113 protein-coding genes, 4 tRNA genes, 1 pseudogene, 1 riboswitch and 2 other annotated features (1 of these 121 running past the window's edge) are annotated in these 115,343 nt (G+C 39.1%); of the genes and pseudogenes, 87 read left to right on the forward strand and 31 right to left on the reverse strand.

Annotation, left to right across the window (positions count from 1 at the left end; genetic code table 11):
* The first annotated feature begins 2 nt into the window (after nucleotides 1-2).
* The 5 genes from AC59HZ_RS00005 (at nucleotide 3) to AC59HZ_RS00025 (ending at nucleotide 1,081) form a co-directional block, all read left to right on the forward strand.
* Nucleotides 3-79, forward strand: a tRNA-Ile gene (locus AC59HZ_RS00005).
* Between the two features lie 35 nt (nucleotides 80-114).
* Nucleotides 115-189 (forward strand) — tRNA-Asn (locus AC59HZ_RS00010).
* A 3-nt stretch (nucleotides 190-192) separates the two neighbouring features.
* A tRNA-Ser gene (locus AC59HZ_RS00015) sits at nucleotides 193-283 on the forward strand.
* A gap of 13 nt (nucleotides 284-296) precedes the next feature.
* A tRNA-Glu gene (locus AC59HZ_RS00020) sits at nucleotides 297-368 on the forward strand.
* 581 nt (nucleotides 369-949) lie between these two features.
* Complete coding sequence (locus AC59HZ_RS00025) at nucleotides 950-1,081, forward strand: hypothetical protein (protein ID WP_496543889.1); 132 nt, start codon at nucleotides 950-952, stop codon at nucleotides 1,079-1,081.
* Here the strand turns inward: AC59HZ_RS00025 and AC59HZ_RS00030 are convergent.
* A complete protein-coding gene (locus AC59HZ_RS00030; RefSeq protein WP_496543890.1) occupies nucleotides 1,066-1,737 on the reverse strand; it encodes a nuclease-related domain-containing protein in 672 nt (223 codons plus the stop codon). The genes AC59HZ_RS00025 and AC59HZ_RS00030 overlap by 16 nt on opposite strands.
* A gap of 429 nt (nucleotides 1,738-2,166) precedes the next feature.
* Here AC59HZ_RS00030 and glgB point away from each other — a divergent pair, with 429 nt between their 5' ends.
* The 5 genes from glgB (at nucleotide 2,167) to AC59HZ_RS00055 (ending at nucleotide 10,138) form a co-directional block, all read left to right on the forward strand.
* A complete protein-coding gene (glgB, locus tag AC59HZ_RS00035) occupies nucleotides 2,167-4,116 on the forward strand; it encodes a 1,4-alpha-glucan branching protein GlgB (RefSeq protein ID WP_496543891.1) in 1,950 nt (649 codons plus the stop codon).
* A complete protein-coding gene (locus AC59HZ_RS00040; RefSeq protein WP_496543892.1) occupies nucleotides 4,058-5,203 on the forward strand; it encodes a glucose-1-phosphate adenylyltransferase in 1,146 nt (381 codons plus the stop codon). The genes glgB and AC59HZ_RS00040 overlap by 59 nt, the downstream gene beginning before the upstream one ends.
* A 72-nt stretch (nucleotides 5,204-5,275) precedes the next feature.
* The gene (locus AC59HZ_RS00045; protein WP_496543893.1) at nucleotides 5,276-6,307 is read left to right on the forward strand and encodes a GlgC family sugar phosphate nucleotidyltransferase; all 1,032 of its coding nucleotides are present in this window, start codon (nucleotides 5,276-5,278) and stop codon (nucleotides 6,305-6,307) included.
* Nucleotides 6,304-7,755 (forward strand): glycogen synthase GlgA, encoded by a 1,452-nt coding sequence (gene glgA / locus AC59HZ_RS00050; RefSeq protein WP_496543894.1) that lies wholly within the window; start codon nucleotides 6,304-6,306, stop codon nucleotides 7,753-7,755. Before AC59HZ_RS00045 ends, glgA begins: the two co-directional genes overlap by 4 nt.
* Nucleotides 7,745-10,138, forward strand: a complete 2,394-nt coding sequence (locus AC59HZ_RS00055) for a glycogen/starch/alpha-glucan phosphorylase (protein ID WP_496543895.1) — start codon at nucleotides 7,745-7,747, stop codon at nucleotides 10,136-10,138. Before glgA ends, AC59HZ_RS00055 begins: the two co-directional genes overlap by 11 nt.
* 35 nt (nucleotides 10,139-10,173) lie before the next feature.
* Here AC59HZ_RS00055 and AC59HZ_RS00060 read toward each other — a convergent pair whose 3' ends face one another.
* A complete protein-coding gene (locus AC59HZ_RS00060; protein ID WP_496543896.1) occupies nucleotides 10,174-11,112 on the reverse strand; it encodes a 1,4-dihydroxy-2-naphthoate polyprenyltransferase in 939 nt (312 codons plus the stop codon).
* 339 nt (nucleotides 11,113-11,451) lie between these two features.
* On the opposite strand from AC59HZ_RS00060, the gene AC59HZ_RS00065 reads away from it, so the two are divergent.
* The 6 genes from AC59HZ_RS00065 to menC all read left to right on the forward strand — a co-directional run bounded on the left by AC59HZ_RS00065 (nucleotide 11,452) and on the right by menC (nucleotide 18,954).
* The gene (locus tag AC59HZ_RS00065; protein WP_496543897.1) at nucleotides 11,452-12,858 is read left to right on the forward strand and encodes an isochorismate synthase; all 1,407 of its coding nucleotides are present in this window, start codon (nucleotides 11,452-11,454) and stop codon (nucleotides 12,856-12,858) included.
* A complete protein-coding gene (gene menD, locus AC59HZ_RS00070; RefSeq protein ID WP_496543898.1) occupies nucleotides 12,855-14,606 on the forward strand; it encodes a 2-succinyl-5-enolpyruvyl-6-hydroxy-3-cyclohexene-1-carboxylic-acid synthase in 1,752 nt (583 codons plus the stop codon). The genes AC59HZ_RS00065 and menD overlap by 4 nt, the downstream gene beginning before the upstream one ends.
* Nucleotides 14,603-15,412, forward strand: a complete 810-nt coding sequence (gene menH, locus AC59HZ_RS00075) for a 2-succinyl-6-hydroxy-2,4-cyclohexadiene-1-carboxylate synthase (RefSeq protein WP_496543899.1) — start codon at nucleotides 14,603-14,605, stop codon at nucleotides 15,410-15,412. The genes menD and menH overlap by 4 nt, the downstream gene beginning before the upstream one ends.
* A 17-nt stretch (nucleotides 15,413-15,429) precedes the next feature.
* A complete protein-coding gene (gene menB, locus AC59HZ_RS00080; protein WP_430067104.1) occupies nucleotides 15,430-16,248 on the forward strand; it encodes a 1,4-dihydroxy-2-naphthoyl-CoA synthase in 819 nt (272 codons plus the stop codon).
* Nucleotides 16,249-16,360: 112 nt separating this feature from the next.
* Complete coding sequence (locus AC59HZ_RS00085) at nucleotides 16,361-17,848, forward strand: o-succinylbenzoate--CoA ligase (protein WP_496544624.1); 1,488 nt, start codon at nucleotides 16,361-16,363, stop codon at nucleotides 17,846-17,848.
* Entirely contained in the window at nucleotides 17,845-18,954 is a 1,110-nt protein-coding gene (gene menC / locus AC59HZ_RS00090) for an o-succinylbenzoate synthase (protein ID WP_496543900.1), read from the forward strand. Before AC59HZ_RS00085 ends, menC begins: the two co-directional genes overlap by 4 nt.
* A 46-nt stretch (nucleotides 18,955-19,000) precedes the next feature.
* Here the strand turns inward: menC and AC59HZ_RS00095 are convergent, their stop codons facing one another.
* Nucleotides 19,001-19,159, reverse strand: a complete 159-nt coding sequence (locus AC59HZ_RS00095) for a DUF1540 domain-containing protein (RefSeq protein ID WP_496543901.1) — start codon at nucleotides 19,157-19,159, stop codon at nucleotides 19,001-19,003.
* A gap of 92 nt (nucleotides 19,160-19,251) precedes the next feature.
* Nucleotides 19,252-20,187: a metal ABC transporter solute-binding protein, Zn/Mn family gene (locus tag AC59HZ_RS00100; protein ID WP_496543902.1), complete on the reverse strand. Its 936-nt coding sequence runs from the start codon at nucleotides 20,185-20,187 to the stop codon at nucleotides 19,252-19,254.
* Nucleotides 20,188-20,400: 213 nt separating this feature from the next.
* Between AC59HZ_RS00100 and AC59HZ_RS00105 the strand changes: the two genes are divergently transcribed.
* A complete protein-coding gene (locus tag AC59HZ_RS00105; RefSeq protein ID WP_496543903.1) occupies nucleotides 20,401-20,973 on the forward strand; it encodes a beta-class carbonic anhydrase in 573 nt (190 codons plus the stop codon).
* Here AC59HZ_RS00105 and yidD read toward each other — a convergent pair.
* Complete coding sequence (gene yidD / locus AC59HZ_RS00110) at nucleotides 20,970-21,197, reverse strand: membrane protein insertion efficiency factor YidD (RefSeq protein ID WP_496543904.1); 228 nt, start codon at nucleotides 21,195-21,197, stop codon at nucleotides 20,970-20,972. The two genes, AC59HZ_RS00105 and yidD, sit on opposite strands and share 4 nt — an antisense overlap.
* A 142-nt stretch (nucleotides 21,198-21,339) precedes the next feature.
* Here yidD and AC59HZ_RS00115 point away from each other — a divergent pair, with 142 nt between their 5' ends.
* Nucleotides 21,340-21,813: an S-ribosylhomocysteine lyase gene (locus tag AC59HZ_RS00115; RefSeq protein ID WP_430067097.1), complete on the forward strand. Its 474-nt coding sequence runs from the start codon at nucleotides 21,340-21,342 to the stop codon at nucleotides 21,811-21,813.
* Between the two features lie 150 nt (nucleotides 21,814-21,963).
* Here the strand turns inward: AC59HZ_RS00115 and ytzI are convergent, their stop codons facing one another.
* On the reverse strand, nucleotides 21,964-22,140 hold the full coding sequence (gene ytzI, locus AC59HZ_RS00120; RefSeq protein WP_496543905.1) for a YtzI protein: 177 nt from the start codon (nucleotides 22,138-22,140) through the stop codon (nucleotides 21,964-21,966).
* Between the two features lie 85 nt (nucleotides 22,141-22,225).
* Nucleotides 22,226-22,483 (reverse strand): DUF6154 family protein, encoded by a 258-nt coding sequence (locus AC59HZ_RS00125; protein WP_223595769.1) that lies wholly within the window; start codon nucleotides 22,481-22,483, stop codon nucleotides 22,226-22,228.
* 220 nt (nucleotides 22,484-22,703) lie between these two features.
* On the opposite strand from AC59HZ_RS00125, the gene AC59HZ_RS00130 reads away from it, so the two are divergent.
* Nucleotides 22,704-23,027, forward strand: a complete 324-nt coding sequence (locus AC59HZ_RS00130) for a hydrolase (protein ID WP_496543906.1) — start codon at nucleotides 22,704-22,706, stop codon at nucleotides 23,025-23,027.
* 84 nt (nucleotides 23,028-23,111) lie between these two features.
* Entirely contained in the window at nucleotides 23,112-23,582 is a 471-nt protein-coding gene (ytkD, locus tag AC59HZ_RS00135) for an RNA deprotection pyrophosphohydrolase (RefSeq protein ID WP_496543907.1), read from the forward strand.
* Between the two features lie 21 nt (nucleotides 23,583-23,603).
* On the opposite strand, the gene AC59HZ_RS00140 is transcribed toward ytkD, so the two are convergent.
* The 3 genes from AC59HZ_RS00140 to AC59HZ_RS00150 are packed head-to-tail and all read right to left on the reverse strand — an operon-like array spanning nucleotide 23,604 to nucleotide 26,209.
* Nucleotides 23,604-24,410, reverse strand: coding sequence for an ABC transporter permease (locus AC59HZ_RS00140; protein WP_496543908.1), 807 nt, complete (start codon nucleotides 24,408-24,410; stop codon nucleotides 23,604-23,606).
* The gene (locus AC59HZ_RS00145) at nucleotides 24,391-25,167 is read right to left on the reverse strand and encodes an ABC transporter ATP-binding protein (RefSeq protein ID WP_496543909.1); all 777 of its coding nucleotides are present in this window, start codon (nucleotides 25,165-25,167) and stop codon (nucleotides 24,391-24,393) included. Before AC59HZ_RS00145 ends, AC59HZ_RS00140 begins: the two co-directional genes overlap by 20 nt.
* A 22-nt stretch (nucleotides 25,168-25,189) precedes the next feature.
* Nucleotides 25,190-26,209: an ABC transporter substrate-binding protein gene (locus tag AC59HZ_RS00150; protein WP_496543910.1), complete on the reverse strand. Its 1,020-nt coding sequence runs from the start codon at nucleotides 26,207-26,209 to the stop codon at nucleotides 25,190-25,192.
* 107 nt (nucleotides 26,210-26,316) lie between these two features.
* Here AC59HZ_RS00150 and AC59HZ_RS00155 point away from each other — a divergent pair, with 107 nt between their 5' ends.
* From AC59HZ_RS00155 to AC59HZ_RS00170, 4 genes are all read left to right on the forward strand, one after another.
* Entirely contained in the window at nucleotides 26,317-27,117 is an 801-nt protein-coding gene (locus tag AC59HZ_RS00155) for an alpha/beta hydrolase family protein (RefSeq protein ID WP_496543911.1), read from the forward strand.
* Between the two features lie 38 nt (nucleotides 27,118-27,155).
* Complete coding sequence (locus AC59HZ_RS00160; RefSeq protein WP_496543912.1) at nucleotides 27,156-27,398, forward strand: DUF2584 domain-containing protein; 243 nt, start codon at nucleotides 27,156-27,158, stop codon at nucleotides 27,396-27,398.
* 866 nt (nucleotides 27,399-28,264) lie between these two features.
* The gene (locus tag AC59HZ_RS00165) at nucleotides 28,265-28,783 is read left to right on the forward strand and encodes an RNA polymerase sigma factor (protein ID WP_496543913.1); all 519 of its coding nucleotides are present in this window, start codon (nucleotides 28,265-28,267) and stop codon (nucleotides 28,781-28,783) included.
* Nucleotides 28,767-29,723, forward strand: coding sequence for a hypothetical protein (locus AC59HZ_RS00170; RefSeq protein ID WP_496543914.1), 957 nt, complete (start codon nucleotides 28,767-28,769; stop codon nucleotides 29,721-29,723). The genes AC59HZ_RS00165 and AC59HZ_RS00170 overlap by 17 nt, the downstream gene beginning before the upstream one ends.
* A 16-nt stretch (nucleotides 29,724-29,739) precedes the next feature.
* Here the strand turns inward: AC59HZ_RS00170 and pckA are convergent, their stop codons facing one another.
* Nucleotides 29,740-31,323: a phosphoenolpyruvate carboxykinase (ATP) gene (pckA, locus tag AC59HZ_RS00175; RefSeq protein ID WP_496543915.1), complete on the reverse strand. Its 1,584-nt coding sequence runs from the start codon at nucleotides 31,321-31,323 to the stop codon at nucleotides 29,740-29,742.
* A 264-nt stretch (nucleotides 31,324-31,587) separates the two neighbouring features.
* A riboswitch (SAM riboswitch) is annotated at nucleotides 31,588-31,717 on the forward strand.
* Nucleotides 31,718-31,981: 264 nt separating this feature from the next.
* Between pckA and metK the strand changes: the two genes are divergently transcribed.
* Nucleotides 31,982-33,181, forward strand: coding sequence for a methionine adenosyltransferase (metK, locus tag AC59HZ_RS00180; protein ID WP_496543916.1), 1,200 nt, complete (start codon nucleotides 31,982-31,984; stop codon nucleotides 33,179-33,181).
* 216 nt (nucleotides 33,182-33,397) lie between these two features.
* Nucleotides 33,398-35,302 (forward strand): asparagine synthase (glutamine-hydrolyzing), encoded by a 1,905-nt coding sequence (asnB, locus tag AC59HZ_RS00185; RefSeq protein WP_496543917.1) that lies wholly within the window; start codon nucleotides 33,398-33,400, stop codon nucleotides 35,300-35,302.
* Between the two features lie 165 nt (nucleotides 35,303-35,467).
* Here asnB and AC59HZ_RS00190 read toward each other — a convergent pair whose 3' ends face one another.
* Nucleotides 35,468-35,980 carry a gamma carbonic anhydrase gene (locus tag AC59HZ_RS00190; protein WP_496543918.1) on the reverse strand — a complete coding sequence of 171 codons (513 nt, stop codon included), beginning with the start codon at nucleotides 35,978-35,980 and terminating at the stop codon, nucleotides 35,468-35,470.
* Nucleotides 35,981-36,261: 281 nt separating this feature from the next.
* Between AC59HZ_RS00190 and AC59HZ_RS00195 the strand changes: the two genes are divergently transcribed.
* Together AC59HZ_RS00195 and tbcS are read left to right on the forward strand one after the other, a co-directional pair.
* Nucleotides 36,262-37,065, forward strand: coding sequence for an alpha/beta hydrolase (locus tag AC59HZ_RS00195; RefSeq protein WP_496543919.1), 804 nt, complete (start codon nucleotides 36,262-36,264; stop codon nucleotides 37,063-37,065).
* Between the two features lie 6 nt (nucleotides 37,066-37,071).
* A complete protein-coding gene (gene tbcS / locus AC59HZ_RS00200; RefSeq protein WP_496543920.1) occupies nucleotides 37,072-38,166 on the forward strand; it encodes a tetraprenyl-beta-curcumene synthase in 1,095 nt (364 codons plus the stop codon).
* 22 nt (nucleotides 38,167-38,188) lie between these two features.
* Here the strand turns inward: tbcS and mnmM are convergent, their stop codons facing one another.
* A complete protein-coding gene (mnmM, locus tag AC59HZ_RS00205; RefSeq protein WP_496543921.1) occupies nucleotides 38,189-38,761 on the reverse strand; it encodes a tRNA 5-(aminomethyl)-2-thiouridylate-methyltransferase MnmM in 573 nt (190 codons plus the stop codon).
* A gap of 4 nt (nucleotides 38,762-38,765) precedes the next feature.
* Nucleotides 38,766-39,716: a tRNA modification radical SAM protein MnmL/YtqA gene (gene mnmL / locus AC59HZ_RS00210; RefSeq protein WP_496543922.1), complete on the reverse strand. Its 951-nt coding sequence runs from the start codon at nucleotides 39,714-39,716 to the stop codon at nucleotides 38,766-38,768.
* A 232-nt stretch (nucleotides 39,717-39,948) separates the two neighbouring features.
* Between mnmL and AC59HZ_RS00215 the strand changes: the two genes are divergently transcribed.
* From AC59HZ_RS00215 to AC59HZ_RS00245, 7 genes are all read left to right on the forward strand, one after another.
* Nucleotides 39,949-40,212, forward strand: a complete 264-nt coding sequence (locus tag AC59HZ_RS00215; RefSeq protein WP_496543923.1) for a YtzC family protein — start codon at nucleotides 39,949-39,951, stop codon at nucleotides 40,210-40,212.
* A 14-nt stretch (nucleotides 40,213-40,226) separates the two neighbouring features.
* Nucleotides 40,227-40,391, forward strand: coding sequence for a glycogen biosynthesis protein GlgD (locus tag AC59HZ_RS00220; protein WP_496543924.1), 165 nt, complete (start codon nucleotides 40,227-40,229; stop codon nucleotides 40,389-40,391).
* 439 nt (nucleotides 40,392-40,830) lie between these two features.
* Nucleotides 40,831-41,343 (forward strand): NapC/NirT family cytochrome c, encoded by a 513-nt coding sequence (locus AC59HZ_RS00225; RefSeq protein WP_430067077.1) that lies wholly within the window; start codon nucleotides 40,831-40,833, stop codon nucleotides 41,341-41,343.
* 2 nt (nucleotides 41,344-41,345) lie between these two features.
* Nucleotides 41,346-42,800 (forward strand): ammonia-forming cytochrome c nitrite reductase subunit c552, encoded by a 1,455-nt coding sequence (locus AC59HZ_RS00230; RefSeq protein ID WP_496543925.1) that lies wholly within the window; start codon nucleotides 41,346-41,348, stop codon nucleotides 42,798-42,800.
* 333 nt (nucleotides 42,801-43,133) lie between these two features.
* On the forward strand, nucleotides 43,134-44,318 hold the full coding sequence (locus tag AC59HZ_RS00235) for an MDR family MFS transporter (protein ID WP_496543926.1): 1,185 nt from the start codon (nucleotides 43,134-43,136) through the stop codon (nucleotides 44,316-44,318).
* A gap of 135 nt (nucleotides 44,319-44,453) precedes the next feature.
* Nucleotides 44,454-44,676: a binding site (T-box leader), on the forward strand.
* 169 nt (nucleotides 44,677-44,845) lie between these two features.
* Nucleotides 44,846-47,263: a leucine--tRNA ligase gene (leuS, locus tag AC59HZ_RS00240; RefSeq protein ID WP_496543927.1), complete on the forward strand. Its 2,418-nt coding sequence runs from the start codon at nucleotides 44,846-44,848 to the stop codon at nucleotides 47,261-47,263.
* 56 nt (nucleotides 47,264-47,319) lie between these two features.
* Nucleotides 47,320-47,625, forward strand: a complete 306-nt coding sequence (locus tag AC59HZ_RS00245; RefSeq protein ID WP_496543928.1) for a rhodanese-like domain-containing protein — start codon at nucleotides 47,320-47,322, stop codon at nucleotides 47,623-47,625.
* Nucleotides 47,626-47,659: 34 nt separating this feature from the next.
* Here the strand turns inward: AC59HZ_RS00245 and AC59HZ_RS00250 are convergent, their stop codons facing one another.
* Genes AC59HZ_RS00250 through AC59HZ_RS00260 form a run of 3 tightly spaced genes read right to left on the reverse strand, consistent with a single transcriptional unit; the run spans nucleotide 47,660 to nucleotide 49,432 of the window.
* A complete protein-coding gene (locus AC59HZ_RS00250; RefSeq protein WP_496543929.1) occupies nucleotides 47,660-48,187 on the reverse strand; it encodes a ferric reductase-like transmembrane domain-containing protein in 528 nt (175 codons plus the stop codon).
* Entirely contained in the window at nucleotides 48,174-49,061 is an 888-nt protein-coding gene (locus AC59HZ_RS00255) for an FAD:protein FMN transferase (protein WP_496543930.1), read from the reverse strand. Before AC59HZ_RS00255 ends, AC59HZ_RS00250 begins: the two co-directional genes overlap by 14 nt.
* Nucleotides 49,061-49,432, reverse strand: coding sequence for a hypothetical protein (locus tag AC59HZ_RS00260; protein ID WP_496543931.1), 372 nt, complete (start codon nucleotides 49,430-49,432; stop codon nucleotides 49,061-49,063). The genes AC59HZ_RS00255 and AC59HZ_RS00260 overlap by 1 nt, the downstream gene beginning before the upstream one ends.
* Before the next feature lie 148 nt (nucleotides 49,433-49,580).
* Between AC59HZ_RS00260 and AC59HZ_RS00265 the strand changes: the two genes are divergently transcribed.
* Complete coding sequence (locus tag AC59HZ_RS00265) at nucleotides 49,581-49,766, forward strand: sporulation protein Cse60 (protein ID WP_223595723.1); 186 nt, start codon at nucleotides 49,581-49,583, stop codon at nucleotides 49,764-49,766.
* 9 nt (nucleotides 49,767-49,775) lie between these two features.
* Here AC59HZ_RS00265 and AC59HZ_RS00270 read toward each other — a convergent pair whose 3' ends face one another.
* A complete protein-coding gene (locus AC59HZ_RS00270; protein ID WP_496544625.1) occupies nucleotides 49,776-51,044 on the reverse strand; it encodes a BaiN/RdsA family NAD(P)/FAD-dependent oxidoreductase in 1,269 nt (422 codons plus the stop codon).
* Nucleotides 51,045-51,237: 193 nt separating this feature from the next.
* On the opposite strand from AC59HZ_RS00270, the gene AC59HZ_RS00275 reads away from it, so the two are divergent.
* Both AC59HZ_RS00275 and AC59HZ_RS00280 read left to right on the forward strand, forming a co-directional pair.
* The gene (locus AC59HZ_RS00275; protein ID WP_496543932.1) at nucleotides 51,238-52,875 is read left to right on the forward strand and encodes a putative polysaccharide biosynthesis protein; all 1,638 of its coding nucleotides are present in this window, start codon (nucleotides 51,238-51,240) and stop codon (nucleotides 52,873-52,875) included.
* Nucleotides 52,865-53,584, forward strand: coding sequence for a pseudouridine synthase (locus AC59HZ_RS00280; protein ID WP_496543933.1), 720 nt, complete (start codon nucleotides 52,865-52,867; stop codon nucleotides 53,582-53,584). Before AC59HZ_RS00275 ends, AC59HZ_RS00280 begins: the two co-directional genes overlap by 11 nt.
* Nucleotides 53,585-53,611: 27 nt before the next feature.
* Here the strand turns inward: AC59HZ_RS00280 and AC59HZ_RS00285 are convergent, their stop codons facing one another.
* The gene (locus tag AC59HZ_RS00285; protein ID WP_496543934.1) at nucleotides 53,612-54,880 is read right to left on the reverse strand and encodes a TolB family protein; all 1,269 of its coding nucleotides are present in this window, start codon (nucleotides 54,878-54,880) and stop codon (nucleotides 53,612-53,614) included.
* 165 nt (nucleotides 54,881-55,045) lie between these two features.
* Here AC59HZ_RS00285 and speD point away from each other — a divergent pair, with 165 nt between their 5' ends.
* From speD to AC59HZ_RS00305, 4 genes are all read left to right on the forward strand, one after another.
* Nucleotides 55,046-55,855 (forward strand): adenosylmethionine decarboxylase, encoded by an 810-nt coding sequence (speD, locus tag AC59HZ_RS00290; RefSeq protein WP_496543935.1) that lies wholly within the window; start codon nucleotides 55,046-55,048, stop codon nucleotides 55,853-55,855.
* A gap of 512 nt (nucleotides 55,856-56,367) precedes the next feature.
* Nucleotides 56,368-56,793 (forward strand): SRPBCC family protein, encoded by a 426-nt coding sequence (locus AC59HZ_RS00295; RefSeq protein WP_496543936.1) that lies wholly within the window; start codon nucleotides 56,368-56,370, stop codon nucleotides 56,791-56,793.
* Nucleotides 56,794-57,141, forward strand: a complete 348-nt coding sequence (locus AC59HZ_RS00300; protein WP_496543937.1) for an ArsR/SmtB family transcription factor — start codon at nucleotides 56,794-56,796, stop codon at nucleotides 57,139-57,141.
* Nucleotides 57,142-57,172: 31 nt separating this feature from the next.
* The gene (locus AC59HZ_RS00305) at nucleotides 57,173-57,412 is read left to right on the forward strand and encodes a hypothetical protein (protein WP_496543938.1); all 240 of its coding nucleotides are present in this window, start codon (nucleotides 57,173-57,175) and stop codon (nucleotides 57,410-57,412) included.
* A gap of 71 nt (nucleotides 57,413-57,483) precedes the next feature.
* Here the strand turns inward: AC59HZ_RS00305 and AC59HZ_RS00310 are convergent, their stop codons facing one another.
* Nucleotides 57,484-59,484: a YhgE/Pip family protein gene (locus AC59HZ_RS00310; protein ID WP_496543939.1), complete on the reverse strand. Its 2,001-nt coding sequence runs from the start codon at nucleotides 59,482-59,484 to the stop codon at nucleotides 57,484-57,486.
* A gap of 126 nt (nucleotides 59,485-59,610) precedes the next feature.
* On the opposite strand from AC59HZ_RS00310, the gene AC59HZ_RS00315 reads away from it, so the two are divergent.
* Entirely contained in the window at nucleotides 59,611-60,498 is an 888-nt protein-coding gene (locus tag AC59HZ_RS00315; RefSeq protein WP_496543940.1) for a LysR family transcriptional regulator, read from the forward strand.
* Between the two features lie 35 nt (nucleotides 60,499-60,533).
* Here AC59HZ_RS00315 and AC59HZ_RS00320 read toward each other — a convergent pair whose 3' ends face one another.
* Nucleotides 60,534-61,904, reverse strand: a complete 1,371-nt coding sequence (locus AC59HZ_RS00320; RefSeq protein WP_496543941.1) for an amino acid permease — start codon at nucleotides 61,902-61,904, stop codon at nucleotides 60,534-60,536.
* A 184-nt stretch (nucleotides 61,905-62,088) separates the two neighbouring features.
* On the opposite strand from AC59HZ_RS00320, the gene AC59HZ_RS00325 reads away from it, so the two are divergent.
* Nucleotides 62,089-62,217, forward strand: a complete 129-nt coding sequence (locus AC59HZ_RS00325; protein WP_430067059.1) for a hypothetical protein — start codon at nucleotides 62,089-62,091, stop codon at nucleotides 62,215-62,217.
* A gap of 70 nt (nucleotides 62,218-62,287) precedes the next feature.
* Here AC59HZ_RS00325 and AC59HZ_RS00330 read toward each other — a convergent pair whose 3' ends face one another.
* Entirely contained in the window at nucleotides 62,288-62,509 is a 222-nt protein-coding gene (locus AC59HZ_RS00330; RefSeq protein WP_173058944.1) for a DeoR family transcriptional regulator, read from the reverse strand.
* 418 nt (nucleotides 62,510-62,927) lie between these two features.
* Here AC59HZ_RS00330 and pepV point away from each other — a divergent pair, with 418 nt between their 5' ends.
* Both pepV and dat read left to right on the forward strand, forming a co-directional pair.
* Nucleotides 62,928-64,349 (forward strand): dipeptidase PepV, encoded by a 1,422-nt coding sequence (pepV, locus tag AC59HZ_RS00335; RefSeq protein ID WP_496543942.1) that lies wholly within the window; start codon nucleotides 62,928-62,930, stop codon nucleotides 64,347-64,349.
* Between the two features lie 23 nt (nucleotides 64,350-64,372).
* Entirely contained in the window at nucleotides 64,373-65,227 is an 855-nt protein-coding gene (dat, locus tag AC59HZ_RS00340; RefSeq protein ID WP_496543943.1) for a D-amino-acid transaminase, read from the forward strand.
* Between the two features lie 40 nt (nucleotides 65,228-65,267).
* Here the strand turns inward: dat and cysK are convergent, their stop codons facing one another.
* On the reverse strand, nucleotides 65,268-66,200 hold the full coding sequence (gene cysK / locus AC59HZ_RS00345; protein ID WP_496543944.1) for a cysteine synthase A: 933 nt from the start codon (nucleotides 66,198-66,200) through the stop codon (nucleotides 65,268-65,270).
* A 139-nt stretch (nucleotides 66,201-66,339) separates the two neighbouring features.
* On the opposite strand from cysK, the gene thpR reads away from it, so the two are divergent.
* From thpR to AC59HZ_RS00365, 4 genes are all read left to right on the forward strand, one after another.
* Nucleotides 66,340-66,906, forward strand: coding sequence for an RNA 2',3'-cyclic phosphodiesterase (gene thpR / locus AC59HZ_RS00350; protein WP_496543945.1), 567 nt, complete (start codon nucleotides 66,340-66,342; stop codon nucleotides 66,904-66,906).
* Nucleotides 66,907-67,105: 199 nt separating this feature from the next.
* Nucleotides 67,106-68,092, forward strand: coding sequence for a diacylglycerol/lipid kinase family protein (locus AC59HZ_RS00355; protein WP_496543946.1), 987 nt, complete (start codon nucleotides 67,106-67,108; stop codon nucleotides 68,090-68,092).
* A complete protein-coding gene (pulA, locus tag AC59HZ_RS00360; protein ID WP_496543947.1) occupies nucleotides 68,079-70,208 on the forward strand; it encodes a type I pullulanase in 2,130 nt (709 codons plus the stop codon). The genes AC59HZ_RS00355 and pulA overlap by 14 nt, the downstream gene beginning before the upstream one ends.
* A 340-nt stretch (nucleotides 70,209-70,548) precedes the next feature.
* The gene (locus tag AC59HZ_RS00365) at nucleotides 70,549-71,325 is read left to right on the forward strand and encodes a phosphotransferase (protein ID WP_496543948.1); all 777 of its coding nucleotides are present in this window, start codon (nucleotides 70,549-70,551) and stop codon (nucleotides 71,323-71,325) included.
* Here the strand turns inward: AC59HZ_RS00365 and AC59HZ_RS00370 are convergent, their stop codons facing one another.
* On the reverse strand, nucleotides 71,326-71,604 hold the full coding sequence (locus AC59HZ_RS00370; protein WP_496543949.1) for a YtzH-like family protein: 279 nt from the start codon (nucleotides 71,602-71,604) through the stop codon (nucleotides 71,326-71,328).
* Nucleotides 71,605-71,767: 163 nt separating this feature from the next.
* Between AC59HZ_RS00370 and trmB the strand changes: the two genes are divergently transcribed.
* A complete protein-coding gene (gene trmB / locus AC59HZ_RS00375; protein ID WP_496543950.1) occupies nucleotides 71,768-72,409 on the forward strand; it encodes a tRNA (guanosine(46)-N7)-methyltransferase TrmB in 642 nt (213 codons plus the stop codon).
* 88 nt (nucleotides 72,410-72,497) lie between these two features.
* Nucleotides 72,498-73,334 carry a YtnP family quorum-quenching lactonase gene (locus AC59HZ_RS00380; RefSeq protein WP_496543951.1) on the forward strand — a complete coding sequence of 279 codons (837 nt, stop codon included), beginning with the start codon at nucleotides 72,498-72,500 and terminating at the stop codon, nucleotides 73,332-73,334.
* A 199-nt stretch (nucleotides 73,335-73,533) separates the two neighbouring features.
* On the opposite strand, the gene AC59HZ_RS00385 is transcribed toward AC59HZ_RS00380, so the two are convergent.
* Nucleotides 73,534-73,854: a PepSY domain-containing protein gene (locus AC59HZ_RS00385; protein ID WP_496543952.1), complete on the reverse strand. Its 321-nt coding sequence runs from the start codon at nucleotides 73,852-73,854 to the stop codon at nucleotides 73,534-73,536.
* A 185-nt stretch (nucleotides 73,855-74,039) separates the two neighbouring features.
* On the opposite strand from AC59HZ_RS00385, the gene AC59HZ_RS00390 reads away from it, so the two are divergent.
* The 7 genes from AC59HZ_RS00390 (at nucleotide 74,040) to murC (ending at nucleotide 81,609) form a co-directional block, all read left to right on the forward strand.
* Entirely contained in the window at nucleotides 74,040-75,107 is a 1,068-nt protein-coding gene (locus tag AC59HZ_RS00390) for a M42 family metallopeptidase (protein ID WP_496543953.1), read from the forward strand.
* 54 nt (nucleotides 75,108-75,161) lie between these two features.
* The gene (locus AC59HZ_RS00395) at nucleotides 75,162-75,683 is read left to right on the forward strand and encodes a DUF84 family protein (RefSeq protein WP_496543954.1); all 522 of its coding nucleotides are present in this window, start codon (nucleotides 75,162-75,164) and stop codon (nucleotides 75,681-75,683) included.
* Between the two features lie 131 nt (nucleotides 75,684-75,814).
* Nucleotides 75,815-76,300, forward strand: coding sequence for a hypothetical protein (locus AC59HZ_RS00400; protein WP_496543955.1), 486 nt, complete (start codon nucleotides 75,815-75,817; stop codon nucleotides 76,298-76,300).
* 106 nt (nucleotides 76,301-76,406) lie between these two features.
* Nucleotides 76,407-76,724, forward strand: coding sequence for a thioredoxin family protein (locus AC59HZ_RS00405; RefSeq protein WP_496543956.1), 318 nt, complete (start codon nucleotides 76,407-76,409; stop codon nucleotides 76,722-76,724).
* An 88-nt stretch (nucleotides 76,725-76,812) separates the two neighbouring features.
* On the forward strand, nucleotides 76,813-77,601 hold the full coding sequence (locus AC59HZ_RS00410) for a DUF1444 domain-containing protein (RefSeq protein WP_496544626.1): 789 nt from the start codon (nucleotides 76,813-76,815) through the stop codon (nucleotides 77,599-77,601).
* Between the two features lie 142 nt (nucleotides 77,602-77,743).
* Nucleotides 77,744-80,071: a DNA translocase FtsK gene (locus tag AC59HZ_RS00415; RefSeq protein WP_496543957.1), complete on the forward strand. Its 2,328-nt coding sequence runs from the start codon at nucleotides 77,744-77,746 to the stop codon at nucleotides 80,069-80,071.
* Between the two features lie 236 nt (nucleotides 80,072-80,307).
* Entirely contained in the window at nucleotides 80,308-81,609 is a 1,302-nt protein-coding gene (gene murC, locus AC59HZ_RS00420) for a UDP-N-acetylmuramate--L-alanine ligase (RefSeq protein ID WP_496543958.1), read from the forward strand.
* A gap of 38 nt (nucleotides 81,610-81,647) precedes the next feature.
* Here murC and AC59HZ_RS00425 read toward each other — a convergent pair whose 3' ends face one another.
* Complete coding sequence (locus AC59HZ_RS00425; RefSeq protein WP_496544627.1) at nucleotides 81,648-82,763, reverse strand: aminopeptidase; 1,116 nt, start codon at nucleotides 82,761-82,763, stop codon at nucleotides 81,648-81,650.
* A 225-nt stretch (nucleotides 82,764-82,988) separates the two neighbouring features.
* On the opposite strand from AC59HZ_RS00425, the gene AC59HZ_RS00430 reads away from it, so the two are divergent.
* The 5 genes from AC59HZ_RS00430 (at nucleotide 82,989) to ccpA (ending at nucleotide 86,926) form a co-directional block, all read left to right on the forward strand.
* The gene (locus AC59HZ_RS00430) at nucleotides 82,989-83,450 is read left to right on the forward strand and encodes a DUF948 domain-containing protein (protein ID WP_496543959.1); all 462 of its coding nucleotides are present in this window, start codon (nucleotides 82,989-82,991) and stop codon (nucleotides 83,448-83,450) included.
* A 23-nt stretch (nucleotides 83,451-83,473) separates the two neighbouring features.
* Complete coding sequence (locus tag AC59HZ_RS00435) at nucleotides 83,474-83,965, forward strand: YtxH domain-containing protein (protein ID WP_496543960.1); 492 nt, start codon at nucleotides 83,474-83,476, stop codon at nucleotides 83,963-83,965.
* A gap of 76 nt (nucleotides 83,966-84,041) precedes the next feature.
* On the forward strand, nucleotides 84,042-84,374 hold the full coding sequence (gene ytxJ, locus AC59HZ_RS00440) for a bacillithiol system redox-active protein YtxJ (protein ID WP_496543961.1): 333 nt from the start codon (nucleotides 84,042-84,044) through the stop codon (nucleotides 84,372-84,374).
* Between the two features lie 260 nt (nucleotides 84,375-84,634).
* Nucleotides 84,635-85,711 (forward strand): bifunctional 3-deoxy-7-phosphoheptulonate synthase/chorismate mutase, encoded by a 1,077-nt coding sequence (locus AC59HZ_RS00445; protein WP_496543962.1) that lies wholly within the window; start codon nucleotides 84,635-84,637, stop codon nucleotides 85,709-85,711.
* A gap of 216 nt (nucleotides 85,712-85,927) precedes the next feature.
* A complete protein-coding gene (gene ccpA, locus AC59HZ_RS00450; protein WP_496543963.1) occupies nucleotides 85,928-86,926 on the forward strand; it encodes a catabolite control protein A in 999 nt (332 codons plus the stop codon).
* A 49-nt stretch (nucleotides 86,927-86,975) separates the two neighbouring features.
* On the opposite strand, the gene acsA is transcribed toward ccpA, so the two are convergent.
* A complete protein-coding gene (gene acsA, locus AC59HZ_RS00455) occupies nucleotides 86,976-88,694 on the reverse strand; it encodes an acetate--CoA ligase (protein WP_496543964.1) in 1,719 nt (572 codons plus the stop codon).
* Nucleotides 88,695-88,915: 221 nt separating this feature from the next.
* On the opposite strand from acsA, the gene AC59HZ_RS00460 reads away from it, so the two are divergent.
* From AC59HZ_RS00460 to AC59HZ_RS00470, 3 genes are read left to right on the forward strand one after another with little or no spacing between them, the layout of a single operon-like run.
* Nucleotides 88,916-89,548 (forward strand): GNAT family N-acetyltransferase, encoded by a 633-nt coding sequence (locus tag AC59HZ_RS00460; RefSeq protein ID WP_496543965.1) that lies wholly within the window; start codon nucleotides 88,916-88,918, stop codon nucleotides 89,546-89,548.
* 40 nt (nucleotides 89,549-89,588) lie between these two features.
* Nucleotides 89,589-90,236, forward strand: a complete 648-nt coding sequence (locus tag AC59HZ_RS00465) for an acetoin utilization AcuB family protein (protein WP_496543966.1) — start codon at nucleotides 89,589-89,591, stop codon at nucleotides 90,234-90,236.
* On the forward strand, nucleotides 90,233-91,405 hold the full coding sequence (locus AC59HZ_RS00470; RefSeq protein WP_496543967.1) for an acetoin utilization protein AcuC: 1,173 nt from the start codon (nucleotides 90,233-90,235) through the stop codon (nucleotides 91,403-91,405). Before AC59HZ_RS00465 ends, AC59HZ_RS00470 begins: the two co-directional genes overlap by 4 nt.
* Nucleotides 91,406-91,535: 130 nt before the next feature.
* Here AC59HZ_RS00470 and AC59HZ_RS00475 read toward each other — a convergent pair whose 3' ends face one another.
* Nucleotides 91,536-94,277 (reverse strand): transglycosylase domain-containing protein, encoded by a 2,742-nt coding sequence (locus AC59HZ_RS00475; protein ID WP_496543968.1) that lies wholly within the window; start codon nucleotides 94,275-94,277, stop codon nucleotides 91,536-91,538.
* A gap of 145 nt (nucleotides 94,278-94,422) precedes the next feature.
* Nucleotides 94,423-94,637 (forward strand) — a binding site (T-box leader).
* Nucleotides 94,638-94,679: 42 nt separating this feature from the next.
* On the opposite strand from AC59HZ_RS00475, the gene tyrS reads away from it, so the two are divergent.
* Complete coding sequence (gene tyrS / locus AC59HZ_RS00480; protein ID WP_496543969.1) at nucleotides 94,680-95,933, forward strand: tyrosine--tRNA ligase; 1,254 nt, start codon at nucleotides 94,680-94,682, stop codon at nucleotides 95,931-95,933.
* Nucleotides 95,934-96,016: 83 nt separating this feature from the next.
* Nucleotides 96,017-96,205, forward strand: coding sequence for a DUF6954 family protein (locus AC59HZ_RS00485; protein ID WP_496543970.1), 189 nt, complete (start codon nucleotides 96,017-96,019; stop codon nucleotides 96,203-96,205).
* 43 nt (nucleotides 96,206-96,248) lie between these two features.
* Here the strand turns inward: AC59HZ_RS00485 and rpsD are convergent, their stop codons facing one another.
* A complete protein-coding gene (gene rpsD, locus AC59HZ_RS00490) occupies nucleotides 96,249-96,851 on the reverse strand; it encodes a 30S ribosomal protein S4 (protein ID WP_496543971.1) in 603 nt (200 codons plus the stop codon).
* A gap of 1,215 nt (nucleotides 96,852-98,066) precedes the next feature.
* Between rpsD and AC59HZ_RS00495 the strand changes: the two are divergent.
* Nucleotides 98,067-98,270 (forward strand): annotated as a pseudogene (locus AC59HZ_RS00495) (GGDEF domain-containing protein); the annotation flags it as partial.
* 71 nt (nucleotides 98,271-98,341) lie between these two features.
* A complete protein-coding gene (locus AC59HZ_RS00500; RefSeq protein ID WP_496543972.1) occupies nucleotides 98,342-98,488 on the forward strand; it encodes a diguanylate cyclase domain-containing protein in 147 nt (48 codons plus the stop codon).
* A gap of 28 nt (nucleotides 98,489-98,516) precedes the next feature.
* Here AC59HZ_RS00500 and AC59HZ_RS00505 read toward each other — a convergent pair whose 3' ends face one another.
* Nucleotides 98,517-98,999 (reverse strand): GAF domain-containing protein, encoded by a 483-nt coding sequence (locus AC59HZ_RS00505; protein ID WP_496543973.1) that lies wholly within the window; start codon nucleotides 98,997-98,999, stop codon nucleotides 98,517-98,519.
* Between the two features lie 157 nt (nucleotides 99,000-99,156).
* On the opposite strand from AC59HZ_RS00505, the gene refZ reads away from it, so the two are divergent.
* The 7 genes from refZ to rarD all read left to right on the forward strand — a co-directional run bounded on the left by refZ (nucleotide 99,157) and on the right by rarD (nucleotide 107,211).
* Nucleotides 99,157-99,789 (forward strand): forespore capture DNA-binding protein RefZ, encoded by a 633-nt coding sequence (gene refZ / locus AC59HZ_RS00510; protein WP_496543974.1) that lies wholly within the window; start codon nucleotides 99,157-99,159, stop codon nucleotides 99,787-99,789.
* A gap of 167 nt (nucleotides 99,790-99,956) precedes the next feature.
* A complete protein-coding gene (ezrA, locus tag AC59HZ_RS00515; protein ID WP_496543975.1) occupies nucleotides 99,957-101,645 on the forward strand; it encodes a septation ring formation regulator EzrA in 1,689 nt (562 codons plus the stop codon).
* An 87-nt stretch (nucleotides 101,646-101,732) separates the two neighbouring features.
* Nucleotides 101,733-102,875, forward strand: a complete 1,143-nt coding sequence (locus AC59HZ_RS00520) for a cysteine desulfurase family protein (protein ID WP_496543976.1) — start codon at nucleotides 101,733-101,735, stop codon at nucleotides 102,873-102,875.
* Entirely contained in the window at nucleotides 102,876-104,081 is a 1,206-nt protein-coding gene (gene thiI, locus AC59HZ_RS00525; RefSeq protein WP_496543977.1) for a tRNA uracil 4-sulfurtransferase ThiI, read from the forward strand.
* Nucleotides 104,082-104,188: 107 nt separating this feature from the next.
* Nucleotides 104,189-104,392, forward strand: a complete 204-nt coding sequence (locus AC59HZ_RS00530; RefSeq protein ID WP_496543978.1) for an alpha/beta-type small acid-soluble spore protein — start codon at nucleotides 104,189-104,191, stop codon at nucleotides 104,390-104,392.
* Between the two features lie 156 nt (nucleotides 104,393-104,548).
* Nucleotides 104,549-106,135 (forward strand): acyl-CoA synthetase MbcS, encoded by a 1,587-nt coding sequence (mbcS, locus tag AC59HZ_RS00535; RefSeq protein WP_496543979.1) that lies wholly within the window; start codon nucleotides 104,549-104,551, stop codon nucleotides 106,133-106,135.
* Nucleotides 106,136-106,284: 149 nt separating this feature from the next.
* Nucleotides 106,285-107,211 (forward strand): EamA family transporter RarD, encoded by a 927-nt coding sequence (rarD, locus tag AC59HZ_RS00540; RefSeq protein WP_496543980.1) that lies wholly within the window; start codon nucleotides 106,285-106,287, stop codon nucleotides 107,209-107,211.
* 228 nt (nucleotides 107,212-107,439) lie between these two features.
* Here rarD and AC59HZ_RS00545 read toward each other — a convergent pair whose 3' ends face one another.
* Nucleotides 107,440-108,240, reverse strand: coding sequence for an NAD kinase (locus tag AC59HZ_RS00545; RefSeq protein WP_496543981.1), 801 nt, complete (start codon nucleotides 108,238-108,240; stop codon nucleotides 107,440-107,442).
* A gap of 164 nt (nucleotides 108,241-108,404) precedes the next feature.
* Between AC59HZ_RS00545 and sppA the strand changes: the two genes are divergently transcribed.
* From sppA to AC59HZ_RS00590, 9 genes are all read left to right on the forward strand, one after another.
* Nucleotides 108,405-109,412: a signal peptide peptidase SppA gene (sppA, locus tag AC59HZ_RS00550; protein WP_496543982.1), complete on the forward strand. Its 1,008-nt coding sequence runs from the start codon at nucleotides 108,405-108,407 to the stop codon at nucleotides 109,410-109,412.
* A gap of 11 nt (nucleotides 109,413-109,423) precedes the next feature.
* Nucleotides 109,424-109,897 (forward strand): RDD family protein, encoded by a 474-nt coding sequence (locus AC59HZ_RS00555; protein WP_496543983.1) that lies wholly within the window; start codon nucleotides 109,424-109,426, stop codon nucleotides 109,895-109,897.
* A gap of 69 nt (nucleotides 109,898-109,966) precedes the next feature.
* Nucleotides 109,967-110,641, forward strand: a complete 675-nt coding sequence (locus AC59HZ_RS00560; RefSeq protein WP_496543984.1) for a DUF2953 domain-containing protein — start codon at nucleotides 109,967-109,969, stop codon at nucleotides 110,639-110,641.
* 17 nt (nucleotides 110,642-110,658) lie between these two features.
* On the forward strand, nucleotides 110,659-111,129 hold the full coding sequence (gene ytfJ / locus AC59HZ_RS00565) for a GerW family sporulation protein (RefSeq protein WP_496543985.1): 471 nt from the start codon (nucleotides 110,659-110,661) through the stop codon (nucleotides 111,127-111,129).
* A gap of 138 nt (nucleotides 111,130-111,267) precedes the next feature.
* A complete protein-coding gene (gene tpx / locus AC59HZ_RS00570) occupies nucleotides 111,268-111,768 on the forward strand; it encodes a thiol peroxidase (protein WP_496543986.1) in 501 nt (166 codons plus the stop codon).
* 108 nt (nucleotides 111,769-111,876) lie between these two features.
* Entirely contained in the window at nucleotides 111,877-112,860 is a 984-nt protein-coding gene (locus tag AC59HZ_RS00575; RefSeq protein WP_496543987.1) for a class I SAM-dependent methyltransferase, read from the forward strand.
* 226 nt (nucleotides 112,861-113,086) lie between these two features.
* Nucleotides 113,087-114,277: an acetate kinase gene (locus AC59HZ_RS00580; RefSeq protein WP_496543988.1), complete on the forward strand. Its 1,191-nt coding sequence runs from the start codon at nucleotides 113,087-113,089 to the stop codon at nucleotides 114,275-114,277.
* Between the two features lie 87 nt (nucleotides 114,278-114,364).
* On the forward strand, nucleotides 114,365-115,207 hold the full coding sequence (locus AC59HZ_RS00585) for an EcsC family protein (RefSeq protein WP_496543989.1): 843 nt from the start codon (nucleotides 114,365-114,367) through the stop codon (nucleotides 115,205-115,207).
* On the forward strand, nucleotides 115,204-115,343 hold the beginning of the coding sequence (locus AC59HZ_RS00590; protein ID WP_496543990.1) for a MogA/MoaB family molybdenum cofactor biosynthesis protein. 373 nt of this gene lie beyond the right edge of the window; the window shows 140 of its 513 coding nt (coding positions 1-140); the start codon lies at nucleotides 115,204-115,206; the stop codon falls past the right edge of the window. The genes AC59HZ_RS00585 and AC59HZ_RS00590 overlap by 4 nt, the downstream gene beginning before the upstream one ends.

The following is a 115,343-nucleotide window of genomic DNA, read 5'->3' on the forward strand; positions in this document are numbered from 1 at the left end:
ATGGGCCTATAGCTCAGCTGGTTAGAGCGCACGCCTGATAAGCGTGAGGTCGATGGTTCGAGTCCATTTAGGCCCACCAGAGTTTTTTGCGATAGCAAAATAACTTACCATTATTCCGCAGTAGCTCAGTGGTAGAGCTATCGGCTGTTAACCGATCGGTCGTAGGTTCGAGTCCTACCTGCGGAGCCATATAGAGAAGTACCCAAGTGGCTCAAGGGGCTCCCCTGCTAAGGGAGTAGGTCGGGTAACCGGCGCGAGGGTTCGAATCCCTTCTTCTCTGCCATAATTCAATAATCGGCCCCTTGGTCAAGCGGTTAAGACACCGCCCTTTCACGGCGGTAACACGGGTTCGAATCCCGTAGGGGTCATACAAAGAAACTGATGATATATTGTCATCAGTTTTTTTGTTTTAAAGACTTAAATTGGTATACAGGGTGAAAAAGAAAAGTCTGTTTTAATGTTAAATTAAAATAGGACACTGTTTTGAAAAAGGAATAGAAGAGACGGCAAAGGCTAAGATTCGCTACAGAGTCCCCAATAACGCCGATAGGAGACACGGCAATAGCAAAAATGCTCCCGTCGAGTCCCCAATACACCCTCTAGAAGACACAGCAATGCCCAAAAGGCGCTGCCGAGTCTGCAATACCTCATAGAGGGACACGGCAAGGCCAAAAAGGCTGTGCTGAGTCCGCGACACTCCTGATAGAAGACACGGCTATTCCAAAAAAGCACGTCCGAATTCGTAATGTTGGTTAGTGCAGCCAGGACTCAGAAAAAGTGAGTTTATTCGTAATTAGTCCATTTACCAAATCCTATTACCTTAAAGTTTCTTTGAAGTAACCTGTTGATTCTCTTTTTAGACCTGACCCCACCACACCAATTATGAACAATATTAGTGGTGATTTTTATATTTGGAAACAATTGCTTAATTTCCTCAACACTTCGTAAAATGGCAGATTCAATCCTTTCCTGGTACCTGCACACAAGACAAACTAAGCTCCTATTATCTGATGAAATTGAAAGATCAAATGATCTGCAGCCTGCGCAAGTAAAACCATTGCGGCATCAGTTGTATTCATAAGCGGGCTGTATTGAATAAGGTGATTTCGTTTGATGCAAAGAGACTAGTTTTTCAGCAAGCTTCCAATGCCGATTATTAAGTTTTGAAGGAAGCCTATTTAATTTTTTCATGAAATGATTTAGCTGTGTCGGAAAAATGAAAGGCAAATTTTGGGGAGCCTGGTATAAAGTAAACTCGGGGTTAACAAAAACAACAAAAGACTCAACAAGAAAATTATTTCCAGTATTCTGCAAGAGCTGGCGGAACAATGTGGAACTTCTATTCAACTGATCCAGTGGATTCTGATATACCCTTCCGGAAATCGATTCCAATTTATCTGTTTTGTAAATAAAGTCACCATTATAATTTTTTACATCAATAAGGTAAATTGGTTCCTGATAAATGATTGTGGTATCAATCTGGAAACTTGAACCGTTACTCTTAAGAAGCAAATCATTTAAAATATAGCACTCATTTTGAAGTTTCTCGGTTAATAAATCAAACTTTACTTCACCTTCATATCCTTTTTCAAGATTCAAATAGTGTCTTTTTTCTTCCTCTAATAATTCCATCCGAGTGTTTAAAATTCTTAGCATCTTTAATTCATCTGATTCAACACGGCCTTTAAATGGCATGTCATACATCCTCTCTTTATTAAAGAACTCTATATAAATCATAATAAAAATTCCATTCCAGTAAAAAGAAAAGTATGAATTTTTTGTTAATATTTAAATCTTATACTAGAATAATATCAAGATAACCAAAGGATAATATTATTTTGGAATAATAATATTCCACCCTTATATATAACAGAAAACATTGATAACGCTTACAAAATCAAGATTGTACTAGCACAAGGGAAAATCCAATATTTGATAATTAAATAATAATTAATGCTTCTTTTCACAAAAAAACTTTATATATTTTTGTCGAATTCCGATAGATATATCGTTGATTCGTGTCGGATACTGTCGAAAAAGAGAGTATTCTGACAACAATTAGGGATTATTGTCAGAAAAGATAAAAAAGTTTTACGAGGAATATTATTCATTTGCACTTATAATTGGTTTTTGAAATACATATTTTCAATGGGAATGAGGAGAGCCATGACAGTGAATACATTGTTTCCGACTGATTATCAGTTGCACTTATTTCACGAGGGAAATCTTTTTCAAAGTCATCAGCTTTTTGGCGCTCATATCTTGAAGAATTCCGATAAAGTTTATACACGATTTTGCGTATGGGCTCCGAACGCCTCGCAGGTGAGGCTCACTGGGGATTTTAATAACTGGAATGGTGAAGGGTATGATCTGCAAAAGGTAAATGACGAAGGGGTTTGGATTATCATCATTAATCAAGACCTCGAAGGTAGTGTTTATAAGTATGAAATATTAACACAATATGGTGAAACGCTGCTTAAAGCTGACCCATATGCCTTTTTTTCTGAATTGCGACCGAACACAGCTTCCATCGTTTATTCCTTAAACAATTATCAATGGCAGGATTCTCAATGGTTGAATCGGAGAGCAACACGAAACTTTTTATCCGAGCCTGCCGTCATCTATGAAGTTCACTTAGGTTCTTGGAGGAAAAAACTCACTGGGGATTTCCTTACTTATAAAGAACTTGCTTCAGAGCTTATACCTTATGTAATCGAACATGGCTTTACGCATATAGAAATTTTACCCCTCGTCGAACACCCGCTCGATGCCTCGTGGGGCTACCAAGGAACAGGGTACTTTTCGGTTACCTCCAGATATGGAACACCCGATGAATTCCGCTATTTTGTAGACCAATGCCATCAAAATGGTATTGGTGTCATCCTAGATTGGGTACCAGGCCATTATTGCAAGGATGCCCATGGATTATATCGTTTTGACGGAACACATATTTATTCCTACCATTATCAAGGTGATAGGGAAAATCCTGTATGGGGAACAGCCAACTTTGACCTCGGAAAAGGTGAAGTGCAAAGCTTCCTAATTTCAAACGCCATATTTTGGATGGATTATTTCCATATTGATGGCTTTCGCATGGATGCGGTCGCCAATATCATTTATTGGCCAAATGGGACGAGTGAAAAACGTGAAAATCCCTTTGGAATTAACTTTTTAAAAAAATTAAATCTAGAAGTCCACGAATATGATCCGCATTTTTTAATGATCGGTGAGGACTCTACGGATTTCCCTAATGTTACTGCCCCTGTCAGCCACGGCGGCTTGGGATTCGATTATAAATGGAATATGGGCTGGATGAACGACATGCTTGAATATATGGAAACTCCGCCATATTCCCGGTCGAAGGTGCATTCTAAAGTAACTTTTTCACTTTTATATGCTTTTCTAGAAAACTTTATGCTCCCATTTTCACATGATGAAGTGGTTCATGGCAAAAAGTCGCTGCTGGATAAGATGCCGGGAGAATACTGGGAAAAATTTGCCCAGCTGAGGCTTTTACTAGGTTTTATGTTTGCTCACCCTGGAAAGAAATTATTATTTATGGGTTTCGAGCTGGGGCAGTTTGCTGAGTGGAAAGATAAGGAACAACTAGATTGGAACTTATTGGAATATGACATGCACCGCAATTTAAACTCATATGTAAAAGTGTTGTCGAAGGTGTATAAGCGTTCGAAACCACTATATGAGTTGGATCACTCGCATGAAGGATTTGAATGGATTGACGTTAATAACAGTGATCAATCGATTTTTTCCTTCATTCGAAAGGGAAAAAAAGAAGAAGATCATTTAGTCTTTATTTGTAACTTTACTGGAGTCAGCTACCCGGTTTATACAATAGGAGTTAATCATTTAGGAGAATACCGGGAAATTTTAAATAGTGATCAACAAGAATATGGCGGAGCCGGATGGATTAATAAAAAGACAATCATGGCGTTGGAAGAACCGTTTCATGGTAAACCATATTCCATCAATTTAACAATTGCACCATTTGGTTTTCATATTTTCAGACCGGTTAAAAAACGAAAGGAGAGGAAAGGAAATGGCAAAGAAAAAGTGCGTAGCAATGCTGTTAGCAGGGGGAAAAGGAAGCAGACTTAATTCGCTGACAAAGGATTTAGCGAAGCCTGCTGTACCGTTTGGAGGGAAATACCGAATCATTGATTTTACATTAAGCAATTGTGCGAACTCCGGCATCGACACGGTTGGCGTTTTAACACAATACCAACCGTTATTATTAAATTCTTATATTGGAATTGGCAGTGCGTGGGACCTTGACCGAAAGGATGGGGGGGTAACCGTTTTACCTCCATATGCTGAGTCTTCCGAAGTGAAGTGGTATACAGGTACAGCAAGTGCGATTTATCAAAACCTGAATTACCTGAAGCAATATCAGCCGGATTACGTATTAATCCTCTCAGGCGATCATATTTACAAAATGAACTATGAAAGCATGCTGGAATACCATATTGAAAAAAGGGCAGATGTCACGATTTCCTTGATTGAGGTTCCTTGGGCAGAAGCAAGCCGATTCGGAATTATGAATACGAACGAGGATTTGAGAATCGTAGAATTTGACGAAAAACCAAGTGAGCCAAAAAATAATCTGGCATCGATGGGCATTTATATTTTTAGCTGGAATATACTGAAAGAATATTTAGAAATGGATGCTCGGGATCCAGATTCTAGTCATGATTTTGGCAAGGACGTCATTCCGCTTCTTTTAGAAGAAAACAAAAAGCTTTTTGCTTATCCGTTTAAAGGCTATTGGAAGGACGTTGGAACAGTTCAAAGCCTTTGGGAAGCGAATATGGACTTATTGAACGAAGAGTGCGATTTGGACTTGTTTGATCATGATTGGAGAATCTATTCTGTTAATCCAAATCAACCGCCGCAATATATTTCACCGGATGCGATTGTAAAAGAGTCGCTCATTAACGAAGGATGTACGATTGAAGGGGAAATAGATAAATCGGTTCTTTTCCAAGGGGTAACAGTTGGAAAAGGTTCTTCCATAAAAGAATCTGTTATTATGCCAGATGCAGTCATTGGAAATAACTGCCTAATTGAAAAGGCGATTGTTCCGTGTGATGTGGAAGTGCCGGATGGGACAGTTATTCGTTCTTTCGATGATGAAATTATTCTAGTGACCCAAGAAATGCTTAGCGGGTTATATCCTGCTTATTAAAAATCTAGCAACAACCACAGTGATGCCAGGTAGAATCAGCAATTTTAATAGAACTCAGGAGGGACTAAAGTCGTGAAAAGAAAGCTATTAGGCGTCATTGATGCCACCACATACCATGATGATTTGGAAGATTTATTAACACACCGATCGCTTGCAGCACTGCCGTTTGCAGGCCGGTATCGCATCATTGATTTTGTACTTTCGAATATGGTCAATTCCGGTATTCGAAGTGTCGCAATTTTTCCGAAAATGCAATATCGCTCCTTAATGGATCACTTAGGGTCAGGGAAAAATTGGGATTTAAATAGAAAACGTGATGGATTATTCTTTTTCCCATCACCGATTGTTGATAATGACGGAAATAAAATAGGTTCGTTTGAACATTTTGCGGCCAATATGGACTTTTTTAAGCGAAGCACTCAAGAGTATGCGATTATCTCCAATTGTTATACGGTTTTTAATATGGACTTTAGACCAATTCTTGACTGGCATCGACATTCTTCCTGTGATATAACTGAAATTCATCATGAAAATGGCAGTTCGATGGAAATGTATTTAATTAAAACCTCGCTATTAATAAAATTGCTTGAAACGAGAAACGAAACGGGTTACACCTGTATGAAAGACGTTGTCCAGGATTTCGATCATCAGTACACAGTCTGCCACTATGATTACAACGGCTATGCCGTCATGATAGATTCAATTGAAAACTATTTTTCAACTAGCATGAATTTACTTAAGACAGATGTTTGGAAGCAATTATTTTTGAAGGACAGTCCGATTTATACGAAGGTAAAAGATGAGCCGCCAACCAAATATGTTAAAGGATCCTTTGTAAAAAATGCAATGATTGCAAACGGGTGTGTAATCAGTGGAACGGTGGAAAACAGTATTATCTCTCGAGGTGTTAAAATTGGGAAGGGTGCAGTCATTAAAAACTCCATTATTATGCAGAAATGTCAAATTGAAGATAACTGCTATTTAGATTCAGTTATTTTAGATAAAGATGTAAAAATTGAAGAAGGTACACACTTAACAGGAAGTGCCCGTTCTCCATTTGTAGTACGTAAAGGGGTCAAGCAAGGAGCGTTGATGAACTCGTGAAAGTATTATTTGCCGTGTCTGAATGTGGACCATTTGCTAAATCGGGAGGTCTTGGAGATGTTGCAGGATCTCTTCCAAAAGAATTAAAATGTCTGGGAACGGATGTCAGGGTTATTCTCCCTAAGTACGGAACCATATCTGATAAATATAAGAATGAAATGAAAAAGGTAAAGGAATTCACTGTTCAGGTCGGCTGGAGAAATCAATATTGCGGTATAGAAGAGCTAACCCATCAAGGTGTAACTTTCTATTTTGTCGATAATGAATACTATTTTAAAAGAGAAGGTCTTTATGGGTATTATGACGATGGTGAACGGTTTGCTTATTTTAATCGCGCTGTCCTTGAAGCAATTGCAGAGCTTAATTTTTTCCCTGATGTACTCCACTGCCATGATTGGCATACCGCAATGATTCCTTATCTTTTGAGATCGGAATATTCCAAAAGAAAAGGTTATGATCTAATCCGAACTGTGTTTACAATTCATAATCTGCAGTTCCAAGGAATTTTTCCAAAGGAAGTTTTGGGAGATTTGCTTGGAATGGATTATCAATCCTTCCATTCAGGGCACTTAGAGTTTTTCGGGAATGTCAATTTTATGAAGGGGGCACTCGTTGCAGCCGATACGATTACAACGGTTAGCCCAACCTATAAAAGTGAAATTCAAACGCCAACCTATGGTGAAAAACTGGAAGGTCTTTTGAAAGCGCGAAATGAAGATCTTTTGGGGATTTTAAATGGAATTGATGATGATTTCTACAATCCGGCAAATGACCCTTTGATTTTTCAAACCTATACAGTAAATAATGCTGAAAAAAAGGTTATTAATAAAAGAGAGATTCAAAAGCTATTCGGCTTATCACAAAGTGAAAACACTCCTTTAATGGTAATGATTTCACGGTTGACTAAACAAAAAGGGCTGGATCTAATCAAATGTGTTCTTAGAGAAATTCTGCAAGAGGATATTCAGGTTATTATTCTTGGAACCGGTGACTATGATATTGAGGAACATTTAAGGCAGGCTGCCCGTGTCTACCCAGAGAAATTAAAGGTTCATACTGGCTTTGATGAAGGGCTAGCACATAAGCTTTATGCTGCGGCAGACTTATTCCTAATGCCTTCTCTGTTTGAACCATGTGGACTAGGACAGTTGATTGCAATGAAATACGGTGCGATTCCGATTGTTCGTGAGACAGGCGGCTTAAACGATACCGTAAAATCCTGGAATGAAGACACAGGGGAAGGAAATGGCTTTTCCTTCAGCAATTTCAATGCCCATGACATGCTCTACACGATTAGAAGAGCCTTAAGCTTTTACCATGATCGTGAAGCTTGGGAATCCCTTGTTAAACAGGCGATGGAAATGGATTATAGCTGGGCCCAATCAGCATTTAGTTATAACCAGCTCTATGCAGAGCTTATCACTAGGAGTGAAACCCATGTTTTCTAATACGTCTGAGTTTAAAGAATCCTTTTTAAATAGACTTGAATTGGTATGCGGAAAAAGTTTCTCGGAAAGCACAGCGAGAGATCACTACCAAACACTCGGAAATATGATCCGCGAATTTGTCAGCAATGATTGGATTGCCACCAACGAACGTTATCATGCGGCAAAGGGCAAGCAGGTTTATTACCTTTCGATTGAGTATTTATTAGGAAAATTGCTAAGGCAGAATTTAATTAACCTTGGGATTGAGGAAATTGTTCAGGATGGTCTTCAGCAATTGGGGATTGATTTGAGCGGGCTAGAAGAATTAGAAGCAGATGCAGGCTTAGGGAATGGCGGCTTAGGAAGATTAGCCGCCTGTTTTTTAGATTCGCTTGCGTCGCTAAATTTGCCTGGCCACGGCCATGGTATACGGTACAAACATGGCCTTTTTGAACAGAAAATTGTGGATGGCTATCAAGTCGAACTGCCAGAGCAATGGCTGCGGAGCGGCAATGTATGGGAAATCCGCAAGGCTGATTTGGCGGTTAAGATTCCTTTTTGGGGTAAGGTCGAAGTGAGGATGGAAAATGGGCGTCACGTGTTTCAACATTTGAATGCCGAGACGGTAACCGCTGTTCCTCATGACATGCCAGTAATCGGATTTAAATCAAATACCGTTAACACATTAAGGCTTTGGAATGCAGAGCCAGCACAATTCCCTTTTCATGATGATATATTAAAATACAAACGTGAAACAGAAATGATTTCCGAGTTCTTATATCCGGATGATACCCATGATGATGGGAAAATTTTAAGACTCAAGCAGCAATATTTTTTAGTATCGGCAAGTCTCCAGTCCATCCTGAAATCGTATCGAAAACAACATGAGGGTTTACATATGCTTCATGAAGATGTTTGTATTCATATTAATGATACACACCCAGTACTAGCGATTCCTGAGTTAATGAGAATATTAATTGATGAAGAGGGCTTGGATTGGGAGCAGGCTTGGCATATTACGAAAAATACCATCTCTTACACAAATCATACAACCTTGTCAGAGGCATTAGAGAAGTGGCCAATACATATATTCCGCCCTTTGCTTCCGAGGATATATATGATTGTGGAGGAAATTAACGAACGCTTTTGCCAAGAGCTTTGGGAGCGTACCCCAGGTGATTGGGAACGGATCAGAAGTCTTGCTATATTAGCTGATGATTACGTGAAAATGGCCCATTTAGCGATTGTAGGAAGCTTTAGTGTAAATGGTGTGGCAAAGCTGCATACAGAAATTTTAAAGAAGCGGGAAATGAATCAATTTTATCAACTGTTCCCTGAGAAGTTTAATAATAAAACGAATGGAATTGCCTATCGGCGATGGCTGCTAAAAGCAAATCCAAAATTATCGGGCTTGATTACAGAATCAATAGGTTCCTCTTGGACCTATACTGCAGAAGACCTGGCTAAATTACTTAAATATCAGAATGACCAACCATTTTTAGACCAGCTGCAAAAAATCAAAAATGAAAATAAACAAAGGCTGGCAGATGTCATTTTTGATAAAACTGGAGTTTCTGTTGATTCAGCAGCGATTTTTGATGTTCAGGTTAAACGTCTGCACGCCTATAAGCGTCAGCTTCTGAATGTATTGCACATCATGCATCTATACAACCGAATTAAAGAGGATTCAAGTTTTACCATTACTCCAAGAGTGTTTATTTTTGGCGCAAAAGCTTCACCGGGTTATTACTATGCAAAAAAGATAATTAAATTAATTAATGCTGTAGCGGATAAGGTTAATCAAGATCCAAAGATTGGGGATAAACTGAAAGTCATTTTCCTTGAAAATTATCGGGTTTCCCTAGCCGAAAAAATCTTTCCGGCAGCGGATGTAAGTGAACAGATTTCGACTGCAAGTAAAGAGGCATCAGGAACAGGAAATATGAAATTTATGATCAATGGTGCGCTCACAGTAGGAACGTTAGATGGAGCAAATATTGAAATTCAAGAGCTGGTGGGCGTGAATAATATCTTTACGTTTGGCCTTACGGCAGACGAGGTTCTCCATTATTATCAACATGGCGGTTATCAATCCCTTGAATATTATCATCACGATTATCGTATTCGTCAGGCGGTTGATCAACTCGTGAATGGATTCTTCCCTGATGTTTATAATGAATTTGAGCCCATTTTTGATTCCCTTCTTGAAGAAAATGACCAATATTTCGTCTTAAAGGATTTTGCCTCCTATGCAGACATTCAGCGTAAAATAGGGGATGCATATCAAGATCAGCTGCATTGGCAAAAAATGAGTTTAACCAATATTGCCCGTGCAGGTTATTTTTCCAGTGACCGGACTATCAAAGAATATGCTGAGGAAATATGGAAAATTAAATCTTTATAAAAAAAGGCTTCTGCTCGTGAGCAGAAGCCTTTTTATTATGCGAAAAAGTGTCCAACGAAAATGCCGATGGCAAGTAAAAATCCAAAAATTGTATTGGTTTGGGCTGTAGCTTTCATAGCGGGCGCCATTTGAATAGGCAGTGTATTTTCAATAAAACCTTTTGTTGCTTTAATCGCTTTTGGGGCGCTTAAAATGACAATCGCTACCCATGCAGGAACAATGCCGCCGATAATAAGTCCTAAAACCCATAAATAAGAGAAAATAAACATACCGGCAAGCAAATTAATAGCCTTCTTTTTCCCTAATAGAATAGCTAATGTCTTACGTCCGTTTTCCTTGTCGTTATCAAGGTCGCGAATGTTATTAGCTAATAAAATTTCACCTACAAGCACCATGCTTGGGATTGATACTAAAATACTGGTACTGTCGACTGTCCCGGTTTGGATAAAAAATGAGATTAGAATAATTAACATTCCCATAAAGAATCCGGCAAATACTTCTCCAAAAGGTGTATACGCAATTGGCATAGGGCCTCCGGTATAAAAATAGCCGACTGCCATACAAATAAGTCCAATTAATGCTAACCACCAGCTGCTATTAGCGCAAATATAAATCCCTAACAATAGCGCGATTCCATAAAAACTGAATGCCAGAGTCATGACGGTCTTCGGTTTAATTCCATCACGGACAATGGTTCCGCCTATTCCTACAGATTGTTCGTTATCTAGGCCGCGTTTATAATCAAAATATTCGTTAAACATATTGGTAGCCGCTTGAATGAGTAAACTCGCAATCAACATAGCGATAAATAACCCGAAATGGATTTTGCCAGACTTAAGTGCAAGTGCTGTACCGAGTAAAACCGGGACGAACGCTGCTGTTAACGTATGAGGACGGGTCATTTGCCACCAAACTTGAAAGCCGCGGTTAGATTCGACGACGGGTTTCGAATTTTCTTGTAAATTTGGCTGCATAGTAGTCTCTCCCTTATATATTATTTTTTCTATATTGACAATTTTTTAGGTCTAAAGTTTCTTTCCCACACATAAGTGTATGGAATCAGAGAGGTAGTGTCAATGAATTTTTCCTTTCAAATCTAGAAGATAATACCTGTTTGGTTATTATTTAATACTTAGTGGAAAAATAACGAAAAAGTCGTTTTCAACCCATTATTGAAATTTTGATATATAATTAGGAATGAATCAGGATGTTAGTGACAAGTTTTATTGACTTATTTACAATGGGAGTAGTATCTTTAATAAGGTTAAAAATGAATGGATAACAGCAATTTTGGCTGTTTTGGAGGGATTTGTTTGGTAACCATTCAAGAAACGGAAATAAAGGAAAGGGGTCTTGTGACGGTTGAGCGTGCGAAAAAACTTAACCGGCCCATTTTAATGAGTGAAGTTCATAAAATGGACACGATTAACCCTTTATCATTTTTTAATATAGGGAGCGAGCGCTATCTAGGGGAACGGTTTTTCTGGAAGGATCCCAAAGACGAATTAGTGCTTGTTGGACTTGGAATAACAAAACAAATTCAGTCGGATCAGGCTACTGACCGCTTTTTTCATGTTGAAAATGAGTGGGAAACCTTCTTAAGGGATAGTATCATTTTTAACCCTTATAAAGAAATCGGGACTGGTCCATTGATGTTCGGAGGTTTTTCGTTTGATCCTAGCAAAGCTAAAACCGAGCTTTGGTCTAAGTACGCTGATTCATTGTTCCATTTACCAAAATATTTATTAAGTATTATACAGGGGCAGGCCTATTTAACAACAAATATTGTTTGCACACCAAATGATGATGTTTCTTTATTTAATAAAGTGGTCGAGGAGAGGAATCACCTTTTAAATTCTCTAGGGCATCGCCATCGGATGAAAACAACAATCCTGCTTCAAACAGAAGAGATTTCGCCTGAGCACTGGAAAAAGACGGTTGACCAAATTGTGAAGGAAGTTTCGACGGGTCCTTTAAAAAAGGTGGTTCTGGCACGCGAGCTTAGACTAACATTTAATCATGAAATTGAGGCTGAGAAAGTTCTCTATAACTTAAACGATCAGCAGCATGAAAGCTTTATCTTTGCTTTCGAATCCAATGGCGATTGTTTCATAGGGGCATCACCGGAAAGACTTGTAAAGAAGCAAGGGAATGAAATTTTTTCCACTTGTCTTGCTGGTTCTATTTCACGGGGAGAAACAAGTGAAGAGGATAGGCTATTGGGTGAAGAGCTTTTAAAGGATCAAAAGAATCTTATTGAACATCGCTATGTTGTTGAAATGATTAAGGAAGCATTAGAAGAATCATGTGAAAGAGTGATCTTGCCTGAAAAACCTCAACTAATGAAGATTCGAGATATCCAACATTTGTATACTCCCGTGATTGGTAAATGCCATCAAGATACTTCTTTATTGCTATTAGTTGAAAGACTGCATCCGACTCCAGCTCTAGGCGGCCTGCCTAAAAGTGAAGCAGTTAAAAAAATAAGACAGGTTGAAGACCTTGACCGAGGTTTTTATGCTGCTCCATTAGGCTGGGTCGATTACCGGAAGAATGGAGAATTTGCTGTTTCGATTCGTTCAGGATTAATTCAAGGAAATGAAGCCTCTTTATTTGCCGGTTGCGGTGTCGTGGCTGATTCGGATTCTGAAAGTGAATATATGGAGACGAGCTTAAAGTTTAGACCAATGCTTAGGGCCTTTGGAGGAAATATAATATGAGTCATCAAGAATCATTAACCGCTTATATTGCGGCCTTTGTAGCGGAGTTAGTCTTTTCTGGTATCACCGATGTCGTCGTCAGCCCGGGTTCTAGATCGACACCAATGGCGATGGTGATGGCTGAACATCCTGATTTAAAGGTGCATATCCATGTAGATGAACGATCAGCTGCTTTTTTTGCGTTAGGAATTGCCAAGATAACAAATAGACCAGTTGCCATCCTTTGCACGTCAGGCACTGCTGCTGCGAATTATTTTCCTGCAATCGTTGAAGCTCATTATTCTCGAGTCCCATTGATGGTGCTGACTGCAGACCGGCCCCATGAACTAAGGGAAGTAGGGGCACCCCAGGCAATTGATCAAATTCATTTGTATGGGCATCATGTTAAATGGTTTGCGGAAATGGCGCTGCCTGATAAAAGTGATGAGATGATTCGCTACGCTCGAACTTTTTGTGCAAGAGCGGCCGCTGCTGCCACCGCAGCACCTGCTGGTCCGGTACATTTGAATTTCCCGTTTCGGGAGCCGCTGATTCCTAAATTGGATGAAGAGATTTTCCTTGCGAAAGAACGATCAACTGGTTATGTGAAGGTTCATAACGGTAATTTAACTATTAATGAAGAACAAATTAAAGAAATCGCAGAAAAACTTATGGGAAGAGAAAAAGGAATCATCGTTTGCGGAAACATCGCTGATGAGCCATTTGCTAATGCGGTTACCCAACTGGCCGAGCTATTAAAATTTCCGATTTTAGCTGACCCTTTGTCACAGCTGAGAAGTGGTAAACACAGCCTTGAACATATAATTGATACCTATGATACATTCTTAAGGAACGATGAGGCAAAGTCATTCCTAAAACCGGAAGTTGTTATACGTTTTGGAGCTATGCCTGTATCAAAAGCATTAACGATTTTCTTAAAAGAAAACCATGCTGCCGATCAATTTGTTATTGATGGAGGCGGAGGCTGGCGCGACCCGGCATCGTTATCAACGGATATGATATTCTGCAATGAAACCATTTTTTGCGAAAAGATTGGTACATATTTAAAAAGTAAATCACCTTCATTGTTCTTAGAAGACTGGAAGAAAGTTAATAAACTTACATATGAAAATATGGCGCTGGTTCGTGATACTGCTGAATTAAGCGAAGGCCGATTATTTTACCAATTAGCCGAGCTGCTCCCAGAAGGCGCCACTCTCTTTGTAGGTAATAGTATGCCAATCCGCGACCTAGATAGTTTCTTCTTAAACAATGATAAATCCATAAAGGTTGTCGCGAATAGAGGGGCAAATGGTATTGACGGCACGGTATCTACTGCTTTAGGTACAGCCCTATACTCTAAGCCATTATATTTAGTTCTAGGAGATCTAACCTTTTTCCATGATTTAAACGGGCTGATTGCCGCAAAGCTTTACAATATTGATATTAATATTATCCTTGTAAACAATAATGGCGGCGGGATTTTTTCCTTCCTTCCACAAGCTGAACATCCGAAACATTTTGAACTCCTATTTGGCACACCTTTAAATATTGAATTTGAACAAGCGGTCAAAATGTTTCATGGTGAATATACAAAGATCAAGGATTGGGATCATTTTGAATTGGAAATGAAGTCGGCAATAAATGCAAAAGGCATTAAAGTTTTTGAAGTTGCTACAAATAGGGACAAAAATCGGGATGAGCACCGCGAATTTTGGCGTTTGGTTTCCCAGGAAATATCAAATTTTGTCACAGGTGAACATGAATGAAGGTAATTGTCGACAATGTTAAGTATCATGTCGAGAAATACGGCAGCGGATTTCCACTTGTTTTGTTACATGGATTTACTGGAGATTCAACGACATGGACTCCTTTTTTTGAACTTTGGGGGAAGCATTCCAATTTAATTATTCCCGATATTATCGGCCATGGGAAAACTGATTCACCAGAAAATAGTAACCGTTATCAAATCGAAAAAGCTGCGAATGATCTGAAAGGCATCCTAGATAACCTGGGTGTCCAGCAAGTGGATTTACTTGGCTACTCAATGGGGGGAAGGCTTGCCTTATCCTTTGCTTTTCTTTTTCCAGAACGAGTTCGAAAATTAATCCTGGAAAGCGCTTCACCCGGTCTTGCGACTGAATCAGAGCGTAAAATCCGCCGCATGAAAGATGAAGAACTTGCAAACTTTATTAAAGAAAAGGGAATCAAGTCATTTGTTGATTACTGGGAGGAGATTCCTTTGTTTGCAACGATGAAATGTCTTCCATTACCAATTAATGAATCCATTCGGCTTCAGCGATTAAATAACTCACCCCGTGGACTTGCTAATAGTTTACTCGGAATGGGGACAGGTTCTCAGCCTTCCTGGTGGCAAAACCTTCATCAGCTTTCTTGTGAAGTTTTGCTGGTAACGGGCAGTGAGGATAAAAAGTTTTGTACAATTGCGGAAAAGATGTTGAAGGAGCTTGAAACTGGGACATGGTTGGTTGTGGAGAACAGCGGCCATGCAATTCATGTGGAAGAAACAGAAAAGTTTGGTACAATAGTAAGTGACTTTTTGTCTATTACATAACTAAGGAGGTTTTCGTTTTGGCAGTAGAATGGATTCCAGGGCGTAAATATGAAGAAATTTTATATGAAACTTATAATGGAATTGCAAAAATCACCATTAACCGTCCACATGTACATAATGCTTTTACACCGAAAACGGTTATGGAGTTGATTGACGCATTTGCCTACGCACGTGATGATGCAAGTGTTGGAGTTATCGTTTTAACTGGTGCCGGAGAAAAAGCATTTTGTTCAGGTGGAGACCAGAGTGTCCGTGGGCACGGCGGATATGTTGGAGAGGACCAAATCCCTCGATTAAACGTCCTTGATTTGCAGCGCTTAATCCGCGTTATTCCAAAACCTGTAGTAGCGATGGTAAAAGGTTATGCGATTGGCGGCGGCCATGTATTACATGTGGTCTGTGATTTAACAATTGCTGCCGATAACGCAGTTTTTGGACAAACAGGTCCGAAGGTTGGAAGCTTTGATGCTGGTTATGGCTCAGGATATTTAGCAAGAATTATTGGACATAAGAAAGCACGTGAAATTTGGTTTTTATGCCGTCAGTACAATGCTCAAGAAGCGCTTGATATGGGCTTGGTAAACACTGTTGTTCCTTTAGAGCAGGTTGAAGAAGAAACCCTTAAATGGTGTGAAGAGATGCTTGAAAAGAGCCCAACTGCACTCCGTTTCATTAAAGCTGCTATGAATGCTGATACGGATGGTTTAGCAGGATTACAACAATTTGCCGGCGATGCGACGTTGCTTTACTATACTACAGATGAAGCGAAGGAAGGCCGCGACGCCTTTAAAGAAAAGCGTAAGCCTGATTTCGGTCAATTCCCGCGTTTTCCTTGATTTATTGTTTCAGCAGCAGCTTGATGGATTTCCATCAGGCTGTTTTTTAATAGAAAAGCGGAAGCGCCTTGACGCTGAAGCTAGCCAGTTTATAAGGTGGTAACGAAAAATGATGTATGAGAGAATGCCTAATTTTTTGAAAAAGCGCGTGTTTTTAACCCCTGATAGAACTGCTGTTTATTTTGAAGATCAGACGGTAACGTTTAAAGAACTTTATGACCGCTCACTTAAAGCTGCAGGACAGCTCCAAGGACTTGGATTAAAACAAGATCAATTTATTGGTGTATTGTTAAAAAACCATCTGGATACAGTGGTTATATTATTTGCTCTGCAGCTATTAGGCGTGAAATCGGTCATATTGAATCATCGTTTGACGTCATCTGAATTAGTTTGGCAGTTAAAGGATTCGAAATCCTCTTTCCTTATCCTTGAAGAAGCCTTATCTGAAAAAATGAATGAACAAAATCTACTGATAGAAATGATAACTAAAGAATCCTTATTTAACAGAAAACCAGAGGTGCCTGATATCAGGGAAGAAATCAATCTTGCCGATATTTGTACGATAATGTATACATCAGGAACGACCGGCCATCCCAAAGGGGTGATACAGTCCTATGGAAACCACTGGTGGAGCGCTGTTGGGTCTGTTTTAAATATAGGGATCAATGAAAGCGATTGTTGGCTTTGCAGCGTACCTCTTTTTCATATAAGCGGTTTTTCGATCCTAATGCGTAGTGTCATTTATGGAATGCCAATTGTCCTGCATGATACCTTTGATGCTGAAAAAACGATCAAAGATATAAATGAAAAAAAAGTTTCCGTTATGTCGATTGTGGGGACTATGCTGAAAAGAGTAGTGGAGACTCTTGGAGAACAAAGGCTTGCCAGCCATTTTCGCTGTATGCTCCTTGGGGGCGGTCCTGCACCGCTGCCTTTGCTTGTGGCATGTACTGAAAAAGAGATTCCGGTTTTTCAAACCTACGGAATGACAGAGTCCTCCTCCCAAATCGTCACGCTTGCACCAGAATATAGCCTAACTAAGCTCGGTTCGGCAGGCAAACCATTATTCCCTTCGGAAATCCGAATCGAAGGCGAAAATGGGGGAGTTGCTCAAGCTGGTGTGGCCGGTGAAATCATCATTAAAGGGCCCAATGTGACAGCAGGTTATTTAAATCGTCCGGATGCTACGGCAGAAAAAATACGGGTCGGCTGGCTATATACCGGTGATATAGGCTACTTAGATGAAGATGGCTTTTTATATGTTCTTGATCGGCGCTCCGATTTAATAATTTCAGGCGGCGAAAATATTTACCCAGCAGAAATTGAAGCGGTTTTATTGTCCCATCCTAGTGTTCAAGATGCGGGTGTCATAGGTATTGATGATGAGCAGTGGGGCCAGGTTCCAGTTGCCTTTTTAGTAACCAACGAGGGAGATTATACTAGTGAAGAAGCACTAAGGCAATTTTGTGGAGAACGGCTTGCAAAATATAAAGTTCCTAAAACTTTTTATTTTATAAAGAAGCTGCCTAGAAATGCGGCAAAAAAATTACTCAGAAGAAATCTCAAGGAATGGCTGCTTGAGGGAAGGGCTGATGGATGAGAATATCGACCATAGAGCTATTTATCATTCAAATGCCTTTAAAATCTCCTTTTCAGACTCATTTAGGATCTGTTCATGATCGGGAAGGTATCATCGTAAAAGTTATGAATCGAGATGGCATATCTGGTTTTGGAGAGGGAGTGGCCTTTTCATCACCATGGTACACCGAGGAGACAGTGGCAACAAGTTTGCATATGTTACAGGACTTTTTGATTCCCTTGCTGCAAAAACACCAGATACAGCATCCGGATGAGGCAGCTGTTCTTTTTAACAAGTCGCTGCGAAGAAATAATATGGCGAAGGCTGCCTTAGAGATGGCATTATGGGATTTATATGCCAAATCTCAATCACAGCCCTTATCAAAAATGATAGGCGGAACACGGATAAGGATTCCATCTGGAGTAGTAGTTGCTACAGATTCGACTGCTAAAGCGCTAAGGCAAATTGAACAATACCTTCAAGATGGTTACCAAAGGATAAAAGTAAAAATTAATCCAAACCAGGATTATGCCTTTTTAGCAGACATCAGGCGGCATTACCCAGATTTGCCGATTATGGCAGATGCTAATTCTGCTTATTCATTAAAGGACATTGACCGACTAAAAGCCCTAGATGAATGGAATTTATTGATGATTGAGCAGCCGCTTGCTCATGATGACCTAATCGAACATGCTATATTGCAAAAAGAACTCAAAACACCTATTTGTTTGGATGAAAGTATAGTGTCCTACGAAGATGCCCGAAAGGCAATTGAGTTTGGCAGTTGTAAGGTTATTAATATTAAGGCGGGTCGTGTAGGCGGTCTCTCGGAGGCGAAACGAATCCATGATTATTGCTTTGATAGAGGCGTTCCCGTATGGTGCGGAGGGATGATTGAATTTGGCATTTCCCGCGCCCATAATATTGCGCTTGCATCGCTGCCTGGCTTCACAATTCCAGGGGACATTTCTGCATCAAGCCGGTTTTGGAAGGAAGACATTATCAGTCCGGAAGTGACCGTACATAATGGCGAAATAACTGTACCTACTGAACCGGGAATCGGGTATCACATAAATGAAAAACGACTCCAGGAGACGTCACTCTCGCAAAGACTATTTACATTTTAATAATAAAAAATAAACCAGGCATGATTGCCTGGTTTATTTTTTATTATTAGAGATCGCCTGATTCAAAGGTTTTACAATCAGTTTCTTGATTATTTTCGGCCGTTTTCCCTTTGTGGCTGACAACATAGATACTCTCTGCGCTGCATTTATTTCCCTTTGCCCAATACGTACAGTTATTTACTTCACATAAAACATCCTGTGCCATTCGTATCACTCCTTATTTATTTCGGTAATACAGTTATAGCATTTGATGATCTAAAGCAGCACATGCCTGTAAGTGTCAGGGAATAAAGGTAATTAATTATTTAAAGCAGTTTTTAATGTATCAAGGTTCTTTTTCATTAAGGAAAAATACGTTTCCTTGTTCTTGATGTTTTCTTTGGTTAATATGGCCAGGTTATGAATAGGTAAGGCTCTGGCCCCAATTTCCTCTTGGACAATTTTCCCTAGCTTCGATTGAACGTTTTGTTCAAAAAGAATGTAATGTAATCCTTCATGGTCTGCCACGGAAATTATTTTTTCTAACTCTTTTTGGGTTGGTTCATTAGTCGTGGAAAGACCAGAAATGCTAATTTGTTCTATGCCATAGTGTTCCCAATAGCCAAATGCAGCATGGGTCACAATGATTTTTTTATGCTTGGCGGATGAGATGGTTTTCTCAAATTGGCCATTTAGTTCGTCTAACTGAGCTGCAAGTGTCTGATAGTTTTTATCAAATAGCTCTTTTTGCTTGGGCATTTTTTTCACTAGGTTATCACGAATAACAGCAGCCATTTCTTTTGAATAAATCGGGTCTAGCCATACATGGGGATTAACATCGCCATGATGGTGTCCGTCTTCATCTTCGTCTTCCTTGGCCCCGTTATCTTTTGGCAGCTGAAGATTATCTGCTGTTGCTACTAAAGATACATTTTCATTTTTCAAGGTGCTTTTTGCTTTTTCCACAAAGCCCTCCAGTCCTAATCCAATGTAGAAAAATAAGTCTGAATCAGCGAGATTCATCATATCCTTTTGCGATGGTTCAAAGGTATGTTCATCTGCTCCAGGAGGGTAGATTGTTTTTACGTCAACATATTTGCCGCCAATTTGTTCAGTAAAATATTGAAGTGGGAATACTGTTGTATAAATGGTTAACTGGTTCTTATTTTTTGGGGCCGGTTTGTCATTTGAACAGGCTGATAAGAACAGGCTTAATGTTAATAGAATAGAAAGGAAAAGAATAAATTTTTTCATAAAAACTCCTTTGAAATGTTATAAATCGGATTAATTACGATTTGTTGTCGAAAAATTTTTAGCATTCAGAATAAATATTTTTGTATAATACGGAACGATTCCGATTTCCAATTGTATCTTACAAAAAAATTAGCCTGTTTGCAAGTAAAAAATTTGTTTCAAACATGTGAGATAGGTATGCTTAAAAGGAGAAAAAGAAAAGGTGGGAATAATATGAATAACACATCATTATTAAATGACATTCTAGTCCATAATCAGAAATTCGTAGAAGATCACGAATATGAAAAGTATGAGACCACGAAATTTCCGAATAAAAAAATGGTCATTTTAACCTGTATGGATACAAGGCTTCTTGAATTATTGCCGAAGGCTTTAAATCTTGGAAATGGCGATGCGAAACTCATCAAGAATGCTGGTGCCCTTGTGTCACACCCATTTGGCAGTATCATGCGTAGTATTCTTATTGCGGTTTATCAGCTGCAGGCTAAAGAAGTTATGGTCATAGCTCATCACGATTGCGGGATGAGCGGCTTAAAAGCGGATCCAGTTATAGACAGTATGATCGAACGCGGAATTCCTGAAAAAACACTCGATACACTAACCTACTCAGGTATTGACATTAAACAGTGGCTTCACGGTTTTGATAATGTAACGGAAAGTGTCAGCCATAGTGTTGATATCATCAAAAACCATCCGCTTATGCCGGAAGGAGTTCCTGTTCATGGCCTTATCATTGATCCAAAGACTGGAAAATTAGATTTAATTGTCAATGGGTATGAGAATTAATGTTTATGTTTTTCAGGCACCGGGTCAATTCCACCAGGGTGAAAGGGATGGCATTTTAATATCCTTTTTATGGTGAGATATCCGCCTTTTAAAGCTCCAAAACGCTGTACGGCTTCAAGTCCATAATGCGAGCAGGTAGGATAAAAGCGGCAAGTCGGGGGCTTTAAAGGTGAGATTACGCTTTGATAAAAACGAATCAGTGCAATAATTACTTTTTTTAACATTTTAGTCGCTCCTCATTAATGGTTACTTACAAAATACCATATATTAAAACGAAGGTCTAAATTTGTTAAATATAACTAAGTAGATGAAAAAACTCGGAATTTAGTGTATGATAGTTTGTAGATAAAAAAAGGAGTGATACTGATGCCTTCAGTTGAAAGCTTTGATTTAGATCATAATGCCGTAAAAGCCCCCTTTGTAAGACACTGTGGTGTTCATAAAGTAGGAAGTGATGGTGTTGTTAATAAATATGATATCCGTTTTTGCCAGCCAAATAAACAGGCGATGAAGCCTGATGCAATTCATACACTTGAACATTTGCTTGCCTTTAATATCCGTAAGCATTCCGAGAAGTACGATCATTTCGATATTATTGATATTTCTCCAATGGGCTGCCAAACAGGATACTATCTTGTTGTAAGCGGTGAACCGACGGTAGAGGAAATCATAGATCTTCTTGAGGATACAATGAAAGATGCCGTTGAAATCACTGATATTCCTGCAGCAAATGAAAGACAATGCGGCCAGGCAAAGCTTCATGATTTAGAAGGAGCCAAGCGTTTAATGAACTTCTGGCTTGAGCAAAGTAAAGAAGACTTAAAAAAAGTATTTGGGTGATATAAAAAAGGCGGTGTGAGCAGAGCAAAGCGTTCACCCATCCAAAATGGCAAATGAATTATTTCACTTTGACATTTAAAAACTATTTCATTATTGCGGCGCTCCGCCCTTTTTCCTTTAAAATTCCTATTCATTTTGAATAGGAATTTTTTATGCTTTCTTATTATCATTTGAATTTGAATGATCTTTTTGCTCTTGATCCCCATTAGGATTATTTTCTAACGGGTCAACTGTATGCTTATATGTATAGGCTTTCGAGGTTGTGATCACAGCTAATAACAGCACAACAATAACAATGATGATGCATACGACAAACACGGTATACAAGAATATTCCCCCTTTTCCTTATTGTAGCATGAAACAAAAAAGGAAGCCTCGACTAGCGCTTCCTTTTCTCGCGGCTTATGTAATATTAGTGTATATTTCGTGGATAATAAGTATTGGTGCGATGTTGTCCATACTCTTCTTGCGCAAATTTACCTTTTAGGCTTTCAATTAAATAAAGCCCCATTAAATCGTACAATTCCTGTTTACTCATATCTTGAATTAAAGCGAGAAGGTCCTCATGTGACATTTCCTCTAAAAAAGCAAATGCGAGCATATCGATATCTTCTTCATCACCCGTAAGCTTGTTCCGGTACATTTCATATAGTTCATCGACTAATTTCATACTTGAACACCTCCTGCCTTAAATAGTAGTTTTTCTTTTGAATACGTAAACCATTCTCATAACCAGTGAAAATTTATTTTTTTACAATTGACTGAAAAATCTGTTTTCTCTGATTGTATGATTATTATATCGTATTCAATTCTAAAAAATGAATCGAAATTTGTAAAAGAATAAATTTTATCTTTTTGTGGATTAATAAATAGTAAAAGGGGATGACAATATGGATGAACAAAAGAAAACCTATTATATAGACGTAGGGACTGGCGAGATTTCTCAGAGTGCTACCAGTTCAACATGGAGCTATAAAATCCAGGCAACAGATGAAGAAATTATTCAATTACGCGAGTTGTTTGACCAAAATTATTCGACAGAGTTGAAAAACTTTGTCAGGGCGCATATTCCATTTGTTGAATATCATAATGACAGTGATAATCATGCCTATGATAGTACAATCCAACAAGTGTATGGGATGATCTATAAGCTAGGGGATGAAGAGGCACGAAATCATATTGAAAGTATGAATATTTTACAAAAAAATGAATAAAAAGAAGCAGGAAAATCCTAGTCTCTAGGGTTTTCTTTTTTTGTTATAATAAAAATATTAAAAAGAATTTGAGGCGGGTTGGGCATGATTGATTTTTTAGATAGTAATGGAAATAAGGTGACATTGTCCTTTTCTCATGATGTATTTTTAGAAGAAGCAAAGCATGTTCTTGTCATTTGCCAATTCGGGGATGAATGGGTCCTGACCAAGCATAAAAAGAGAGGGCTCGAGTTTCCTGGGGGGAAAAGGGAGTTTGGCGAAACACTCGAGGAAGCGGCTAGGAGAGAAACCTATGAAGAAACCGGGGCCATATTAGATGAATTGAAATATCTCGCTGAGTACAAAGTGTCTGACAAGGAAGGCTCGTTTGTAAAAGCAGTTTTTTGGGGAAAGGTAAAAAGGTTGGAGAAAACAAATACATACCACGAAACAAATGGTCCCATTTTGGTCAAGGGCGATCTTCTACAGCTGCGTTTTGGAGAAAATTATAGTTTCATCATGAAGGATCCGGTCGTGGAGGAATGCATGAAGTGGCTGGAAAATGAAAAAGAATAGTGGCAAGCTTAATGCAACCCACTATTCCTTGATAAGTTTTTTTTCTAATAGATCAACCAGCTGATACATAATCGTTGCAAACAGGGCGATAACCAATAAAGATAAGAAGACCAGTGTAAAATTAAATACCTGGAATCCATAAATAATCATGTATCCCAGTCCTTTTGTGGATACAAGGAATTCTCCGACGATGACCCCAACCCATGAAAGCCCGACATTGACCTTTAATGTTGAAATAATTGTTGGAAAACTGGCAGGCATAATGGCTTCTTTAAAACATTGAAAGCGTGTTGCCCCGAAGGTTTGAAGCACTTTTAAATAATTGGGGTCTACTTCTTTGAAGGAAGTATACACGACGATGGCTGTGATGATTACCGAAATAATGACGCCATTGGCAATTATAGAAGTGTATCCAGGACTTAAGGCGACGATGATCACCGGACCCAAGGCTACTTTTGGCATCGCATTAAATATAACTAGATAGGGATCAAGTATTTTGGACACCAAGGGGGACCACCAGAGAATCGCGGCAATCAGGACACCCAATATTGTACTTATAATAAATCCTACAATGGTTTCCATTAATGTGGCCCCTAAATTCGTTAATAAAGAGCCGTCTTGAATCTTATCAAGGCATAGGGCCCAAATTTTTGAAGGTGAACTGAAAATGAGCGGGTCAATCCATTGCATCCGGCTTAAAAATTCCCAGCTGGAGAATAGGAGCAGGAAAATAATTAACTGATAAAATCGTACCCACCGTTTTTCAATTATTAAGGAATGAATGTAGCTTTTATGGAGGAGTCCCACCTTATATTTTTCCTGATTCAAGTGACTCCAACTCCTTCCATATCGTTTGAAAGATGCCTTGAAAGGCTTCATGATTTCTTGAATCAAAAGGAGAAAGATTCCGAAGCTCTTCGGGCATTTCAAACGTTTTATGAATTCTTCCGGGTTTTGCTGAAAATAAAAAGATTCGATCACTCATAGCAATGGCTTCGCCGATATCGTGGGTTACTAGTATGGCCGTTTTCCCGAATTCATCTAACGTCTGGGAAACTAAATCTTCTAGCTTTAACTTTGTTTGATAATCAAGGGCAGAAAATGGTTCATCAAGCATCAGCAATTTTGGTTCTGTCGCCAGCGTACGGACAAGGGCGACACGCTGCCTCATCCCACCCGATAGTTGCTTAGGAAGCTGTTTTTCCACACCAGCTAACCCAATTTGATTTAATAGGCTATGTGCCGCTGACTTTGTTTTTTCATTGAGCTGTTTTGATAATTTAAGGCCTAATAAAATATTTTCTTCAATTGTTTTCCAAGGAAACAAGTAATCCTGTTGAAGCATATAGCCGATTTCATTTTTAGAGGTAGATACCGGTTTATTTTCTAAAAGAACTGTTCCTTGGGTTGGTTTCAAAAGACTGGAAATAATCGAGAGCAGGGTTGTCTTTCCACAGCCACTAGGGCCGAGGAAGGAAACAAATTCTCCCTCCTCAACCATCAGTGAAATATCGGAGAGGGCCGTGGTGGCAGAGGCTTTGGTGAAATAGGTGTGATGAATATCCTGAACCTGCAAGAAGCTCATGTTGACGGCCTCCCTTTCCTATTTATTTTTTCATTACTTTTTTAGCAATATCGGTATTTACAAGTGTTTTATGATCTACTTCTTTCGGAAGTGAACCAGCTTCCTTCATGATATTTTGGAGGTTATTCCACTCTTCCTCGTCTAAAACAGGATCCGTGGCATAAGAGCCTTGACTCTTATAGCGGTCAACAACGGTTTTCATAATCTCAAAATCGGTATCTGGAAAATAAGGCTCTACTGCTTTAGCAATTTCCTCAGCACTATGCGTTTGCACCCATTGCTGCGCTTTGTAGATGGCCTTTGTGAATTTTTCGATCGTAGCTTTGTTTTCTTTCATATAGCTATCTTTCGCCATAAAGGTTGTATAAGGAACATGGCCAGATTCTTTACCAAAAGAAGCAACAATATAACCTTTTCCTTCTTTTTCAAAAATGCTGGCGGTTGGTTCAAATAATTGGACATAGTCATAATTGTCAGAGGAGACAAAGGCATTAGCAATGTTGGCAAAATCGACGTTTTGGGTTAAGTTAAGGTCTTTATGAGGGTCAATGCTGTGTTTCTTTAATACGAATTCACCGACCATCTGTGGCATGCCTCCGACACGCTGACCAAGGAAGTTAGATCCTTTTAATTGTTCCCATGAAAAATTATCGTTTTTCTTTTTCGCAACCAGGAAGGTTCCGTCTGTTTGTGTTAATTGTGCAAAATTGATGACCGGGTCATTGGAACCTTGAGCATATACATAAATGGATGTTTCAGAGCCGACTAGGGCAACATCTGCACCCCCTGAGATAAGAGTCGTCATCGTTTTGTCGCCGCCGGGGGTCGTGGTAATGGTGACGTCAAGACCTTCATCATTAAAGAAGCCTTTAGAAGTAGCAACATATTGAGGGGCATAGAAAATAGAGCGGGTAACCTCTGCGATCCTTACTTTTTCTAGTTTTGTTGGTTTAGGTGTGTCATTGTTATTGCAAGCTGCGAGTGAAAACATCAGTATAGCAATGAGGAGAAAGGAAAAACTGAATTTTAGCCATTTTCTCATGTATAAACCTCCTTATTTACCATTCAATCTGGGCGTATTGCCTATGATAATGTATGAAAAGGAAAAAAATGTGTGAATGCCCAGTGATAATTAATTTGGAAGGATAGATGACAGAGTTGAACCTTGATGATGGAAAAATCTTAGACATACAGCGGTTTCCTTCACCTAATCCAAAGGTGGAATTAAAAGTAATTACATATCTATCTGGTGGGTTACGGGTAAAGGGGATGCTTGCGGAACCAATATGTGCAGGCCGGATGGATGGTTTTCTTTATTTACGCGGCGGGATTAAAAATGTCGGTAAGGTAAGACCTTCTAGGATTGCTCAGTTTGCCGCTGAGGGATTTATCGTGTTTGCTCCATATTATCGTGGAAATCAAGGCGGAGAGGGCAATGAAGATTTTGCCGGTGACGACAGGCTGGATGCTTTTTCAGCGTATTTGTTGTTGAAATCTTTACCTAGAGTTCAGGCTATCCACATTTTTGGGTTTTCCCGCGGCGGTGTGATGGCGTTGTTAACAGGGATTCAGTTTCCTGATGCAGCTTCTGTTGTCACTTGGGGGGGTGTCAGTGACATGGCCCTGACGTATTATGAACGGAATGATTTACGAAGAATGATGAAAAGGGTAATTGGCGGGACACCTGAAAAATATCCAGAACGGTATCAAGACAGAACTCCGCTTTATGGGCTTGAAAACCTTGTTTCTCCAGTCCTGATTATTCATGGTGTTAAGGACCACAATGTGTCTGTTGAGCATGCTTACCGCCTGGAAAAAAGGCTAAGGGAATTGGACAAGCATGTGGCTTGCTGGTACTTTGAGCAATTTACGCATTATTTTCCCCCAGCCAATAATCGAAAAGTGGTTGAAGATTTAACGAAGTGGATGAAATCCAATGGCAATAAATGATAAAATATGATTATTAAGAGCAGAGGAGCGGATTTTTGATGGGTATGCCTCTTGAATTAAATACGATGATTGTGACAAAGGGTAGAGAGAAGCGAGTAGATGAAAACCTATTTACTTTAGAAAAGGAAGGATTCAGACTCTATCCAATTGAGATTCCAATTGATGTGAGAAAAACAATCGAAAGCGATTCAAACGGAACCGCAATGATAAAAAAAGTAGAATGGCAAAAGAACAGCACAACCATCACGTATCAACTAATTTCATTGAATTCCACGAACTAAGCGGGCTGATAGATGCCTGCTTTTTTTATGGTTACTGTGAAAAGCTTACAGTGACCGCGAAGGTCTTTTTTTATATTGAACGGTCACTATAATCGGTTTATAAAGCCCGTCACCATCAAAAATTCAAGCGGACGGTCGTTATGAACGGCTTATAAAGCCCGTCACCGTCAAAAATTCAAGCGGTTAGTCGTTATGAACGGCTCATAAAGCCCGTCACCGTCAAAAATTCAAGCTGCTGGTCGTTATGAACGGCTTATAAAGCACGTCATGATCAAAAATTCAAGCTGCTGGTCGTTATGAACCGCTTATAAAGCCCGTCACGATCAAAAATTCAAGCTGCTGGTCGTTATGAACGGCTCATAATCCCTTCACCATCAAAAATTCAAGCTATCGGTCGTTATGGACGGCTTATAAAGCCCGTCACCGTCAAAAATTTAAGCTGCTGGTCGTTATGAACGGCTTATAAAGCCCGTCACGATCAAAAATTCAAGCTGCTGGTCGTTATGAACGGTTTATAAGGCCCGTCACCGTCAAAAATTCAAGCGGTCGGTCGTTATGAACTGCTTATAAAGCCCGTCACCGTCAAAAATTCAAGCTGTCGGTCGTTATGAACGGTTTATAAAGCCCGTCACGATCAAAAATTCAAGCTGTCGGTCGTTATAAACGGCTTATAAAGCCGTCGCCATCAAAAATTCAAGCTGCCGGTCGTTATGAACGGCTCATAAAGCCCGTCACCATCAAAAATTCAAGCTTCCGGAAAGTTTAACACAGCTTTTAAAGAAAGTGTAAGAATTAAAAAGAATGAAACGTCTTATTATTATAAAAAATTTTTAAACATAAGTATTTTGTTAGAGGGGGGAGCAAGGTTGGAGCGAGCTCATCCAATTGAAAAATGGTTCATTCAATATGAAAAAGATGTCACAAATTATTTAGTCTATTATACAGGAGCGATGGATGTTGAGGATTTGGTTCAGGAGACCTTTTTGCGGGCGTTTCAAGCCTATAGCCGATATAAAAATGAATCGAGCCCGAAAACCTGGCTGATTTCAATCGCGAGAAATACAGCCATAGATTTTTACCGGAAAAGATCCGTTTGGCAAAAGCTTAAAAAGCTTTTAGATAATGAATCACCAAAACGCCTTGAGCCTACAGAGGAAATGCTGCTTAGGAAATTCGAATATGCAAAATTATACGAGACGATAAACAAACTAAAAGATAATTATCGCGATGTAATCATACTTAGGGGGATTGCCGAACTTTCTTCACAGGAAGCAGGCCAAGTTCTCGGTTGGTCAGAAAATAAAGTGAATGTAACATTTCATCGGGCAGTGAGAAAATTAAATGAGTGTCTGAAGGAGGGGGAGTACTTTGAGGAAATTATCTGATAAAGATTTATTAGAGATGCTCTCAAATTTTCCAAAGCATGAATTAACAACAAAACAGAGAACGGATATGTTAATGGTAATTGATGAGGCAAGTACTAGAGAACATAGAAAACCATTTAACTTTCAAAGACTGGCAGCGTTGGCTGCCGTATTTGTCCTTGTATTACTAGCTCCACTCCTTTATTTTACTGAAAAAAAAGATTCTTCTTCACAAATTACTGGCTCTGGAAGAACCAAGGCAGTACAACAAGGTGAATATTTTGCACTTATGGATACGGACGGCTCTCCTCTTTATGCAGATAGTAATTTTGGTATTCCTAACAAGGTAAGCCTGCTGGCTCCATTGGAATGGATAGAGAAGGACCAAAGGGGTGTATCGAAGATAGCCGTTTATTTATGGGGCGACTATCAAAAAGATTTTGCAAATAAGCCTCTTAAAATTGATGCCGTACATGTAAAAACTGGGGTAAAAGAACATCTGACAACAACGGTCATTTCAGGTGGAATGTATGGTGCAGACGGTCATGCAATGACTGGCTTTAAATCGCTTGATTTACCCGGAATATGGAATCTTGAATTCACTGCAGGCAATAAAAAAATCGGCGAATTTTCCATCTATGTAAAAGAGCCCTACGTTAAAGTTGGTAATTCTACTTTGATGATTTCACAAGAAGATTTACACGCTGGTTTCTACGAGGATGTTTCCATTGAGGTAGAGGGAGATAACCTTCCTTCTGAATTAAAATTAGAGATATTTGCTTTAGAAAATGGAGAGGTATCCGAATTCACCTTTAAAGATAAAACAGATTACACGACAACGGATGGAAAAAAGATTTCGATGTATCAAGGAGATTTCAACCTTAATAAAAGCGGCAAATACCGTTTTACAATTTTACAAAAATCAGAAGAAGTGGAAGTAAGAAAGCCCTTATCAAATTGATAAGGGCTCGTTGTATTTAAGCGATAGGTCCGCCTTTTTCTTCGATTTCTGCAGCAACATTCGTAAACTTTTTAAAGTTTTCACGGAACTTAGCAGCAAGTTCTTTTGCTTTCACTTCATAGGCTTCTGGGTCTGCCCACGTTTTATTTGGCTGAAGAACTTCATCAGGAACACCGGCAATATGAAGCGGGATGTTCAGGCCGAAGATTTCATCCTTGACTGTTTCTACATGGTTCAATTCACCCTCAAGTGCCGCTTGAACCATTGCGCGTGTATAAGAAAGCTTCATACGGTTTCCGACACCATATTCGCCGCCAGTCCAGCCTGTATTGACTAAAAAGACATTGGCATTATGTTCAAGAATTTTTTCTCCAAGCATTTCAGCATAACGAGTTGCAGGAAGCGGCAAGAAAGGCGCTCCAAAGCAAGTAGAGAAGGTTGCTTGTGGAGATGTGATTCCACGCTCGGTTCCGGCAAGCTTAGATGTATAACCGCTTAAGAAATGGTACATTGCTTGCTCTTTCGTTAATTTTGCAATTGGAGGCAATACTCCAAAGGCATCTGCAGTTAAAAATACAATTGTATTTGGATGTCCTGCAACGCTTGGCAGAACAATATTGTCTATAGCTTGAATTGGATAGGCTGCTCTAGTATTTTCAGTTAATGTTCCATCATCATAATCCGGGATTCTGGATTCTTGGTTAACCGTAACATTCTCAAGCACAGTACCGAAACGAATGGCATCGAAAATTTGCGGTTCTTTCTCACGGGTAAGGTTAATACATTTCGCATAGCAGCCGCCTTCAATATTAAAGACGCCATTGGAAGACCAGCCATGCTCATCATCGCCGATAAGCTTGCGATTAGGATCTGCTGAAAGGGTAGTTTTTCCCGTACCGGACAATCCAAAGAATAACGCCACATCCCCTTCAAGCCCAACATTTGCAGAACAGTGCATTGAAAAAATATTGTTTTCAGGAAGCAAATAATTCATCACAGAGAAAATTGATTTTTTCATTTCACCGGCATATTCTGTTCCGCCGATTAACACAATGCGTTGTTCAAATGAAATAATAATAAAGGTTTCTGAGTTTGTGCCATCTACAGCTGGGTCTGCCTTGAAATTAGGAGCAGAGATTACCGTAAAGCCTGCTTCATGTTCAAGCAATTCGTCTTCTGATGGACGAATAAACAGCTGGTGAGCGAATAGATTATGCCAAGCAAATTCATTTACGACTTGAATTGGCAGTTGCGATTTTTTATCGGCTCCGGCAAAACCTTTGAATACAAAGAGCTCATTTTGTTCCTTTAAGTACTCTAATACCTTGTGATAGAGGTTAGTAAATACTTCTTCGGAAATAGGCTGATTGGATCCCCAAGCGATTTTATCCTTTGTTGAATTTTCAACGACAATAAATTTATCTTGTGGTGAACGTCCTGTATACTTGCCTGTGGAAACACGAACTGCACCAGTTGAAGTTAAGGATCCTTCATTTCGGTTTAGAATTTTTTCAACTAGCTGAGGAACTGATAATTGAACTTGGACATTATTTTCTTTAAGTAATTGCTTTAATTCATTGGGAATATGAACAGAATTCATTTTTAATTAACCATCCTTTTTATTTAATTTCAAATGGCGATTATTATATCAATTAGTATAACACATTTATAAAATTAGTCTATACTATTTAGTAAGTTCAAGTTGTATTTTATACATTATTCAGGGAATGCGCAAAAAGAAAATATTTATATCATGAAATTAAAATATTTTTATGTTTAAAGTCATTTGCATGGTAAAAGTTTCATAAATATCGATTGACACCGTTCGATATTGTAGGGTATGATTTTAATTTGAACGGATACTCTCTTATCCCGAGCTGGTGGAGGGACAGGCCCTATGAAACCCAGCAACCTGCAAACGAAGAATGGTTTTGTTTTATTTTTCGGGCAAAGGTGCTAAACCTGAGGCAAGGCTTGGCCTTGAACGATAAGAGTGAAAGGCACGCAAACATTTGCACTCAACCTTTCCTCATGAGATGGAAAGGTTTTTTGTTTTTGTGCTCCATAATCGCTTTTTCTTTATTCCATCGTGAGAATCTTCAGCCGGGTTTATTAATAACAGCTGTTATTAATAAAATACCCGTGTTTATTTCATACTACTAAGGGAATGAGTTCCGTATCAACCCGAGGTTAAACTAACAAGGTAACATAGCCCCACACATAACCTCACTTTATTTAATAATATAGGAGGAATTCAGATGTCAACAAAACGTCGTTTGTTCACTTCTGAATCAGTAACTGAAGGTCATCCTGACAAGATCTGTGACCAAATTTCTGATTCCATTTTAGATGCTATTTTAGCAAAGGATGCTAATGCCCGTGTTGCGGCTGAAACTTCCGTAACAACAGGCTTAGTACTTGTAGCTGGGGAAATCACCACTTCTACTTATGTGGATATTCCAAAAATTGTCCGCGAAACAGTTAGAGAAATTGGTTACACTCGTGCAAAGTACGGCTTTGATGCGGAAACTTGTGCCGTATTAACATCGATCGATGAACAGTCTCCAGACATTGCAATGGGGGTTGACCAAGCGCTTGAAGCTCGTGAAGGACTAATGTCTGATGAGCAAATCGAAGCAATTGGTGCAGGGGACCAAGGTTTAATGTTTGGCTTTGCATGTAATGAAACAAAAGAGTTAATGCCTCTTCCAATTTCACTTGCTCATAAGCTGGCACGCCGTTTAACAGAAGTTCGTAAAGAGGAGCTTCTACCTTATCTACGTCCGGATGGTAAAACACAAGTTACCGTTGAATATGATGAGAACGACAAACCAGTTCGCATAGATACAATTGTTATTTCAACGCAGCATCACCCAGAAGTTTCGCTTGAGCAGATCCAGCGAAACCTTAAAGAATATGTGATCAATCCAGTTGTTCCAAATGAACTAATTGATGAAAATACAAAATACTTCATTAACCCGACAGGCCGTTTTGTTATCGGCGGACCACAAGGGGATGCAGGCTTGACAGGACGCAAAATCATTGTTGATACTTACGGCGGATATGCTCGTCATGGCGGCGGTGCTTTCTCTGGTAAGGATCCGACAAAAGTTGACCGTTCTGCTGCATATGCAGCACGTTATGTAGCAAAAAATATCGTTGCAGCAGGTCTTGCTGATAAGGTTGAAGTACAGCTTGCTTATGCAATCGGTGTAGCAAGACCAGTTTCCATTTCTGTTGATACTTTTGGCACAGGTAAAGTAAGCGAGGATGTTTTAGTTGATCTTGTAGGTGCAAACTTTGACCTTCGCCCAGCTGGCATTATCAACATGCTCGACCTTCGCCGCCCAATTTATAAGCAAACAGCTGCTTATGGACACTTTGGCCGTACAGATGTTGATCTTCCTTGGGAACGTACCGATAAAGCTCAAACATTACGTGAGCAAGCAAATCTATAATTAGCCTGATAAGGAGTTGCATATAAATATGTAACTCCTTTTATATTATTAGAGTCTATTTTAATGCAAAGCGGGGTTTAAGTAGGTCGAAAGAAGTGAAAAATGATTGTACTTGATTTTCCTCAAGTTCACAGTTCCATTTTTATAAAAAAGTGGTAGTATTAGAGAGTATGTTTTTAGCAAGGATATTTTGAACTGGAGTAGGTGAGGTACATAATGTGTGGTTTTATCGGTTGTGTACACGACAAAACACAAAGCTATAGTGATGTAGAAAAACAACAATTTAAAAATATGAACGATATTATAACCCATCGTGGGCCTGATGATGATGGTTTTTATTATGATGACCATATTCAATTTGGCTTCCGCCGCTTGAGTATTATTGATATTGAATCAGGGCACCAGCCGCTGACCTATGAAAATGAGCGCTATTGGATCATTTTTAACGGCGAGATCTATAACTATGTAGAGCTTCGTGAAGAGCTTCTCAATGAGGGCTTAAAATTTGCTACAAGTTCAGACACAGAGGTTATTATCGCTCTTTACAGCCACTTGAAGGAAAAAGCAGTGGAAAAGCTGCGCGGCATGTTTGCCTTTGTCATTTGGGATAAACAAGAGCAATCGCTTTACGGGGCACGCGACCCGTTTGGAATCAAACCGTTCTTCTATTTTGAAGACGGCGAAAGAACGTTCTTTGCTTCCGAGAAAAAAAGTATTCTCCTTGCATTAGAAAACGATGTGCTAAATTATGATTCCTTACAGCATTATTTAACCTATCAATTTGTCCCTGAGCCAAACACCCTGTCAGACGGAATTAACAAGCTCGAGCCCGGACATTATTTTACAAAGAAAATCGGCTCTAAAATGGAAATGAAGCGTTATTGGAAGGCCCATTTTAAGCCAGTTCAGAAATCAGAAAATGATTTCGTCAAAGAAATTCGTGACATCCTATTTGATTCAGTCGAGAAGCATATGCGAAGCGATGTTCCAGTCGGCTCCTTCCTTTCCGGCGGAATCGATTCTTCAATAATTGCGTCCATCGCCAAGCAATTTCATCCTGCTATCAAAACCTTCTCAGTAGGCTTTGAGCATAATGGGTTTAGTGAAATTGATGTTGCCAAAGAGACAGCCGAAAAGCTGGGCGTGGAAAATATCAGCTATGTGATTACTCCAGAGGAATATATGAATGAAGTTCCAAAAATCATGTGGCATATGGATGATCCACTTGCAGACCCTGCCTGCGTACCGTTATACTTTGTAGCTCGCGAAGCGCGGAAGCATGTTACGGTTGTACTTTCAGGTGAAGGTGCAGATGAGTTGTTCGGCGGATACAATATTTACCGCGAACCGCAATCGTTAGAGGTATTTAATAAAATTCCGAGAGTCGGTAAGGTGCTATTAAAAGGGATCGCTAATATGATGCCCGAAGGCACGAAAGGCAAAAGTTTTATCGAACGCGGCGTGACACCAATGGAAGAACGCTATATCGGAAATGCCAAAATGTTCACGGAAGAGGAAAAACGGGAACTTTTAAATGTGTACCGTCAAGGATTAAACTATACAGACATTACAAAACCTCTTTACGAAGAATCCAGAGGCTATGATCCTGTTGACAGAATGCAATACATCGATATTCATACATGGATGCGTGGAGATATTTTATTAAAGGCTGATAAAATGACGATGGCACATTCGCTGGAGCTGCGTGTTCCATTCCTTGATAAAGCTGTATTTGAAGTGGCTTCAAAAATTCCAACAAGCTTAAAAACAGCTAATGGTACAACGAAGTATATTTTACGTAAAGCAGCTGAGGGCGTTGTTCCAGAACATGTACTGAATCGTAAAAAGCTTGGCTTCCCAGTGCCAATCCGTCACTGGTTAAAGAACGAAATGAATGATTGGGCAAAGAAAATCATTCGCGAAAGCAATACAGAACACTTAATTAATAAACAATATGTGTTAAGACTGCTTGAGGACCATTGCCAAGGCAAAGCTGATAACAGCCGGAAAATCTGGACAGTGCTTATGTTTATGGTATGGCATCAAGTATATGTCGAAGACGTTTATTCTTTTCAGCGTGAATATGCCGCAGCAAAAGCTCTTGAAACACTGAAAAACTAACTATAAAAAATGCACCCGAAATATTTGGGTGCATTTTTTATGTCTAGCTTCAGCGCCTAGGGGCTCGAGGTCATAAGCCAATCCGTCGAAAAGGTTAAAAAGCAACCTTTCCGCCGGCTCGTCTTATGCTTGTCGCCCCTGAGCAAGGCGCTTCCGCTTTTCTTATTATGATTGTAAGGACTTATAATATTGCGCTTTCTCAGCATATTCTCTTGTGATTCTTTCCATATCATCTATATCCTCTGGAGTTAATTCTCTAATAACTTTAGCCGGCCTGCCGAATGCTAATGTATTAGGGGGAATTTTTTTTCCTTGCGGGACAAGGCTTCCGGCCCCTATAAAGGCCCCTTCACCAATTTCAGCTTGGTCCAAAACGATGGACCCCATTCCGATTAAGGCCCGTTTTCTGATGATACAGCTGTGAAGAATCACCTGATGCCCAATCGTTACTTCATCTTCTAAAATTAGCGGGTTATTGGGACTTTGGTGTAAGATAGAATTATCTTGGATATTTACTTTATTGCCAATCTTTGTCGGGGCAACATCGCCTCTAATGACGGAATTAAACCAAACGCTGGATTCTTCGCCAATTTCAACATCGCCTGTAATCGTGACATAATCTGCGATAAAGGCCGATTCGGCAATTAACGGATACTTATCTTTAAAGGGATAAATCATACTAGTAGCTCCTTTTTTGATAATGGCTCTTTTTCGTAAACTTTATTGCTTTTAGAACTTATTTAGGGTCATTTACAAAGTTTCTAGGCAATTCTTCGCAAATATTCATACGAAAAGATGCCACGAAAGAATCATGTTATACGGGTTGATGAACCTATACGAAAAACAACAATCTTTGCGAAAATAGCCTTGATGATAGTTCTATTGTAGCGAAGATTGGGAGCCTTTTTCAAAGCTAAAGTTTTTTATTATTTTCAACTATTTTAGGGGGATATAAAAGTATGTGGAAGTGGGAAGCAGAAGGGGATGCAAAAGCGGTCATTGTGATGGTACACGGGGCAATGGAGCACCATCGCAGGTACGGGTGGCTGATTGAGATGTGGCGTTCTTCAGGCTTTCATGTCATTATGGCTGACCTTCCTGGGCAAGGTATGACAACACGAGCCAACCGCGGTCATATCGATTCCTTCGATGATTACATAATTGAAGTGAAGGATTGGGTACAGGCAGCCTACCGCTATAATTTACCAGTGTTTATACTGGGCCATAGTATGGGGGGACTGATCTCAATCCGTCTTCTGCAGGAAGAAAGATTAAATATTGCAGGGGTTATTCTATCATCACCATGCTTAGGCCTTGTAAATACACCTTCAAAATTTTTAGAGTTTGTTTCACATGGGTTAAATGTCGTATTCCCTTCTTTCAGGGTTAATTCAGGTTTAACCGTTCACATGGCGACGAGAAATGCAGACGTACGGGAAGCTGATTCCAATGATACTCTTTATGTGACAAAGGTTTCGATAAGATGGTATCGTGAACTTGCTGCGGCTATGAAGGAGGCATTCCATAAGCTTGAACAAACTCAAGATATTCCGATGCTTCTTATGCAAGGCGGGGATGACAAAATTGTCAAGAAAGGAACCGTTAAGGAATGGTTCAATCATGTCCCATTATCAGAAAAAAGGTTTAAAGAATGGCCAAAATACTACCATGAAATTTTTAATGAACCTGAGCGTGAAGAGGTATTTGAATACGCTAAGGATTTTGTTATTAGTCAATTAAAAGCAATTGGTTATATTGTATAGAAAGGGTTGTCGTATTCCATGAAGCCAATCACCCTTATGTCCAGGGTTTATCGAAAAATACTTCCAGCCGTACACAAAGAATTGGCTTATTGGAAAAGCCGAGCTGAAAAAATTCCGAACCCTGAATTAAGAACTCAGGCTCTAGCTAGTATTGAGCATAAAACCTTTCATTGTGAGGGAGGAAGTATTCTAGCTATCACTTCAGGTGAGCATTATAAAAAAGCAATCAAGTTTATTGTTGCTTATCAAACGATTAGTGACTATCTTGATAATCTATGTGACCGAAGCACCTCACTAGATCCCGATGATTTTGCGGCCCTTCATGAATCAATGCGCGATGCACTTATATTAGATGCGGAAAAGAAAAATTATTACCGGCTTCGCGAGGATCAGGATGATGATAACTATTTGAATGATTTATCAGAAGCCTGCCGCGATATTTTAAGAGATGTTCCACATTATGAATTGATAAAGGATTATCTGCTTGAACTGTGCCAATATTATTGTGATCTGCAAATTCATAAACATGTTGCGAAAGATGAACGAGTGCCGCGTCTTGAAAATTGGTTTCATCGCCATCAAAATCAATTGCCGCCAATGGAATGGTATGAATTCTCTGCCTGTTCTGGTTCAACATTAGGGATATTTTGTCTGATTTCTTATGCGATGAGGGAAGATTTTCAGGCTAGTGACGCCGAAAACATTCGAAAGGGTTATTTTCCCTATATTCAAGGCTTGCATATCCTTTTGGATTATTTTATCGACCAAGAGGAGGACGTTGCCGGAGGCGATTTGAACTTTTGTTCTTATTATGAAAGCGAAGAAACGCTTTTTAAGCGGTTAAAGCATTTTGTTACGGAGGCTGACAGACATACGGAATTCCTTCCCCATAAAAAATTCCATCAGCTAATTAATCGCGGCCTATTGGGGATATATTTATCTGATTCGAAAGTCCGAAAACAGAAAAATGTACGTAAACTGGCAAAAGGAATTATCAAATCTGGCGGATGGATAAGTTATTTCTTTTATTTCAATGGACTTGCCTACCGTTCACTGCAAAAATCGGTGCCATCCTTTGTAACTAGACTTATGATTAAATAAAAAACCAGGCGTGGCCTGGTTTTTACCTTTTTTCAATTGCAACAATAAACGGCGGGTTATTCAGTTGATTGATGAATTGATACTGAAGGACATGTGCTGTTTTTTGGTCTATTTCTTGGCAATATTGAAGTAGGGAATCCCGTTCAACGGCCCCTTTCTCGTGACCGTGATAGATAACAAGAACAATGATTCCTTCAGGTGCCATAATCTTCATTAATTGCTCAATGGCAGCAATAGTCGTTTCTGGCTGGGTCACAATTGATTTATCACTGCCAGGGAGATAACCTAGGTTAAAAATGGCCCCGGTAATTTTTCCATGATAAACCGTTGGTATTTTTTCAAATAAATGCTCATGACCTCCATGAAAGAGGGTTACACGCTCTGACATTCCGTGTGCGCTTAGGTGTTCATTGCTGACATGGATAGCCGCCTCTTGAACATCAAATCCAAACACTTTACCGGTTTCACCAACCAAATCGGCTAAAAATAACGTATCATGTCCATTTCCTAAAGTAGCATCCACGACAACATCGCCGGTTTGAATAGCTTTTTTAAGTAAGCTTTTTGCATACGGAAGAATTCGTTCCATTTTCATCGATTTAAACCCCTTGATAAAATTTACCTTGCCAACTTTCCCGGCGTTTTAGTTCCGCATCAATCGAGTTTAATACTTCCCATTTGTTTACGCTCCACATCGGACCAACCATTAAGTCAATTGGTCCATCACCTGTAATTCGATGGACAATCATTTCCGGCGGTAAAATTTCTAATTGATCGCAAACTAAATTTACATAGTCTTCTTGCGAAAGAAACTCGAGCATGCCCTTTTCATATTGTTTCACCATTGGAGTGCCTTTTAAAAGATGAAGCAAGTGAATTTTAATTCCCTGTACATCTAATTTGGCAACTTCCCGCGACGTTTCCATCATCATGTCATACGTCTCTAGCGGCAAACCATTAATTAAATGCGAACAAATGCGAATACCATGTTTCCTTAGCTTATTGACACCATCTACATAGCATTGAAAATCATGTGCCCGGTTGATCAGTAAAGCCGTACGTTCATGAACCGTCTGTAAGCCTAACTCAACCCATAAATAGGTTCGTTCGTTTAATTCCGCTAAATATTCGACAACATCATCAGGGAGACAATCGGGACGGGTAGCAATCGAGAGACCTACTACGTTTTCTTGCTTTAACACAGTCTCGAACTTTTCTCGCAGTACCTCAATAGGAGCATGAGTATTAGTATAGGCCTGAAAGTAGGCCACATATTTGCCATCCTTCCATTTTGTATGCATTTTATCTTTAATTTTGTTGAATTGTGTTTCAAGTGGCTCGACACGGTTCCCGGCAAAATCTCCGGAACCTGCAGCACTGCAAAAGGTGCAGCCGCCATGGGCGACCGTGCCATCACGGTTAGGACAGTCAAAGCCACCATCTAACGCGACTTTAAATACCTTATGACCAAATTGATTTCGAAGGTGATAATTCCAAGTATGATAACGTTTATTATCAGATGCATATGGAAAAGGTTTAGTCTGAAGCATCAGAAAACCTCCTTTATTTTGAAATAATGTTGATGGAGTGCAAATCAACATTCAAGTTTAAAAAAGTTTGCATAACTTTGATTTTAACATGAAGTGAAAAGCTTATCCATTGAGTTTATCACAGTAGAATTCCCAACATTTATCAAATCGTTCATTGTCATAGGAAAGCGAATGGAGAACAGAATAAGAAATGAAGCAGTGTGCTTCTAAAGAGAAGAAGGGGGTTCTAAAGATGGCAACTCGTGAATCCATGGAGACATTAATGCAGCAATGTGAGGATGCTATTCGATATGCCCAGGATCAATACAAGGAAAGCAGCCTTCAAGAGCATTATAATAACGACGATTACACTAAAGCCTTACAAACGCTTGAAGAAACCTACCAAGATATTGCAACAATGGCCCACAGTGCAAATTCCCAGCAGCGGGAGCAGCTTCACAGAATGAGGCTGCAAATTCAACAGCTTCAAAACAATTTGATCCTGCAAGGGAATTAAGGGAGGGAAACTTTTTGAAAAAACGTTCAAAACAACAAAACCCCGAACAAAAAACACGAAATGGTATCAATAATCAAGATATTGAATTCGGACAAGATGTTGATGTCGTAAAGCAGGCTAAAAAGCAATATGAAAATTCAGGCGGCCAGCCAGTAAAATCGAAAATGCATCAAGAATAAGACAATCGTCATAATAAAAATGGCAAGATCCCTCATTTTTTTTCTTTGAGGGATCTTTTTTTCTGCATCAAATTACTTTCAAAAGTGCTAAAAATCACATGTGACATCAATTTCTCATTAAAATCACCTTCAAAATAGGATAAAAACCCTGTTCACATTTTAGAAACATCTCCCATTTAATGTGTGATGCAGGTCACAGATTGAGATGTTTTTAAATGGTTTAAATAAGATATTGGATGAAAATACTTAATTCCAAAACTTCCACTTTTTTCTAGATAAACGATTGTTTACTAGCATATTTATTCAAATTTTATGTGAATTTGTTCACAAATTATCCACATCTATTAACCGCTCGCATTTTTAGTTGTCAAATTAGGATTAAGGTATTAAGGTACTTTAACTATAAAAAGAGAAAAAGATCTTAATGGGAGGTGAAGAGATGATTAAAAAACTTCTTAAAATCGACAAAAAGCTCTTAGTTGTTATGGCTCTGTTAGGCGGAGTATTTTTATCGCTGGTAACAGTAAAAACCATGGCCTACACAGATTCACCGGGCTTTTGTCAAAACTGTCACACGATGCAATCGGTTTATACTTCATTCATGGACTCAACCCACGCGAAATTGTCGTGTAATGACTGCCATCTTCCCCACGAGAATATAGCTAAAAAGCTTTTTTTCAAGGGTCGGGCTGGGATGACACATGTGTACTACAACTCCTTAGGCACAGAGGACATTCCTGACGTCATTCATGCGGCAGACAGAACAATGAAAGTCATTAATGAAAACTGTATCTCCTGCCACAAAAGTACGATTACGAACGTATCACATGATGCTAAGGATAGCTGTGTTTCCTGTCACAAAACCGTACCGCATGGAAAAGGCTTTAAGGATGATCATTATAAAGAGCCGCCTAAATCAGGAGAGTTATTAGAGAAAAAGGGAGGATTTTAAAAATGGGAAGGTTAAGATATGGGGCATATCTTTTCCTGGTCGCAATGGTATTGATCATATCCGGGTGTGGTCATGATTCCGGTGAGAAAACAGCCGCTGCAGCAGGTCAAAAGACAACGGGCCTATCTGAAGACGAAATTAGTAATGAGGCGTTTAAAAAACTATTCCCGCTTCAATATAACAGCTATAAGAAAAATGAAAAAATGGAAGACACCACCTACGGAGGCTCTGAAAAACGAAGCAAATATGAAGCAGATAAAGAGCCTCTGCTGCCAATCCTATTTAACGGATATGGATTTGCAACGGAGTACAATGAAGAACGCGGCCATACTTATGCACTAGAAGATATTCGCAGCATTAAACGGATTACCGATAAATCTGTTGGATCTTGTTATACATGTAAATCAACAGCAGTGCCAAAAATGATTGAAGAAATGGGTGACCACTATTGGGGAGCAAATTTTAACAAGGAAATTTGGCCAAAAGGTGAAGCCTTGGGTCACTCACCAATAGGCTGCTCTGACTGTCATGATCCCAAAACAATGGATTTACGTGTAACGCGGCCAAGCTTTTTTAAAGCGCTAAAAGCACAGGGTGTTGATGTTTCTAACCCAACGAAGAATGAAATGCGCAGCTACGTTTGTGGTCAGTGCCATGTTGAGTATTATTTTTCTGCAAAAAACAGCGAAGTTACTTTTCCGTGGACGAAGGGCTTTAAACCAGAGGACATGTATGAATACTATAATACTATTGCCAAACAGAATGGGTTTGAAAAAGACTGGATTAGCAATATCTCCGGAACCCCTATGTTAAAATCGCAGCATCCTGAGTATGAAACCCATATGTCAGGAACACACGGAAAAGCAAATGTATCCTGCGCTGATTGTCATATGCCATATGAGCGGGTAGATGGAAAAAGAAAAATAACCTCACACTGGTGGACATCACCACTTAAAACCATGCAAACTTCTTGCGGACAGTGCCACGGTGATCGTGATTTGGATAAACTAAAAGACCGCGTTCTTGAAATTCAAGAAGCAAACGTAAGTGCCTTACATGAAGCTCAAGAAGTTTCAACCACCTCACACTATTATGTAAACAAAATGATTACGTCTGGTGTAAACAAAGATAAAATAAAACAAGCTCAAGAATATGTACGCCAGGGTCAATGGTACTGGGATATCGTTGCAGCTGAAAACTCTGCCGGCTTCCACAACCCGCAAGGATCGATGGATTCACTAAGGATTTCAATTGAGCAGTCCAACAAAGCAATCCGCTTAACGACGGAAGAACTAGTGAAAAAAGGCGTCAATATGGAAGAGCTTGATAAGGAAATTGAAAAAGTGAAAAAAGCAGTCTTAGAAGAAAAAGAAAATGATAAGAAAAAAGATAAAGCGGTAAATGCCTACTTCCCTGCACAAGCACCGATTGTACCGGCGACGCCAATAAAAAAATAGACTCCTTCCTTTAGAATCCGTATTCGTCCCGCCAAGAAGGAACAAGGATGATATTGGAAAAAGCCTGAGAATAAGATCATTTTTGAAACACTGTTTCTTGTATAGATACAGTGTTTTCTTTTTTATTTTGTCAAGAGATTAGTGAGGTGTCAATTTGAGGAATTTTTATCTCGGAAGACGGATATAATTAAGAGTTTCGCGAAATTAATTCAAAAACACGCGAAATCATTGCCTAACGATTATTGTTTAAAGAAAAAGATTGCACATAAATATAAAAAGGTCTAAAATTACCAAGGATATCGAAATAATTTTATGATAAAGGAGCGTATTTTCATGCCACGTGCCTTATGGCTTTTAATTATCGGGATGGCAGTGAATGTAATCGGCTCTTCTTTTTTATGGCCTTTAAATACCATCTATATTCACGATCATTTAGGAAAATCCTTATCGGTTGCTGGAATTGTTCTGATGTTGAATGCAGGGGCAAATGTCATCGGAAATTTATACGGCGGCCATTTATTTGATAAAATTGGCGGCTATAAATCTATTCTTCTAGGAATTTTTATTTCACTTGCAGCCCTTGTCGGATTAACCTTTTGGCATGCCTGGCCAGAATATGTTGTTTTTCTAACAATTGTTGGCTTTGGAACAGGGATTATTTTTCCCTCCATGTATGCGATGGCAGGCTCAGTATGGAAAGAGGGCGGGAGAAAGTCATTTAATGCCCTTTATGTCGCGCAAAATCTTGGCGTAGCAGTAGGAGCAGCATTAGGAGGACTGGTTGCAGATTACTCATTTCAGCTTATTTTTCTTGCCAATATGGTTATGTATGTGATCTTCCTGCTTATTGCCGTTTTCGGATATAAAGGTATTTTAGCAGATTCGGAGAAACAAGAAAATAAAGCAAAAGCAGAAAAAGGAATAAAATCCAAGGCAAATCTTCAGGCATTAATGATTCTTTGCTTAGGCTATTTACTATGCTGGGTAGCATATGTTCAGTGGACGACCACAATTGCCTCCTACACGCAGGAAATCAATATAACCTTAACGCAATACAGTTTCTTATGGACAATTAACGGAGCGATTATTGTTCTAGGTCAACCGCTTTTGAATGGGGTAATGAAATATCTTTCTTCATCTTTAAAGCTTCAAATACTTATTGGAATTGGCATTTTTATTATCTCATTTATTGTTGCAGGGAATGTCAGCGCCTTTTCAGGATTTCTAGTTGCTATGATAATCTTAACAATTGGTGAAATGTTCATTTGGCCTGCCGTCCCAACGGTTGCCTTCAGTCTGGCACCAAAGGGCAGGGAAGGCTTCTACCAAGGAATCGTCAATAGCACCGCAACTGGAGGAAGAATGATTGGCCCGTTGTTAGGAGGCATGCTTGTAGATTTATATAGCATGTCAGCCTTATTTACCGTTTTAATTGGATTATTCCTCATTGCAATCGTCACGACCCTATTATACGACCGGAACCTAAGGGTGTCAGGCACCGTCCGTGGACAAATTTAATGATTTGTCCACGTGTGGTGGACGTCAGGTTTAGAGGTTTAAATGGGAAATTTGTTGTCCATTATGAAATTAGGCAGCAGGTTTACTTGCAAATTGATGGGAAATTTAATACAATAACCGTAATACTTTTATATTGGAAAAACAGTGATTAGGAGTAGTAATGGTCCCTATCCGCACTAAGAGAGTTGACGGCTGGTGAAAGTCAACCGGGTAAATCATGAACTCGCCTATGAGTCGCAAGCATGAATCTAAAGTAATGCTTGCCGTTTACCGCGTTAAGGATAATGAAGCGAGTGTTTTAAACACTAATGTGGGTGGTACCGCGGGAAGATACATACACAATCCTCTCGTCCCTTTTTGGGATGAGGGGTTTTTTATTTTTTTATCCAGCTACAGCGCCTAGCACCTCTTTGGTATAAGCCGAATCCGCCCGAGAAGGTTAAAAAGCAAACCTTCCCGGCGGCTCGTCTTATGCTTGTCGGGGCTGGTCAAGGCGCTTCCGCTTTTACTTTAAGGAGGAACAGAAAATGAGTTTCGATCATCAGCATATCGAAAAGAAGTGGCAAAAGAAATGGGAAGAAGAAAAGACTTTTAAAACAAGCGAAGAATATGATAAGCGTAAATTTTACGCTTTAGATATGTTTCCATATCCATCAGGAGCCGGCCTACATGTGGGGCATCCAGAAGGCTATACAGCAACCGACATTCTTTCACGAATGAAGCGGATGCAAGGATACAACGTTCTTCACCCAATGGGCTGGGACGCATTCGGCCTTCCGGCAGAGCAATATGCCCTTGATACCGGGAACGACCCGGCTGAGTTTACCGAGAAAAATATCAACACTTTCCGCAGACAAATTAAAGCATTAGGTTTCTCTTACGATTGGGATCGTGAAGTAAATACAACAGATCCAGAATATTATAAATGGACACAATGGATTTTCTTAAAGCTTTGGGAAAAAGGTCTAGCTTATATCGATGAGGTAGCGGTGAACTGGTGCCCGGCACTTGGAACTGTCCTTGCGAATGAAGAAGTCATCGATGGTAAAAGTGAACGCGGCGGTCATCCGGTTGAACGTCGTCCGATGAAGCAGTGGATGCTTAAAATTACAGCATACGGCGACCGTTTACTTGAAGACCTTGAAGAGCTTGATTGGCCGGAAAGTTTAAAAGAAATGCAGCGCAATTGGATCGGACGATCTGAAGGTGCGGAAGTAACATTTGCCATTGATGGGCACGAGGAAACCTTCACAGTATTCACAACGCGTCCGGATACGCTTTTTGGTGCCACCTATGCGGTGCTTGCTCCTGAACATTCTTTTGTAGATAAAATTACAACTTTTGAGCAGCGTTCAGCCGTTGACGCTTACTTAGATAAGGTAAAGTTAAAAAGCGACCTTGAACGTACAGACCTTGCGAAAGAGAAAACTGGCGTATTTACTGGTGCTTACGCAATCAACCCTGCGAATGGCGAAAAAATGCCAATATGGATTGCCGATTATGTATTGGCTAGCTACGGAACAGGGGCCATTATGGCGGTGCCAGCACACGATGAGCGTGACTATGAATTTGCTAGAGAATTTGCATTACCAATTAAAGCGGTTGTAGCAGGCGGCGATATTGAAAAAGAAGCCTATACAGGCGATGGTGATCACATTAACTCCGAATTCTTAAATGGTTTAAATAAAGAAGACGCGATTTCTAAAATGATTACCTGGTTGGAAGAAAAAGGTATCGGTACGAAAAAGGTTACTTACCGGTTACGTGATTGGTTATTTAGCCGTCAGCGTTACTGGGGCGAGCCGATTCCAATTATTCATTGGGAAGATGGCACAATGACAGCGGTACCGGAAGAACAGCTTCCATTGACATTACCAACAACGAAGGATATCAAACCATCAGGAACAGGTGAATCACCACTTGCTAATATTGCTGAATGGGTAACTGTCGTCGATCCGGAAACAGGCAAAAAAGGCCGCCGCGAAACCAATACAATGCCACAATGGGCTGGCAGCTGCTGGTACTATTTACGTTATATTGATCCAAAAAATAGTGAGGCCCTTGCTTCACCAGAAAAACTAAATCATTGGTTACCAGTTGATATTTACATTGGCGGAGCTGAGCATGCCGTTCTTCACTTGTTATATGCCCGTTTCTGGCATAAATTCCTGTATGATATCGGTGTGGTTCCAACAAAAGAGCCATTCCAAAAGTTATTCAACCAAGGAATGATCCTAGGCGAAGGCAATGAAAAAATGAGTAAATCAAAAGGAAATGTTGTCAATCCGGATGATATCATCGACAGTCACGGTGCAGATACACTTCGCTTGTATGAAATGTTTATGGGACCTCTTGATGCATCGATTGCATGGTCGACAAATGGGTTAGATGGTTCCCGCCGCTTCCTAGATCGAATCTGGCGATTATTCGTAGAGGAAAATGGGGAGTTAAGTCCAAAAATTCAGCCGGATGTAGAAGTATCGAATTTGGAAAAGGTCTACCATCAAACAGTGAAAAAGGTTACCGAGGATTATGAAGGATTAAGATTTAATACTGCAATTTCACAAATGATGGTATTTATTAATGAAGCTTATAAATCATCAGTTCTACCTGAAAATTATGTTGAAGGATTCGTCAAAATGCTTGCACCGGTTAGTCCGCATGTTGCTGAAGAGCTATGGGAAAAACTTGGCCACAGCGGAACGATTTCCTATGAAGCATGGCCAGCATATGATGAAGCTAAGCTAGTTGACGAGGAAGTTGAAATTGTCATTCAAGTTAACGGTAAGGTGAAAACGAAACTTATGGTGCCAACTGATGCAAGTAAAGAGGCATTAGAAGGAATCGCCATGGATGATGACCGAGTGAAGGAACAAATCGAAGGAAAAACAGTTCGAAAAGTTATTACTGTTCCGGGCAAACTAGTTAATATTGTAGCAAACTAATACTATTAAGCATCCTCCTTCTTTAGGGGGGATGTTTTACTGAAAGGATGAGTGGGATGGAAGAAATTCAAACAATTACACCTGAGGAGTTACAGAAGAAGCTAAAAGCTGGGGAAATACTGGAGCTTGTCGATGTAAGAGAAGATGATGAGGTAGCTTTTGGAATGATTCCAGGTGCAAAGCATATTCGCATGGGAGACATACCTGCGAACCTCGACTATTTTGACAAGGACAAAGAATATATTTTTATCTGCCGTTCTAGCGGTCGTAGTGGGAATGTTTGCCATTATTTGCAAGACCAGGGCTACAAAGTCCGCAATATGGTTGGCGGAATGCTGAACTGGACAGGTGAAACAAAATAACCGATTCCTTTAGGGAATCGGTTTTTTATTGCCTTTATGGAGAAACCTCAAGTTTTGGTTTACTCTTTTGCACCATTAAAGCTATAAGTATAGCAGGAATAATGTTAACAGCTGCAATTACCACTGCCTGAAAATCCGTTCCAATAAATAGGCCATGAATCGTAACGAATAAATATAGAATCGGATTAAGCGCATGTAATTTCCGCCATTTTTGATAGCCAATCTTTTTCCTCATTTTTGAGGTGACTATCGTCATGATCAAGAAATATAAGGAGAAGATCCCCAACGCCATTGGCAGAGGCTTATAGTCAGTATTAAAAGGAATCAATACTTCAACCCAATTAAAAGATATATAAGTATCAATCAACAGGAAACCAACATGGCCGAGGGTAAGAAACAGCGCCCAATTTGCCAGGGATTCATGCAAAACCAACGGAATGGTTACATTACGTTTGCGCTTTTTTTGAACCTGAGAGTAAAGTCCAATGAGCACCGACAAGTATAATAATAAGTAGGCTACAGTACCCGTAGCTCTAATTATATACCATTCAAACATTTCCATCCTGTATGCCTTCTTTCCAAATCTCTCCGTCTTTATTAATCAATACGGATAAGCACCCTTTTCTCTCTAACCAATCTTGTCCTTTATCTGCACCTAATAACAGGGCAGTTTTGGCCCAAACATCAGCTTCCAGGGCAGTTGGAGCCGTAACAGTTGCCGATACAATTCCGCTTTCAGAAGGCTTTCCGGTACGGGAATCTATTAAGTGATGTGCCTGTCTACCATTTAGCATCCACTTTCTTTTCATGGAAGTTGACGTTGCCAGCGCTCCATCTTTTACCTGGATCGAAGAAATGATTTTTGTATTTTCAAATGGATTCTCAATCCCAATGTTCAACTCCCTTGGCAAGGAACCAAAAATGCGAATATCGCCGCCAACATTGATAAACCCAAAGCCCATTTTTGCTAAAAGATTTGCAGCCTTGTCAATTACCCAGCCCTTGGCAATCCCTCCAAGGTCGATTTTGGTATGAAGCATGACCGACTGCAAACTCTCATATAAAGTAAATGGATTTATAGCAGCAATCGCTAAGGGGGAAGCTATTTCTAGCTTTTGCCCTCTAATGATTTCAATAGATTTTGAATAACCGCTGCTTTCGAGGGTCGTTAAAACACCTGGATTAAAAATTCCATCCGTTTCTTTATAAAAGCTCTCAGCCAAGGTTAAAATTGAAAACATGTCTGCCGAAATGGCAACCTCTTTTCCGATTTGTTGGTTAAGGAGTGAAAGCTCACTATCCCCTTTGAAACGGCTGCAGGTATCCTCTACACCTTCAAACAATTTGTAAACCGGCATCATATCATTTGCAAACAGCTCACAGCTTATCGAAATCTTTACGACCGTACTCATGGAGTTAAATTGATAGTTATACATTAGGTTCCACCTGTTGTTGTATCAAAGCCGCCATGATGTCCAAATCCAGGACCGCCGCCATTTGAAAATTGATCTTGCCCGTTGCTATTGCCAAATTGATTATCGCTGCCAAAATTATCAGTAGTTCCTTGATCGTTTTGATTAACTTGACTATCTCCTCCCCACGAACTGCCTTGTTCTGGTTGCTGCCCGAAATTAGAATTGTCCTGAGTTTGTTGATTAGAATTATTGTTAGAGGGTTGCCCTTGATTTATTGCCACTTGATTATTAGCTTTATCTCCATTGGATAATCCAAGATAAGAAACCATCCCAGCGACTAAGGCCAGGCTGCCAAAGCTAACTCCCCAAGAGATTTTTTGTTTTTTATCCATTTCTAATGCTCCTTTCAAACTTGAAAATGTCTTTCTAGAAAATAATTTACAAGCCCAAACTTAAAATAAACTTAATTTTTCTAAAAGATTAATTTTTAAAATTCAGAAAAATGGTGATAATAATAGAAAAAAAGAAAGGGAGAGGACCATGATACAGGTCAAATTGTTTGATCGCGAGCATGAAAAGGATTTAGAAAAGGAAATGAATCATTTTTTACGAGGGTTGGATGAAAAGAGTCTATTAGATATTAAATATAATGTGGCAGCGATGACTGAGGAAGAAGAGGAAGAACAAATTTATTGTTTTTCAGCAATGATCATATATAAGGCCTGATTTTTGACATCAGGCCTTTTTGGCATCTATAGCAGAGTTGATTCCAGCCAATCTTCCAGTAACAAGAGCAGAGGTGATATTATATCCGCCAGTGTAACCATGAATATCAAGTATTTCACCGCAAAAATAAAGGCCACTCATGAATTTTGAGCCCATAGTCTGGGGTTCGATTTCTTTCACGGAAACGCCGCCTCCCGTTACGAAAGCTTTTTCTAGAGGAAGTGTTCCATTAACTTTAATCATAAATTGCTTGCAGCTTTTAGAAAAACTGCGGAATTTTTCATTGGAAATCGTGCCTCCTTGCTCCGTAGCTTCAATTCCGTTTTGCTCTAATAGAAAAAGGAGATATCGCTCCGGAAGCAGTCCTTTTAAAGTGTTCTTGATACTTTTCTTAGGTTCCGTTTTTACAAGCTTCAAAATTTCTTGGAAAAGCTCCTCTTCCTTTTTATCCGGAAGGGCATCAAGGCTCATCGTTACTTCTTTCAGGTTCCATTTTTTCAAAGCTTTTACGACAAACTGACTGCAGCGGAGTACAGCGGGACCGCTGATTCCAAAATGGGTAAAAATCATATCCATCCGGTGAGAAATAAGCGGCTTCCCTTTTGGATTTAACACACTAAGGTCAATGTCTCTTAAAGAAAGACCTTGCAGCGATTTATCCCGAATAAATGGTTCACTCGACGTGACCGGGACTTCCGTTGGAAACAGTTCGGTAATCGTATGTCCTGCTTTTTCCGCCCAGGCATAGCCATCTCCAGTTGATCCTGTATGGGGAACAGACTTGCCGCCAACAGCAATGACGATGGATTTTGTCCCAATTTTTTGTCCGTCCTTTAACAATACTCCAGAAACATGACCATTTTCATACAAAACATCTGCTACAGGGCTATTTTTAAAAACCTTCACCCGCAGCTTTTCCAATTGAGTTAACAAAGCGTCAACGACAGATTGTGCTTTATCAGATACTGGGAACATCCGTCCGTGATCTTCTTCCTTTAATGCGATTCCTAATCCTTCAAAGAACTTAATAATATCTTCATTATTGAAAATAGAGAAAGCACTATACAAAAACTTCCCGTTTCCAGGCAAGTGCTTAATGATTTCTTCTACGGGCAGGCGATTGGTTACATTACAGCGTCCGCCGCCGGAAATCGCCAGCTTTCTTCCAAGCTTGTCCCCTTTATCAATTAACAGCACCTTAGCTCCTTTTTCACCGGCAGCAATGGCTGCCATTAAACCAGAAGGGCCGCCGCCAATGACAATGACATCAAATTCCATAATTGCACCAACTTTAAATAGATTCACCTCATTATAAACATTTCATGGTGAAAATAAACGATTTTTCACAAATTTAACTTGGTTGTTAGTAGCATCAGAGGGAAAAGAGTTGTAAACTACTAATAGTGTGCAAAAAAAGTCGAATTTTTTATGTGAAAAAGCGCACGTATTTCTTCGGGTAGGAAGGGATTCTATGCAATCTAAGCTTTTAAGAGGAACATTTATTTTAACCTTTGGAACAATACTATCGAAAATTCTTGGATTAATTTACGTTATTCCATTCTTTCAAATAGTCGGTAGGTCAGGGACGACCCTTTATCAATTTTCCTATGTTCCATACACCATTTTTATAAGTGTCGCAACAGCAGGCGTCCCGCTGGCTGTTTCAAAGTTTATTTCAAAATATAATGCCCTGGAGGAATATGCGGTCGGCCGGAAATTATTCAAATCAGGGCTAATGATTATGTTATTAACCGGTTTATTTGCATTCTTAGTCATGTATTTTGCATCACCGACATTAGCGGAAATGAGCATTAGCGGCGATAAAAAGGCGAATTTATCAGAGGTTACAACCGTCATGCGTGCAGTGAGTTTTGCCTTGATAGTTGTCCCGTTTATGAGTTTAATCCGCGGCTATTTTCAAGGTCATCAATCGATGGGGCCATCTGCTCTTTCACAAGTGGTGGAGCAAATTGTCCGAATTACATTTACTCTGCTGGGCGCATATGTTGTATTGCATATGTTTAATGGAAAAATGGTTACGGCTGTTAGTGTAGCTACGTTTGCTGCGTTTATCGGGGCAATCGGAGGACTGCTGGTTTTATTTTGGTATTGGTACAAAAGAAAGCCGTATTTAGATGAGTTGCTTACACATGACAAAGGCACGATGGATATTTCTATTAAAGAAATATATAAAGAAATCTTTATCTCGGCCTTTCCATTTGTATTGGTAGGAATTGCCAATCCGTTATTTCAAGCCATTGACCAATTCACCTTTAGTAAAGCAATGGCAGAAATAGGGAAGGATCCAAAATTAGCGGAATCCTTTTTCTCCATTTTGAATTTTGAATCACATAAAATCGTTATCATACCGGTATCACTTGCGACTGCCTTTTCTTTAACACTTGTACCAAGTATAACAAAGTCTTTCATTGAAGGAGATAAAAATAGCCTAAACCACCAGCTTAACCAAACCTTTCAGGTCCTATTATTTTTAACTTTGCCGGCAGCTATTGGGTTATCTTTATTAGCAGAACCGGTTTACACGGCATTCTATCAGCATGATTTGCTTGGGGCAGGAGTTTTAAGGGCCTATGCACCAGTGGCCATTCTCTTTTCTCTATATTCTGTAACAGCCGCAATTCTACAGGGAATTAATGAGCAGCGCTATACCATTTTAAGTCTGCTGGTTGGCTTATTAATAAAATTAACCTTAAATATCCCTTTGATAAAAATGATGGAAACAAAAGGAGCGGTTTTAGCGACAACCTTAGGCTATACCGCTGCAATTATCATTAATTTAATCGTTATTAAATTGTTCGCCCGCTATCCATTCCGCCTTGTTTGGAGAAGAAGCTTGTTAATTATTCTCTTCGCGGGAATGATGTGGGTAGGTACGGAAATCGTGTATAAATTATTATTGTTATTCCTTTCACCTGCTTCAAAGGTACAATCCGTCTTAATCATCCTAATTAGTGCTGGTGTAGGGGCTGGAATCTATTTTTACCTGGGGCTAAAATCAGGACTTGCAAGGCGCCTATTTGGTGACCGGATAGATCGATTAATGACAAAATTAAAATTACCAGGAAGGAGGAAAACCCTTGAGAATTGACAAAATGCTGGCTAATCTCGGTTTTGGGAGCCGGAAAGAAGTCAAACAGCTTTTAAAAAGCGGTGCCGTTAAGGTGGACGATGCGATTGTGAAGGATGCTAAACAGCATGTTGACCCCAACACACAAACGGTAACCTTAAACGGTGAAGCCATTGAATATAAAGAGTTTATTTATTTAATGATGAACAAGCCTCCAGGAGTTTTATCGGCAACAGAGGATAATCAGGGTGAAACAGTTATCGACTTATTGGAGCTTGAAGACCAAGTTTATGAGCCATTTCCTGTTGGCAGGCTGGATAAGGATACAGAGGGATTACTGTTAATTACAAATGACGGGCAATTGGCGCATCGATTGCTTTCTCCTAAAAAGCATGTCCCCAAAACCTATTTTGCTGTCATCGATAGGGAAGTAACGGAGGAAGATGTGGAGGCATTTGCCGAAGGAGTCACATTGGATGACGGTTATGAAACAAAACCAGGCGAATTGAAAATCTTAAAATCGGGAATTCGTTCGGATATTGAGTTGACCATCACCGAAGGAAAATTCCATCAAGTAAAAAGAATGTTCCAAGCGGTCGGAAAAAAAGTCGTCTATCTTCAGCGGATTTCAATGGGGCCGCTTGCATTGGACGAATCACTTGAGCTTGGCGAATACAGGGAATTGACGGATGAGGAAGTAGAATTATTAAAAGACTATCAAGTAAAGTGAAAAAGCAGCCAATTGGCTGCTTTTTTGTTAATTCTTTTCTGCAAAAAAATCATACGCCTGAATATTTTTAATCCACAATTTTTCATTTTGACCATTATAATCGGAAATCCATAAATCCTGCTTATGAAAGTCAGCAATATCCCTTTTTCGCAGCCAGGTTAATTTGTTTGCGGCGGGAATATATTGTGGTTGATAGTCACCAAAGTCCTTTGGAGGGTGTGTTATTTGAGTTTGAGTTTGTTCTTTTATTTTTATTAAAAATAAAGAAGGATCCGGCCGATTTTTTTCATCATTGGACCAATCCGTTTCTTTAACCCTAGAAACATAAAGTGAATTGTCATCCTTCCAGGCAAAGCCCATCTCTGCAAAATGAGCTGGTGTAAGGGTCGTCGATTTAAAAACAGGCATTTCGGTAATTTTCATATCTTTATTCTTAAAGCCTAAGACAATTCTCCCGCCGCCGGCAATATATCCTAATAAGTTTTGGGAGTATGCCCATTCTGGAGAATAGCCCTCATTTATGGTTTCATCTAAAACCGCAAAATTATGTCCGTCAGTACCAATAACACAAACCATATTGCTGTCCATTGCCCATGATGCAGTCGGGGGACTAACAATAAAGGAAACCCAGTTACCATCAGGGGAAAAATGAAAATTCCAGGCATCAGTAGCTACCATGTTAACATTTCCTTTTTTTAGTTCATTGGGAATGGTAAATAACTGCTTCACGTTTTTAGTAAAGCTTGTCATTTTAGCTAAATCCTTTTCGAGTCCAATTTTAAAAAGAATCGGATTTGTCCATCCATCCGGTCTTAAGGAAGCACTTGAGGCTGTAATGAAGGATTTTCCATCAGGGTACCAATTATAATCCCCAACACCTAAAGCAATGTTATAAAAATGTTCAAGGTTCGAGACGTTTAAAACCCACCCGCTTTTGAAGGCAACAATATTTTCGACTGGAGACCACTTTGGATTAGTCCCGTCACGCGTAATTTGGATATGCTTTTTCGTGTCGACATTATAAACCCATATTTCAGAATGCGAATCCGCGTTAGCGTTTGGCTTTTTCCTAGGCTCAATTTGATACAAAATCCATTTCCCATCATAGGACCATTGAGGCTGATAGGAATGCACGGATGGTTCTTTAGTAATTTTTGTTTCCTTACCATTCATTTTCACCCAAACAAATCCATCTCTAAAGAAAGCAACATTGATGTTGTTTTCAATTGGTGCAGCTTGTACCATATTCGGAATGAGCAAAATGAATACAATTAAAATCCAAAAATATTTTTTCATTCTTTCACCTCATCTTCAATTATTTTCCACTAGAATCTGAGAATTATGAGGAAAATTAGTATCTTTTACCATGCAATATTAGTTTTCCATAAAAAAAGGAACTATGGGTAAATTAATAATATTTACTTGCGATAATTACCTTTTTATCTTAGGGGGACAGGGTTCATGAAATTGACGCATGAGCAGGCACTTGAATTACACGGCTTTAATAACCTTACTAAATCGCTAAGTTTTAATATGTATGATATTTGTTATACGAGAACCCGGGAAGAGCGTGAGGCGTATCTAAAGTATATTGATGAGCAATATAGTGCGGATAGATTGCAAAATATATTGAAGCATGTTTCCGATATTATTGGAGCACATGTTTTAAATGTTGCCAGCCAGGATTTTGAGCCAGCAGGCGCAAGTGTAACCCTTCTTGTATCGGAAGGGCCGGTATCAAATGCACCAGAAGAATCGTTTGAGGAATCTCCTGGGCCGCTTCCTGAATCTGTGGTGATGCAATTAGATAAGAGCCATATTACTGTTCATACATACCCTGAATTTCATCCCGATGAAGGAATAAGTACATTTAGGGCCGATATTGATGTTTCAACCTGCGGCGAAATATCCCCGCTTAAGGCACTGCATTATCTTATTCGCGCGTTTGAGACAGACGTTATGACGATCGATTACCGTGTTCGCGGCTTTACAAGAGATAAAACGGGACACAAGCTATTTATCGACCATGAAATCAGCTCGATCCAAAATTACATTCCTGATGATGTAGGAGAATTGTTCGATATGATTGATGTAAATGTCTATCAGGAAAATATTTTTCATACGAAATGCAAACTGCGTGAATTTGATTTAAATAACTATTTATTTGGTTACACAAAAGATAAGCTATCCCCAGATGAACACATTGAAATAACGCAAAGATTAAAGCTAGAAATGGACGAAATCTTTTACGGGAAGAATATTGTTCAGTAGAAAGATAGAAGGAAACCTGTCTTGTGAGAAATGGCCAACGTAACCCAAAACGTGGGTCGGAAAGATATGAGGCTCCATAGAAGCGGTCTACATGACCCAAAATTCGTCTTAGAAAGGAAATGGGTCACGTAGAATCGGTCTACGTGACCCAAAGCTCGTCTCGGAAGGGAAACCAGTCACGTAAAAGCGGTTTACGTGACCCAAAACTCGGCTCAGAAATGAAACGGGTCACGTAAAAGCGGTTTACGTAACTCAAAGCTCGTCTCAATAAGGAAATCGGTCACATAAAAGCTGTCAAATCTCAATAAACATCAAAATATATAGTAATCAAGGTAGTTAAACCTATGATCCCTTTATTTGAATGAAAAGAAGCCAAAAAGGTGACTTTACAATGTAGAGTCCCTTTTTTTTCTAAAATATTGCTTGACGTGAAACCAAATGGTGTTATATTATCTTGATGTGAAACCAAATGGTTTCATATTGAAAAAGAGAGAGTAGAGGAGGATTACCAAATGGGAAATGAGACACAACAAACATTAGAGGATATAAAGTATACGTTGGTTTATAATGCTCCAATTAAAAAGGTATGGGATGCAATAGCAACATCAGAAGGTCTTGCAGCATGGTTCATGCCCAATGATATGGAACCTGTCGAAGGCCATGAATTTCATATAAATGCGGGCCAGTTCGGAATGTCACCTTGTAAAGTCACAGAAGTCGATCCACCTAACCGACTTTCCTTTAATTGGGGGAAAGATTGGACTTTAACATTTGAATTAAAAGAACTTGACGGAAAAACAGAGTTTACCTTAATCCATGGCGGCTGGGATGCAAACAAAGCGACTGAATTCGGTGCACCACATGCACCAGTTCGCGAAAACATGAACCAAGGCTGGTCAGGACTTGTTAAAAAGCTGCAAGGATATGTTGAGGCGTAAATGGCTGCTTCTTCAGCAAAGCATGATGTCTTTCAGGCCATTGCTGATCCAACCCGCCGGAGCTTATTAAAACTTTTAAGCAATCAAGAATTGCCTGTTACAGCTATCAGTGAACATTATCCCATTAGCCGGACAGCAGTCTCCAAGCATCTAAAAGTATTAGCGGATGCCGGGCTGGTTAAGGAGAGGAAGGTCGGCAGAGAAACAAGGTATAAGTTAGAACCTGAACCACTATTTGAACTAAAAGATTGGCTCCAATATTTTGAACTATTTTGGCAAAATAAGCTTAGCGCACTTAGACTATTTGTTGAATCGGATTCCGATCTCGAGAATCAAAAGAAAAAGTGACATCATTTGAATTATTTAGGAGGCAAAAGATATGGACAAGCAAGGACAGGAAATGTTTTTAAATTTTATTTTACAAAGAGTGCAAGAGGGAAAAGAGGATGAAGCAAAAGAAATACTTACAGAAAACTTCAGGAAACAAAATGAAGGCACTTTTTCACAAGATGATATTCAACAGTTTATCCCCAAGATGATTAGCCTATTAAAACCAGAAAAATTAGAGGAAGTACACGCAGTGGTAAAACAATTTTCTGGAGATTTCGGCAACAAGTAAGGATGCAGATTTTCAAAGCAGTGCGATTTCTGTTGTGAAATCGCACTGCTTTTCTACTTGTTTTGATATTTTTAATGTGCGGTATCGACTGTAGATTTTGAATGCTGCACCAGGCTTGTTACCCAAGTAACACCTCCAGCAATTACTAAATAAAAGATTAAGATCATAATTTGGTGCCCGAGCTGTGACCAATCCCCTAATGTAATGACATCCTGGAAGCCCCTTAAAGAGTGTGCCATAGGCAGAACAGTTCCTATCTTACTAAGAACAGGGTTACCCAATTCACCAGGGAAAGTACCGCCGCATGTGGCCAGCTGAAGCACTAAAAATGTGACAGCCAGGAACTTTCCTGCTACTCCAAATAACGTCACCAGCATTAAAATAAAGGTCATGAAAGTAAAGGAAACAATGATACTTGATAAGATAAACATCGGGATGCTCGCCACATGTACTTTAAATCCAAATAAAATGACCAAATCAACAATGATGGCTTGGACTAGCCCAATTGAGTACTTAAGGGCAAGTTTATTGATAAAGTGTACAGTTCCATTAACCTTTAGATCTTGCCTGCGCCCTAATGGCAGAATATTTGCGGCCATGATTCCTCCCACATAAAAAGCAAGCGAAAGAAAATAAGGAGTAATCCCTATACCGTAATTTGGAACATTGGATAATTCTGATTCTACCAATGTAACAGGCTCTGAGAACATTGATGTTAATTGGTCATTATTGTGCACAGTCGAAGTCTTCTTCGCTGCATCGGTTAATTTAGAGGATAACTCATTCGAACCAGCTGTTAATTTGCCGAGGCCGTTAAGCAATTGATTGGAACCATCACCTAACCGAGAACCGCCTTCTTCTAAATCGTTTATCCCTTGTTTTAAGGTTGAGAAGCCTTTCCCCCATTGAGTAAATCCACTCGCAAATTGAACCGTTCCATCGGAAATTTGTTTAGCACCATCAGCAGCTTCCTGCATTTTTGGACCAAATTGCTTCATTCCATCATTAAGCTTGGATGCTCCTTGGGCAATTTCTTCAGCACCTGCCGCTAGTTGAGTTTGCCCAGTGTTAAGTGTGTCTGATGCTTGGGCTAAACCGTTGGCTGATCCGATGATTTGCTGGAAATCTGGGTCATCTGCTGCTTCAGGGTGATTTTGCATGTACTTTTCCAGCATTGTTTTAAGGTTATCGGCTGTGCTTTTCGTTTGTACAAGTCCTTGAGCCTGCTTCTTATTTCCATCAGACCAGGTATTTGTACCATCAAGTAAATGAGCCGCACCAGCTTCTAATGAGGCATGTCCATCTGTTAGCTTCGTCAATCCGATGGCCAATTGTTGAGTACTGTCCTGAATTCTTTCTATCCCTTGCCCCAATTTTTGCTGACCGCTGGAAAGTTTACTGCTTCCTTCTTTGAGTTGTTTAGAGCCATCATTGAAACGCTCAATTCCATCCGAAAGTGTAACCATTCCATTTTTGGCATCGCTAGTACCTTGATATAATTCGTTTGCCCCTTCACCGGCAGCACTTAATCCATGTGCTAGCTCTTGGAATTTTGTAAACACACCATCTGCATAGGATTTTGTGATGCTGCCCGCAATTTTTGTTTTCATTTTTTCTGTTGCGGTTGTGCTAATTTGTGAGGCAACAAAGTTTTTACCAGGATTCGTTTTATACATTAGTTTGGCAGGTTTAGGATGTTCATCCATTAATGTACTAACTTTTTGTGAAAAATCCTTCGGAATCGTCAGGACCATATAGTAATCTCCATCTTTAAGTCCGTGATTTGCCTTCTTTTCAGATACAAACTGGAAGTTCAAATCCCTGTTTTCTCTTAGATTGTTAACAAATTCTTTTCCAGCATCAATGGGTTTGCTATCCATCATTCCACCTTTATCTAAATTCACTACAGCTACTGGAAGCTGGTCTAAACGACCATATGGATTCCAATATCCAGCGATAAAGAAGCCGGAATAAATTAATGGCACGATGAGAAGAAAAATTAACGCAATTCTGCCATGCTTGTGATGCCACATCGATTTTAAGTCTTTTAATACTAAATTTATCCCCTTCATATTTCCCCCTAATATCTTTAATTTTTTAACATAACCAATATGATAAATACTTTTTGATATAATGTATAATATATAATTATCTATAAATTGATAGCTTTAAATATATAAATAGTAGGTGGACATAGGATGGAGCTTTTGCAATTAAAGTATTTCCAAACTGTTGCCCGGCTTGAACATATGACTCGGGCATCAGAAGAACTTAAGATTGCCCAGCCCTCTTTAAGTAAAACTATATCCCGTTTAGAAGAAGATCTCGGTGTACCGTTATTCGATCGGGCTAATAGGCAAATAAGTTTAAATGCTTTTGGTAAACTATTTCTAGAACGAGTGAACCGGGCATTTTTGGAGTTGAATGAGGGAAAAAGAGAAATTGTAGAATTAGCTGAAAGGAGCCAAAATCAAATAACATTGGCCGTCAGCATTCCAAGAGTTTTACCTGATTTACTGAGTTCGTTTTTAAAGCAATCACCTGATGTGAAATTTCAGCAGGTATTAGAATCCACTAACTCTATGAAGCGCCAGCTTGAAAAGGCAGAAATTGATTTTTGTATTTCTTCCGTTCCAATGGAAGGGGATGAGCTTGTTTGGGAACCGCTAATCACCGAAGAAATTTATTTAATCGTTCCACCGCATCATCGGCTGGCCAATAGGGATACAATTTATCTTTATGAAGTAAAGGAAGAGCCGTTTATAAGTATGAATACAGGTTATGGATTCCGGAATTTAACCGATGAATTTTGCCTTCAAGCCGGGTTTGTTCCGAATATCGCCTTCGAAGGGGATGAACCAGGGGTAATTGGTGATCTTGTTAGACAAGGCCTTGGAATTGCCTTTGTATCAGAATTGTCTTGGGTGCATAACTTAAATCCTTTTTCACACAAGCTCCAAATCATTGAACCAAATTGTCATAGAACAATCGGCTTGGGCTGGTCAAAAAGGCGATATCATTCTGATGCTGCCAAGCAATTTCGCCAATTTGTTATCGATTACTTTTCAAAAATATCTCTTTCTTAAAATAGAAAAAAAGTCAGCGATATTTGCTGACTTTTTTATACTTGTCTAATAGAATTCATGTTTACTGAGGTCCATCTTTTTTTAACAGCGAAGGAAAGAATAATTAGAACCCCTACCGTTACAAGGGAAACAATTGATCCAATTACATTGTTCGGGTTTAAAAGAAACCCAATAAAGATGATGCATAAGGATACAATTGCAAATATAGTTGTATATGGATACCATTTTACTCGAAAAGCAGATTGCTTTTTATAAAGAGGACGGAGTTTTAATTGGGCCGCACAAATACTAATCCAAATTAACATTACCGTAAAACCTGGGATGGTCATAAGATAGCTGATGACCTGACTAGGCGTTAAATAAGCTAAATAAACACCGCCTAAAATAAAGGCACTTGTAATCAAAATCCCAACTATAGGAATGCCGGACTTCGAGGTTTTTAACAAGCTTTTTGGTGCTACACCGCTTTGTGCCATCGAGAATAACGTTCTCGATGTCGCATATATGCCTGAATTTGCCGCAGATAAAACGGCTGTTAATAAGACGAAATTCATAATATGTGCTGCACCAGGGAGACCTGTGCTGCTAAATACTTGAACAAACGGACTTTCTGCGCCGGAAACTTTATTCCATGGCATAATTCCACAAATAATCAGGATCGGTAGAATGTAAAAAATAATGACGCGCCAAACAGCGCCCTTAATAATTTTCGGCAAAACTCGTTCGGCATCTTTAGTTTCAGTAACGGCAACGCCGATTAATTCAGCACCGCCATAAGAAAACATAACCACTAAAAACGCACTAAACATGCCGCCTGCACCGTGCGGAAAAAATCCCCCATGTGCTGTATAGTTGGCGAAAGAATCGTGCGATGACCCTGGAATGATTCCTAATAGAAGGAAAAATCCCAGCACAATAAAAGCGATTAACGCCAAAATCTTAATTCCTGCAAACCAAAACTCCAGCTCACCATAATATTTCACTTGGGTTAAATTGATTCCTACAATAACGACTGCACAAAGAAAGCTTAATAGCCATAATGGGGCAGAAGGGAACCAATATTGCAGAAAACTTCCTGCCGCTAATAATTCAACCACAGTAACAAGAATCCAGTTAATCCAGTACAGCCAGCCGACAATGAATGAAACCTGAAAGCCGAATGCTTTATTTACTAGATGCTGCACATTGAAGTTCGGAAAGGCCAGAGCCATTTCCCCTAATGCGGCCATGATTATAAAGAGGATGAGCCCGCCAATTAAATAAGTAACGACGACGCTGGGCCCGGCAATATTCAAAGTATCCGAGCTTCCCTTAAATATCCCCGTACCAATCATGCCTGCCAGTGCAATAAACTGTACATGCCTCGGCAATAACCCCTTTTTTAAGTTCTGATGATTGTTTTCCATGTTGTTTCAACCCACTTTTCTCTTTTGCTTAGACGCTTTTAAGCGTTAAAGTATTTTATACTAATATAGCATATTATGAAAAACTGTCAAACCCATATATTTTTCACTTAAAGAATATTTTTTGCCTGAAGGAAACTTTATTAGATGCGGTGAATATTATATATACAAATAGGAGGCGAATGAGATGTTTATTAACCCTCGATTGCAGCGGAGAATTTACCTGTATTCATTTTTATTTAAAAAGCTCGGAATTTTAAGTGAACAAGAATTCAACAACATTATCAAATTTGATCAGATGCATGAACATCGGTAATTACTCAGGAACGAAAAAGTACACGATTAGATCGTGTACTTTTTTTATGCTTATTTTCATGTTTTTTGTTTTAAGATGACATCTTCACTTTCTTTTCTGTAGTAGTCCATTTTCCGCGGCTTGGGCTTATGACCAAGTCATTATAGGCTAAGACATTTAAATCTCGTTGTATGGTGCGAGGAGTGATACCAAATTCCTCTACAAGTTCCTGCGTTGTGACAGTGCCGTTATTGCGGATAAACATGTAGATACATTTGATGCGGTTTAACATCCGGTTAGTTGAAGGTTTCAAAGAACCACTCCCTATCCTAATTTCAAACCTATGGCTTAATCCCTCTACCGACAGCCTCTTTGACAATATGTAGTTTTCTTTTCCGCGCAGACAACTCCTTTTCATGGATGCTAGAAGCGTGTACTTAGATGTCATACATCTAACCATATTGTACCCATAATTTCTGAAAATTTCTACCACTATAGTAAAATTAACAAAATAATCATTATAAATTTACAAATTGTGTTCGGCTTTTTTCCCTCCCTTTCATGGCTGATACTATATCGTATGGGGAATAATGTTTGGTTTATGATAATTTTTTGAATTTTTAGTAAAAAAACAATTTGTTATCTGGATAGTTTTTTTAAAATTGATAAGATAATTGCCATAATGATATTGTTAAAAAAGAAATATATATCTTAATATGGGGGTACAAACGGTGACACAGATTAATTGGATGAGTGAGGTTGAAAAAAGAAAAGATGCACTCATTAAGGACACCCAGGGATTATTACATATTAAAAGTCTTTTAGACGAAGAAAATACTTCTTCGGACGCGCCTCTTGGGCAGGGTGTAAAAGAAGCGCTCGATTATATGCTTCAGCTCGGTGAAAAAGATGGATTTACTCCGAAAAATGTTGGGAATTTAGCGGGCCACCTGGAGTTTGGTGAAGGAAAAGAGCTGCTTGGGATTCTCTGCCATGTGGATGTAGTTCCAGAAGGGGACGGTTGGTCAAGCGATCCTTATGGGGCAGAAATTCGTGATGGAAAAATTTATGCCCGCGGTGCTTTGGATGATAAAGGGCCAACAATGGCGGCTTACTATGCGATGAAAATTGTGAAGGAACTGGGATTGCCCCTTAAAAAGCGAGTTCGAATGATTATTGGAACGGACGAGGAGAGCAATTGGCGCTGTGTGGAGCATTATTTTCAGCATGAAGAAATGCCGACACTAGGATTTGCTCCAGATGCTGATTTCCCCATCATAAATGCGGAAAAAGGGATTGCTGATTTCGATATGGTTCAGAAAGAATCTTTCAATGACAGCGCTGAGGGGGAGGTTGAGGTCGTCAGCTTTGTTTCCGGAAAGAGGTACAATATGGTGCCAGATTACGCTAAAGCCGTATTAAAACTAAAAGAAAATCAAGCTGGGTTACTTGAAGACTATTCATCCTTCATGAGGGAGTATGAGCTCGAACATAGTCATCAAGCCGAGAACGGAACATTAATTTTAGAAGTAAAAGGTATTTCTGCACATGGAATGGAACCAAAAAACGGGAAAAATGCCGGGTTATTTTTAGCAGAATTTCTTTCAAAGCAAAATTTGGAGGTGAAAGCCTCCCATTATTTCCAATTCGTATCCCGCTATTTCTTTAATGATTCAAGGGGTGTAAACCTTGAAGTAGCTTATTCTGATGATATCTCGGGAGATCTTACCATCAATCCCGGCAAACTGTCATTTTCGCCACAATCCGGTGGCAGTATAGGCATGACATGCAGGTACCCTGTTACAAACAAAATGGAGGACACTAAAGCCAAGCTGGATGCTCTTCTTATAGACGAAGGCTTCGAGATTAACCACTTCTCAGACTCTAAGCCGCATCATGTGGATGAAAAGGAATTCCTCATACAAACCTTGAAAAAGGTGTATGAAGAACAAACGGGTGAAAAGGCTGAATTGATTGCTATTGGAGGCGGAACCTACGCCCGTTCTCTCAAATCAGGTGTAGCCTTTGGACCGCTATTTCCTGGAAGACCAGATATTGCCCATCAAAAAGATGAATATATGTATATTGAAGACTTGTTAAAGGCAACAGCGATTTATGCACAAGCAATCTTTGAATTGGCAAAAAATGAATAAGTAAACAAAAGGGGAAATCGGAGATGAAATTTGCAATTTTAAACGGTACAATTATCGATCGATCTGAAGCAAAAGTGGATGTAGAAGACCGTGGCTATCAATTTGGTGATGGGGTATATGAGGTCATCCGGGTCTATAACGGTAAAATGTTTACTGTAAAAGAACATCTGGAGAGATTTGTGAAAAGCTCTAACAGTATCGGTATTTCACTGCCAATTACCATTGAACAAATAACACAATTGTTAGAAGAACTTATTGACAAAAATAATCTTCAGCTTGGGACGATTTATATGCAAATCACAAGGGGAGTCGCACCGCGGAATCATGCTTTTCCTACGGAAGAGACCGTCCCATCGATTGTGGCTTATACGAAAGAGGCAGGACGACCTGAAGAAAGTTTGAAAACGGGCGTAAAGACGATTCTCACTGAAGATATCCGCTGGCTTCGCTGTGATATTAAAAGTCTAAATTTACTAGGCAACCTATTAGCAAAACAAAAAGCAGCTGAAGGAGGGGCGTTTGAAGCAATTCAGCATCGTGGTCAGGATGTTACCGAAGGAAGCTCATCGAACATCTTTATTGTAAAAAATGGTGTTGTCATTACGCACCCATCTAATAATCTAATTTTAAAAGGAATCACAAAGGATGTTATTTTGAACCTTTGTTTAAAAAATAATATTCCTGTTGAAGAACGAACTTTTACACTTGATGAATTGGCCCAGGCTGATGAATTGTTCATGTCCAGTACAACATCAGAGGTCATGCCGATTATCGAAATAGAGGGCAAAAAAGTAAGGGACGGCTTACCAGGCCCTGTTACAATGAATATACAAGAGCTATTTGTTCAAGAAATAGAAGAACAATGTGGAAATCTATAGAATTAGAAAAAGACGTGCAATTTTTAGCACGTCTTTATTTCTATTCAAACTGAAATAAATCACCAGATAAGTATCTTTCTCCTGTATCACAAGCAATACATACTACGACCTCATCTGGTGATAATTTCTTTGCAACTTGTAATGCAGCAAAGCAGGCGGCACCTGATGATGGCCCAACAAGAATACCTTCTTCACTAGCTAATCTGCGCGAGATTTCATAAGCATCTTCATCCGAGATCTTTTGAATTTCGTCATATACATCTTGGTTAAGGATATCAGGAATAAATCCAGGGCTGGTCCCGACGAGCTTATGTTTGCCGGGTTTCCCGCCAGATAAAACAGGTGACCCTTTTGGTTCCACGACATGGATTAATAGATTTTCATAATGCTTTCTTAAGGCTTCTCCTGTTCCTGTAATGGTCCCTCCCGTTCCGGCTGTGGCAACAAAAGCCGATAACGGCTTGCCAATTTCCTCCATTGCTTTGATGATCTCAACAGCGGTGGTGAAACGGTGGGCATCAGGGTTTGCCTCATTCTCAAACTGCATCGGAATAAAACTATTTGGAATAGCCGTTGCTAATTCTTTTGCTTTTTTTATCGCACCCGGCATTTTTTCCTCCCCTGGAGTAAGAACAACCTCCGCACCATAGGCTTTTAAAATATTAATTCGTTCCTGTGTCATCGTATCAGGCATCACGATAACTGAGCGATAGCCGCGAGCCGCAGCATTCATTGCTAATCCAATACCTGTATTACCGCTAGTCGGTTCAATGATGGTGGAGCCTTTGGTTAATTGTCCTGCTTTTTCTGCTTCGACTATCATATTAAAAGCAGCTCGATCTTTTACACTTTTACTGGGGTTAAAAAACTCAAGCTTTAAATATACAGAGGCCCCATCTTTAGGAGCAAGGCGATTTAGTTTGACAAGCGGTGTGTCTCCGATTAGTTCGGCAATATTATTTACGACTTTCATTTGGGTCCTTCCTTCCTGTACCTGCTATCCTTATGATAAATAATTTCTTCGGCAATGTAAAAAATATCGGATAATGTACTTCTTTAAGTAGATACAATTATGTCAAAATAGACTAAAATTTAATAAAGGATGAACAATCATGGAACATCGAGACCATTTTTTCTTTGCAGTTAAAATCCCTGATGAAACGAAAATAGTCCTAAAAGACCGGATGGACAAATTAAAAGAAAGCCTCCCTTTTAACCGCTGGGTTCATTATCAAGATTTGCATATTACCTTGGCTTTTCTAGGGGGTGCAGCTTCTGAAAAACTAGCAGAAGCAGAAAAAAAGGTGAGAGAAAACATAAAGAATGAAAAAGCATTCAAATTGAAAATAAACAAACTTGGAATATTCGGTAATCAAGATTCACCCAGGATATTTTGGGCGGATACGGTCGAGAGCCGGGAGCTGAATGAACTGAGAGGTAAAGTCTTTTCTGCTTGTGAAAAGGCTGGCTTCCAACTAGAAACTCGGCCATTTCGTCCCCATATAACACTAGCTAGAAAGTGGAATGGGGAACAAGCTTTTCAAAGAGAGCAGCTTGAAATGTGGCAGGAGCTTCAGGCAGAACCACTGACCTTTCAAGCTCAAGAAGTGGTGCTTTACCAAACACATCTTCAGAAAACCCCTAAATATGAGGCCAAAACGATCTATCCTTTAAAATAAGGCAGTGTTGATTTTGAACTTTGTTGATTGGAGCGGAAGGCACGAGTCTCCTGCGGGAGAACGGGGCAGGGGAGACCCCGCAGGCGCTTAAAGCGCCGAGGAGGCTCCCCGGACCGCCCTAAGGTGCGCGAAGTGCCTGGAGCTCCAATCAACAGCGAAGTTTAACCCATTCAAAATAAAGAGTGTAAGGGTTGGCGAAATGAAGCAAATATATTTTATTATCAATCCAAAAGCAGGTAACGGCCGCTGCTTTAATATTTGGAGAAATATCGAACCTTTATTAAAGGCAGAACAAATCTCCTACCTGGCATTTTTTACAGAGTTCCCAGGTCATGCCAAAATTCTCGCCAGCCAAATTGCTGCCAGCAACAATGACCAAAAGTTAATGATAGCTGTTGGCGGAGACGGAACTATGCATGAAGTTATGAATGGAATGATTGTGAATAACCATAAAATTACTTTAGGATTTATCCCTGGGGGGTCAGGAAACGACTTTTCTCGAGGGTTTCAAATACCTTCAGATCCATTAGAAGCCCTTAAGGTGATAATCCGGCTGATGAAGCAGGAAGTACACTCAATTGATACTGGAAAAATAATGCTGGGAGACCATTCCGAGCACTATTTTATAAACAATATGGGTGCAGGATTTGATGCCCTTATTTCCTATGAAGTGAATCAATCCCCAATAAAGGCTTTGTTTAATAAGCTTTCAATGGGCCGCTTGGTTTATGTGTATTTTCTCCTAAAAAAAGTTTTTACTTTTAAAACATCCACAATTGATTTATCAATTGAAGGGAAAAAGCATATATTTGAACAAACATGGTTTGTTACCGTTTCCAATCAACCTTATTATGGAGGCGGTATGAAAATTGCTCCTGAAGCTGAACCAGATGATGGACTTTTCGATATAACGGTTGTTCATGAGTTATCTAGATTTAAGTTGTTACTAGTTTTTATAAGTGTTTTTTGGGGAAAACATATCTATTTTAAAGAAGTGAAAACCTTTAAAGGGAAGGTTGTCTCCATTCATTCAAATGACTCTCTCTATGTTCATGGGGATGGAGAGCATCTTGGATTTACACCCCTGACCATTAACCTGCAACCGAAAGCCCTGTCAGTGTTAACAAGAAGGGCACGTCAAGAAATAGTTGATTTGAAAGAGAGGGATTCTAATGATTGCCACTGAACGAAATTTTCTTGCCTACTTAGATGAGATGAAGATCATTACGATTCTTCTGCCACTTTCATATCATCATGGTAAATCCTCTTCATTCATTGTTTCCGATGACTTTCAACAATTTCCTTTGACAATCTTGGAAAAGCGGCAAATAGAAAACAAGATGAAGTATATTTGCCAGCATTCAGAGGAAATTTTGTTTGGAAGACAGTATTGGATATTGGATGAACATGGAGGAAAAACAGATCTTCAGATAGGCGCAGTTATCCGAACGGATTCATTTGATGATAAATTTTATTATGACGGTAATGATCTAGGCGTGACCTATAGTGAAAATCAAAGTCAGTTAAAACTTTGGGCTCCTACAGCAACAGGCGTCAAATTAAAATTACGCCCTTCTGACAGTCAATTTTCAGAAATTATAAAAATGAAGCGGGAAGAACGTGGGATTTGGTCCGTTACCGTAAATGGTGATTTAGAATACTATCATTATAGCTTTCTTGTTCACGTTAACTTGGAATGGCGTGAGGTAATTGATCCTTATGTGAAGGCCTTGACGGCAAATGGTGAACATGGTGTTATTGTAAACCTGGCAAAAACAAATCGTCCCAAAGTCAATCTCCCATGTATCTCAAACCCTGTTGATGCGATTATTTATGAAACACATATCAGAGATTTTACCATTCATCCGGGGAGCGGAGTAAGTCATAAAGGTCTTTATCTTGGTGCTGGTGAGTTAGACACGAAAGGTAGAGATTGTGGACCCACAGGATTGTCCTATTTAAAAGATTTGGGAATTACCCATATTGAATTTCTTCCTGTACATGATTTTGCAGGTGTTAATGAACTGGAACCAACCAAGGATTATAACTGGGGATATAACCCGCTTCATTTTAATGCTCCAGAAGGCAGTTATTCTACAGATCCCTCTAATCCCTATTCCAGAATTTTGGAATTAAAGCATTTAATTGATCAAATACATCGTGCTGGGATCAGGGTCATTATGGATGTCGTTTATAATCATATTTATATCCGCGAAAATTCCTCTTTTGAAAAAGTGGTTCCAGGTTATTATTTCCGTCATAATGAAATTGGACTGCCTTCAAACGGGACTGGTGTTGGCAATGATATTGCCTCTGAGCGAAGGATGGTTAGAAAATTTATTTTAGACTCGATTCAATTCTGGATGGAAGAATACCATATTGATGGCTTTCGATTTGACTTAATGGGTATTTTGGATGTTGAGACAATGAATTTAGTAAGAAATGTCTGTGACATCACTGCAAATGACACGATTATTTTGGGTGAGGGCTGGAATCTAAACACGCCCCTTCCTCAAGAGCGAAAGGCGATTATAGCGAATCAAGCGAAGATGCCGGGAATTGCCCAGTTTAATGATAAGTTTCGCGACAGCATTAAAGGCAGTACTTTTAATTTATTTGATAAAGGCTACGCTTTAGGAAATGAGCATTATCTTGAGGCAGCAATTGAGTTAATGACGGGAAGCATCGGTTTCAATAAAAAAGGAAATGGATTGTTTAATGAACCATCCCAATCAGTAAATTATGTTGAATGTCATGATAATCATACCATGTGGGATAAGCTTTTGGCCTGTCACAAAAATACGGATGAATCTTCCCGAATGAAATATCACCGTCTCGCGACGGGGTTGGTCTTATTGGCACAAGGGATTCCTTTCCTGCATAGCGGGCAGGAGTTTTTTCGAACGAAACAAGGGGATGGAAACAGTTATCATTCGCCAGATCCCATTAACCAACTCGATTGGGATCGGAAAAGCACATATAAAGAAAATGTGGAGTATATTAAAGGCCTTATTCAAATCCGAAAAACATATTCCTGCTTTCGCATGAGAGCCCAAGCTGAAATTCGCTCGAATATTCGAATTTTACCGTTTAACTCCCATGTTTTAGGTATTTATTATGAAAAGGCAAAAGTAATCTTAATCATTAATTCGTCTTCCCGTGAGCAGCAGATCACACTGCCTGAAGGGGAATGGACTGTTATAGCCAATCATGAATTTGCAGGGATTTCTACATCTAAAGCCTTTAAGGTTGGGGAAATAATTGTTGAACCAATCTCGTTAAATGTTTTAGTGAAAAAATAGTTTCCCAAGATTACTTGACGAAAAAAGGCAATTGGAGATAAAATTTATTAAGATGGCTATTGTGTGCTATGGTTTCAATAGCCTTTTTTTATTTATTAAATGAAGGTAAAAAGGCGCATGCTTTTTTATCTAAGGTATTTTCGCATAAATTGTTGTTTTTCGTATAAGTTTATAAACCCGTATAACTAGAAGCGTCATGGCATCTTTTTGTAAGCACTTTTGCGAGTTTTGCCTATAAACTTAGTTAATGAACCTTACTAGGTTCCAAAAGCAACAAGGTTACGAAAAGAGCCTTATCTAAATGCTCCCATTAGAACGGCATAATTGAAGGTGAACAATTTTGGAACATATATTAGGACAAGAGTGGGAAATTATCCCTGCTGGAGGCGCGACAGGAGAAGCCTTTTATGCAAGATATGAAGATCAAAGGCTTTTTTTAAAGCGGAATTCTTCTCCTTTCCTTGCGGTACTATCGGCAGAAGGTATCGTCCCAAAGCTTGTTTGGACGAAACGGTTGGAAAACGGAGATGTCATAACAGCACAGCAATGGCTTGAAGGCCGGGAACTGAAACCATCAGAGATGAATCAGGAGCTTGTTGCCAGGCTGTTGAAAAAAATTCACCAATCAGAGCCGATGCTGGGTATGCTTAGCCGGTTAGAAAAATCACCATTGGATCCCGAAACCCTTTTTCAAACAGTGATAGATGACTTGGATGAACAAATCCTTGAATTTCCTGAAGTACAAAAAACATTGAACTTCTTAAAGAAGGAAGCGAAAAATGTTTATAGTGAAGAAAAAGTGGTATGTCATGGTGATGTGAATCATAACAACTGGCTGCTTGCGGAAGACAACCAGTTGTATTTAATTGATTGGGACGGGGCAATGATAGCCGACCCTGCGATCGACCTTGGTCTGCTTTTATATTGGTATATTCCAGAAGAAAATTGGCAGGATTGGCTAAGCATGTACGGGAACACGCTGCTGACTGATCAATTAAGGCTTAGAATGAAATGGTATACGACTTTACAGACCTTATCTTCAATCCAGTGGTATAAAAATAAAAACCGCATCGAAGAAAGGGATAAGTGGATAAAGTTTTTAGCGGAAATCCTCTAATTAAGAAAACTGACCAATATCGTTTACCCATTGTGATAGGTTTTCTTGGTTAGATTGGATATGTTCATCCAAATTGGCTGTCCCAGCACCATACTGGCTGTATTGATAAACCTCCTGCAAAATGTTTTTAACATTTTGATCGACCTGTGTGTTAACCATGAGGGATTTCACTAATCGTTCTAGTTGTTCACATTCTGCTACAGACCCGCAGCAATCTGTTTGATGATTGCTTAATATATCCTTAAGTAAGGCAACCTGGTCACTATGACTTAATGGCATGACACAACACCCTTTCAAGTGGGATTTTTATAAAAAGAATTCACAGTTAGGTTGTGAATTCTTTTTTTGTTTATGCATTTTGCTTTTTTCCAACAGGATTGGCTTGCAAGTGAAAGGGTCGCGTGTTATGGTTTGAACGAAATTATTTTTTAGGAGTGCAAATATGAGACTTAGACATAAACCTTGGGCAAAGGATAAAATAGAGCAGCATCCTCAATATATCGTAGCGAATCCAGAGTTGTGTAAAGGTAAATGGCATGAGGTATTTGGAAATGAGCAACCGCTTCATATCGAGGTTGGAACTGGAAAAGGCCGATTCATTACCGAAATGGCAAAGGCAAATCCAGAAATTAATTATATGGGCATTGAATTGTTTGACAGTGTCATCGTTGCGGCTTTAGATCGTTTAATTGAAGCGGATTTGCCAAACCTTAGGCTGCTAAATGTGAATGCGGCTGATTTAGAGAAATATTTTGCGAAAAATGATGTTGACCGTGTTTATTTGAATTTCTCAGATCCATGGCCAAAAGTACGTCATGAAAAAAGAAGATTGACCTATAAAGATTTCTTAAAGCTTTATGAGGATATTTTAGTTGATGGTGGGGAAATTCATTTTAAAACAGACAATCAAGGACTGTTTGAATATTCGCTAATGAGCTTTTCAGAGTACGGCTTATTATTAAAATATCTTAGCTTAGATTTCCATAAGAGTGGTTACGAAGGTAACATCATGACGGAATATGAAGAGAAATTCTCCGAAATGGGGAATCGTATATACCGCTGTGAAGTAAAATATCAAAACTAATAATGAAGACAGTTCCTTTTAGGGACTGTTCTTTTTATTTTTCCTAAATATGGGACAATGCTAAAATAGAAAAAAGGGGGTTGAAATAATGCAAACATTAAAGATTGGAAACGTAACACTGACCTGGTTATCTGGAGGAGTGACTAATTTAGATGGTGGTGCCATGTTTGGCGTGGTTCCCAAAGGATTATGGTCGAAGAAATATCCACCCAATGAGAAAAACCAAATTGAATTGCCAACCGACCCAATTCTGATTCAAATGAATGATAAAAATTTATTAGTTGAATCCGGGATTGGTAATGGAAAGTTAACGGAGAAACAACAAAGAAATTATGGGGTTACAAAGGAATCTGAGGTTGACTCTTCATTGGCCAAACTAGGATTAAATGCTGGGGACATAGATTATGTGTTAATGACACATTTACATTTTGACCATGCATGTGGATTAACGAAGCTTGAAGATGGCGGTTATACTTCTTCCTTCCCAAATGCGAAAATCATCACTTCAAATGTAGAATGGGAAGAGATGCGAAACCCGAATATCCGGTCCAAGAATACATATTGGAAAGAAAACTGGGAAGCCATTGAAACACAGGTTGAAACGTTCGACGAAACGTGGAGTTTCGGAGCGATTCGAATGATCCATACAGGCGGGCATAGCGACGGACATTCGATCCTTATTATTGACGATGAAGGGGAAATGGCCATCCATATGGCTGACCTCATGGCGACACATGCCCATCAAAATGTTTTATGGGTTATGGCCTATGATGATTATCCAATGGATTCTATTGCTGCAAAAGAAAAATGGGTATCCTGCGCAATCGAGAGAAAGGCATGGTTTACATTTTACCATGATGCCTTTTACCGTGCAGTCAAATGGGACTTAAATGGAAAAATAATCGAAGGCATAAAACGCTCTTAATAAAAGATTGTGTTAAAAAACATTTTTGATATATAACATTGTTGATTGGAGCGGAAGGCGCCTGCGGGAGACCCCGCAGGCGCCAAAGCGCCGAGGAGGCTACCCGGCACGCCCGCGAACCGCTCGCGCCTGGAGTGCAAATCAACAACCCATTGCTAAGACCAAAAATAGCCGCATCGATTTTGGATGCGGCCGTTTTTTAATTACTGGATAAAGGTTGAATATTTAAGATGGTACCTGTTTGGGCATCAGCGATAAATTCAAATTGTTCATTTAATCCGTTGTTATTTTTGGAGATGCCGCCTTTGTAAACCTGATATTTTATTTGCTGCTTTTCGTACGGCTCAACAGCCATGTGTATCCATGAACCACTAATAGGCCCATTTTGTTTAAATTGTTTCTTGACGTGCTCCAAAACTTTTTCAGGTGTGACAGTTGTTTTTTGGCTTAGGATTTCCTTTGCCGCATACCCGCTAATGGCACCTAAAGCAGCACCAAGCAGAAATGATTTCCAGTTCAAAAAAAGCACCCCCATCTATTCAGAAAATATTCTGATCAAACTATCCCAACCTCAGTATATCTTATTTGGATTGTAGAAGATAATATAACAGTCGAATTAGAAATAGTGGTAAGGGGTTCGAAATTTCTGTAAAATAAAAGGATACATACTATACTAATCTCGAGAAAAACTAAAGGAGTCTGACTATGAACGAACAAACCTTAAAGCTTTTTCAAACGCTAACAGAGCTCCCTGGAGCCCCAGGGAATGAACATTTAGTTAGAAATTTCATGAGGGAACAATTATCACAGTACGCGGATGAAATCGTTCAAGATAAATTAGGCAGCATTTTTGGTGTGAAAAAAGGGGTCGGGCCTACCGTAATGGTGGCAGGACATATGGATGAAGTAGGTTTCATGGTTACCGCCATTACAGATAATGGAATGCTTCGTTTTCAGCCGCTTGGCGGATGGTGGAGTCAGGTGATACTAGCTCAGCGTGTACAAATCATGACAAAGAATGGTCCTATTATTGGAGTGGTCGGTTCTATCCCTCCCCATCTTTTAGACGAAGCGAAACGAAACAAGCCAATGGAAATTCAAAATATGCTGATCGACATCGGTGCCGATGATCGTGAAGATGCCGAAAGGATTGGTATAAAGCCAGGTCAGGTGATCCTTCCGATTTGTCCATTTACGCCAATGGCAAACGAAAAAAAGATATTAGCAAAAGCATGGGACAATCGCTATGGCTGCGGCCTCGCGATCGAATTGCTTCAAGAACTAAAAGATGAGACCTTGCCAAACATCCTTTATTCTGGTGCAACTGTCCAGGAAGAAGTAGGCTTGCGTGGAGCACAAACGGCTGCCAATATGATTAATCCTGACATATTTTTTGCGCTTGATGCGAGTCCTGCTAATGATATGACTGGAAGCAAATTAGAATTTGGCCATTTAGGAAAAGGAGCCTTGCTTCGCATCCTGGATAAATCGATGGTGACACATCGTGGAATGAGGGAATTTGTCCTCGATATGGCTGAAACGCACAATATTCCGTATCAATATTTTGTTTCACAAGGCGGAACAGATGCCGGCCGTGTACATCAATCCAATCAAGGTGTTCCAAGTGCGGTTATTGGTATTTGTTCTCGTTATATTCATACCCATGCCTCCATCGTTCATGTAGATGATTACGCCGCCGCAAAAGAATTGTTAATTAAATTAGTGAAGTCTTGTGATCAAACCACAGTGGATACGATTAAAGCAAACAGTTAATTTTAGGGGGGCATTCTACATGCCTCCTTTTCATATGCAAAAGGAGATGCTTACATGAAAGTCATAATTGGATCAAAAAACCTGGCAAAAATTACTGCAGTAAAAAATTGCTTTCTAAATCAAGACGCAGAGTTTATTACTATGGATATACCGTCCGGAGTAAATGCTCAGCCCTTTTCAGATGAAGAAACAATTCGCGGAGCGGTTAACCGGGCAGTTGAAGCGTTAAATCAAGGTAATGGCGATATTGGCATTGGCCTTGAAGGAGGCGTACAGGAAACAAGCCAGGGCTTGCTGATTTGTAACTGGGGGGCACTGGCATCAAAAGGTAAGGCACCGATTATTGCCGGTGGTGCCCGGGTTTTACTGCCTGAAGAAATAGCAGTAAGACTTCATGCGGGAGAAGAGCTCGGACCAGTCATGGATGATTACGCTAATAAGAAAAATGTCAGAAAACACGAAGGGGCAATTGGAATCTTCACAAATGGTCTCGTTAACCGAGTGGAAATGTTTACCCATGTCATGAATCTCCTGATTGGACAATATACCTATCAAAAAACGCATTCAGAAGATTAATCTCTCTTTTTCGACGGCGATTTTCGACAAAAAGTCTTGTCTTTTGAATATTCTGGAAGGTATGATGTAGATAGGACTATTGTCGTGAATTGGGGGAGTGCATCCTGAAACTTTTTAAAACTATTACCATATTGAGCTTATTATTTTTTGTATTAGGAGCCTGCAGCCATGCTTCATTGAAGGATGAAAGTAAAAACACAATAAAAACTGTGAAATCAGCCTTACAGGAAAAAGCGGAACAGTCAAATGAAAAGAGTGGAAAAATTCATTTTTATTTACCCAATGGTTATAAAATAAAAGATGAAAAACCCAATAACATCATTTTAAAAAATGGTTCCAAGATCTATATACTTTTCGTAAATCCTCAGGAAGACAGCTTAAGTGAAGTGGTTTATAAAGGAACAGTTAATCAGTATAAGAGGCTTAATACAAATGAAAAGTTTACCTCTGACAGTAAATTTGGCTTTTTAACGATAAAGGAATTAGATGATGATCAAAACGAACTGACAGTCGGAATTGGCGGCACAAAAATAACGACACAGACGGAGACCAGTGACTTGGTTGAAGATGGTAAAGCGATGATGCAAATTGTTAATTCAGTTAAGTTTAGTAAATAATAGGCAAGTCAGTGTACATGTTCAAAAATGCATATCGATGGACTAATCGGCAGAATGGCTGATATGATTTGAGAAGATCGAGATAATTCAAACGGAGGCGTTGAATTTGAAACATTTAGAATCAATCGAGGAATTTGAACAGCTAAAAGATAATGGGAAAACGATTTTTATGTTTTCAGCAAAGTGGTGTGGTGATTGCCGTTTTATTGAACCAGCGCTGCCTGAAATTGAAGCGAAATTTACGGAATATACCTTTATCCATATTGACCGCGATCAATTTATTGATCTATGCCAGCAAGTAGATGTATTTGGGATTCCAAGCTTTATTGCATATGAAAACGGGAAAGAGCTTGGCCGTTTTGTAAGTAAGGATCGCAAAACGCAAGAAGAAATTGAAGGATTTATCACGGGGTTGAAATCATAATACCAACTAGCTCCCTCTCCTTTTGAGATGGGAGTTTTTTATTGTACAATAAGGGAAATACCCTTTTAGGGAGGGATGCATGTTGAAAATGGATAGTAACAAAATGCGTAAAGAATTAGAAGCACGGTTGGCTGCAAAAGATCGACTTATAACTTATGACCGTGAAAAAGATCAGCTTCGAATCGAAAGTGAAGTAGTCAAGAAAGGGATTACCATTTCCTTGCCTGGGATAGTGGCCAAATGGAATGTGGAAAATGAAAAGGCTATCGATGAAGTTGTTTATTATGTTGAAGAAGGCCTGCGTGCTATGGAGGACACCGTCCAATTAACGGATCACGAAAAAAGGATTTTCCCTGTCATTCGCTCCTCATCTTTTCCAAAGGAAGCAGAGGAGGGGGTCCCGTTTTTAATCGATGAACATACAGCTGAAACAAAAATATATTATGCCTATGATATGGGTAAAACCTACCGATTAATTGACGCACGCGTTATGAAAAAAGAGGGGTGGGTCCATTCTCGAATAAAGGAGATTGCCCTATTTAATGTAAGATCGCTGACAACGCCACTAAAAGAGGATCAGGTTGCCGGTAATACCTTTTATTTTCTTAACACCAATGATGGGTATGATGCCAGCAGGATATTAAATAAAGGCTTCCTAAATGATATTGAGAAACAAATTACCGGGACGATGGTGGTTGCCGTGCCGCATCAAGATGTATTAATAATCGGTGATATCCGTAATGACCGGGGATACGATGTATTAGCGCAAATGGCTATGAGCTTTTTTGCTAATGGCCGTGTCCCGATTACAGCGTTATCCTTTTTATACGAAAATGGGGAATTAGAGCCTATTTTTATTTTAGGGAAAAATAAATAAAATAGAATTCAAAGAGATCACATTCTAGGTGGTCTTTTTTCATTCATTCGAATAAATTTCGGCTAATTCAGTGGAATTATGTCGAAAAAATATCAATTACTGATAAAATAGAATGATAGATGAAAGAGAAAGAGTGATAGTTTTGAGTTGGATCCAAGACTTTTTTCAAAGGTTTAAAAAAGATGAGGAAGAGGAATTTGCCCATTTAACAATAAATAATAAAAAAACCGATGGCCATCCATTTCTGAATAATGATGATAACATTAAGGATTTAGAGCTTAGAATTTCTTATCAATATCCCAAATGTGAAATTAAATCTTCTCACAGTCCAATCAGCAAAAGACGGACAATTGAAGACACCCCTGCAATAAAAAGAAGATCGGCAGTAATTCCGGAAAAAAGGGTAAGGAAAGAGAAAACTGATAGACCAACGCTAAAAAAGGAAACGCCAAAAGAAAATATTAAAGCACCAATTCCAAAGAAAGAACAGCCAGCGAATATGCGCGGTCCCTTTCATCCAACAGAAATCCCCTCACCTGTTTTTGGATTTAATAGGCCTAAAAAAATGGATTCTATCATCGAGCATGAATTAAGTCATTTTTTAGAAGAAGAATCTGAAAGCAAGCTAGATTTAATCGCTGCAACTGTAGAGACAGTCTATGAAACAGAAGAGATTGTTTCGGTTATGGACGATAATAATGTGCAGATAGCTGTTAAGGAAGAAGAGATGGCCGAAGTTATTCCTATACCAGTTGAACCTGAACAGAACGAAAAACTATATGAAAATAATGATGTTGAAGAAGAGATTATCGTTGAGGAACCAATTGAGCAGCCAGAAACATCAAGACCTATGCGCTCAAAATTACCTTTTAATGTAATGATGCTCAAACAAGATAAAGAAAAATGGGAAGCAAGAAAAAGAACTAGAAGAGAAGATCGGGAGCAAAGGCCGATAAAAGAGTCAAGAAATATTGAAATCGTTCAAGCAAGCGCTCAAGAACCTGAAAAGAAGGATGAAAGCTATCAACCCCCAGCCCCTCGAGACGGTTATAGGTTTCCGGATTCCGGCTTATTAAGCCCACCAATATCGGAAGAAAAGGATAATGACTGGATTTACTATCAACAGGACCTATTAAATCAAACCCTACAAAATTTTAATGTAGGGGCAAGTGTCGTCAATGTTACACAGGGGCCGTCTGTCACTCGTTTTGAGGTCCAGCCGGAGCCAGGAGTAAAGGTAAATAAAATAACTAATTTAAGCGATGATATAAAGCTTAGTCTTGCAGCAAGGGATATTCGAATCGAAGCGCCTATCCCAGGAAAACACACGATTGGTATTGAAGTGCCTAATCAAAAATCAAGACCCGTGATGATCAACGAAATTATCGGGAACCGTGTTTTTCAAGAAGCAGCTTCACCACTAACGGCTGTGCTGGGGCTTGATATTGCCGGCAACCCTATTGTAACCGACCTTAAGAAAATGCCCCATGGCTTAATTGCGGGAGCAACTGGCTCTGGTAAAAGTGTTTGTATTAACACAATTTTGGTAAGTCTGTTATTTAAAGCGAGTCCTGATGATTTAAAGCTTTTGCTCATTGACCCGAAAATGGTCGAGCTTGCACCATACAATCGGATTCCACACCTAGTCAGCCCTGTCATTACGGATGTGAAAGCAGCAACCGCAGCATTAAAATGGGCTGTAGATGAAATGGAAAGACGCTATGAACTGTTTGCCCACACGGGTGTTCGTGACATAGGCCGATTTAATGAATTAGCGATTCAGCATAAAAGATATTCAGATAAGCTTCCGTTTATCGTGATTATCATTGATGAGCTGGCTGATTTAATGATGATGTCTCCTGCGGATGTCGAAGAAGCCATTTGCCGGATTGCCCAAAAAGCAAGGGCTTGCGGAATTCACCTTATCGTTGCAACGCAAAGGCCTTCAGTGGACGTTATTACCGGATTAATAAAGGCAAATATCCCTACAAGAATTGCCTTTTCTGTTTCCTCACAGGTCGATTCTCGTACCATTATCGACATTAGCGGGGCGGAAAAACTGCTCGGCCGCGGTGATATGTTATTTTTAGAAAATGGCTCTTCAAAGCCAGTCCGCCTGCAGGGCACATTTGTATCTGATGAAGAAATTGATATTGTTGTGGCACATGTCAGGGAGCAGCGGGAGCCTGACTATTTGTTCGAGCAGGATGAGCTTCTAAAAAAAGCACAAGTCGCAGAAGGGGAAGATGAACTGTTTTTTGAAGCCTGTGAATTCATTGTCGATCAAGGCGGTGCGTCTACTTCGAGCCTGCAGCGGCGCTTTAAGATTGGCTATAACCGCGCGGCAAGATTGATGGATATGCTCGAGCAGAATGGATATATTACAAGTGCCAATGGCAGCAAAGCGCGGGATGTATTGATTACGGAGGCTGACTTAGAGTCAATTCAAGATTCTAGTATTATTAGTTAATCTATAGTATTCTTTATTAACGCGAACAAATAATATATAAAGCAAAGTTAAACAGAATAAAGCTTCTATGACGTAAATAGTTTTTATGAATAAACAATGTTATAATAATGAAATGAATTTATTTAGAAAGTAATTTGGACGATTGATGTGCATAAGCACATCCACTTTTCTTGTTAGCAAATACAGACAGATGTCATATACTGTTTTACAGATAGACGTTGGTTGGAGGTTCTTCTATGACTATTTACCATTTTGTAGGTATAAAGGGGTCTGGAATGAGTGCACTGGCACAAGTTCTTCATGATATGAAATTTCAAGTGCAGGGCTCCGATGTCGAAAAGCACTTTTTTACTCAGGTCTCCCTTGAAAAATCAGGGATCAAGATCCTTCCCTTTCAAAAGGAAAATATCAAGCCAGGAATGACGATTATTGCTGGGAATGCTTTTCCCGATACCCATGAGGAAATTCAAAGGGCTATGGAGCTCGGACTTCCTATAGTACGTTACCATCGCTTTTTAGGCGATTTTATGCAAAATTTTACGAGTGTCGCCATTACTGGCGCACACGGGAAAACTTCAACAACAGGGCTGATGTCCCATGTTATCGCTGGTGCCAAGCCAACATCCTTTTTAATTGGTGATGGGACAGGTAAGGGGGAGGAAGGCGCAGAATACTTTGTTTTTGAAGCTTGTGAATATAGAAGGCATTTCTTATCCTATTTCCCTGACTATGCAATCATGACCAATATTGACTTTGATCATCCTGATTATTTCGCCAATATTGATGACGTATTTTCTGCTTTTCAGGAGATGGCAGTCCAAGTAAAAAAAGGGATATTTGCTTTTGGAGATGACGAACAACTGCAAAAAATCCAGGCAAAAGTTCCAGTCTTGTTCTACGGATTTGCGGACGAAAATGACTATCAGGCTAAAAATCTCGTGAAGACGACGAATGGGACTACCTTTGATGTCTTTATACGAAATACTTTTTATGATACCTTTTCCATTCCAACCTTCGGTGACCACAGTGTATTAAATGCATTAGCGGTCATTGGTTTATGCCATTATGAAGAAATCAATGCAGAAACGGTCAAGGAAAGATTAATGACTTTCCAAGGTGTAAAAAGAAGATTTTCCGAAAAAAATATGGGTTCCCAAACCTTAATTGATGATTATGCCCACCATCCGACTGAAATTAAAGCAACCATTGAGGCTGCAAAGCAAAAATATCCTGACCGCGAAATTATAGCAGTATTCCAGCCTCATACGTTCACACGGACGCAGGCATTCTTAGATGATTTTGCGGAAAGCTTGCGAGGGGCCGACAAAGCCTATTTGTGTGAAATTTTCGGTTCTGCCCGTGAAAAGCACGGCAAGCTGTCCATAAAGGATTTACAGGATAAAATTCCTGGGGCTGAATTGCTTTCTGAAGAAAACACTTCAGTGTTAAAAGATTTTAACAACAGCGTCATTATTTTTATGGGTGCCGGAGACATTCAAAAATTTCAAGAATCCTATGAAAAAGAAGTTGTACAATAAAGAAAAAAGGATGCCGTCACATGCGGCATCCTTTTTTCTTACTTCAATTTAGCAGGATTTAATAACTCTAACTCCGGAAGGACAAATAGACCATCTTTTCGGATTAGCACATCATCAAAATACATTTCGCCGCCTCCATATTCAGGGCGCTGGATATTGACCATATCCCAATGAATGTTAGAATGATTGTCATTAAAGGCATCATCATAGCATTGGCCAGGGGTAAAATGGAAGCTGCCGGCTATTTTTTCATCGAACAAAATATCCTGCATTGGATTGAGGATATATGGATTGACCCCAATTGCAAACTCCCCGATATAGCGCGCTCCTTCATCGGTGTCAAAGATTTTATTTATCCTAGAACTATCATTTGCTTCTGCTTCAACTATTTTTCCATCCTTAAAGGTTAGCTTCACATTTTCAAAGGTAAAGCCTTGGTATGGTGATGGCGTATTATAAGTAATGAACCCGTTTACTGAATTCCGGACAGGAGCGGTATATACTTCCCCATCTGGGATATTTAATCTTCCAGCACATTTAATGGCTGGAATATCTTTAATAGAGAAAGTCAGGTCTGTACCAGGACCGGTAATGCGGACTTTATCTGTACGGTTCATTAAGTCTACCAGACTATCCATGGCTTTATCCATTTTTCCGTAATCAAGGTTACAAACATCAAAATAAAAGTCTTCAAATGCTTCGGTACTCATTTTTGCTAGTTGTGCCATGTTTGAAGTCGGGTAGCGGAGAACAACCCATTTTGTTTTAGGGACACGGATATCGCGGTGTACCTTTTTGCCAATGGTATTACCATGGATTTTCATTTTGTCATCTGAAACATCAGCATGTTCATTGATGTTGCTGCCTGAACGCAGCCCTATGTATGCATCCATTTTACTCATAACATTCGCTTCAAACTCAGCCATCATATTAAACTGTTCTTCCTGTGCACCTAATAATAAAGAACGATCAACCTGATGATCTTTGATTAAAACAAATGGGTAACCGCCAGCTTCATAGGCTTCTTTCACAAGGGCTGTGACAAGCTCCCGCTGCAGCCCAAAGTTTTCAATCAGCACTTTTTCTCCTTTTTGAAGCTGCACGGAATAATTAATTAAATTTTTAGCTAGTTTCTCAATACGAGGATCCTTCATCATAACGCCTCCAACAGAAAAAATGACATACAAGTATTATTGTAACCGAAACAAGAAGGAAAGTTCATAGATAAAGTTCCAACTACTGATTTACGGATGAACTTTTTAAAACAAATGGCAGGAATTGAAGACAAAAATATTGAAGTAGTATAAGATTATTAGCGAGGTTTATATCCATCACTGATGGGTAATACATAATGATAGAGTTAAGGCGGAGGTATCACAATGCAAATTATTTTATACTTAAGCGTAGCCTTGATCGCGATTGCGTTTCTTGTGCTTGTCATCTATTTATCGAAAACGCTTAAATCGCTTCAAGAGACATTGACAGGAGTTTCCGGCACGTTAAAGGGATTAGAAAAACAACTTGATGCCGTTATGGGTGAAACTCACCTGCTGTTACAAAGAACGAATGCATTGGCGGAGGATATTCATCAAAAATCCAAGGACCTAAATAGTGTGGTAACAGCGGTAAAGGATGTTGGTACAACTATTGCCGGATTTAATGGAACGCTTAAAAGCATCACAACCTCGGTAGACCAGACAGTAGAGGATAGCAAGGAAAAGGTTGCGCAAATCATTCAATGGAGCAATATTCTCCTCGAATTAAAGGACAAGTGGCAGGCAAGAAAGCAAGTAAATAATGAAGTTAATTCTGAAGTTAAACCGAGAATCAGAGCACATTAAATAAATTAAGGGAGGTAATATAAATGTCAAATAGAGATTATGAATCTCGAGAAACAAACCAAACCCGAAATGAAGGATCATCATCAGGCTTCTTATTAGGAGCTTTAATCGGAGGAGCTGTCGGTGCTGCTGCGGCACTGCTTTTGGCTCCAAAGACTGGGAAAGAACTGCGCATTACTTTAAGTAATCAAGCAGATTCCATCATGGAAAAAACTGCCGATTTACGGGAAAATGTAGTGAGTAAAAGCAATGATTTGGCATCAAAAACCACTTCACTTTCACAAGGTTTAATCCAGCAATCATCAGGGCTGTTAAATAAGGCGAAGAACAAAACAGTAATTAAAGCTGAAGCTGGAGAAGAATCAGCTCCCGCTTATATTTCGATAGGGAAACCAAAACCAACTTTTTCGAAAAAAATAGATATTGAGTCAACAGTAGACAATGATGAAATACGGAAAAGAATAGAGGAAGCAGAAAGGGCTTTGGAAGAAGAAGAAAGTAAGGTCAAGCTTTAAATCGGTTTATTTGTTATAGGTACGGTGAAGTGATAAAATTACTTCACCGTTTTATTTATTTTAGGGAGGTTTTTTTATGTTAGAAAAAATTGATACAGTCGAACAATTTGAGGATTTGCTCCAAAAAGAAAGTAAATTTTATTTGTTAAAGCATAGTTTAACTTGTCCAATTAGTCATGCGGCGTATAAGGAATATGAAAAATATTCAGATGAAAACCAGGATATCCCAACGTATTTCTTAGCTGTTCAGGATTCACGCCAACTTTCTAATGATGTTGCCGATAAATTTCAAATTAAACATGAATCCCCACAAGCTATTCTGTTTTCAAACGGAGAAGCTAAGTGGAATGCTTCCCATTGGAAAATAACCAACCGCTCTTTGGCAAATGCTATAAATGAAAATATATAAAAATAGCTTGTAATTTGTTCACATTTTCATATTGAAAAACATAAATTACTTAAATATATACAAATATACAATGAGTACTTTAGTGCTTAAAAGCGTCTAACTATTAAAGAAAAAAGAAGTGACAAAAAAATTAATTTCCGCTATAATAAAGCCTAATTAAAAAATGTTTTAAAATTTCAAATTTTTAACCTTGTGAACCAGTAAACATTTGCCGAAAGAATAATAATACTGATTTGCAAAAGAAAGGATGGGGATGCGTAATGGGTACAAATCAATTGGATCAATTGAGAGCGCGTGTAGATGAAGTAAACTTGGAGTTGTTGAGGCTAATTAATGAAAGAGCTCACCTCGTCCAAGAGATTGGACAAGTAAAAGGTAATCAAGGAGTATACCGTTACGATCCAGTCCGAGAAAGAAAAATGCTTGAGGTTATCAAGGAGCACAACGATGGGCCGTTTGAAGATGCAACCATCGATCATATCTTCAAAGAAATCTTTAAAGCTGGCTTAAATCTACAAAAAGATGATCATGAAAAAGCATTACTTGTCTCAAGAAAGAAAAAGCCTGAGGACACCATTGTAACCTTAAAGGGTGAAAAGGTCGGCGATGGTAAGCCGCATTTTGTCTTTGGACCATGTGCTGTTGAATCCTATGAACAAGTAGCGACTGTGGCAAAGGCCATGAAAGATAAAGGTCTAAAGCTTCTTCGTGGTGGTGCGTATAAGCCTAGAACTTCTCCATATGATTTCCAAGGCTTAGGAGTAGAAGGATTAAAAATTTTAAAACGTGTTGCCGATGAATTTGATATGGCTGTTATTAGTGAAATCGTAAACCCTGCTGATATTGAAATGGCGATTGATTACATTGATGTCATTCAAATCGGCGCCAGAAATATGCAAAACTTTGAACTATTAAAAGCGGCTGGTGCTGTTAAGAAGCCAGTATTATTAAAAAGAGGTATTGCAGCAACAATAGAAGAGTTTATTAATGCGGCAGAATACATTATGTCACAAGGAAATGGCCAAATCATCCTTTGTGAACGCGGGATTAGAACTTATGAAAGAGCAACAAGAAACACGCTTGATATTTCAGCAGTTCCTATTTTGAAACAAGAAACCCATTTGCCGGTAATGGTCGATGTAACACATTCCACAGGAAGAAGAGACTTGCTTCTTCCAGCTGCTAAGGCTGCACTTGCAATTGGTGCAGACGGCGTGATGGCTGAAGTTCATCCAGACCCTGCTGTTGCCCTATCAGACGCACAGCAGCAAATGAATCTTGACCAGTTTGATCAATTCTATAACGAATTACTTAAATCAAACTTTGTCCGGATTTAATATTGCTATCATTTAGAAAAACCTTCTGCATTTGCCTGCAGAAGGTTTTTTGTTGAAAAAAATAGAAAATGTGACCAATGCAATTGCAGGTTTAATCTTCTTATCGTATAGTTAAAGACATATATCAATTTGTATATTTTCTCACAAAGCGGATAGGTTTTTACTAGCTGCTGTAAAATAAGAGAAATAAGGATCGTTTTAGGAGAGTGTTTAAACGTGAATATTACCATTTATGATGTTGCCCGCGAAGCTAATGTTTCCATGGCAACAGTCTCACGCGTAGTGAATGGAAATCCAAATGTAAAGCCAGTAACCCGCAAAAAAGTATTAGAAGTTATTGAACGACTGGGCTACCGTCCAAATGCGGTTGCTAGAGGATTGGCAAGTAAAAAGACAACAACAGTCGGAGTCATTATCCCTGATATCTCCAATATCTTTTTTGCTGAATTAGCACGAGGTATTGAAGATATTGCAACTATGTATAAATACAATATCATTTTAAGTAATTCCGACCAAAACAAAGAGAAAGAATTACATTTATTAGGCACAATGCTAGGGAAACAGGTGGATGGCATCGTTTTCATGGGAGGGAATATTACCGCTGATCATGTTGAGGAATTTGAAAAATCACCTGTTCCAATTGTCCTTGCCGGCTCAATTGAAGAATCAGACAAGATTCCTTCTGTCAACATTGATTACGAAGAAGCGGTTTATGATTCAGTAAAGGAATTCATTGAAAAAGGGCATAAAAACATCGCTTTCGTAATTGGTCCGCTTCATGAACCTAAAAATGCCCAAAAGAAATTAAAAGGCTATGAGCGTGCTCTTCAAGAAGCAGGAATTCCTTATAATGAGGATCTTGTCGTTGAAGGTGACTATACGTATGATTCTGGTATTGAAGCGTTTGAAAAATTGCTTGAAGCCGAGACGCTTCCTACAGCTATCCTTGTCGGTTCTGATGAAATGGCATTAGGTGTGGTTCATGGTGCAGAGGATAAAGGCTATAAAATTCCTGAGGATTTTGAGGTTATTACCTCGGATAACACAAGACTTTCACTCATGGTTCGTCCTCAGCTGACAACCATTGTCCAGCCGTTATATGATATCGGAGCCGTTGCCATGCGTCTTTTAACTAAGCTGATGAATAAAGAGAAAACGACAGAGAACATTGTCATTCTTCCACATCGGATTGAACACCGCCAATCCACAAAATAAACATCAAAAAACACAAGAGAAAATAAATTCTCTTGTGTTTTTTGATATTTTAGTCCTCTAGTGTTGAAAGGTCGCCTGCTGGTAAATTCAGTTCCCAAGCTTTTAAGACACGGCGCATAATTTTTCCGCTTCGTGTTTTTGGCAGCTTGTCACGGAAATCAATTTCTCTTGGGGCAGCATGGGCGGCGAGGCCTTTTTTTACAAATTGTCTGATTTCTTCTTTCAGCTCATCTGAAGCCGTATAGCCATCCCTTAAAGCGATGAATGCTTTAATAATTTCTCCGCGGACAGGGTCTGGTTTACCAATGACGCCTGCTTCTGCAACCGCTGGATGCTCGACAAGCTTGCTTTCTACTTCAAATGGTCCTACCCGTTCACCAGATGTCATAATTACATCATCAATTCGACCTTGGAACCAGAAATAACCATCCTCATCCATATATGCAGAGTCACCAGAGAAATACCAGCCGCTCGGCATAAAATAGGATTCATATTTCTCAGGATTATTCCAGATTGCATGCATCATGGAAGGCCATCCTTTTTTAATCGCAAGATTCCCCATTCGATATGGCGGAAGTTCATTCCCTTGGTCGTCCACAATAGCGGCCTTAACACCTGGAATTGGTTTGCCCATTGAACCCGGCTTAATCATCATGCAAGGGTAATTGCTAATCAGCTGGGCTCCAGTTTCTGTCATCCACCAGTTATCATGGATTCGGTGATTAAATACTTTCACACCCCATTTAACGACTTCAGGATTTAACGGTTCACCCACACTTAAAACATGGCGAAGACTGCTTAGGTTGAATTTTTTTACTAATTCATCACCAGCACCCATTAGCATGCGGAAGGCAGTTGGGGCGCTATACCAAACGGTAACCCCAAAATCTTCAATCATTTGATACCAGGATTCAGGACTAAAGCGGCCGCCGATAATGACATTCGATGTTCCAGTTAACCATGGTCCAAAAATGCCGTAGGAGGTTCCGGTAACCCAGCCAGGGTCGGCAGTACACCAGTATACATCGTCCTCTTTTAAATCTAGCACCCATTTTGCTGTTTGATAGTGCTGGATCATTGCATTATGTACATGCAATACCCCTTTAGGTTTTCCCGTAGATCCGGATGTATAATGCAGGATTAGACCGTCTGTTCTTTCAACCCATTCAATATTAAGTTCTTTGCTTGCAGATTCAAATTTTTCTATAAAATTAATATATGGGCCCTGTTCCTCTACATTTTTGCCGACAAGGAAAATATGCTTCAATGCAGGCAATTCGTTGACAGGAACTCTTTCTAATAACTCAGGTGTTGTAACCAATACCTTAGCTTCACTATCCTGCAGGCGATCCTTGACTGCACCTTCCATAAATGCTTCAAATAATGGGCCGACAATGGCACCAAGTTTAATCGCACCTAAAACAGTAAAGTAAAGCTCAGGTGATCGAGGCATAAAAATGAATACACGGTCGCCTTTTTCAACATCGCCGTAATTTTTTAGAACATTCCCAGCCTTATTGGAAAGCTCCTTCATCTCTTTAAAGGTATACTTTTCGTTCCTTGACCCGTCACGATAATAAAGGGCAACCTTATTTTTACGGAAGGTTTCTGCATGGCGGTCAATCGCTTCATAGGCCAAATTCACAAGACCTGTTTCACTCCAAGAGAATTGCTTTTCAGTTTCTTTCCAGTCAAAATTCTTATACATTTCCTCATAATTTTGTAAATTATAATCTCCTTGAACAACTGGTAACGCTTCCACTTTCATTTGATCTCCCCCTTGTAGCGTATATTAAGATAATTATAGTACAAATAGTTACTATTCACAATTTTTTAAATATTATCTGCTATTATTTTATTATAATACTAATAGTATTTGTCAACCCGTTTTATAAATCTGAAAATTTTGTTAAGTCGACTTTAATTACAAGTTTTTATGTATAATAGAATTGAAATTGAAAACGAATGATTTTTTAGGTAGGTGACCGTATGGAACATAAAAAAACATATAATGCCAAACAACTTAAAACACCACATGGGACCCTGATTATTGAAGGGCCTATTTCGTCAGATAAACTAGCAGGGCTCGATTTTCATGAAGACCTGATTGCCTTTCGCCCTCCCGAGCAGCAGCATAGGGCTTTAATTGGGATTGCTGATCTTTCAGAAGGCAGAATAATTATTGCCAGGTACCGGAATACCATTGTTGGTTATGTCACTTTCCTTTACCCAGACCCGCTTGAAAGATGGTCGGAAGGAAAAATGGATAATTTAATTGAGCTGGGTGCCATTGAGGTCATTCCCCAATTTAGAGGCAGTCAGGTCGGTAAAAATCTTCTAATTGTTTCGATGATGGATGATGCAATGGAAGACTATTTAACCATAACAACCGAGTATTATTGGCACTGGGATTTAAAAGGAACAAAATTAAATGTGTGGGAATATCGAAAAATAATGGAAAAGATGATGAATGCCGGCGGCCTTGAGTGGTATGCAACAGATGACCCTGAAATCTGTTCCCATCCCGCCAATTGCCTTATGGCGAGAATTGGTAAACGTGTCGACAGGGAAACGGTCCAAAAGTTTGACCGCCTGCGCTTTATGAATAGATTTATGTATTAGAGTTTTTCTGATATTGCCTGCACTCGAGGGGGAATTGTTAATGATCGTTGAAGAAATCATGAAAACAGAAGTCGCAACACTATATCCAAACAATACAATTGCCGATGCAATGGATTTAATGGAATCTAGAAAAATTCGCCATATTCCGATTATCACATCAGAAAAACAATTGGTAGGTCTTGTTACCATTGCCGAAATTAGGGAGGCAACACCCTCCATTTTTCATGCGAATGAGCATCCGGAGGATTTAAAAAAGCCGCTTGAGACAATCATGGAAAAAAACGTTATTACTGGTCATCCTCTCGATTTTGTAGAAGAGGTGGCAGGCCTCTTTTATGAGCATAAAATTAGTTGTATTCCCATCATAAATGATCAAAAGTTGGTTGGGATTGTTACCGAAACTGATTTACTGCGAACCATGGTTGAGTTGACTGGTGCCCATCAGCCTGGGTCACAAATTGAAATAAGGGTCCCTAATCTAGCAGGGAAACTTAGTGATATTACTACTGTTATTAAAAAACGGAAAGCAAATATTCTTAGTGTACTAGTATATCCTGACAAATCGGATGATCAATTTAAAATTCTCGTCATCAGGGTGCAAACGATGAACCCAACGGCGCTTATTCAAGATCTTAAAGAAGCTGGCCACCAAGTTTTATGGCCAAACCTACCGGGGATTTCCCTATGAAAGATCAATGCTCCTTTGTTTTCTCAGAAGAACAGCTAAATTATAAATTTAGCAGTCATCATCCGTTTAACCAATTCCGGCTTAAATTAACAGTAGACCTATTAAATAAAATGAATGCATTAAATCCCGAACACATCATTCCTCCAAGAATGGCAACCGACGGAGAATTAGCACTTATCCATGATCAAAGCTACATAGAGGCAGTAAAAAAAGCTGGACATGGGCAGCTTCCGAACGAAATCGCTGAAAATTATGGACTTGGTACAGAAGATACACCTATTTTTCCTAATATGCATGAAGCAAGTGCCTTATTAGTTGGTGGCACTTTAACAGCTGTAGACGAAGTAATGTCTGGTCGTGCCCGCCATGCAGTTAATCTTGGAGGAGGCTTGCACCATGGCTTCCGAGGCAAAGCCTCGGGATTTTGTATTTACAATGATAGTTCAGTAGCCATCAAATATCTTCAGGAAAAGTATAATGCCAGAGTATTATACATTGATACAGATGCCCATCATGGGGATGGAGTCCAGTGGTCCTTTTATGATGATCCAAAAGTGTGCACCCTTTCGATTCATGAAACAGGAAGATATTTATTTCCTGGTACAGGGAATATCAATGAAAGAGGACAAGGGTTAGGTTATGGTTATTCCTTTAATATACCAGTCGATGCCTTTACTGAAGATGAATCATGGCTACATGCCTATTCCCAGGCGATTAAAGAAGTGGCTGAGTTTTTTAAACCCGATGTAATTCTGACGCAAAATGGGGCTGATTCCCATTATTATGATCCTTTAACACATTTATCAGCAACGATGAAAATCTATCGGGAAATTCCAAAGCTTGCCCATGAAATCGCTCATCAATATTGCAATGGAAGATGGATTGCGGTAGGGGGAGGGGGCTATGATATTTGGCGCGTAGTACCAAGAGCCTGGGCACTTATATGGCTCGAAATGACTGAAAACTCAAAGTGTTATGGCAGCTTGCCTGAGGAGTGGGTGAAGCGCTGGCAAAAAGACGCGCCTGTTCAATTGCCAAGGGGATGGGATGACCCGGAAAATTTATATACACCTATCCCAAGAAAAGCAGAGATTACCGAAAAAAATTTACTTACACTTGAAAAGGCACTTTATCCAATTCGGAATCATCAAAAAAGTGAATCTGTATAATTTAGCGTATGGCTGTTTAAAAGGTCACTGTTGATTTTTTAATCCTGTTGATTGGAGCGGAAATCAACAGGCTAGTTTAACACTGCCTAACGTAAAAAACACAAGAGATTTTAGCCTCTTGTGTTTTTTTTTATGGTGCAGGAGTCGTTACAGCACCAACAGTAACTTGATTAGACGGGGCAGATTCCTGGCCTGCAATATCAACAGCCGTTACATAGTAATTCCCGTCGCCTGCTGTATAAGAAAGCTTAGAGCCACTAATGATGCTGGCTACTTTACTGCCATTTTGATAAACTCGGTACCCGACAACATCATTATCACCAGGTGATGACCATGTTATAGTACTGCCTGAAACCGATAATCCTACGCTATTAGGAGTCTTTCCGTTATCAACCATTTTTGCACTTGATACAAGAACTTTTCCCCAACGGTCCTTATTTGGAATGAGCTGGCTATAATTTTTAAAGTTCTTTCCTACCATCCGAGTAATGAAGTCCGGATTTAGGATTAAACCAAACTGAGCAAACTCTTTTGGGGTAGAATCTAGGGCTAAATATCTTTTGTCGCCAATCGTTACAAATTTACCTTCAATTAAGCTATCATCAACTTTAGAAGGAACATTATTAACATTAAAGTAATCACTCTCAATTAATCCTGCTTTTGAACAAGCACTAGATGGCAGCATTCCGGAAACAGCACAATAAGAGCGTTTTACGATTCCTTCTGGCATTTGAAACGATTCTTTAGGATCGATTAAATCCGGCTTAAGGTTATACGCAGAATTGATTAATTCTGCCCAAAGATTATTCGTCCGCTGGCTGTAAGACATGCCTCTAGACTGCAATGATTTTGGTGTATCATACCCTGTCCAAATACCAAAAGTGACATTTGGGTTGGTTGCAACGAACCAGGAATCAACATATTCATTACCAGTACCTGTTTTCCCCGCCCAATCGGCACGGAATTTTAATTTACTATTAATCCCTGCTGCGGTCCCCATTTTAATAACATCCCGCATCATATCGAGAGTTAAATAGGCTGTCTGTGGTTTGAAAACGTCAACAGGCTTCACCTCGTGTTGATAAATAACTTTACCGCTTTTATCAACAATTTTATCAATCATATAGGCATCGATAAATTTCCCGCCGTTGGCAAAAGTACTGAACGCATTTGTGTTTTCTTCAACAGTGACCCCCGTAATAGAACCGATGGCAGCTGAAAGGTTTGTATGATCATCTTTACTCAGCGAGGTAAATCCCATCTTTTCCAAATACTTAGCAGGATGCTGGTTGACGATTTCTGAGTAAAGTTTCACTGCCGGAACGTTATAAGACTTTGCAAGTGCATACCTCGCTGAAACTAAGCCGCTATAGCGATAGTCGTAGTTTTGCGGCCATGGCTTGCTTCTGCCAGGAATAAAATTTAAGGCAACATTAGGAAGCGGTGTGCCAGGAGATGCTTTTCCTAACTCTATTGCAGGGCCGTAGACAAGAAGCGGCTTCATTGTGGAAGCGTTTGGCCTAAGGGCACTAGTGGCATGGTTCATCTGTTGTTTGCCATAGTCTCTTCCGCCAACAAAGCTGATAATTTTCCCTGTCTTGTTTTCAATAAGCTCTGCCCCGACTTCCACGGGTTCCATTACTGTTAGCTTTTCACCTGTTTCAGGATCCTTTTTTTCCTGGGATTTATCTGGGCCGTAATATTTGTAATTATCCTTTACCTTTTGCATCGCTTCGTAAATATCTTTGTCGATGGTGGTATGGATTTGGTAACCATTTTGATGTAAAGCATGGTCGGCCATTGTTTGATATTTGTAGTTAAGATTATCATCATTTTTTAAATCTTTGTCTGTATAGCCATCTTTTTTGGCTAAAACGGTTGTTAGCACACCCACAGCACGCTTTTCAATTTCTGTAGGCAGACCTGGGTATTTTTCACTTGGAGTACTAATAGGCTGAATAAAATCTTTAGTAATATCGTAGGAAGATGCTTCTGCATATTGCTTTTGATCGATATAACCGCCATCGAACATCCTTTTTAAAACTGTTTTCATCCGCGTAAGTCCTGGTTGAAGATTGTTCTTGACCGTACCTTCTCTGGTAAAAGGTGTATACCCAAATGGGCTCTGAGGCAATCCAGCGATAAATGCTGCCTGCGGAAGGGTTAATTCACTTGCTTTTTTTCCAAAAATCCCTTTTGCAGCTGCCTCAACTCCAGCAATGTTTCGGCCTGATGAGTTTCTGCCAAAGGTGGATACGTTTAAATAAGCTTCAAGGATTTCTTTTTTATCGAAGAATTTCTCTAAACGAAGGGCAAGTAAAATTTCATTGGCTTTCCTTTGAAAGGAAACCTCATTGGTTAAGAGCTGGTTCTTAATTAATTGTTGTGTTAATGTGCTGCCGCCAGATTGGACGGAAGAATTGGTCACTTCTTGAAAGAGGGCGCGGAAAACTGCCTTTGGCACTACGCCATTATGCTTATAAAAATATTCGTCCTCAGTAGCAACGACTGCATTGACTAGATACTCTGATACTTGATCCAGCTTTACTTCTTCACGTTCAAGATCGGAGCGCATTTTTCCTAAATAAACATTATTAGCAAAATATAATTCCGATGGTTCTGTATAATTATAAATATCTTTTTTCATACTTGCATATGAACGGACAGGTTCGTCCTTTACTAGTGAGGCAAAATAACCAGCTCCAACCCCTGTAGCAAATGAACCTCCAAGGATGACAACTGTTAAAACCAACAGGAATAGGTTCCAAAAAACAGAATATGTAATTCGGGCCCCTTTTACCGCCTTTTTATGGGTTATTAAGTTAAGCATGGATTTTGTTTTTTCCAGCCATGCTTGAATTTTTTCATTCATTAATAGCATCACCTCATCTAAAATCACATACATTATAGCATATTGAAAGTATAAAAACTGACAACGTTCTACATTTTTCTGAAATTTCCATATCGTATTTGACATGGGAAGTAAGATATGGTAAAAATGCAATAAGCTAATTTTATAAAAAGCGTTGAAGGGAACCAATGGTAGTTCTTCTATCCCTGTAAATTAGAGAGTCAGCGGCCGGTGTAAGCTGTCACAAATAGAAGAATGAATTACATCCTCGAGCTTTCTCTGTGAAAAGATCAGTAGCAGAGAACGGTTAAACCGTTATATTTTTTGAGTTGGAGGAATTTTCCTCAAGCTGGGTGGTACCGCGATTATCTCGTCCCTGCAATTTTGCAGGGGCGTTTTTATTTTTGATTGGAGGGATTTAGAATGGATTTATTACAAGATTTAGCGTGGAGAGGGATTATTTATCAGCAAACGGATGAAGAAGGCTTAAAAGATACAGTCAGCAAGGAAAAAATTTCTTTATACTGCGGCGTGGATCCTACTGCAGATAGTATGCATATTGGACACTTACTTCCATTTTTAACGCTCAGAAGATTCCAGCAGCATGGCCACCGTCCCATCGTATTAGTCGGTGGTGCAACAGGGCTAATCGGAGACCCAAGTGGAAAAAGTGAAGAGCGAAAGCTTCTGACTCTCGAAACAGTACAGAGCAATGTCAACGGTATCAAAAAACAATTACAATCCATTTTTGAATTTGAAGGAGAAAATGGCGCCATAATGGTTAACAACTATGACTGGGCCGGATCGATGGATGTCGTAACGTTCTTGCGTGATATTGGTAAGCATATTGGTGTGAATTACATGCTGGCTAAAGACACAATTGCCTCTCGCCTTGAAACAGGAATTTCGTTTACAGAATTTACGTACACAATCTTACAGGCAATGGATTTCCTTCATTTGTACCAGAATCATAATTGTAAATTACAAATAGGCGGCAGCGACCAATGGGGGAACATTACATCTGGTCTCGAACTAATCCGCAAAATCGAGTCGGAAGGCTCTAAGGCATATGGTTTAACCATTCCGCTCGTAACCAAAGCAGATGGAACAAAATTCGGAAAAACAGAAAGCGGTGCAGTCTGGCTTGATCCAGAAAAAACAACTCCATACGAGTTCTACCAATTCTGGATTAACACTGCTGATGCTGATGTAGTGAAGTACTTAAAGATTTTTACGTTCCTTTCTCATGAGGATATTGAACAATTAGAAAAAGCTGTCCAGGAAGAGCCGCATCTTCGTAAAGCTCAAAAGGTTTTGGCGGAAGAAATGACACGCCTCATTCACGGTGATTCTGCATTAGAGCAGGCAATAAAAATTTCTCAGGCTCTGTTTAGCGGCGATGTAAAAAGCTTAACGGCTGCCGAGATTGCACAAGGCTTTAAGGATGTTCCTGCCTATGAGTCAGCAAATGAAGAAAATTTAGTTGATCTTTTGGTTGCTGCGAAGATTTCACCTTCTAAGCGACAGGCTCGCGAAGATATTTCAAATGGAGCAGTTACCGTTAATGGTGAAAAAATAACAGATACTGCTTACGTCCTACAAGATACAGATCGGATTGAAGGGCAGTTTACAATTATCAGAAGAGGCAAAAAGAAATACACACTAATCAATTATTAAGAAAAGTAAAGAAGGACCTTGGTGAATCCAAGGCCCTTTTTTTTCGTCTAAATATATAAGAAGAGAAAATGGGGGTGAAGTAAATGAAATATGTCTTGCATGCATTCTTTATCATTCTCATTGCACTTGTCACATTTTTCGGGCTTGGACCCGTTCTATTTGCGGATGGAGGAGTACGTGAAAGGGTATTAACCTCAATTGTTCTTGTATTAATCTATGCACTACTTGGAATTGGATATTGGATATCCATTAAATTAATCAATAGAAAATAGAAAAAAACCCCGAGCCATAAAAAATGGCCTGGGGTTATTGTTATTAACGAGAGTAGAACTCAACGATAAGAGCTTCGTTAATTTCAGCTGGAAGTTCAGAACGCTCAGGTAAGCGAGTGAAAGTACCTTCTAGCTTGTCAGCATCAAAAGTTAAGAAGTCAGGTACGAAGTTGTTTACTTCAACTGCTTCTTTAACTACATCAAGATTACGTGATTTTTCACGAAGGCTGATAGTTTGACCAGCTGTAACGCGGAATGATGGGATATCAACGCGTGAACCGTTAACTAGGATGTGACCGTGGTTAACTAATTGGCGAGCTGCACGACGTGTACGAGCTAAACCTAAACGGTATACAACGTTGTCAAGACGTGATTCTAAAAGAACCATGAAGTTTTCACCGTGTTTACCAGCTTGTTTGCCAGCTTTGTCAAATAGATTGCGGAATTGACGCTCATTGATTCCGTACATGTGACGAAGCTTTTGCTTTTCTTGTAATTGCAATCCGTATTCAGAAAGCTTTTTGCGTTGGTTTGGACCATGTTGTCCAGGAGCGTAAGGACGCTTTTCTAATTCTTTACCTGTGCCGCTTAGAGAGATTCCAAGACGACGGGATAATTTCCAGCTTGGGCCGGTATAACGAGCCATGAATGACTCCTCCTCTGTGTTTTTATTTTGGTAAAATAAAAACCGTTATGAAACAGCATTAAAGCCATTTTGTTTTCATGCACCTTCGCCCTAGCAGCTAAGGGTTACAAGATGCACCTTCGTAAGGTAGGTACCTTATGAGGAACAAAATGAATCAAATAAAGTTGTTCACATAGGCTGCAATATTTTACACAAAGAGTATTATATATTTTTTATTCATCATAAGTCAAGTTTATTTTTTATCTGTCAGCAAAAGGAACAATAATGAGGTGAAAAAAATTTATAAATTATTCAAATTAATATTCCAAAAATATACGAACATTATCTATAATTAGGTTATGATGTATATTTTTGGAATTGAAAATGTATGGAAAATTAGGTGGAGATGGAATGGACATTCTCGAAAGAGATTTAATCTTGCAAGCAGAAAGATATAAGAAGTTATTTCATATTTCCGAAAAAATGCATTCCACGTTTGATATGGGTACTCTTTTGGGAGAAATATTTGTAATTCTTCAAGAGGTATATCCGGATTACTCGTATAACCTGCTGATGTCCCAGGATACATATATCCATAATGAACTTCCAATCTTGGAATTGGAATATGACAACGAAAATATTACAGCGATAGATGCTTATTTCACTGGTGAAAAACAAGTTGAGCAATCAGACCACCATACCATTCTTTACGAGCCAATAAAGGGGATTCAAGGTATTTATGGAGTCTTACAGGTTATTGTGCCAAATGAATATGAAATCCTAAAAACAGAGGTGGAATTCATATCATTATTAGCAGGAAGTGTAGGGCAGTCATTAGAAAATGCCCTTCTTTATCAGCAGTCAAGACGCCGGATTTCCAATTTGAAATTAATAAACGAAACTTCACATCGCTTAAATTCTAATCTACGTTTGGCAGAAACGATTGGTTATATAACTGAGCAAATTAAGTCTTCCTTTAATGCACAAGAAGTTGGTTTTTTTATACTCTCCGAAGAACACGAAAAAGTGAAATTACTCCCAGGTTCAACTCCCTACTTTTTTACAAAACAAGCACGGATCTATGTCAACTATATAAAAGAAAGAATTCAAATGGAAAAAGAGTCTCTCTTTTTGGGTGATATTAGTCTCCCTAAAATTCAAAGCATCACAAATTTTCATTCAGTTATGGCAGTACCGATGATTCAAGATGAGAATCTAAAAGGTTTCACTATTGTTATGCATCCCAAACCCTACTTTTTTTCATTTGAGACCTTTAAGTTGCTGCAATCATTAATCCATCATTCTTCGTTAGCGCTTACGAATTCTTTGCTTCGAGAAGAATTAGAAAAATTGGTCATTACTGACCACCTTACAAAGCTTCATTCCAGAAAATATTTGGATGAACAAATTCAATGGTCGATGAAGGAAGATGAGGAAGGAACTTTTATTCTCATAGATATTGATAACTTTAAAGAAATTAATGATTCCCATGGTCATCACCACACATTACTGTGTCATGCGGTGTTTCTTATTGGCATAAGGAGAAGCTTGATTCCTATAATCATTTATTTAAACGAGCCGATGAAGCACTTTATCATGCGAAAGAAACGGGTAAGAATAAAGTTGTATCGCAAAATGATAATATGAAGGTTAGTTAGGCACGGATTTTATTTCCGTGCCCTTTTTTTATATATACTCTAACAGAACTCCAGCAAATTCTTCTAGCTTTTGCTGATCAAGTTCATCGAAGCGATTTTTTTCAGGTGAATCGATGTCCAATACCCCAATAAGCTGTTCCCCTTTTACAAGTGGAATGACAATCTCTGATTGGGATGCAGCATCGCAGGCGATATGACCAGGAAATTGGTGCACATCCTCGATGCGTAATGTTTCTCTTTTCAAAGCAGCAGTCCCGCAAACTCCTTTGCCAAGCGGAATACGGACACAGGCCGGCAAACCTTGGAAGGGTCCTAATACAAGCTCCCCGTTTGTATCTAAGAGATAAAAACCGACCCAGTTGATCCGGTCAAGAAATTGGTTTAATAAAGCAGAAGCGTTACTGAGATTTGCAATATGATTTTTTTCATCGTGCAGAAGTGCCTGTAATTGTTTTTTCAAGAGATCATAATTTTCTTCGCGACTTCCACTATACATTTCGACGTTAAACATGAAATTTCTCCTTTTTCTTATAATTTTTATAGTTTATTTTATCAAAACAAGAAGAAAATGAGCAGACTTTGTCGATATTTTCTTAAAGGAATCTAGCGTGATACAAAGAATCTTTATGTAAGGAGATATTCGGTGTTTTAATTGGGGGGGATAGCTAATGAAGAAAAATTCAAAAGATGCGATCGTTAAAGCCGCCGTATTATTGTTTAATTCAAAAGGTTACAATGGGACGTCAATCAGGGATATTGCTCATTCAGCAAAAGTAAATTCGGCAACGATTGCTTATCATTTTGAAAACAAAGCTGGATTGTTAGAATATTGCTTTACGCATTTTTTTGAACAATATATCAGCAAAATGGAAGAAGCTTACCTCTCAATTGAACGGGGCGCTGAAGTCTGTTTAAAGCGAATGGTCGCCGATTTAATTCACTTTCAATGTGAAAATCTTCAACTGGCATGCTTCGTATATCGTGAAATGTCAATCGATTCTCAGGTTGTCAGAGAAATTATGTCGACCTATTCATTAAAAGAAAAATATTACTTTCAAAAAATCTTTGAAAGAGGGTTTGAATGGGGGGAGTTCCGCCCCCATTCCATTCCATATTTAATCATACAACTTAAGGGTTTAATCATGATGCCCTTTATGAACAATCATTATATGAGAGAAGTATTATATGTTTTTCCAAATGAGCAATTTTTTGAGCAGAAATATTTAAAAGATATCAATCATTGGATTGATAAAACTTTATGCTCGGATGTGCCAATTAAAAAAGGGGCAATGCTAAAATAGCGGCAATCGCTATTTTTTTTTATTTTACAAAAAAATTGAATTTAATAGTCAAAAAATGTCGTTTACATGGTATCATAATAGCATTGAATAAAACATTAAGTGATCTTTTTATATAGACGAAAAAATTCTTTAATAGAATCATTGTGTTTGAGCTAGGAGGCTGTCAAGTGAAGTATTTCATTGGTTTATTCTTCCTATTACTAGCCCTATTTGTAGTGGGATATTTAATAAAGAAAAAATATTTTAAAGAAATGGATCAATTGGAAGCTTGGAAAATTGATCTAATGAATCGTCCGATACTGGATGAAATGTCGAAAGTGAAACAGCTTAATATGACTGGACAAACCGAAGAGCTTTTTGAACATTGGCGGAATCAATGGGATGATGTCGTAACTGTGAAACTTCCAGACTTAGAAGAGATGCTGTTTGATGCAGAAGAGTACATAGACAAATACCGGTTCAAAAAGTCAAGAGAAGTTCAACAAAAGATTGCAGAAAAACTGCAGGAAACTGAGGACCAAATTAAAAGTATTTTGGAAGAGCTCCATGAACTTGTTGGCAGCGAGGAGAAAAACAGAGTAGAGATCGAGGAATTAAAAGAGCTTTATCGGGAATCGAAAAAAATGCTTTTAGCTCACCGCCATAGCTTTGGTAATGCTGAAAAATGCTTAGAAGTGCAGCTTGGTGAAGTGACGCAAAAATTTCATGAATATGATGAAAAAACGGAAAACGGCAATTACCTTGAAGCACGTGAAGTCGTATTGATGATGCATAGTACACTTGCCGCAATCAAAAACAATATGAATGTAATCCCTCAGTACTTAATTGAGTGTCAGTCATTGCTTCCAAATCAGCTTGCCGATGTTTTCGATGGATACCGGGAAATGACTGATCAAGGATATTATTTAGAGCACATAAATGTGGAAATAGAAAAAATTCGCTTGGAAGAAAAGCTCACTGAGATTATAATGCTAATTGAAAAAACGGATATTGAGCAAGCTGAAGAAGGAATAAAAGAAGTGAAGGAAAGAGTCGATATTCTCTTTGACCTTTTGGAAAAGGAAGTACATGCCAAGCATTTCGTGTTGAAGAATGAAAAGGTAACGACCGGCCTTCTTGTTTCGGTCGAGGAAGAAATTAACAATCTTTCAAATGAAGTATTTCATATTCAAGAAAGATATCAGTTATCAGATGATGATTTTGAAACACAGCGGAACTTGGAAAAAGAACTTACTGCTGTTTTTAAACATTATGATATTTTATTGGAAAAATTTAAACTCAACGAAACGGCTCAATCTGTTCTAGGCGAGGAATTAAGTGAACTAAAAGAACAATTAGAAATCATCCTCGAAGGACAACAAGCATTTGCTTATAAGCTGCAAGCACTGAGAAAAGATGAAATTGAGGCAAGAGATAAACTAAAAGAACTAACGAAAAAGGTTGGGGAGACTGTACGCCTTGTTGCTAAGAGCAATGCTCCAGGATTACCTGATGACTACAAGTACCTTTACGAAGATACTAACGAAAGTATTCAAAATGTCAGGTATCAGTTGGAGGAAAAGCCGCTTAACATTTCCGCCCTTAATCAATATTTAGAAATTGCTGTATTAACCGTTGATAAACTTGTTTCTTCGACCATTGAATTGATTGAGAATGCAACACTTGCGGAAAAGGCCATTCAATATGGAAACCGATACCGACGCCAGTATCCTTCTGTTGCAAAAAGCTTAACCGATGCAGAAAACGCCTTTAGACACTATGATTATCAAGAGGCTTTAGAGCAAGTTGCCGCTTCATTGGAAGGTATTGACCCAGAAGCATTAAAGAAAATAAAAGCTTCAGCTGTCATGGAATAAAAAACCGATTCTCTCTGAATCGGTTTTTTCTTTTCTTTTTCAAAAGATAGGTTTATGATAAGATTTATTTTTGACGGAGGAAAAACGATGATTTATTTTGATAATAGTGCAACCACAAAACCATATAAAGAGGTTTTAGATTCTTTTGTAACAGTATCCAGCGAATATTTTGGCAACCCCTCTTCTCTGCATAGTATGGGAGGGCAGGCGGAAAAGCTTTTAACACAGGCTAGAGAACAGGTTGCCGGTCTTTTAAAGGTAAAGGCAAATGAGATTTATTTTACCTCTGGCGGGACCGAAAGCAACAACATTGCCATTAAAGGTACTGCCTTATTAAATCGACATAAAGGGCGGCATTTAATTACTTCGAGTGTAGAGCACGCATCAGTTCGAGCAGCAATGGAGCAGCTTGAGCAGGAAGGCTTTGAAATCACCCGATTGCCAGTTGATGAGAACGGCCGAATCTCAGTTGAAGATTTAGAAAAGGCCATTCGAAAAGAAACGATATTAATCTCGATCATGCAGGTAAATAATGAGGTTGGAACCATTCAGCCTATTGAAGAAATAGGCAATATTCTTAAAAAATATCCATCCATCCTCTTTCATGTGGATGCTGTACAAAGTGTAGGAAAAGTACCACTTTCTTTATATAAAAATAATGTAGACCTTTTTTCGCTATCAGGCCACAAATTTCATGGCTTAAAAGGTACTGGTGTCCTATTTATACGAGAGGGCGCAAGACTGACCCCGTTATTTTCAGGAGGCAACCAAGAGCGGAGAATGCGAAGCGGTACAGAAAATGTGGCAGGATTTGTTGCGATGGCAAAGGCGCTCAGGATGACAATGATGAAAAGTGATGCGGGTATTGCAGGAATGGGTGAGATCCAAAATTTGCTCCGAAAAGGCTTAAGCAAAATCGAAGACATTCAGATTCACACACCCGTCCAACATGCTGCACCACATATTTTAAATTTTTCTTTAAAAGGGATTAAATCAGAAGTGTTCATCCATGCTCTTGAGCAAAATGGGATTTTTGTTTCTACAACTAGTGCTTGTTCATCAAAGAAGAAATCACCCAGCAATACACTTCTCGCTATGGGAGTTCCAGAAAGCCTGGCAGAAAGTGCTATAAGAATTAGCTTATCATTTGATAATACAGAGGCTGAAGCCTTAGAAGTCCTTACATTAATTGAAAAAACAGTAAACCAACTACGAAAGGTAATGAAATAGATGAATTATGATCGTATTTTAATACGCTATGGAGAAATATCCACCAAAGGAAGAAATCGCAATAAATTTATTGATAAATTGAAAAAGAGTGTTCGAGTAGCCCTTGCGCCATTTCCAAAAGTAAAAATAGAAGCAAGCCGTGACCGAATGTATGTATTGCTAAATGGTGAAAATGGGATAGAAATCATTGGAAAATTAAAGCATATATTTGGGATTCAGTCCTATAGTCCAGCAATCAGAGTAGAAAAAAATGTGGAGGCATTGAAACAGGCATCGTTTGAGTTAGTAAAATCCCAATTCAAGGATGGCCAAACCTTCAAAATTACAGCTAAAAGGTCGGATAAAACGTTCGAATTGAATACTGATGGAATCAATCAAACAATTGGAGCACATTTGTTAAAAAATATTCCGGGATTAAAAGTGGATGTAAAGAAGCCGGATATTAATTTACGAGTCGAAGTGAGACCAGATGCCATCTATTTATCTTCAGAAACAATTCAAGGGGCCGGCGGACTGCCAATCGGATCAAGCGGGAAAGCGATGCTCATGCTTTCAGGCGGCATAGATAGCCCGGTAGCGGGATACCTATCTATGAAACGCGGCTTGGAAATTGAAGCTGTTCACTTTTTCAGCCCGCCTTTTACAAGTGAAAGATCCAAGGAAAAGGTCATCGACTTATCGAAAAAGCTTGCCGGAATTTTTGGCTCCTTAACACTTCATATCGTACACTTTACAGATATTCAACAGGCCATCCGTGAGCAGGTACCGGAAAATTATTCGATGACATCGACGCGGAGAATGATGTTAAGGATTACAAATGAAATTAGAAAAAAACAAGAGGGCCTTGCGATTATTACTGGTGAGAGTCTTGGACAGGTAGCAAGCCAGACGCTTGAGAGTATGTATGCGATTAACGAGGTGACGAACACCCCAATTCTACGTCCCTTGATTTCGATGGACAAAACGGATATTATTAAAATCGCTGAGGAAATTGACACCCTCGATATTTCGATTCGTCCCTTTGAAGATTGCTGCACAATTTTTGTGCCCTCATCTCCAAAAACGAAACCAAAACGAGAAAAAGTTAACCAGTATGAAAGTTATTTTGATTTTGAACCATTAATTCAAGAGGCTGTTCAAGAGGTTGAAACGCTTGTAATAAAACCAGACAGCGAACATCGCTCGGAATTCAATGAGTTATTTTAAGTATTTGTAAAGTATTTGTGAATTTTTTGTGAATAATTACCAATTGATATTTAGAATGAACCTTGTGAGTTCTACACATTCTATACTCACAAGGAGGTGATTATCACATGGCTAGAGGTAATTCTAATTCATTAGTTGTTCCTGGTGTACAACAAGCGCTTGACCAAATGAAATATGAAATTGCAACTGAATTTGGTGTACAACTTGGTGGAGATACAACTTCACGCGCTAACGGTTCTGTTGGTGGTGAAATCACTAAGCGTTTAGTTCAAATGGCTGAGTCACAATTAGGCGGCGGATTTGCTCGTTAATCAAATTTAATACGATGGCTACAGAGAGTGAGGCTCATGCCTCACTCTCTTATTATGTTGAGAAATATTTTAAATGAATAATAATTTAAAATTTTAGAATAATTTTGTATAATATATTTGAGGGAATTTTATTATCTGAAATTGAGGGGGAGAAGAATGAAACGCGAAGATTTAATTGCACCAGAAAAGTATAATCTTGTGTCAGAGGTTGAGCGATTTGCAAAAGATCCGAGCCATATGGCATTAAAATGGGAAAATGAATCTGGTGAAACAAAGCAGGTTACATATGAGCAATTATTAAAACAAGTTAACCAAGCTGCAAATGTTTTTGCTCAAAATGGTTTGGAGAAAGGCGATGTCGTACTCGTAATCGTTCCACGCCTAATTGAAGCATATGTTGTTTACTTAGCCGCCTTAAAATCAGGGATGGTAGTCATTCCAAGCTCGGAAATGTTAAGGGAAAAGGACCTGCAGTACCGGATTACACATGGTGATGTGAAAGCTGTTGTCAGCTATTATCCGTACGCAGACCAATTTGAAAATATAAAAGCAACACAGCCACTCGTTAAGTTTACAATTGGGGATGAGGAGAATGGCTGGATTCATTTAGATGAAGAAATGAAAGCGGCTTCAGTAGAGTTCCCACTAGCTGACACACTTCGGGATGATATGGCCTTTTTATCCTATACTTCAGGAACAACAGGAAATCCAAAAGGGGTAGTCCATACACATGGATGGGCGTTTGCTCATTTAAAGACCGCTGCAGCCAAATGGCTATGCATCGAAGAAGGTGATACTGTTTGGGCAACAGCAGGCCCAGGCTGGCAAAAGTGGATATGGAGTCCTTTCCTTTCCGTTCTTGGATCAGGTGGAACTGGATTAGTCTATAATGGGAAATTTGAGCCGAAAAAGTATTTAACTCTACTACAAAAATATGATGTGAATGTTCTATGCTGTACTCCAACAGAATACCGCTTAATGGCAAAGGTAGATAATTTAGCTGATTACACGCTGTCTAATCTCCATAGCGCTGTTTCAGCTGGAGAGCCGCTAAATCGTGAGGTAATTGACACGTTTAGAAAATATTTCAATGTGGATGTCCGTGATGGCTATGGCCAAACGGAGAATACATTACTGGTTGGTGTGACCAAAGGGATGGAATTAAAGCCGGGTTCAATGGGCAAGCCGACTCCAGGGAACAGAGTTGAAATTATCAATGAAGAGGGCCAGGTCTGCACAGTTGGTGAAGTTGGCGATATTGCTGTACACGTGGAAACGCCGGCATTATTCAAAAATTATTATAAGGACCCTGAAAGAACAGCCATGCAGTTCCGCGGCGATTATTATGTCACAGGGGATAAAGCCAAAATGGACGAGGAAGGTTATTTCTGGTTCGAAGGCCGCGGCGATGATATTATCATCAGTTCCGGATACACAATTGGGCCTTTTGAAGTTGAGGATGCACTTGTTAAACATCCATTTGTAAAAGAATGTGCGGTTGTCGCAAGCCCTGATGAAATTCGTGGATTTATTGTTAAGGCATTTGTTGTCTTACAAGAAAATGTTGATCTGAATGAGCCTGAATTAACCAAATCTCTTCAGGAGCATGTAAAAACACTGACAGCTCCATATAAGTATCCAAGAAAAATTGAGTATTTGACAGAGCTTCCGAAAACAACTTCTGGTAAAATTCGCCGGATTGAACTGCGCCAAAAAGAAATGGAAACTGTAAAGAAAAATTAATCTTCATAATCAAAAAGCAGGCAGGATCGTATCTGCCTGCCTTTTTTAATGGAATGAATTAGTAAGCAAAAAAATCCCCAATTAAGGTTGTTTCACGTTATAATATAAAAATATTTCGAAACTAGAAAGAATAGGGGATCGATAGATAGATGAAAAAGAGTGAAACACAGCTAGGGGTTATCCATGCCGGATTTTCCTATCTGCTTTGGGGATTATTGCCGATTTACTGGAAGCTTTTAGATAATGTAAATGCAAAGGAAATTCTTGCAAACCGCGTTTTTTGGTCATTTATTTTTATGGCAGTTGTTCTTATCTTCTCAAAAAAATGGGGATTATTCATTCGCACTTTTAAAGGCTTTGCCCAAAATAAAAAACAGATGTATGCCTTAATCATTGCTTCACTTCTAATCAGTATTAATTGGTTTATTTATATTTGGGCAGTAAATAGTGGTCATATGATCGAAGCAAGTTTCGGCTATTATATTAATCCTCTAGTGAGCATTTTATTGGGAATGGTTGTCTTGAAGGAAAAGTTATCGGTATCCCAATATGTATCCTTTGTTTTGGCTGGGATTGGGGTTGCGATTATCACAATATCTCATGGGAATTTCCCGTGGATCGCCATCAGTCTTGCTGTTTCTTTCGGACTATACGGACTGGCTAAAAAGTTGATTAATGTCGATTCTGTCGTAGGGTTAACATTAGAGACTTTAGTAGTGGCGCCATTCGCTGCGATATATATTGTTATTTTATTTGTAAATGATTCAAATGCATTTTTATCAGAAGGTATTGGCACTGATTTCCTCTTAATTGGTGCTGGGGCCGCAACAGCAATTCCTTTGCTTTATTTTGCAAAAGGGGCACAAAAAATTCCCCTTTCCTTACTCGGCATCCTGCAATATATCGCACCAACAATCACACTGCTGCTAGGTGTATTTGTTTATCAAGAACATTTTTCAAAAATACAGTTGCTTTCGTTCTTATTCATTTGGTCAGCTTTAACCATTTATTCTCTTTCAAAAACCAAACTATTTCCACAAAGTGGATTAAAGGCTCGGGGAGAAAAAAGAACATAAAAATAAAACCTTATCCTGTTTTTTAGGATAAGGTTTTTTTAGGCTCTGTTAAACTTGGTTGTTGATTTGCGCTCCAGGCGCGAGCGGTTCGCGGGCGTGCCGGGGAGCCTCCTCGGCGCTTTGGCGCCTGCGGGGTCTCCCCTGTCCCGTACTCCCGCAGGAGTCTTCTCGCCTTCCGCTCCAATCAACAGTGTAAAAATTAGCAATGGTCTTTAACTGAGCGATTTTTTAAAGGAATGTCCGCTTTACTTTTTGCCAGAAGGAGTTGTCCTTTAATTTAAGGGTTTTTATTTTTTTGTCACTTAAGCTAATTTTGATTTTGTCCACATGACGAATGCTTAATGCCTCGTTGTCCATGCCCATTGTCGGGTGGTCGTTGCCGTCCTGAATAACCCTTAGCGTTAGTGTTCGGTCACTGCTTAAAATAAACGAAGAACCGAGGGTACGGTATCGATTATTATTAACGGATGCAACCTCACTAACTTGCATACAGGAAAGTAAAGGGTCAACAATGGAACCGTTAACGGATTTATTATAGGCGGTGCTTCCGGTTGGTGTGGCAACAATCAGGCCATCACCGCGGAATGTTTCTAAATGAAGGTCATCGACAATCACATCCACCACGAGCGTTTTAATTATCGACGAGCGGATGGAGAATTCATTTAAGCAAGGAAAAGTTCCTTGTCCATCAACAGAAACCTCAATCAGCGGATAACGCCGAACCTCTAACTTTTCATTGAGCATAGCTAAAATCATGGATGGAATGTCTTCAATTTTAAAATCACAATACATATTTAAACTGTTTTTTATCGAAATCCCCATATAAAGACAATCATCTCGAAAACCAGTTTTTCTAACTGCTTGGAGAAAGGCACCGTCATCGCCAATACTGGCAATGATATTTGCTTTCCGATAATCATTCACGATGGTAAATCCATAACGTTCACTTGCTTCAAAAAGAGGAGCGGCTTTTGCAAGCAATCCGGGATCTCGCTTGTAATCATAGTAAATATTGCGTCTTTCTGTCATGGCAGGGCCCCCTTGTCTAAGAACTGAAATATAGAATGTTTCCCCTATTTTCAATTTAATCATTGGTAAATTAATGTTTGAATGCATTTAGTTTAGCATGTTTAAGAAACAATATGAATGAATGAACGTAAAAGTTCAGAGTTTTGACAAAAGGGGGAAACACATTGAATGGAAAACGCTGGGCCGCACTTGGAATTGCAGCCGTGTTATTTATCGGATCAGTCATCATTAATCTATTATCATCCTTTGCTTTTAAAGGAATTGAAACGGATTTAAATGACTTTATGGATTCAGATAAGCCATATTCGGAGGAAGTGGTTCAAAACGGAAGCGAGTTAAAAAAAATCGTCATCCTTGATATAAATGGAGTAATCCAGGACACAGGGGACTCAGAATCGATTTTACAAAGCCCAGGTTATAACCACCAGGAGTTTTTGAAGAAGCTAAATTATATTAAAAAGGATGATACGGTTAAAGGAATCATCATTAAGGTTAATTCTCCTGGAGGCGGGGTGGTTGAAAGCGCAGAAATTCATGATAGGTTAAAGGAAGTCCAAAGGGATACGAAAAAACCAGTATATATATCTATGGGCTCCATGGCTGCATCAGGAGGATATTATATTTCAACGGCAGCGAAAAAAATTTATGCCAGCCCTGAAACACTTACGGGCAGCCTTGGGGTAATCATGGAAGGAATTAATTATCAAGGACTGGCAGATAAATACGGTGTGGATTTTGTTACGATTAAAAGCGGTAAATATAAGGATATCATGAGTCCGACAAGAAAAATGACGGACGAAGAACGCCAAATTATACAAAGAATGATTGATAATTCATATGAGGGCTTTGTCAAAGTGATCTCTGAAGGGCGTCATATGACAGTGGAACAAGTTAAAAAGATTGCAGATGGTCGAGTCTATGATGGCCGGCAGGCGAAGGATTTAAATCTTATCGATGGATTCGGCTATTTAGATGATGTCATTTCGGAGATGAAAAGTAATGAAAAGCTTAAAGGTGTCAAGGTGGTGCGTTATTCTGATGATCTTGGGATAGGTTCCTTATTTAATTTAACAGCGAAAAAATGGATGAGTGATCGCATTGAAATGACAGGTCTTATAAAAGTACTTTCCAAGCCGAATTCACCGCGTCTTATGTATCTTTATGCTGAATAGGAGGGCTATAAATGGAAACGAATGATTACTCTGACGACGAGCATAGTGTTTTAGAGACAATGAATGTGCCAGTTCGCTATGCTGGCTTTTGGATGCGGTTTTGGGCCTATCTCCTTGATTTAATCGTTATCAGCAGTATCGGGCGCATTCTAATCAAGCCTGTTTTTCGCGTGCTTGATCTATCATTATCCGAATTTAATATGTTTGCCCCTATATCAATTGTTTCTGCTGTCATTTTTTACGCGTACTTCGTCCTGATGACAAAATATTTCAATCAAACACTTGGAAAAATGGTTTTTGGGCTAAAAGTAAAGGATTTACATCAGGAAAAATTATCATGGGGAACGGTTCTTTTTCGCGAATGGATTGGCCGGTTTATTTCAGTAACGATTATATTAGGATATCTCATTGTTGCGTTTTTACCTAAAAAACAAGGAATACATGATCTTTTCACTGACACTACAGTCATTCATGCCGAACGCTAAAAATAGAACTATCAACTACAATGTTGATAGTTTTTTTGTGAATAGGAAATACTAACAGTCGGAAAGGTTGTGAATATTTTGTTTTGGCTGTTGCTTTCCCTGTCTATCCTGTTGCTCTTATTTATCCTTATCATATTTTCTAAATTAACGATTCTTGTAAATTATTATCACCATAACGACAATGATGATTTAAAGGTAGAGTTTAGGATTTGGTTTGGATTAATTAGATTTAAAAAACATATTCCATTAATCAAAGTGGATGATAATTCCCCAAGCATTGTGGTAAAAGATGGTTCATCCGATAAAAATGTCACACAAATTACTTCAGACGATATGCTTACGAATCTGAAAAATACAAAAGAAATGCTGAAACACGTTTTTGGAATGCATATCATCGTGAGGAAGTTCTTCCAGAAAGTTACGATAAAAAAATTTGAGTGGCACTCGATGATTGGGGTCGGCGATGCTGCACATACTGGAATGGCAACAGGTGCGTTATGGGCGGTGAAAGGGGGCATTCTTGGACTGCTGAGCCATTTTTTAAAACTAAAAGAAATGCCACAATTGACGGTAACCCCGCATTTTCAAGCAGCTGTTATTCACACACAGTTAACATGTATTTTTCAGTTTCGAATCGGGCAAGCTATTCTAGCAGGATTAAAACTGATTAAATTCTGGAAGGGCGGGAAACCGCACTTTAAAAGCAAAGCAAATATTTCAAATGAAAAAATGAAATCCATTTGAATGAGGAGGATACGATCATGTCTGATCACCCAATTCAAGGTTTAATGACAACGGCGATGGAAAGCTTGAAAGAAATGATTGATGTAAATACGATCATTGGGGATCCAGTTGAAACCCCAGACGGAAGTGTCATTTTAACAGTTTCAAAGGTTGGTTTTGGATTTGCTGCAGGAGGCAGTGAGTTTAAGATGGATAGTTCCCAGTCTGGCGGCCAAAAACAAGAGCAAGGCCAAGGGCAAGGTCAGGGCCAAGTCAAACTGCCATTTGGCGGCGGTAGCGGGGGCGGAGTTTCAATTACACCCATTGCCTTTTTAATTGTTAATTCACACGGAGTCAAAATGCTTCACCTAGATGAAAGTACTCATTTATATGAGAAAATATTAGAGGTTGCACCGCAGGCAGTTGATAAAATTCAGCAAATGTTCTCTAAAAAAGATGATGGTAGAATTCATACTAACCATCAGACTAAACATGATTTAGATTTATAAAGATTAAGGTTAATCTTCCAACGAACAAGGAAGATTAACTTTTTTCATGATATAAGCTATGCGAAAGCCTTAATAATTGCAAAAATAATTCTGAAAAGATATATTTACACTGTACATAATTAAAAGGAGGATGATAGTATGGCAAATGTTACTTTTAAGGGGAACCCAGTTACATTACTTGGAAATGAAGTAAAAGTAGGAGAAAAAGCTCCAAATTTCTCCGTACTTGCAAATGACCTTTCTGCTGTTACTTTAGACAATACTAAGGGGCAGGTTCGTTTAATCAGTTCAGTACCTTCACTGGATACTGGTGTATGTGATGCAGAAACACGCCGTTTTAACGAAGAAGCTAATTCTTTAGGAGACGTTAAAATCTTAACAATCAGCTGTGATCTTCCATTTGCACAAAAACGCTGGTGTGCAGCAGCTGGAATCGAAAATGTACAAACATTATCGGATCACCGCGACCTTTCATTTGGTGAAGCATTTGGCGTAGCAATCCAAGAATTAAGATTATTAACTCGTGCCATTTTTGTTGTGGATTCAAGCGACACAGTTACCTATGTGGAATATGTAAGTGAAGCTACCAATCACCCTAACTATGAAGCAGCACTTGAAGCAGCAAGAGCGGCAAAATAAATCTAAATAAATAAGGGTCTCGTCAATTGGCGGGGCCTTTTTAGTTGTTTAAATTTTTATTTTTCGTTTAAAATGAGTAAGGAAATTAATGAATGGGGAGTAACAAAAATGAAAATAACTCCAACAGAACAGTTATTTACTTTATTCAATGAAACAGCTCTTATTCTGCAGGAAGAATTAGATTGTACTTATCTAGAAGCCCTAGCAGAAACAGGGGAAAATTTATTTCAAGGCTCTATTCTTCAGGAGGAACTAAGTGAATTAACCGTTAAAAGGTTAAAGAAACAATATGAAGAAATTCAATTGCAAAAGTTTTCGAATGAGGAAATTCGCAAAGCGTACCAGCTGGTTATTTTAAAAGGCATGAAGGAAAATGTTCAACCCAATCATCAAATGACCCCTGATACGGTAGGGATGCTAATAGGCTATCTCGTGGATAGATTTATGAAACAATCAAGTCTTCGCTTGCTGGACCCTGCTGTCGGAACCGGGAATTTATTAACGACAGTTCTAAATCACCTGCATAAAAAGGTAGCCTCAATTGGTGTCGAGGTTGACGACTTGTTAATCAAGCTTGCTTATGTCAATGCTAATTTACAGGAACATCCAGTCCAGCTTTTTAATCAGGACAGCCTGGAGCCGTTATTTATTGATCCTGTTGAAGCAGTCATTGCGGATTTACCAGTTGGATTTTATCCCAATGATGTAAGAGCAGCAGATTATCAATTAAAAGCAAATGAAGGTCATTCTTTTGCTCATCATTTATTTATTGAGCAAAGTGTCCGGCACACAAAGCCTGGAGGCTATTTATTTTTCATTATTCCGAATGGACTGTTTGAAAGTGAACAAGCTGCCCAGCTGCGGGAATATTTTAAGGATCAGGTTATCATCCAGGGATTGCTTCAACTGCCGACAGGTATGTTTAAAAATAAAAATGCGGCAAAGAGCATCCTTATTTTGCAGAAAAAAGGAGAGGACGTCGAGCCTCCAAAACAAGCGCTGCTTGTTGATTTGCCAAGTTTGTCAAACGCCGTGGAAATGGATAAAATTTTAACAAAAATGGAAAAATGGTTTCAAGAAAATAAAGGATAAAATCGGTAAAAACTACCGGTTTTATCCTTTTTGATTATTCAATTAATTTGAATATAATTATATTTCCGTTGAAAACGTTCCCAGCTAAATTATTCCTTGAAATGTGATTACTACAGTGATTTAATGAGGAATTGAGAGAAAGAAACAAGGTCGGTTTGCACAAAATAAAGTTGTATTAATTTCGTATACTCCAACCGATGTTGTTATATAAAAGGAGCGTCAGCAAATGGCAAAAGTTATTGCAATTAATGCAGGAAGTTCGTCCTTAAAGTTTCAATTGTTCGAAATGCCAAGTGAAAATGTAATTACTAAGGGTCTTATTGAACGGATTGGTTTAAAAGATTCTATTTTTAATATCACAGTAAACGGTGAAAAAATACAAGAAATTACTGATATACCTGATCATGAAGTAGCTGTAAAAATGCTTTTGGATAAATTAACAACCCTTGGTATTATTGCTTCACTTAGTGAAATTGAAGGAGTTGGCCACCGTGTTGTACATGGGGGAGAAGAATTTAATGATTCTATCCTAATTACAGATGAAGTCATGGAGAAAATTCAAGAATTATCGGACTTAGCGCCTTTGCATAATCCTGCAAATATCACAGGAATCCAGGCTTTCAAGCGTGTGCTTCCAGATGTTCCGGCTGTTGCGGTGTTTGATACAGCCTTCCATCAAACAATGCCGGAGAGTTCGTTCCTTTATAGTCTTCCATATGAATACTACGAAAAATATGGAATACGAAAGTACGGTTTTCATGGAACGTCTCATAAATATGTATCCCAGCGTGCTGCAGAACTATTAGGTCGTCCTGTAGAACAGCTTCGATTAATTTCTTGCCACCTTGGGAACGGAGCAAGTATCGCAGCGATTGAGGGCGGAAAGTCGATTGATACTTCCATGGGCTTTACACCCCTTGCAGGAGTAACAATGGGAACCCGTTCCGGAAATATTGACCCTGCTCTTATTCCGTTTATTATGGAGAAAACCGGGCAATCGGTTGAAGAGGTACTTGATGTACTAAATAAAAAGAGCGGTATGTTAGGTGTGACAGGCTTCTCCAGCGATTTAAGGGATATTGAAATCCAGGCAAAGCAAGGAAATAACCGGGCACAGCTAGCACTGGATGTGTTTGCAAATCGCATTCATAAATATATTGGTTCTTATGCTTCACGTATGTATGGAGTTGATGCGATCATTTTTACAGCAGGTATTGGTGAAAACAGTGATGTCATTAGAGAAAATGTCTTAAAAGGCCTTGAATTTATGGGTGTTTATTGGGATCCAGCTTTAAATAAAGTTAGAGGCGAGGAAGCTTTTATTAATTACCCTCACTCCCCGGTAAAGGTCATCATCATTCCAACAAATGAAGAAGTAATGATCGCAAGAGACGTTGTACGTTTAGCGGCAATCTAATAAACAAAAAGGCAAAGGCAGGTGACTGCTTTTGCCTTTCTTTGTGCTATACTGAAGGAAATAGATATAAAAAGGGGGAGCCTAAACATGCCGCTGACTGACCGCGAGAGCAGAGTCTTGAATGATATTCGCGAATGGGAAAAGAAAATACTTAACTATGAAGCAAGCGATTTTCGTTTAACATATGAAAAATATTTAGAACGTTCCTTTTCCTTATTACCTGAAATTGTTCAAACACAGTTTTTTTCGGTTATAGATAGCTGGTTGTTTTATTTAAATGGAATTATCCAGGGTTCCCAGCTTCAAAGGGATGCGAAGAACAGAATTCTTTCTTCGGGGAGAGTTTTTCTGAAAGATATCGAAAAGATAGAAGACTTAAAGCAATTAGAGATTGATCAATTACAATACATAGCTGACCAGCAAATAGGGAGGCACCGTTTATATTCGTTTGTCCAAGGGGGATTTGCAGGTACAGGCGGACCCCTCCTTTTAGGAACCGATATTCCCGCAATGGCAGTGATTAATTTAAGAGCGGTTCAATTAATTGCATGTGTATATGGTTTTGAGGTAAATTCCCCATATGAAATGATGACATCACTCAAGGTTTTTCATACAGCAACACTGCCTCCAGGAATCCAAAAGGATGGCTGGTCCTCCTTGATGGAGGACCTAGAAGCTAATGGGGATCCTTATTTTTATGAAGGTAAGGAAGAAATCACCGATATCACCTGGCTTGAGCAGCCTGTCCAACAATTATTAAAAGCGATGGTGATTGCCCTGTTTCGAAAAAAATTGATTCAAGGGGTTCCTCTAATCAGCATGGCTTTAGGTGCGGGTGCAAATTATCAATTAACGAAAAATGTAACTGATTTGGCCCATAGATATTATCAACTTCGCTATCTTATGGAAAAAGAGGAGTCTTTTGAATGAGCACTAAGGAGCATAAACAAGAAGCACCTAAAACGGTAAAATGCAAGGTCATCACGGTCAGCGATACGAGAGATAAGGATACAGATAAAAGTGGAAAACTGATGATCGACTTACTTGAACAAGCTGGGCATAAGAT

This window comes from Neobacillus sp. DZ-9, from assembly GCF_059587065.1.

Coding starts and splice junctions, on each gene's coding strand:
- AC59HZ_RS00085 (WP_496544624.1), top strand. CDS start 16,361: ATGTATGAGAGAATGCCTAATTTTTTGAAAAAGCGCGTGTTTTTAACC.
- AC59HZ_RS00300 (WP_496543937.1), top strand. CDS start 56,794: ATGGCTGCTTCTTCAGCAAAGCATGATGTCTTTCAGGCCATTGCTGAT.
- AC59HZ_RS00275 (WP_496543932.1), top strand. CDS start 51,238: ATGCAATCTAAGCTTTTAAGAGGAACATTTATTTTAACCTTTGGAACA.
- AC59HZ_RS00305 (WP_496543938.1), top strand. CDS start 57,173: ATGGACAAGCAAGGACAGGAAATGTTTTTAAATTTTATTTTACAAAGA.
- AC59HZ_RS00055 (WP_496543895.1), top strand. CDS start 7,745: ATGTTTTCTAATACGTCTGAGTTTAAAGAATCCTTTTTAAATAGACTT.
- AC59HZ_RS00060 (WP_496543896.1), bottom strand. CDS start 11,112: ATGCAGCCAAATTTACAAGAAAATTCGAAACCCGTCGTCGAATCTAAC.
- mnmL (WP_496543922.1), bottom strand. CDS start 39,716: ATGCTTCAGACTAAACCTTTTCCATATGCATCTGATAATAAACGTTAT.
- AC59HZ_RS00470 (WP_496543967.1), top strand. CDS start 90,233: ATGAAAGATCAATGCTCCTTTGTTTTCTCAGAAGAACAGCTAAATTAT.
- AC59HZ_RS00320 (WP_496543941.1), bottom strand. CDS start 61,904: ATGGAAAACAATCATCAGAACTTAAAAAAGGGGTTATTGCCGAGGCAT.
- tyrS (WP_496543969.1), top strand. CDS start 94,680: ATGGATTTATTACAAGATTTAGCGTGGAGAGGGATTATTTATCAGCAA.
- thpR (WP_496543945.1), top strand. CDS start 66,340: ATGGAACATCGAGACCATTTTTTCTTTGCAGTTAAAATCCCTGATGAA.
- leuS (WP_496543927.1), top strand. CDS start 44,846: ATGAGTTTCGATCATCAGCATATCGAAAAGAAGTGGCAAAAGAAATGG.
- AC59HZ_RS00545 (WP_496543981.1), bottom strand. CDS start 108,240: ATGACAGAAAGACGCAATATTTACTATGATTACAAGCGAGATCCCGGA.
- AC59HZ_RS00355 (WP_496543946.1), top strand. CDS start 67,106: ATGAAGCAAATATATTTTATTATCAATCCAAAAGCAGGTAACGGCCGC.
- AC59HZ_RS00245 (WP_496543928.1), top strand. CDS start 47,320: ATGGAAGAAATTCAAACAATTACACCTGAGGAGTTACAGAAGAAGCTA.
- AC59HZ_RS00025 (WP_496543889.1), top strand. CDS start 950: ATGGCAGATTCAATCCTTTCCTGGTACCTGCACACAAGACAAACTAAG.
- AC59HZ_RS00285 (WP_496543934.1), bottom strand. CDS start 54,880: ATGAAAAAATATTTTTGGATTTTAATTGTATTCATTTTGCTCATTCCG.
- AC59HZ_RS00315 (WP_496543940.1), top strand. CDS start 59,611: ATGGAGCTTTTGCAATTAAAGTATTTCCAAACTGTTGCCCGGCTTGAA.
- pckA (WP_496543915.1), bottom strand. CDS start 31,323: ATGAATTCTGTTCATATTCCCAATGAATTAAAGCAATTACTTAAAGAA.
- glgB (WP_496543891.1), top strand. CDS start 2,167: ATGACAGTGAATACATTGTTTCCGACTGATTATCAGTTGCACTTATTT.
- trmB (WP_496543950.1), top strand. CDS start 71,768: ATGAGACTTAGACATAAACCTTGGGCAAAGGATAAAATAGAGCAGCAT.
- pulA (WP_496543947.1), top strand. CDS start 68,079: ATGATTGCCACTGAACGAAATTTTCTTGCCTACTTAGATGAGATGAAG.
- AC59HZ_RS00270 (WP_496544625.1), bottom strand. CDS start 51,044: ATGGAATTTGATGTCATTGTCATTGGCGGCGGCCCTTCTGGTTTAATG.
- AC59HZ_RS00395 (WP_496543954.1), top strand. CDS start 75,162: ATGAAAGTCATAATTGGATCAAAAAACCTGGCAAAAATTACTGCAGTA.
- menH (WP_496543899.1), top strand. CDS start 14,603: ATGAAGGTAATTGTCGACAATGTTAAGTATCATGTCGAGAAATACGGC.
- murC (WP_496543958.1), top strand. CDS start 80,308: ATGACTATTTACCATTTTGTAGGTATAAAGGGGTCTGGAATGAGTGCA.
- ytxJ (WP_496543961.1), top strand. CDS start 84,042: ATGTTAGAAAAAATTGATACAGTCGAACAATTTGAGGATTTGCTCCAA.
- AC59HZ_RS00485 (WP_496543970.1), top strand. CDS start 96,017: ATGAAATATGTCTTGCATGCATTCTTTATCATTCTCATTGCACTTGTC.
- AC59HZ_RS00030 (WP_496543890.1), bottom strand. CDS start 1,737: ATGATTTATATAGAGTTCTTTAATAAAGAGAGGATGTATGACATGCCA.
- AC59HZ_RS00325 (WP_430067059.1), top strand. CDS start 62,089: ATGTTTATTAACCCTCGATTGCAGCGGAGAATTTACCTGTATTCATTT.
- mbcS (WP_496543979.1), top strand. CDS start 104,549: ATGAAACGCGAAGATTTAATTGCACCAGAAAAGTATAATCTTGTGTCA.
- speD (WP_496543935.1), top strand. CDS start 55,046: ATGAAATTGACGCATGAGCAGGCACTTGAATTACACGGCTTTAATAAC.
- AC59HZ_RS00435 (WP_496543960.1), top strand. CDS start 83,474: ATGTCAAATAGAGATTATGAATCTCGAGAAACAAACCAAACCCGAAAT.
- AC59HZ_RS00430 (WP_496543959.1), top strand. CDS start 82,989: ATGCAAATTATTTTATACTTAAGCGTAGCCTTGATCGCGATTGCGTTT.
- refZ (WP_496543974.1), top strand. CDS start 99,157: ATGAAGAAAAATTCAAAAGATGCGATCGTTAAAGCCGCCGTATTATTG.
- AC59HZ_RS00150 (WP_496543910.1), bottom strand. CDS start 26,209: ATGAGAAAATGGCTAAAATTCAGTTTTTCCTTTCTCCTCATTGCTATA.
- AC59HZ_RS00095 (WP_496543901.1), bottom strand. CDS start 19,159: ATGGCACAGGATGTTTTATGTGAAGTAAATAACTGTACGTATTGGGCA.
- rarD (WP_496543980.1), top strand. CDS start 106,285: ATGAAAAAGAGTGAAACACAGCTAGGGGTTATCCATGCCGGATTTTCC.
- AC59HZ_RS00130 (WP_496543906.1), top strand. CDS start 22,704: ATGGATGAACAAAAGAAAACCTATTATATAGACGTAGGGACTGGCGAG.
- mnmM (WP_496543921.1), bottom strand. CDS start 38,761: ATGAAAATGGAACGAATTCTTCCGTATGCAAAAAGCTTACTTAAAAAA.
- AC59HZ_RS00475 (WP_496543968.1), bottom strand. CDS start 94,277: ATGAATGAAAAAATTCAAGCATGGCTGGAAAAAACAAAATCCATGCTT.
- AC59HZ_RS00190 (WP_496543918.1), bottom strand. CDS start 35,980: ATGATTTATCCCTTTAAAGATAAGTATCCGTTAATTGCCGAATCGGCC.
- tpx (WP_496543986.1), top strand. CDS start 111,268: ATGGCAAATGTTACTTTTAAGGGGAACCCAGTTACATTACTTGGAAAT.
- AC59HZ_RS00235 (WP_496543926.1), top strand. CDS start 43,134: ATGCCACGTGCCTTATGGCTTTTAATTATCGGGATGGCAGTGAATGTA.
- AC59HZ_RS00445 (WP_496543962.1), top strand. CDS start 84,635: ATGGGTACAAATCAATTGGATCAATTGAGAGCGCGTGTAGATGAAGTA.
- AC59HZ_RS00460 (WP_496543965.1), top strand. CDS start 88,916: ATGGAACATAAAAAAACATATAATGCCAAACAACTTAAAACACCACAT.
- AC59HZ_RS00125 (WP_223595769.1), bottom strand. CDS start 22,483: ATGAAATTAGTCGATGAACTATATGAAATGTACCGGAACAAGCTTACG.
- yidD (WP_496543904.1), bottom strand. CDS start 21,197: ATGTTAAAAAAAGTAATTATTGCACTGATTCGTTTTTATCAAAGCGTA.
- AC59HZ_RS00520 (WP_496543976.1), top strand. CDS start 101,733: ATGATTTATTTTGATAATAGTGCAACCACAAAACCATATAAAGAGGTT.
- menC (WP_496543900.1), top strand. CDS start 17,845: ATGAGAATATCGACCATAGAGCTATTTATCATTCAAATGCCTTTAAAA.
- AC59HZ_RS00370 (WP_496543949.1), bottom strand. CDS start 71,604: ATGCCATTAAGTCATAGTGACCAGGTTGCCTTACTTAAGGATATATTA.
- AC59HZ_RS00225 (WP_430067077.1), top strand. CDS start 40,831: ATGATTAAAAAACTTCTTAAAATCGACAAAAAGCTCTTAGTTGTTATG.
- AC59HZ_RS00155 (WP_496543911.1), top strand. CDS start 26,317: ATGACAGAGTTGAACCTTGATGATGGAAAAATCTTAGACATACAGCGG.
- rpsD (WP_496543971.1), bottom strand. CDS start 96,851: ATGGCTCGTTATACCGGCCCAAGCTGGAAATTATCCCGTCGTCTTGGA.
- AC59HZ_RS00160 (WP_496543912.1), top strand. CDS start 27,156: ATGGGTATGCCTCTTGAATTAAATACGATGATTGTGACAAAGGGTAGA.
- AC59HZ_RS00295 (WP_496543936.1), top strand. CDS start 56,368: ATGGGAAATGAGACACAACAAACATTAGAGGATATAAAGTATACGTTG.
- ytfJ (WP_496543985.1), top strand. CDS start 110,659: ATGTCTGATCACCCAATTCAAGGTTTAATGACAACGGCGATGGAAAGC.
- cysK (WP_496543944.1), bottom strand. CDS start 66,200: ATGAAAGTCGTAAATAATATTGCCGAACTAATCGGAGACACACCGCTT.
- AC59HZ_RS00505 (WP_496543973.1), bottom strand. CDS start 98,999: ATGTTTAACGTCGAAATGTATAGTGGAAGTCGCGAAGAAAATTATGAT.
- AC59HZ_RS00040 (WP_496543892.1), top strand. CDS start 4,058: ATGGCAAAGAAAAAGTGCGTAGCAATGCTGTTAGCAGGGGGAAAAGGA.
- dat (WP_496543943.1), top strand. CDS start 64,373: ATGAAATTTGCAATTTTAAACGGTACAATTATCGATCGATCTGAAGCA.
- AC59HZ_RS00255 (WP_496543930.1), bottom strand. CDS start 49,061: ATGTATAACTATCAATTTAACTCCATGAGTACGGTCGTAAAGATTTCG.
- AC59HZ_RS00575 (WP_496543987.1), top strand. CDS start 111,877: ATGAAAATAACTCCAACAGAACAGTTATTTACTTTATTCAATGAAACA.
- acsA (WP_496543964.1), bottom strand. CDS start 88,694: ATGAAAGTGGAAGCGTTACCAGTTGTTCAAGGAGATTATAATTTACAA.
- AC59HZ_RS00580 (WP_496543988.1), top strand. CDS start 113,087: ATGGCAAAAGTTATTGCAATTAATGCAGGAAGTTCGTCCTTAAAGTTT.
- AC59HZ_RS00530 (WP_496543978.1), top strand. CDS start 104,189: ATGGCTAGAGGTAATTCTAATTCATTAGTTGTTCCTGGTGTACAACAA.
- AC59HZ_RS00310 (WP_496543939.1), bottom strand. CDS start 59,484: ATGAAGGGGATAAATTTAGTATTAAAAGACTTAAAATCGATGTGGCAT.
- menD (WP_496543898.1), top strand. CDS start 12,855: ATGAGTCATCAAGAATCATTAACCGCTTATATTGCGGCCTTTGTAGCG.
- AC59HZ_RS00380 (WP_496543951.1), top strand. CDS start 72,498: ATGCAAACATTAAAGATTGGAAACGTAACACTGACCTGGTTATCTGGA.
- AC59HZ_RS00265 (WP_223595723.1), top strand. CDS start 49,581: ATGATACAGGTCAAATTGTTTGATCGCGAGCATGAAAAGGATTTAGAA.
- AC59HZ_RS00390 (WP_496543953.1), top strand. CDS start 74,040: ATGAACGAACAAACCTTAAAGCTTTTTCAAACGCTAACAGAGCTCCCT.
- AC59HZ_RS00425 (WP_496544627.1), bottom strand. CDS start 82,763: ATGAAGGATCCTCGTATTGAGAAACTAGCTAAAAATTTAATTAATTAT.
- AC59HZ_RS00260 (WP_496543931.1), bottom strand. CDS start 49,432: ATGGATAAAAAACAAAAAATCTCTTGGGGAGTTAGCTTTGGCAGCCTG.
- AC59HZ_RS00250 (WP_496543929.1), bottom strand. CDS start 48,187: ATGGAAATGTTTGAATGGTATATAATTAGAGCTACGGGTACTGTAGCC.
- AC59HZ_RS00465 (WP_496543966.1), top strand. CDS start 89,589: ATGATCGTTGAAGAAATCATGAAAACAGAAGTCGCAACACTATATCCA.
- AC59HZ_RS00145 (WP_496543909.1), bottom strand. CDS start 25,167: ATGAGCTTCTTGCAGGTTCAGGATATTCATCACACCTATTTCACCAAA.
- AC59HZ_RS00410 (WP_496544626.1), top strand. CDS start 76,813: ATGGATAGTAACAAAATGCGTAAAGAATTAGAAGCACGGTTGGCTGCA.
- AC59HZ_RS00105 (WP_496543903.1), top strand. CDS start 20,401: ATGAATAACACATCATTATTAAATGACATTCTAGTCCATAATCAGAAA.
- AC59HZ_RS00230 (WP_496543925.1), top strand. CDS start 41,346: ATGGGAAGGTTAAGATATGGGGCATATCTTTTCCTGGTCGCAATGGTA.
- AC59HZ_RS00585 (WP_496543989.1), top strand. CDS start 114,365: ATGCCGCTGACTGACCGCGAGAGCAGAGTCTTGAATGATATTCGCGAA.
- AC59HZ_RS00215 (WP_496543923.1), top strand. CDS start 39,949: ATGGCAACTCGTGAATCCATGGAGACATTAATGCAGCAATGTGAGGAT.
- metK (WP_496543916.1), top strand. CDS start 31,982: ATGTCAACAAAACGTCGTTTGTTCACTTCTGAATCAGTAACTGAAGGT.
- AC59HZ_RS00115 (WP_430067097.1), top strand. CDS start 21,340: ATGCCTTCAGTTGAAAGCTTTGATTTAGATCATAATGCCGTAAAAGCC.
- ytkD (WP_496543907.1), top strand. CDS start 23,112: ATGATTGATTTTTTAGATAGTAATGGAAATAAGGTGACATTGTCCTTT.
- thiI (WP_496543977.1), top strand. CDS start 102,876: ATGAATTATGATCGTATTTTAATACGCTATGGAGAAATATCCACCAAA.
- AC59HZ_RS00555 (WP_496543983.1), top strand. CDS start 109,424: ATGGAAACGAATGATTACTCTGACGACGAGCATAGTGTTTTAGAGACA.
- AC59HZ_RS00195 (WP_496543919.1), top strand. CDS start 36,262: ATGTGGAAGTGGGAAGCAGAAGGGGATGCAAAAGCGGTCATTGTGATG.
- asnB (WP_496543917.1), top strand. CDS start 33,398: ATGTGTGGTTTTATCGGTTGTGTACACGACAAAACACAAAGCTATAGT.
- AC59HZ_RS00100 (WP_496543902.1), bottom strand. CDS start 20,187: ATGAAAAAATTTATTCTTTTCCTTTCTATTCTATTAACATTAAGCCTG.